The sequence below is a fragment of the Cedecea sp. NFIX57 genome, assembly GCF_900177785.1.
GTDB classification, from domain to species: Bacteria; Pseudomonadota; Gammaproteobacteria; order Enterobacterales; family Enterobacteriaceae; genus Cedecea; species Cedecea neteri_C.
This window is the reverse complement of record NZ_FXAS01000002.1, coordinates 170422-269402: the sequence shown is the minus strand read 5'-3', so window position 1 is coordinate 269402 and position 98981 is coordinate 170422. Positions and strand designations below refer to the sequence as shown.

The window sequence follows — 98981 nt, the reverse complement described above, 5'->3', positions numbered from 1 at the left end:
ATGGCGCTGCTGGCGCATCTTTGCTGGCTTTTTAGCATGGTGACGGCCTTCATGAGGGGATATGTGGCCCGGAGGCTGTGGCTGAAAACGCTGGCAGGGTGAGAGAAAAAAAATCGCGATCGCGACCTGCGGTCGCTCAAAAACAGAACCCCACCAAAAAACAGTGGGGTTAGTCAGCAGTCTGAAGGCGCCTCAGGGCGCCTTTTTTGTGTCTGCGTGAGATTTAAGCGGGCTGCTTTTTGGCCATGCTCAGAATAAACAGCATAGCGGCGGCCAGCACGACAGACGGGCCTGCAGGAGTATCGTAAAGCGCCGAGAAAGCCAGCCCGCCGGTGACGGCAATCATACCAATGAGAACCGCAAAGCCTGCCATTTGCTCAGGCGTCCGGGCGAAGCGACGTGCGGTTGCGGCCGGGATGATTAGCAGCGAGGTAATGATGAGCGCCCCGACGAATTTCATTGCAACGCCAATGGTGAGGGCGGTCACCAGCATCAACAGCATTTTCACTCGCTGAAGATTGACGCCGTCTACGTGGGCCAGATCCGGGCTGATGGTCATCGCCAGCAGGCTACGCCATTGCCAGGCAAGCACGCCAAGCACGACGACAACGCCAGCGGCAATGGAGATAATGTCCGACGGCGTAACCGACAGTAAATCGCCGAAAAGGTACGCCATCAGGTCAACGCGCACGTTGGACATCAGGCTGACCACCACCAGACCGAGCGACAGGGCGCTGTGCGCCATAATACCGAGCAGAGTATCAATGGCGAGGTGAGGGCGTTTCTCCAGCCAGACAAGACCAACGGCAAGTAACAACGTCACCGCGATAACGGCATAAAAGGGGTTCACGTTGAGTAGCAGACCAAACGCGACCCCCAGCAATGAGGCGTGAGCCAGCGTATCGCCAAAATAGGACATCCGGCGCCAGACCACAAAAGAGCCCAATGGCCCCGCCGCACAGGCAAGCAAAACCCCGGCCAGCCAGCCGGGCAACAACAATTCAAGCATTACTGTCCATTCCCTCTGCGCAGAACGATGCGACCCTGCAGATCGTGACGGTGGTTATGATGGTGGCGATAAATGCCCAGCTGTTCGGCACCGATGGGCCCAAACATCGAGATAAACTCCGGATGAGTAGAAACGACTTCTGGCGTGCCGGAACAGCAAATATGGTGATTCAGGCACAACACTTCATCGGTTTTGGCCATGACGAGGTGCAGGTCATGAGACACCATCAGCACGGCGCAGTTCAGCTCATGGCGAAGCTGATCGATCAAGTTGTAAAGCGCGAGCTGGCCGTTGACGTCCACGCCCTGGGTGGGCTCATCCAGCACCAGCAGATGAGGCTCATTAAGCAATGCGCGCGCCAGCAGAACGCGCTGGTTTTCACCGCCAGAGAGCTTCTGCATCGGCGCATCTATCAAATGGGCGGCCTGCACGCGTTTAAGCGCAGGGAGAATGTCTGCTTTTTTTACTCCCGGACGCAGCCGCAGGAAACGGCTGACCGTGAGCGGCAGCGTGGCGTCCAAATGAAGTTTCTGCGGGACGTAGCCAATGCGCAGATGCCGATCGCGCTTAATGACGCCCTGGTCGGGGGTAACCAGCCCGAGCACGACGCGCACTAAGGTGGATTTACCTGCACCGTTTGGCCCTAGCAGCGTAAGAATACGGCCAGGCTTTAGCGCAAGTGAGATATCGGCCAGCACGCGCCGCTGGCCGAAAGAGACCGAGATATTTTCCAGTTCAACCAAATTTGTCATGACAATTTCAGGGGTTGCATAAGTTAGCGGATGTTATAATATCACAATTATTCTGGTTATCACGATGATAAGTTGCATTATGTTACATAAAAAGACACTTCTTTTCGCTGCATTTTCCGCCGCCCTCTGGGGTTCTGCTGTCACCGGCACCAACGCCGCCGTTGTGGCGTCCATTAAGCCTCTGGGCTTTATCGCTTCAGCCATTGCCGACGGGGTGACTAGCACAGAAGTATTACTGCCTGATGGTGCCTCTGAGCACGATTATGCACTTCGCCCGTCTGATGTAAAACGCTTACAGGGCGCGGACTTAGTCGTTTGGGTTGGTCCTGAAATGGAAGCCTTTATGCAGAAGTCCGTGCGCCAGCTTCCCGAGCAAAAACAGCTTGAGCTGGCGGCTCTTACCGGCGTGAAACCGCTGCTGATGAAAGGCGGTGATGACGATGACCATGAGCACGGCGATGAACACGACCATGGCGCAAAGAGTGACGCAGATCACCATCACGGTGAATACAACTTGCACATTTGGCTCTCCCCAGAGGTGGCGCGGCTGTCGGCGGTTGCAATCCACGATAAATTAGTGGAACTTATGCCCGAAAATCGAGCCAAACTTGACGCCAACCTGAAAGATTTCGAGTCAGGCTTAGCCGACGCCGATAAACAGGTGGGTTCCGTGCTGGCACCGCTGAAAGGAAAGGGGTATTTCGTTTTTCATGACGCCTATGGCTACTTTGAAAAGCACTACGGTTTAACGCCGCTTGGCCACTTTACCGTTAACCCTGAAATACAGCCTGGTGCCCAGCGTTTACATGAAATAAGAACACAGTTGGTTGAGCATAAAGCGGTTTGCGTTTTTGCTGAGCCACAATTCAGGCCAGCGGTAATTAACGCCGTTGCCAGAGGCACTAATGTCCGCTCCGGCACCTTAGATCCTCTGGGAATTGAAGTCGCATTGGGTAAAAACAGCTATATGCAGTTTATGACCGGACTTGCGAACCAGTATGCGAGCTGCCTGAAAGGAGATTAACGAGGAAGTGAATACGTGCAACAGATAGCCCGCTCTGTCGCCATGGCATTTGACAATCTATCACGGCCCCATCGCGTTATGCTGGGGTCGCTTACGGTTCTCACTCTGGCGGTCGCAGTATGGCGACCGTCAATTTACCATCCGCAGTCCAGTCCGATAATCAAGACTATCGAACTTCAAAAAAGCGAAATACATTCGCTGCTGCCGGAAGCCAGCGAACCCCTTGATCAGTCCCCGGACGCCGAAGATGACACGCTGCCTCAGGATGAACTGGATGATAAAACCTCCGGTGAAGCAGGCGTTCATGAATATGTCGTATCTACAGGCGATACGCTAAGCAGCATTCTGAATCAGTATGGCATCGACATGGGTGACATCAGTCAGCTCGCTGCTGCTGATAAAGACCTGCGAAACATGAAAATTGGTCAGCAGCTTTCCTGGACACTTAGCGCAGACGGCGATTTGCAGCGTCTGACCTGGGAAATGTCGCGCCGCGAAACGCGCACTTACGATCGCACTGATAACGGTTTCAAAATGAGCAGCGAAACCCAGCAGGGCGATTGGGTTAACAGCGTGCTGAAGGGCACGGTGGGGGCAAGTTTTGTTTCCAGCGCGCGTGATGCCGGTTTAACCAGCGCGGAGATTAGCTCAGTTATCAAAGCGATGCAGTGGCAGATGGACTTCCGCAAGCTGAAAAAGGGCGATGAATTCTCCGTGCTGATGTCCCGCGAAATGCTGGACGGCAAGCGCGAGCAAAGCCAACTGGTCGGCGTGCGCCTGCGCAGCGACGGCAAAGATTACTACGCCATTCGCGCTGAAGACGGCAAGTTCTACGATCGTAACGGTTCGGGCCTGGCCAAAGGCTTTATGCGCTTCCCAACCGTGAAGCAGTTCCGTGTTTCGTCGAACTTCAATCCACGCCGCCTTAACCCAGTAACTGGCCGCGTTGCGCCGCATAAAGGCGTTGATTTTGCGATGCCGCAGGGTACGCCTGTGCTGGCCGTCGGGGATGGCGAAGTGGTAATGGCGAAGCGCAGCGGCGCGGCCGGATTCTTTGTGGCTATCCGCCATGGTCGCACTTACACCACCCGTTACATGCACCTTAAGAAGCTGTTGGTGAAACCTGGCCAGAAAGTGAAGCGCGGTGACCGTATTGCACTGTCGGGTAATACCGGACGTTCTACCGGCCCGCACCTGCACTACGAAGTGTGGATCAACCAGCAGGCGGTTAACCCGCTGACGGCCAAGCTGCCGCGTTCTGAGGGCCTGACCGGATCCGATCGCAGCGATTACCTGGCGCAGGTAAAAGACGTATTACCGCAACTGCGCATCGACTGATTTTTCCCTTTAACGAAAAGCCGGCTCCAGTGGCCGGCTTTTTCTTTTGTCTGCCGGCCGTTGCCCCGCTAAAATAACGATAAATTTGTCTCGCCAGACTGCTGGCGAACTGCAGAGAGCCGCATGGAAAAAGCAAAAAAAAACCACAGTGAGTTTATCCCTGAATTTCAAAGAGCCTTTTTGCACCCGCGTTACTGGGGGGCATGGCTTGGCGTTGGCGCTTTTGTGGGGCTGGCGCTTCTTCCTCCGGGGCTCCGGGATCCTTTGCTGGGGAAAGTGGGGCGCTTAGCAGGGCGGCTGGGCAAAAGCGCCAGACGCCGGGCGCAAATTAACCTGCTTTACTGCTTCCCGGATTTACCGGAAGCCGAGCGTGAGGCAATCATCGATCGCATGTTCGCCACGGCGCCGCAGGCGATGGTGCTGATGGCGGAATTGGCACTGCGTGACCCGAAGAAGGTCATGTCCCGCGTGGACTGGCACGGTAAAGAGATTGTGGACGAGATCCGCGCCAAAGGGGAAAACGTGATTTTCCTCGTGCCACACGGCTGGGCTGTCGATATCCCCGCCATGCTGATGGCCTCTGAAGGCCAGAAAATGGCGGCGATGTTCCATAACCAGGGCAATCAGCTGTTTGACTATGTCTGGAATACGGTGCGTCGTCGTTTTGGCGGCCGCATGCATGCCCGCAACGACGGCATCAAACCGTTTATCAGTTCCGTTCGTCAGGGTTACTGGGGATACTATCTTCCCGACCAGGATCACGGCCCTGAGCACAGCGAATTTGTCGATTTCTTCGCGACCTACAAGGCAACGCTGCCGGCCATTGGCCGCCTGATGAAAGTTTGTCGCGCCCGCGTGATCCCGCTGTTCCCGGTTTATAACAGCGACACCCACAGGCTGGATATTTTTATCCGCCCGCCGATGGATGACCTGATGGATGCCGATGACCATACCATCGCTCGCCGGATGAACGAAGAGGTGGAATTGCTGGTGGGCCCACATCCGGAGCAATATACCTGGATCCTCAAGCTCCTGAAGACCCGCAAAGAAGGCGAGATAGAGCCGTACTGCCGGGATGAGTTGTACCCGAAAAAGAATAAATAGCGCATATTGCGAAATGGAAAACCGCGCCACTGTATTTCACTGGCGCGGTTTTTTTCACCCTTTCACTAGCACCGGATCTTTGTTCCACAGCTCCGGGAAGAGCTGTTTAAGCTGCTCGACTTTCGGAATGTCGTTGATCGCAATGTAAGGGTAATTTGGGTTGTCGTTCAGGAAATTCTGGTGATACTTCTCCGCCGGGTAGAACTGCGCATGTTCTTCCACCGTGGTGACCAGCGGCGCACTAAACTTATGGCTGGCGTTAAGCTGCGTGATATACGCTTTGGCAACTTTCGCCTGTGATTCGCTGAGCGGGAAAACGGTGGAGCGATATTGTGTCCCGTAATCCGGTCCCTGACGGTTTAGCTCTGTTGGGTTGTGCGCAACAGAAAAGAAGACCTGTAATAGCTGGCCATAGGTTACTTTGGTCGGATCAAAGATAACCTGCACGGATTCGGCGTGCCCGGTCATCCCCATGCTTACCGTCTCATAATTCGCCGTCCGTGCTTTGCCGCCCGTATAGCCAGATATTGCGCTCGTTACGCCTTTCACATGCTGAAATACGCCCTGGACGCCCCAGAAACAGCCCCCGGCAAAGACGGCGGTTTCAAGATGCTGGCTCGTGGGCGACTCGTCCTGCAGTGGCGCAGGAATAGCCACCGCACGTTCGGCTTCGGACCAGGCAGTATTCTGAAAGACAAGTGCCGCGACGATCAGTACCGGTGCGCTAAACAAGGCTACCCGGTGTTTGCAGGCAGAAAATAGTGTTTGTTTCATCTTAATGCTCCCCGGTTAACCGAACGTGAAGGCATAGGCGTTCACGCCCGGATCTTCAAACTCAATGCTGAACGTGTGTTCGCCGCTGCCGCTCGACTGGCGAATTAGCTGGTAAAGGCGCTGTTCCGTCACCGTGCCGCTGCCGTCCGGGTTAACGTCTGAACCGTGGACGCTACCGGGTGCCTGGCCGTCGATAGTGACTTTAAAATGCACCGGTTTGCCTTCTGCACCCGGGCCGAGAACGAGGTGCAGATCGCGAGCATGGAACTGGTAAACAATGCGGCCATTCGGGCGATTAAGCGTGATGTTCTCCCCGCCGATGGTCCAGTTACCTTCTAGACCCCAACTGTCCAGAGGCAGTGCGGAAGGCTTTTTGTAGTCTGCCGGTTTGTCCCCGGTGACTTCGCCAGAGGCAAAGTTCTGCGCCCGCATATAGCCGAGATAGGTCTCTGGAGAGATATCATTCTGGCCGCTGGCTGCCTGTTCTACGCCGCTGGCAGAAACAGTGCTGATGCCGCTGTTAACGTTTTTAGCACCCGCCTGGCGCAGCAGTTCCTGAATAACGCGTTCGGATTGTGCATAATCGCCTTCGCCAAAGTGCTCGTAGCGAATGTGGCCGCTGGCATCGATAAAGTAATGCGCAGGCCAGTACTGATTATTGAACGCCCGCCAGATGCTGTAATCGTTATCAATGGCGATGGGATAAGTCACGCCCAGTTTTTTCGCCTCTTTTGTGACGTTATTGACGTCACGTTCAAAGGCGAACTCCGGCGCGTGCACGCCAATCACCACCAGGCGCTGATCGCGGTATTTTTCGGCCCAGGCTTTCACATACGGCAAAGAACGCAGGCAGTTAATGCAGGAGTAAGTCCAGAAATCGACGAGGACGACTTTGCCTTTCAGCGATTCAGCAGTCAGCGGTGGCGAGTTGAGCCACTGCGTCGCGCCGCTCAACGAAGGCATCGCGCCAGCATCGGTTAGCGTTGGAATGGTGTCGTCATCTGAGGTTTTCACCACGGAGGTGGACGTTGGGGCATTGGCCGTGGTGCTGTCCGGGGAAAGACGTTTGACCAGCGCTTGTTCGATGCCGCCGGTTGACGCGGTAGAAAGTCGGGCCAGTACGCCGGTATCCAGGCCAAAAGAAATAGCGACGACGCCAAGTAACATCCCAGCGCCCAGAATTCGACGGATCCATTCCCCTACGCCCAGAGAGCGTTTCATGGCGCTGAAGACTTTGCCACCGATCAAAAGCGCCAGCGCCAGCGAGGTGGCCGCACCTGCGGCATAAGACAGCAGCAGCAGCGTGGAGCCTACGTTTGCCCCCTGCAGGGCTGCGCCTGTCAGGACCAGCCCCAGAATGGGGCCTGCGCAAGGCGCCCAAAGCAACCCGGTTGCAATCCCCAGTAAAAATGAAGCGCCAGGCCCTGCCGGCTGGCCTGGTGCCACGCGGTTAGACAGCGAGTTACCCGCGTTAACCAGAGGGTGCATAACGCGCTCAGCCAGGCGAGGGAACAGCAACGTGATGCCAAAAACGGCCATCAACACTAATGCGACGCCGCGGCCATATTGGTTAGCCGCGACGACCCAGCCACCGCCGACGGCAGCCAAGGTAGCGAATAACGTGAACGTTAACGCCATGCCCGCCAGAAGCGGCAGCCCTGTGCGGACAAACGGCTGGTCGGATCGCGCAAAGACAAACGGCAGCACCGGCAGGATACAAGGGCTGGCAATGGTTAGCAGGCCGCCCAGATAAGCAAGAATAATGACCAGCATCATGATGTTCCTGTGTCAGAGAGTGAACGGAGAGCCGGGCGGAATTGACGGGGCTCCTCATGGACATATGCCTGCACTTTATAAAAAGAATACTTACTAAATCCTCCTCAAGAGTTAACAATTTCGTGATAACTCCAGGGAGGATAAAAGGGCATGCGAATGCAGCGGAGAATGCCGGGGCACTCGCCGCTGATTTAATGAGGATGTTTCTGGGGGAAAGCAGGCGGGGGACGCCTGCTAACGTTTACTCAACGCACAAGATACGCGTGGTGTTGGTGGTGCCGATGGTGCTCATCACGTCACCCTGAGTCACGATGACCAGATCACCGGAAATCAGGTAGCCTTTGTCACGCAGGAGGTTTACCGCGTCGTTAGCGGCGGCCACGCCTTCGCTTGCGCTGTCAAAGTAAACCGGGGTCACGCCGCGATAGAGTGACGTCAGGTTCAGCGTGCGTTCGTGGCGCGAGAGCGCAAAAATAGGCAAGCCAGAGCTGATGCGGGACGTCATCAGCGCGGTACGCCCGGACTCGGTCATCGAAATGATGGCGGTAACCCCTTTGAGGTGGTTAGCGGCATACATCGCGGACATCGCAATGGCTTCCTCAACGTTATCGAACTGCACGTCGAGGCGGTGCTTGGAGACGTTGATGCTTGGGATTTTTTCTGCACCCAGGCAAACGCGCGCCATTGCCGCGACGGTTTCAGCAGGATACTGGCCTGCCGCAGTTTCTGCAGACAGCATCACCGCGTCGGTGCCGTCGAGTACGGCGTTTGCCACGTCCATGACTTCCGCACGGGTTGGCATTGGGTTAGTGATCATCGACTCCATCATCTGGGTGGCGGTGATCACGGCACGATTCAGCTTACGTGCACGGCGAATCAGGGTTTTCTGGATGCCAACCAGCTCCGGGTCGCCGATTTCTACGCCGAGGTCACCACGGGCAACCATCACCACGTCGGAGGCGAGAATAATGTCGTCCATTGCGGCTTCATCGCAGACGGCTTCCGCGCGCTCTACTTTGGCCACAATTTTCGCATCGCAGCCTGCATCACGCGCCAGGCGACGAGCGTAGTTTAAATCTTCGCCGCAGCGCGGGAAAGACACGGCCAGGTAATCAACGCCGATTTTGGCCGCGGTCACGATGTCGGCTTTGTCTTTATCGGTCAGCGCTTCGGCTGACAGACCGCCGCCCAGTTTGTTGATCCCTTTGTTGTTGGACAGCGGGCCGCCTACGGTCACTTCGGTAAACACTTTCAGGCCCTGGACTTCCAGGACTTTGAGCTGAACACGGCCATCGTCGAGAAGCAAGATGTCGCCTGGGACGACGTCGGCCGGGAGGCCTTTATAGTCAATACCCACTCTCTCTTTGTCGCCTTCGCCTTTGCCGAGGTTGGCATCCAGCAGGAATTTGTCGCCCAGGTTAAGGAATACTTTGCCTTCTTTGAAGGTCGATACGCGAATTTTAGGGCCTTGCAAATCGCCGAGGATCGCCACATGACGCCCCAGTTTTGCGGCAATTTCACGCACTTTATCTGCACGCAGCTGATGATCTTCAGCTGAGCCGTGGGAGAAGTTCATTCGCACCACGTTAGCGCCGGCGGCAATAATTTTTTCTAAATTATTATCGCGGTCGGTTGCCGGGCCTAAGGTGGTAACGATTTTGGTTCTACGTAGCCGTCTGGACATGTATTACTCCGTTGACTGAAACAACTTGGTGTTGCGTGAACAAAAACTCGGTAGGTCAGGGTGTGCTGTGAATACCCATGACAACGTAACCGAACAGCCTAATAAGTTACAACTTTGTTATCAAAAATTAACGTTCATCGCCTGAGAGAAGACGTTCTTTATCAAAGCGCGATTCTTTGAGCGCTTCCTTGACTCGCTTCAAGTTATCCCTGAATTTAGCCCCTCGACGCAAAGTAAAGCCCGTCGCCAGAACATCGATGACGGTCAACTGCGCCAAACGAGACACCATCGGCATATAAATGTCAGTATCTTCTGGCACATCCAGCAGCAGAGAAAGCGTCGCCTCGCGGGCAAGCGGGCTGCCTTCCGATGTGATGGCGAGCACAATGGCATCGTTTTCACGGGCTAACTGCGCCAGCTCAACCAGATTTTTAGTCCGGCCGGTGTGGGAGATAAGCACCACCACATCTTGCTCGGTACAATTCATACAGCTCATACGTTGCATAACAACGTCATCTGAGTAAATCACCGGGACATTGAAGCGGAAAAACTTGTTGGTAGCGTCGTGCGCGACGGCGGCGGAAGATCCTAGCCCAAAGAAGGCAATTTTTTTTGCCTGAGTAAGTAAATCCACGGCCCGGTTGACCGCAGACATATCCAGCGACTGACGAACCCGGTCAAGGCTCGCCATGGCAGACTCAAAGATCTTGCCGGTGTAGGACTCGACGCTATCATCTTCATCAACATTCCGGTTTACATACGGTGTGCCATTCGCCAGACTCTGAGCTAAGTGCAGTTTAAAATCCGGGAAGCCCTTGGTTTCAAGGCGACGGCAAAAGCGGTTCACGGTGGGCTCGCTGACATCCGCGCTGCGGGCAAGCGTCGCGATGCTGGAGTGAATGGCGTCCTGAGGCGCAGCAAGAATCACTTCTGCGACTTTGCGTTCCGATTTGCTAAGGTGTTCCAGCTGTGACTGGATTTTTTCCAGCATATTCATAAAGGCGGGCACTCATGGGTTTTAGCGATTTCAGCAACAGAAGAAATCGTGGGCCGATTTAGCAAGAATATACTCTTGCTAAAATGTGATAGGGCGAGTCGCCCGGCTAATGTTGTTGTTTTTTTTCATTACATGATCGGTGTCTAACTTTGGCAACGGTTACATCGCACAAAAAAACGCCAGTAAATGACGCTTTAGTGCGGCATTGTGGGAAAAGTTAGCAATTGAGGCGGTCAAACCGGGGTTAACGGTTGTCCTCAATTCAGCAAAAGCAGTACATTGCAGCGTAATAAAATTACAAGACGTGCCTGGCTTAATGCTATCCGCGCCCAGAGGGCCGGTAAAAGCCGGGATATCCGAAACGAGGAGACAAACATGGCGGTAACGCAAACAGCCCAGGCGTGCGACCTGGTCATTTTCGGTGCAAAAGGCGACCTGGCGCGCCGGAAACTGTTGCCATCCCTGTATCAGCTGGAAAAAGCAGGTCAAATCCATCCGGAGACCCGTATTCTGGGTGTTGGCCGCGCAGAGTGGGATAAAGAGGCATACACCAAAGTTGTCCGCGAAGCCCTCGAAACCTTCATGAAAGAGAAGATTGACGAGAGCCTGTGGGACAAACTGAGCGGTCGTCTGGATTTCTGTAACCTGGACGTCAACGATACCTCTGCTTTTACCAAGTTGGGCAAAATGCTCGACCAGCAGAATCGCGTCACTATCAACTACTTTGCTATGCCACCAAGCACCTTTGGCGCTATCTGCAAAGGGCTAGGTAAAGCGAAGCTTAACGCCAAGCCTGCTCGCGTCGTCATGGAAAAACCGCTGGGGACTTCCCTCGAAACCTCCCAGCAGATCAACGATCAGGTGGGCGAGTTCTTTGAAGAGTGCCAGGTTTACCGTATCGACCACTACCTGGGTAAAGAAACCGTTCTTAACCTGCTGGCGCTGCGTTTTGCCAACTCCCTGTTCGCTAACAACTGGGACAACCGCACTATCGATCACGTAGAAATCACCGTGGCCGAAGAAGTGGGTATTGAAGGCCGCTGGGGTTACTTCGATCAGGCCGGGCAGATGCGCGATATGATCCAAAACCACCTGCTGCAGATCCTGTGCATGATTGCCATGTCTCCACCGTCTGACTTGACCGCGGACCATATTCGCGATGAGAAAGTGAAGGTTCTGCAGTCGCTGCGCCGCATTGACCGCACCAACGTGCGTGATAAAACCGTGCGTGGTCAATACACCGCAGGCTTTGCGCAGGGCAAGAAAGTGCCTGGCTACCTGGAAGAAGAGGGCGCGAACAAATCCAGCGCCACCGAGACCTTCGTGGCTATTCGCGTAGATATCGACAACTGGCGTTGGGCCGGCGTGCCGTTCTACCTGCGTACCGGTAAACGTCTGCCAACCAAATGTTCTGAAGTCGTGGTTTACTTCAAAAACCCTGCGCTGAATCTGTTTAAAGATTCGTGGCAGGAATTGCCGCAGAACAAACTGACTATCCGTCTGCAGCCGGATGAAGGCGTGGATATTCAGATCCTGAACAAAGTTCCGGGCCTGGAGCACAAGCATAACCTGCAAACCACCAAGCTGGATCTGAGCTACTCCGAGACCTTCAATGAATCTCATCTGGCGGATGCCTATGAACGCCTACTGCTGGAAACCATGCGGGGCATTCAGGCGCTGTTTGTACGTCGTGATGAAGTAGAAGAGGCGTGGAAATGGGTCGACTCCATTACCGAAGCCTGGGCTGCGGACAACGATGCGCCGAAACCTTACCAGGCCGGTACCTGGGGGCCAGTGGCTTCTGTGGCGATGATTACCCGTGATGGCCACTCCTGGAACGAATTTGAGTAACAGGCTGTGAACATGGCCGGTAAAAAGTCGCTAACAAATGGCTCTCATTTTACCGGTAACATGATCTAACACAGAAGTGTCATAGTTTTTTATGAATAATAGCCCCGCGTGGATTCACCCGCGGGGCTTTTTTATTTACACTAGCTGAAGCGTTTTTGCTCCCGGCACCAAGTCTGATGGGCTACAAAGTTACTTTTATCAGCCCCGAAGATGGCGATATCAATGCGGGAGAACAGCCACTTTCTGAGGAACTTCTATGCATCCAAATTTGTTACGGGTAACATCGCGTATTATCGAACGCTCCCGCCCAACGCGCGAAGCCTACCTGGCACGTATTGAGAAAGCCCGGAGCAACACGGTTCACCGCTCGGAACTTGCCTGCGGTAACCTCGCGCATGGTTTCGCTGCCTGCCAGCCGGACGATAAGGCGGCGCTGAAAAGCATGTTGCGTAACAATATTGCGATCATTACGTCCTACAACGACATGCTCTCCGCCCATCAGCCGTATGAACATTATCCTGAGCAAATCCGCAAGGCGCTGCACTCCGTGGGCGCGGTGGGGCAGGTTGCAGGCGGTGTTCCGGCGATGTGTGACGGCGTGACTCAGGGTCAGGATGGCATGGAGCTTTCGCTGCTGAGCCGCGAAGTGATTGCCATGTCTACCGCCGTTGGCCTCTCCCATAACATGTTTGACGGCGCGCTCTACCTTGGCGTGTGCGACAAAATCGTGCCGGGGCTGACAATGGCTGCGCTGTCGTTCGGCCATTTACCTGCGCTCTTTGTGCCATCAGGCCCGATGGCGAGCGGCTTACCTAACAAAGAAAAGGTTCGCATTCGCCAACTTTATGCGGAAGGCAAAGTTGACCGCCTTGCGCTGCTGGAGGCGGAAGCCGCCTCTTATCACGCGCCGGGGACCTGCACCTTCTACGGCACGGCGAATACCAACCAGATGGTTGTTGAGTTTATGGGCATGCAGTTGCCGGGGTCGTCGTTTGTTCAGCCTGATGCAGAGTTGCGTCACGCGCTGACGGACGCAGCGGCGCGCCAGGTCACTCGCCTGACCGGCAACGGCAACGAATGGATGCCTCTCGGGAAAATGATCGACGAGAAAGTGGTGGTGAACGGCATTGTTGCACTGCTGGCTACCGGCGGCTCGACTAACCACACCATGCACCTTGTCGCGATGGCTCGCGCTGCCGGGATCATTATTAACTGGGACGACTTCTCCGAGATCTCCGAAATCGTGCCGCTGCTGGCACGTTTGTATCCAAACGGCCCTGCCGACATTAACCACTTCCAGGCGGCGGGCGGCGTGCCGGTGCTGATGCGTGAGCTACTGAAAGGTGGCCTGCTGCATGAAGACGTTAACACCGTGGCCGGTTTTGGCCTGCATCACTACACCATGGAGCCGTGGCTCGACAACGGCCAGCTTGCCTGGCGTGAAGGCGCCAGCGAGCCACTGGACAGTGACGTTATTGCCACCATGGAAAAACCGTTCTCCCGCCATGGCGGAACTAAAGTGCTGAGCGGGAATCTGGGCCGGGCGGTGATGAAAACGTCAGCGGTACCGGTAGAAAATCAGGTTATTGAAGCCCCGGCGGTGATTTTTGAAAGTCAGCATGACGTATTGCCCGCTTTTGAAGCAGGCAAACTGGACCGTGATTGCGTTGTTGTCGTCCGCCATCAGGGGCCAAAAGCGAACGGCATGCCAGAATTGCATAAACTTATGCCACCGCTTGGAGTATTATTGGACCGCTGTTTCAAAATTGCTCTGGTGACAGATGGAAGACTGTCCGGTGCCTCTGGGAAGGTGCCTTCCGCAATCCATGTTACCCCGGAAGCATATGACGGCGGGTTGCTGGCGAAGGTGCAGGATGGCGACATGATTCGCGTCAACGGCCAAACGGGCGAGCTGACATTGCTGGTCGATGAAGCCGTACTTGCGGCACGCACTGCTTATCACCCGGATCTCAGCGCCGAGCGCGTAGGGACCGGTCGGGAGTTATTTGGCGCATTGCGCGAACAGCTTTCGGGCGCTGAACAAGGCGCAACCTGCATTAAATTTTAAGCCCGTGGCAGCACTGCCCCGGAACAGATTAAAAGTGGCTAAGAGGCGCTCAGATGAAAAATTGGAAAACTACGGCAGAACAAATCCTGAAAACTGGCCCGGTTGTGCCGGTCATTGTTGTTAACAAGCTGGAACATGCTGTGCCGATGGCGAAAGCCCTGGTAGCCGGTGGCGTCCGCGTGCTGGAAGTCACGCTGCGTACAGCTTGTGCTATCGATGCCATTCGTGCGATTGCAAAAGAAGTGCCTGAAGCGATTATCGGCGCGGGTACCGTGTTGAACCCACAGCAGCTTGCGGAAGTGACCGAAGCGGGCGCGCAGTTCGCCATCAGCCCGGGCCTGACCGAGCCGCTGCTGAAAGCCGCGACGGAAGGCACTATTCCTTTGATCCCAGGCATCAGCACCGTTTCAGAACTGATGCTGGGGATGGACTACGGCCTGAAAGAGTTCAAATTCTTCCCGGCAGAAGCTAACGGTGGCACTAAAGCGCTGCAGGCCATTGCCGGGCCGTTCTCTCAGGTACGTTTCTGCCCAACCGGCGGCATCTCTCCGGCTAACTACCGCGATTACCTGGCGCTGAAAAGCGTGCTGTGCATCGGCGGTTCATGGCTGGTGCCGGCGGATGCGCTGGAAGCGGGCGATTATGACCGCATCACTAAGCTTGCCCGCGAAGCGGTGGAAGGCGCTAAGCTGTAAGCCATAAAAAAGCCCGCAGTACGCGGGCCTAATGATTCAGTCGCTCTCATTTGAGGGCGATTTTTTTATCCTTCAATTTTTACCTGTGCAGCTGACGCCACGGCTCTGGAAACTGCCTCATCGACGCTATTCCCGGTAGCCAACGCCACGCCCATACGGCGTTTACCTGCGATCTCCGGCTTACCAAACAGGCGAACCTGTAAACCGCCGCCCAGCGCAGCGCCTACATTGCTGAACTTGACGTTGTCGCTATGCAGCTCTGGCAGGATCACCGCCGATGCAGCAGGGCCATACTGACGAATGTCACCGATGGGCAGGCCGAGGAAGGCGCGAACGTGCAGGGCAAACTCAGACAGATCCTGCGAAATCAACGTCACCATGCCGGTGTCATGCGGGCGAGGGGAGACTTCACTGAAAATCACCTCATCGCCGCAGACAAACAGCTCAACGCCGAACAGGCCGTGGCCGCCCAGGGCGGTAACCACTTTTTCAGCAATCTCTTTCGATTTTGCCAGCGCGATGTCGCTCATCTGCTGCGGCTGCCAGGACTCACGGTAGTCGCCATCCTCCTGACGGTGGCCGATAGGTGCGCAGAAATGCACGCCATCAACGGCACTGATGGTTAGCAGGGTGATTTCAAAATCAAAATTGACCACGCCTTCGACGATGACGCGGCCTTTGCCAGCCCGTCCGCCAAGCTGTGCGTATTCCCAGGCTTTAGCCAATTGATCTGCGGTGCGGATGAAACTTTGACCTTTGCCGGAGGAGCTCATCACCGGTTTAACGATGCACGGCAAACCAATTTCCTGCACGGCCTGGCGGAAAGCGTCTTCACTGTCGGCGAAGCGGTAGCTGGAAGTGGGCAATTGAAGTTCTTCTGCGGCCAGGCGGCGGATCCCTTCGCGGTTCATGGTGAGTTTGGTGGCGCGGGCGCACGGCACCACGCGCTGGCCCTGGGCTTCAAGCTCCAGCAGGGCATCGGTAGCAATGGCTTCAATTTCAGGAACGATATAATCGGGCATTTCGGCGGCGACAAGCGCTTTTAGCGCTGCGGCATCCAGCATGTTAATCACGTGGCTGCGGTGCGCGACGTGCATCGCTGGTGCATTTGCATAGCGATCGACGGCGATAACTTCGACCCCGAGGCGCTGACACTCAATGGCCACTTCTTTACCCAATTCACCGGAGCCCAGCAGCATAACTCGCGTAGCTGCCGGGCGCAGAGCAGTTCCCAACGTTGACATGTGATTTAGCCTTAACAAAGAAAAAGACCGTGGAAGTATAAACGAAAACGTTTGCGTTGGCAGCGGCTTTCCGGCTTGTGTGATAAAATGAATATCGATATACTGGATAAATAAACAGGTAAAGCGGAGCTGCAAAATGGCGGTCGAGATTAAATATGTTGTGGTGAGAGAGGGACAAGAAAAAATGGCCTTTGCCAGTAAAAAGGATGCTGACGCTTACGACAAAATGCTGGATCTGGCTGAAGTCCTCGGCGACTGGCTGCAGCAAAGCCCGATTGCGCTGGATGAAGGCCAGAGCGATACCCTGGCGATGTGGATGGCGGAAAACAAGGATCTGCTGGCGGGGGTGCTGAAAAACGGCAAGCTGCCAGAGCCTGAAGTAAGCCAGTCTGAGCCAGATGTGGAATCTTCTGTGGCTGAGCAGTCGCCAGCGGCGGAAGACAACGTCAGCGAGCACCCCGGACGTAAGCGCACCAAAGCCGCGTGATACGTTGCAGCAGTAAGCGCCGGGCAGCCGGCGCGATTCTTTTCCCATCTTTAGCGCTGTCCGACGTTTCTTGACGTCCTGTGACCTACTCTCGACGAGTTAAGTCAACAGAGGGTTTCGTCATGAATAACTGGTTACAGCAGCTTCAGTCGCTCCTGGGGCAATCTACTTCCCCTCAATCTTCACAGCCTGCAGCCGGTAATGGCCCTGAAGGGATCGGTAAACTTCTGGTGCCGGGGGCGCTGGGCGGATTAGCCGGATTACTGCTGGCGAGTAAGTCGTCCCGCAAACTGTTAACAAAATACGGCACCAGTGCGCTCCTGGTCGGCGGCGGTGCGGTGGCCGGAAGCGTGTTATGGAACAAATACAAGGCACGCGTCCGTGAGAATCAGCCTGCATCAGCGGGTTATGATCATTCGCACTCGTCGGTTGATGTTCGTACCGAAAGATTAATTACCGCGCTGGTTTTTGCTGCCAAAAGCGACGGGCATATTGATGCAAAAGAGCGTCAGTTTATTGAGCAACAGCTGCGTGAAGTCGGCATCGACGGCGAAGGCAAAGCGCTTGTCGAACGAGCTATCGACAGGCCGTTAGATCCTCACCAGCTCGCGCAAGGGGTGAGAAACGAGGAAGAAGCGCTCGAGCTTTATTACCTAAGCTGTACGGCTATCGATATCGATCACTTTATGGAACGTAGCTATCTGAGCGCTCTGGGCGATGCGCTAAATATACCGCCGGATGTCCGCTCCGGTATTGAGCAAGATATTCAGCAGCAAAAACAACCGCTCGCGGTTTAATCCTCCTGCAATCATCCTGTGCCGGGTTTCTCCCGGCATTTTCTTTTAATCCTTCATGTTCCGCTTGCAAGCCCGGCTGAATTTGCCACCCTTACGGGGTGTTAAACGGAAAATGATGAAAGTGATGCCGCCAAAAGCCAAAAAAATACCTCACGCTATGATGCTGCATGGCGATACCCGCACGGATAACTATTACTGGTTGCGGGATGATGACCGCGCCGATCCCGATGTGCTGAAATACCTCGAGCAGGAAAATGATTACGGTAAAAGGATCATGGAGAGCCAGCGCGCGCTGCAGGATCAATTGCTCAACGAGATGATCGCTCGCGTTCCGCCTCATGATGTTTCCGCCCCCTATGTGAAGAACGGCTATCGCTACCGCCAGGTTTATGAAAAGGGTAATGAGTACGCGATATATCAGCGGCAATCTGCGGTCAGAGAAGAGTGGGCCGAGTGGGACGTGCTGCTGGATGCCAATCAGCGCGCTGCCCACAGCGAGTTTTACACGATGGGCGGGTTTGCTATTACGCCGGACAATACCGTGATGGCCCTGGCGGAGGACTATCTCTCTCGCCGTCAGTTCGGCATTCGTTTGCGTAATTTGAAAACCGGAAACTGGTACCCGGAGCTTTTGGATAACGTCTCGACCAGTTTTGTCTGGGCAAATGACTCCGCCACGCTTTATTACGTGCGCAAGCATCCCAAAACCTTACTGCCTTATCAGGTCTGGCGGCACACGCTGGGTCACCCGGTGGCCGATGACCAACTGGTGTATGAAGAAAAAGATGACGCTTTTTACGTCAGCGTGCACAAAACAACCTCCCAGCATTTTATTGTCATCCATCTTGCCAGCGCGACGACGAGTGAGGCTTTGTTATTGGATGCCGAACTGGCAGACGCCGAGCCGCAAGTTTTTGCCCCGCGCCGGAAAGATCATGAATACACTGTCGATCACTACCAGCATGGGTTCTACATTCGTTCCAACAAAGACGGTAAAAACTTCGGGCTCTACCGCTGCGTCGTGCGGGACGAAAAACAATGGGAAACGCTGATTGCCGCAAGGGAACAGGTCATGCTTGAAGACTTTACGCTGTTCCGCGACTGGCTGGTGGTTGCCGAGCGCCAGCAGGGGTTGACCAGCCTGCGTCAGATTAATCGCCATACGCGTGAGTCCACGGGCATCGCTTTTGACGATCCAGCCTATGTTACCTGGCTTGGCTACAACCCTGAGCCGGAGACCTCGCATTTACGCTACGGCTATTCTTCGATGACCACGCCGGATACGCTTTTCGAACTGGATATGGACAGCGGTGAGCGCCGGGTTATCAAGCAAACCCAGGTTGCCGGTTTTGACGCTAACAATTACCGCAGCGAGCATCTGTGGGTGACGGCGCGGGATGGCGTTCAGGTTCCGGTGTCGCTGGTTTATCACCGGAAACACTTTCGCCGGGGCAAAAGTCCTCTGTTGGTCTATGGCTATGGATCCTATGGCAGCAGTATGGATGCGGACTTTAGCAGCAGCCGTTTGAGCCTGCTGGACAGAGGTTTTGTCTTCGCTATTGCTCACGTACGCGGAGGCGGTGAACTGGGGCAACAATGGTATGAAGACGGTAAATACCTGAAAAAGATGAATACCTTTCACGACTATCTGGACGTGTGCGACGAGCTGCTCAGGCAGGAATATGGCGATCCTAAACTGCTTTATGGGATGGGCGGCAGCGCGGGTGGGATGCTGATGGGAGCAGCTATCAACCTGCGCCCTGAGTTATTTCACGGCGTGGTGGCTCAGGTGCCGTTTGTTGATGTGGTGACAACGATGCTGGATGAGTCGATTCCGCTCACCACCGGAGAGTTTGAAGAGTGGGGCAACCCCCAGGACGAAGAGTATTACCGCTACATGAAGCAATACAGCCCTTACGACCAGGTTCGCGAGCAGGCTTATCCCCATCTGCTGGTGACTACCGGGCTGCATGATTCACAGGTGCAGTATTGGGAGCCGGCTAAATGGGTTGCCAAATTACGCGACTATAAGCGGGATGAGACCTTGTTGCTGCTTTGTACCGACATGGATTCCGGGCACGGCGGTAAGTCGGGGCGCTTCAAATCTTACGAAGGCGTTGCGCTGGAGTTTGCTTTCCTGATTGCCCTGGCGCAGGGGACGCTGCCAGGGCGCGTGCATTAATCGGCCGCGCTGGCGGCCAGGTAATGTTTTAGCGTCATGCGGAGATCCGGCGCTAGCTCCTTGATGTTATTAAGCATCCAGCGAAGATAGCCCGGGTCATCTTCGGCTATTTCCGCAATGCGTTTGCCCCTGTATTTGCCAAACATCATGGTGGTCACCAGCGCCGGACGCCCGGTAATGGTGACCATATCTTCCGCGCTCCAGCCAGACACATCCATAATTCTCAACAGCAGGGCGGCGGTAATATAACAGTCGAACAAGGCGCGGTGATGATGCAGCCCGGCGGGGGTATCCACATGCAGCTTTAGCGATTTATACAAGCCCATGTTGCTGTACTTGATGCCCGGCCACAGGCGACGCGCCAGCTTCACCGTGCAAATCCAGTCGCCCTGCATCTCCGGCAGCATGCGGCTGTCGAAACTGGCGTTGTGTGCCACGTAATAAGGGCTCCCCATATAGCGGGGGATGACCTCTTCAATCCAGGGTTTATCGGCCACCATCTCTTCGGTAATTTTGTGGATGGCCATCGCCTGGTGACTTATCGGCCGGTCAGGACGGACAAGATCGCTCATCGGGTTTACAATCTTGCCGTCGATGATATCGACCGACGCAACTTCCACTACGCCTCCCTGTAACCCACAGGTTTCCGTATCAATAATGCGCAGCATCGCAGTCTCCGTTAACAGGCTTCAGGCGACTAGCGTAAAGGAATGACCTCGCCGTGCCAACCTCTCTCGTCCCGGCGGCCAATCGCCAGCAATTCACCCTGGTCAGCCCTGACGACGAGCTGGCCTAAATTATCCCAACATGCGCTGCGGCCTGCGGAGCGAAGTTCAGCCCCGGACCAGGCGTAGTTGGCCTGCAAAATGGTGAGACCATATTTGTGCGCCCACCGCTGCATATACATTTCGTCTTGCTGGTAGCTTAGTTCCGTCATCGCGGCGCCGGTGGCGTAAAGGTCTGCTCCGATGTCAGCCGCACTTCGGGGCCAGGCTTCATCATCGCTTTGGGCGCAAACCGCAAGGGCAATATTGCGGGAACGTTGCCCCAAAAGTGGTGCGACGGGTGTTTGAGCGTTCATACCGACAGACTCTGCGGGACGTTTGCAACAGGCGATTCGTGACCCATCTGACAGAAATCCGACCATACCGGCGGCGCTATGCGCCTCGTCACTGAGCGACATGCCGACGATCACGGTCATATGATAGCGGCGGGCAGCTTCGCTGAGCGGGTCGAACAGCGGATCGGTAAACGCCGGAGGGTGGTTATCGGGGCGTAATCCGGATAAAGAGAGATGAGGGAAAACCAGAAGATCAATGCCTTGTTCGGCGGCACAGCGAATAAAATCGAGGTGGTGGTCGATGTTGGCCTGATAACTTCCGGCAACAGCACCGTATTGCGCAGCGGCAACATTCCAGCGTGGCATAGGTTCTTCCTTAATCTTTCATCCAACGATTGCATCCTGCAACCGTGAGGGATGAGCCAAAGCTTGTGGTCAACTGAACAAGGAAGAGAGTAGCACTAGTTTTGAATCAAAGAGAAAATTCTTAAGTTTTTATTTTTGCTTTGGTTCATACGGCAAACGAGAAAGATTAACCGAGGCCAGACGATAGGCAATCAGCTTTTCACGGAACCAGGTCCGCAGGTGTTCCGGTTGCTCACGCTCCACCATTTCGGCTACAACGGGCATGTTATAGCGCTCTTTAAACGCCACGCCAGCAGCGGCAAGGTCGACGTTAACTTTATCCATTTCTTCCTGGGGTAAATCGGCGAGATTGTAGCTCATCATATCCTCCTGCAATGTCAGCGCAGAAGTTACTGTTTTGCGCCCCGGATGACAAGCAACAATAGCTTTTCCCGTCTCGACTTGGTATTGACGCGGGGGTATCCTTGCCGCCTCAACACATAACAAAAAGGAATAGTTAATATGGCGTTCATCTCCTCCCGCATCGCAACCGTGGCGGCATTTGTCGCTGCTATGGCCGTTTCTCCAACCGTGTTTGCGCATGCGCACCTCAAGCAGCAGTCTCCGGCGGCAGATTCTGCCGTGACCGCATCGCCGCAGTCGCTGATCCTGAATTTCTCTGAAGGCGTGGAGCCTGGCTTCAGTGGCGTGACCGTGACCGGCCCACAGAAATCAGCCGTAAAAACCGGGAAAGTGAAGGTTGCTGAAACCGACAACAAACAGCTGATTGTGCCGGTTGAAGAAGCCCTGAAACCGGGTGATTACTCCGTGGACTGGCATGTTGTGTCGGTCGATGGGCACAAAACCAAAGGTAACTATCACTTCTTCGTGAAGTAATCGCCATGCTGTCGGCGTTTTACATCGCGCTGCGTTTTATCCATTTCACTGCTTTGATGGTGCTGCTCGGCAGCGCCATCTGTTGTTCGCTGCTTGCCCCGCAAAAGTTTAAGCCCGTGCTTGTGCGCCGCCTCAGGGCACAGTGGCGGCCTGCCGTCTGGCTGTCGCTGATTAGCGCCTGCCTGTTATTTATGGCTCAGGCAGGCCAGATGGGCGACGGCTGGCGCGATACTCTCTCGCCGGATGTCTGGCAGGCGGTCCTGACGACGCGTTTTGGTTCGGTATGGATATGGCAGCTAGTGCTCGGCGTGGCTACTCTGGCCGCCGTGCTGATCGCGCCTCGGGCAATGCCAGGTTTATTGTTGTTATTAGCCGCGGCGCAGCTGATTATGCTGGCTGGCGTCGGGCACGCCGCCATGCACGACGGCGCGCTGGGGGCCTTCCAACGAATCAACCACGCGATTCATCTTCTGAGCGCGGGCTGGTGGGTAGGCGGGCTTCTGCCTTTGCTGGTTTGTATGCATATGGCGCACAAGCCGCGCTGGCGTACTCCGGCGATTACGGCAATGATGCGTTTTTCGCGCTACGGGCATCTCGCGGTGGCTGCGGTGCTGGTGACCGGCGTGGTGAATAGCTTGCTGATCCTGGGCTGGGCGCTGCCGCTGGAAAGTGGCTATTTTCAATTACTGGCGCTGAAGGTTGGGCTGGTGCTCGTGATGGTCATGCTGGCATTGATCAACCGCTATATACTGGTGCCGCGTTTTGACGCTGTTCAGGCCGATGCTCAGCGAAGATTTATTCAGCTTACGTGGCTGGAAGTTATTTTATCGGTAGGAGTACTGCTGCTTGTCAGCATCTATGCTACCTGGGAGCCGTTCTGACGGCGCAAACTGGTTATATGAGATATTCATGAAAAAGAGCATTTTGACTTTACTGCTGCTGGCCTGCGCGGGTTCTGCGCTGGCTGCCCCGCAAATTATCACCGTGAGTCGGTTTGAGGTGGGTAAAGACAAATGGGCGTTCAACCGCGAAGAGGTGATGCTGAGCTGCAGAGCGGGGAATGCCTTGTTTGCCATCAACCCAAGCACGCTGATGCAATACCCGCTGAACGCCATTGCCGAGCAGCAGATCAAGAGCGGTAAAACGAGCGGGCAGCCAATCAGCGTTATTCAGGTGGACGACCCGCAGCATCCAGGCCAGAAGATGAGTCTCGAACCCTTCATTGAGCGCGCGCAAAAGCTTTGCAGTGAATAAAAAACACGCATTTTTTGCCATAAAAAAACAGCAATAACCTCAACGGGATATTGCTGTTTTTGCATAAATAGTCACCTTTATTGCGCCTTTTTTCTGACCACTTTTGCTGCGGACTGGAAAACCTGCGCCGGTAATCTATTCTTAAGAGGCAAGGCGACTTAGCCTGCATTAATGCCAACTTTTAGCGCACGGCTCTCTCCCAAGAGCCATTTCCCTGGACCGAATACAGGAATCGTATTCGGTCTTTTTTTTATTCGGAAACCAGCCAGCCTGCTTGCGCGTAAAGCGTTTCCCATAACGCTTCGGCTTGGCCTGTGCGCTAAAACCATACCACACCTTGATAGCTTGCCGTCCAGCGTTTTTTGCTCAATTTGTTAATTATTTGTTGCGCAAACGAGAGGGTTGGGCAGATGAGCCATTCAGACTAGTGATGTGAGTCACAAAAATTCGCATCACTGGAGCGACAACGCTACACTTTCTGCCTCGCTGACCGCATTCCTTGAGAAATGCGGCGTTCATGACAATAAGCCTGCATCCCACTATGACAAATCAAACTGAGCTTGCCGCTCAACATGCGCATGAGAATAGCCTGCGCGCCGTGCTTCGCTCCCCCCGGTTAATCCAGCGCGAAGTTCTTGCCGGGGTCGTCACCGCGCTGGCCTTGATCCCCGAAGTTATCTCTTTTTCCCTGATCGCGGGCGTGGATCCGAAGGTCAGCCTGATTGCCTCGATCGTGCTTTGTTTTGCTATGTCGATTCTGGGTGGCCGTCCGGCAATGGTCACCGCGGCGGCCGGGTCGGTGGCGCTGGTGATTGCCCCGATGGTTCATCAGTACGGCGTAGGTTATATCCTGCCTGCGGTGGTGCTGGCGGGCGGGATCCAGATCCTGTTTGGCGTGAGCGGGCTGGCGCGAATGATGCGTTATATCCCGCTTTCGGTCATGACCGGGTTTGTGAATGCACTGGGTATTCTTATTTTCTTTGCTCAGGTGCCTCATGTCTGGGGGCAATCGCCTCTCGTTTGGGGCCTGTTCGCCGTGACGCTCGCCGTCGTTTTACTGTTACCGAAAGTGCTTAAATCAGTGCCTTCGCCGCTGGTGGCGATTGTTCTTGTGACCGGGCTGAGCATCGCCATGGGATGGATAATGCCCACGGTAGGTGACAGCGGGCCGATGAAAGCCGGCTTACCTGGATTAACGGAACTGATAGTGCCGCTTAACGTTGAGACGCTGCGTATTATCTGGCCCTGTGCGTTGAGTATTGCTTTTGTTGGCCTGATGGAGTCCTTACTGACGGCCAGGCTGGTGGACGATCTCACCGATACTCCTTCAAGCAAGCGGCGCGAATGCTGGGGGCTGGGTGTGTCGAATATCTTCGCCGGTTTTTATGGCGGCATCGCGGGCTGCGCCATGATTGGGCAAACCATCGTCAACGTTGAGCTGGGAAGAGGGCGTACGCGGCTGTCTACCGTGGCGGCTGCGCTGGTATTATTACTGCTGGTCACCGTGCTGAGTGAAGTGATGGCGAAAATTCCGATGGTGGTGCTGGCCGGGATCATGATGATTGTGGCGGTGAAAACGTTGAACTGGCATAGCATCTCTCCAGTTACACTTCGCCGTATGCCGTTGCCGGAAACGCTGGTGATGCTCACCACTGTCGCGATCACGGTTTATACCGATAACCTGGCGCTTGGCGTTTTGGGGGGCGTTATCTTCGCTATGATGTTATTCGCCCGTCGTATTGCGCATGTGGTGCGTGCTGAGCGGCAGTTGGCAGCGGACGGGAGTGAAGTGACGTACTGGGTTCGTGGGCCGCTGTTCTTTGCGAGCAGCAACGACCTTGTCGAGCATTTTCATTATGCTGACGACCCGGCACGGGTGGTGATTGATCTGAGCCAGGCGCAAATTTGGGATGCTTCCACGGTTGCCGTACTAGATGCTATTGAAACGCGGTATCAGCGCTACCAGACGAAGGTCGAAATTGTTGGTCTGGACACCCACAGCGCCGATTTTCATCAGCGTCTGAGCGGAAAACTGTAGCGATTCTACCGGCGGCGTTCAGCCGCCGGCTCTCCCCAAACATTCTCAGCACGAAATGCCATTTTTTGAGCGGCAGGTCACAATTTCCCACTATTTTTTGCTGCCCGGCTGACGGTTTAAACGACAAGCTGGGGAAATAAACATTTCAGTAACATTTCCGTTGCCAGCCAATAAGGAATAACTTATTACTATTTAACCGCTTACTCAGCGTAAGCGGCCCCGCCTCCACTATAACGATAAATAACAGGACACTTTATGACGACAAACGATGCCGTCCGTGAGGACGCTGCGCGCGGTTTTTGGCCGACGGTCAAAACCTTCCCAGCCACGGTAATTGCGCTGCTGTTTTTTACCCTGGTGATTCGCTTTAGCTATTTTATGGCCTGGCCGTTTATGACGGTGATCATGACCCGTAATTATCATCTCTCCCCGATCTCAGTGGGCGTAGCAATGACCAGCAGCGCGCTTCTGGCGGTTGTGCTGGGGATGTATGGCGGGCAGCTGTCGGACAAGCTAGGTCGCCGGGGCGTGCTTTCTCTCGGCTGTGCGCTGTCGTTTGTTGGCTATGCTCTGCTTGGGCTGGCCACGGGAATGGCATTATTTATCATTGGATTAATGATTGTTGGCGTCTGTTTTGCTTGGGTAGAGCCTCCTACACGTGCCCTGATGAGTGACTTGTTGGGCGATCGCCGTCGTCGCGCTCTGGCACTGCAGATTCGCTATTATTTGGTGAACGTGGCGGCTGTGACCGGACCGCTGGTGGGCATCGCGTTTGGGCTGACATCGCAAAAAGGCACTTTTGTGATCACCGCAGTGAGCTATCTGCCTCTGCTTATTTACACCCTGCTGTATATTCCTGCAGGCAAGCTGGTGGCCAACGAAAGCGAACATAAAGCCGGGGTCAGATTACGCGACATTATGCTGATCATCGCCCGGGACAAACTGTTTGTCGCGGCGCTACTTTGCAGCACGTTGTGCGCCGTGGTTTTCGTACATTATGAGTCCGTGGTGCCGCTTTATTTGCTGACGCTGGACGCTGAGGCGGCCGTAAAGTTAATTACGCTGATTCTGGTGTCGAATGCCTGTACGGTACTTGTTGCCCAGCTATTCCTGGTTCGCTTCCTGGCTCAGGTGAGTCTGTCTAATCGTATTTTGCTCGGGGGCGCTATCTTCGCGCTTTCGCAGCTTTTGTTCTGGTCCGTCCGTACGCCGGATGCGCTGTTGTGGGTGAGCGTGACGGTTATTTTCAGCATCGGCGAGGCAATTTTGATGCCGAACCTGAATATTTTGCTGGATCAGCTGGCACCGGATGAGCATCGTGGCGCGTACCTGGGGGCATCGACCCTGACGACGTTAGGCATTGCGCTGGGACCGTTGATTGGCGGCGTTATGCTGACCCTGACCGGCGCGGGCGTGTTTTTGGGGACTATGCTGTTTAGCCTGCTGCTCTGCGCTATCATTTACGCCTGCAAATCCGGCCTTAAACAACGACTACAAGAGTAATACTGAGCGGAGTCATGATGATTACTGAAGCCCCACGTCTTGAAACGGAACGCCTTATCCTGCGCCACTTTACGCTGGACGACTATGAGGCACTGGTTGTCTGTTGGTCCGATCCAGAGATGGTGAAGTTTATCGGCGGCGGCAAACCGCAGGATGGTGAAATGAGCTGGGCGCGCCTGATGCGCTATATCGGCCACTGGCAGGCGCTGGGCTATGGCTACTGGGCGCTGTTTGAAAAACAGAGCGGGCGATTCGTGGGGTCGTTTGGTTTTCAGGAGGCTAAACGGAATCTCACGCCAGCTTTGGCATACCCGGAGGCGGGCTGGTCGCTTATTCCTGCGGTACACGGTAAAGGCTATGCAGCGGAGGCGCTCAGGGCAGTTTTATGCTGGGCTGATGACAATTTCAGCGGGCCGGTATGCTGCATTATTGATGACGATAATCAGCGCTCTATTGGCCTGGCAGAGCGCTTCGGTTTTGCTTTCCAGCACTACGTTGAGTACCACGGGAAGCAAATAAGAATGTTCCTTCGCCCGAATAATCGCTAATCTCACCTGGCCCTGCTCAAAAGTCGCTGTACTCCTGGGCAGGTCGCCAGAACCCATCGATAAATGCTTCCACCGGGTAACAGCCGCCGTGGCGCATCCGCTGTTCGCTCATTGCACTCAGACACTGACGTTCGCTGGTGAAGACTTCCAGCACCAGTTCGTCGCAGCCGCCGTCCAGGTAACAAACAAATAAAATCAAAGCAAACATTAGCGCCTCAGAACCGCTTCGTTTGGTTTAAGTGTAGGGGAGCACAAGGGAGTGGGGGAAATAATTAACCCGTCTCAGGGACGGGTTCATCTTGAATTATGCAAGGCGCATAACCCAGGCATCGCGCTGACGATCGTAGTGTTGCAGGTAAAGTACGGAATGTTCGCCGTCCAGCACGGCGGGAATAGAGGTTGCCCCATCCCAGGCATCAAGCTGCATGCACAGGTCAGGATCGGACTTGCAGGGAATGCTTAACGTTCGATCCCCCTGTTGTTCACCGTGTAATTCGGCATCATCGATCTCGAAGATGCCGATCCGGACATTGGTCTTTGTCATCTTTGGCTCCTAGTTATCTGCGGCAGGTGGTATGACCAGTAGGTCACCCCAATTTCAGCGTAGTCAAGGCAGCACAAATTGCCAACTTAAAACGTGCTTATTTTTTCAGCCAGCCTGCGGGGCGGCGAAAAGCTTGCCGTCGCGCACTAATTCCCTTGGGTAGCTGTTCTTCAGGCGTGAGCCAACTTTTCGCGCCAGACCGAGCGGTTGCCCCTGAAAAGTGACAATCACTTCATCTCGTGACGGTGTCACTTCTGGATAGATATCCCGCCCACGGTACCACTCTTCGGCTTCGGGCTCGCTCAGTGGGAAGCAAAGAGGGTTGTCACTTTTGACCAGAGAAACCACGGCTTCATGCTGCCAGCGAAAGCCTTTGTTGTGCTGTTCGGCGAGCTTCAGGCCAATGCGGGAAAAACGCACTTTACCGATAAGCGGCTCAATCTCTGTTGGGAACAGCCAGATCTCTTTATCGCGCTGCCACAAGCTCAGCTCATTGCCCCAGGTCAGACCCGATTTTGCCGCCGCAGCGGTCAGTTCGGTAGCGGCCTTGCCCTTCATTGGCGCGAAGGGGAATTTCCCTACTTTATAGCCTGGGGCAGGCAGCGGCTCGATAGAGGCCGTTTTGCGTAAACGTGCAACGAAAAAGCCTTCGCAGTCGTAAATCTGTGGGAAGACGTGCAGGAAACCTTCCGGAGTTAGCGCGCGACTTGCTTCCGGGAAAAGTTCATTCAGGGAGGCTATTTCCACTGCATCTGGCCAGGTATCCAGTAGCCACTGGCATACGTCCTGGTTTTCCTGGCGATTCAGCGTGCAGGTCGAGTAGACCAGGGTGCCGCCGGGGCGGAGCGCATGAAAAGCGCTCTCAATCAATTCGCGCTGGGTGTTGGCAATTTCGGTCGTGCTTTCTGGCGACCAATTACGCAGCGCATCGGGATCTTTTCGCACCACGCCTTCACCGGAGCAGGGGGCGTCAAGCAGAATGGCGTCGAATGATTCTGGCAGAGCCGCACCGAATACGCGGCCATCAAAATGCGTCAGCGCCACGTTGCTGATACCGCAGCGGCTGATGTTTGCATGCAGAACTTTTACCCGGCTGGCGGAATATTCATTGGCAAGAATTGCGCCGGTGTTATTCATGCGGGCGGCAATCTGGGTTGTTTTTGAGCCCGGTGCGGCGGCGACGTCCATCACGCGCTGCGGCTGGTTGCCATCGGCGAACAGCGCGGCAACGGGCAGCATTGAACTGGCTTCCTGAATATAGAACAGGCCACTCAAATGCTCTGCGGTGCTGCCCAGCGGCAGGGTTTCTTCATCTTCACGTTCAATCCAGAAACCTTCTTCGCACCACGGCACCGGTGTTAAACGCCAGTTATAAGGCGCGACGAGCGTCAGAAAGTCAGCCACGGATATCTTCAGCGTATTGACGCGCAGGCTGCGGCGCAGCGGCTGCTGGCAGTATTCGATAAAGCTTTCCAGCGTCTGGTCGGCGGGAAGTGCGTCACGAATCGCGTCGAGAAAAGGTTGAGGAAGATAAACGGCAGTAGATTGAGCCATGAAAAACGCCCCTGAAAAAATTAAGGGGCGCAGTTTAACACGGAATTGCCCGGGCGACTCACCGCCCAGGCTTGCGGTTTAGCGCGGAAGGGCGGTGCCCCACTGGCGCCACTCTTTCGGCTCACTTTCCAGCAGCAGGAAGTGCTTCCCGGCTTCCGCTTTAGGGGAAAGCGGGATCCCCGGCGGGGTCGCAAACGCAATACCGCCGCGAATGAACTGATTAAAGGTCCCGGTTTTCACCACGCCACCGGTTAAGCCAAAGTCGAGGCTGTAGCCGGAAGCCAGCCAGAAGACGGAGTTGTCCCGGACCAGATGCTGGTAACGCTTGCTTATGCGCAGGCCAACCATCACGCGGTCAGAGAGATTGCCCAACGTCATGCCGGTGACCGTGCCGACTTCAATGCCACGGAAGAGGACCGGCGTGCCAATACTCAGCGAGCCGGCTTCAGGCACTTCCAGTACGATGTTCAGCCCGTCCGAGTAACGAGAATCGGTGATAGACGCTTCCTGCAGCTCAAAGTCGCGACGCGGGTCGCCTTTACCCGGCTCAACGTTGATGTACGGCTGTAGAAGGGTATCAAGATGATCGACGCCCGCCGCAGAGATCTGCGGTGTGACTACGGAGAAGCGTGTGCCGACACGTGCAAAGGTAGACACATATTCAGGGTAAAGTACCGCTTTAGCTTCCACTTCGTTGCGGGACTGCGTCAGGTTCAGGGATTCAAGCTGACCGATATCAATACCCAGATAGCGAATTGGCATTCCGGCGGAAAGTTTTCCGGCATCGAACGTATGCAGCGTTATCTGGCTGCCTACCGCTCTTGCCGCGGTTTCAGAGGCGTAAAGCACGCGTTTCTCACCTTTCACTTGCCCGACGCTGGCACCGCTCATGTTGTCAAAGCTTATGGCCCCTTTGAGCGCACGAGAGAGCGGCGAGGCCTGCACCGTCAGACCACTGCCGTTGAGCTGAACTTTCGCGCCACCTTCAGCCCAAAACACGGTATTTGGCGTCAGGAGCTTGCGATATTCCGGCTTGATATGAACATCGATATCGAAGTTCTCAGCGCGAGGGCGGATGGTGATGATTTCGCCCACCTGGAATTTGCGGTACAGCACCACGGAGCCGGTCTGGATATCAGGCAGGCTGGATGCCGTCAGCGTCAGCGTGGTGGTCGGGATGTCGCTCAGGCTGTTTTCAATCGCTTTTTCCATGTTGGCGTAAAGCGGGTAGCTGCTTTTCATCTCGCCTTTGTTGCCTGGCAGTACGCGAATACCGCCGTTGACCCATTCGTTAGCGCTGGCACCCAGAAACTCAACGCCGTCCATGCCAAGCTTCACATCAATGCGGCTGTTGACCACGAATTTGCTGTCGCCCTGCAGCAGATGACGGTATTGCGGTTCAATGGCGACGGAGAACGTGACGCCTTTGGCCGACAGTGCTCGCTCGACCACCTGGCCGATTTGTATCCCGTGCAGGATGACGGGTTGCCCGGCATCAATACCATAGCTTTCAGGTGCGGTCAGTGAAAGCGTGAGTACATTTGGCTGCTGGAGCGGCGTTTGATCGCTGGAGACCACGGTGAAGCGATCCTGCGGCTCGCCGCCACCAGGCACAAGCTCAAAGGTGCTGCCCGTCAGCAAAGTGCTGATGCTCGGATTATCCAGCGAGATTTTTGGACTACGGAGTTCGATGCGCGTGCCGCTACGCATCAGGCTAACCACGCCGGGGTCAACGGTCATTTCCCCTGTCACGGCACCGCCTGGATTGAGGTTCAACTTAGTCAGAGAACCCACTTCCAGCCCCTGATACATCAACTTAGTTGATCCTGCTTTGAGGCCATCTCCGCTCGGGAGTTCCAGGTTAATGATGACGCCGCGCTGGCTGTGCGCCAGGTCTTCGTAAAGGCCGAATTCATCATCCGCTTTGGCCGGTTCTGAATCGTCAGGTGAATCGAAAGCAATCGCGCCATTGACCAGGGCTGCGAGGCTTTCTAGCTGAACTTTGGCGCCACTCAGGCCAACATCGGCCTTCACCCCAGACACATTCCAGAAACGGCTGCCTTTTTTCACCAGACTGGTAAAGCGGCGATCGATCAGTACGTCGACAGTGACGCCCTGCTTGTTCTTATTGATGGCATAGTCATACACCCGGCCAACCGGAATTTTGCGGAAATAGACCAGCGACCCGCTGTTAAGGGAGCCTAAATCCGGCGCATGCAGGTGAATCATGAGTTCGCCGTTATCAAGACGATACTTAGGCTGGGTATCGAGCGCGGTAAAATGATCCCGCGGCTCGCCTTTACCCGGCATCATGCCGATGTAGTTCCCGCCAACAAGGGCATCAAGCCCGGATACCCCGGCGAGGGAGGCTTTTGGCGTCACCAGCCAGAATTGTGTGTCTTCCCGCAGCGCATCCTTCATATCGCTTTTGATGCTGACTTTGACTTCGATTTTACGCAGATCATCGCTCAGGCTGATGTTTTGCACGGTGCCCACTTCGACGCCCTGGTAGCGTACGGGCGTGCGGCCAGCGACTATCCCGTCGGCGGAGATAAAGTCGATGGTCACGGTATTGCCGCGTTCCTGGTAAGTCGTCCAGATCAGCCAGCCGGCAATCAGTAACGCAATTACAGGTAATAACCAGAAAGGGGAGATCCGGCGTTTCGTTTTAATTCTCGCTTCAGTCGGTGAAGCGGGCGTTTCCTGACTCATGTGCGTCCCAAAGTAGTCGGCTATCCAGCCATTCGACGGCAAGAATAGTTAATATAACCGCCGCGCCAAAGAAGACCGCGGCGGGACCCATCGTAAAGGCTAACAGCTGGTCACGATTAACCAGTGACATCATCAAAGCGATGACAAACAGATCGAGCATAGACCAGCGGCCAATCCAGGTGACAAACCGCAGCAATAATATGCGGGTTCGTAATCCCTGTTGGCATTTGAAATGAATACTGATCAGTAGCGTAATCAATACAATAACTTTAGTAAACGGCACCAGAATACTGGCAATAAACACCACGGCAGCGACCGCGATATTGCTGTGTGCCAGGGAAATGATGCCCGAAAGAATGGTGTCTTCCTGGCGTGCTCCGTTCACGTAAATAATTGAAATAGGCAGCAGGTTTGCCGGAAGCAGAAAGACCAGGGAGGCAACCAGTGCTGCCCAGGATTTTTGTAAGCTTTGCTTACGGCGATGATAAAGCGGGATATGGCAGCGAGGGCAGCGACCCCGTTCGTCAGGAACGCCGGTAAAATGGCAACCGAGGCAAACGCGCAGCTGCGCGTTGAAAGCGCGAGCCGGGCGCTGAGGGTAAAAACGCTCCCATAGCTGCTCGATATTCAGGTGGATCATGGTCAACAGACTCAAGACGACCAGGGCAATAAAGGCTATCAGTCCAGGACCGGGTTGTATGAACGCGTACTCGCGTACTTTAATGCAGGCCACGCCAATACCCACCAGATAAATATCCAGCATCACCCACTCTTTAAGCTTATCGAGCATCAGCAGTACCGGGCGAAGGTTCATGCCGAGAATGTTTCCAAAGCAGAGGTAGGCAATAGCCGCGACCAGCGTGGCCGGTGCGCCGATCACACAGAAGAGCACGACGGCGGCGGTAAGCACATCTCCCTGGCTTGCCATCTGCCAAATCCCCTGCATAACGTTGGCGTCAATACTCGATCCCAGCAGATAAATGCGCAGTAGCGGATCGGTAAAGGCGACGGGCATAAGCACCAGCATCGCCACGGCCATTGCCCCCAGGCGCGTCAATGACCAGTCACGGCCATGATGTACCCTTGCATCACAGCAGGGGCAATAGGCACTTTGTGTCGATTTAACCTGGGGCAGAGAGAAAAGGGTATCGCATTGAGGACAACGCTGATAACGTGCCTGAGGCAATTCCTGACTGATGGCGTGTATTTTCATTGTGCGTCGTAAGCCGGGAGCGTTGTTATCTGAATAATGCATTTAGCCTATCGTAATTCATAAAATGATACACCTTGTGGCACCGTGCATTTAATGCTTATTTTAGTATGCTACAAAGTAAAGCAAGACAACATAACGGTTATTTAATGAACAAAGAACAATTTTACGCGGATCTGAATCGCGATTTTAGTGCGTTAATGGCAGGTGAAACCAGCTTCCTCGCAACACTGGCGAACACCAGTGCTTTGCTCTTTGAGCGCCTTGATGGCGTGAACTGGGCAGGATTCTACCTTCTCGAAGCCCAAACGCTAGTTCTGGGGCCCTTCCAGGGCAAAATTGCCTGCGTAAGAATCCCTGTCGGCAAGGGCGTATGCGGCACAGCCGTTGCTACAGGCACGATTCAGCGTGTGGAAGATGTGCATGCTTTCGACGGGCATATTGCCTGCGATGCGGCCAGCAATTCGGAAATTGTGCTGCCACTGACGGTTGACGGCCAGACAATTGGCGTCCTGGATATCGACAGCACCGAGTATGGCCGTTTTTCGGAAGAAGACGAAATGGGTTTAAAAACCTTGATTTCGCAGCTTTCAGACGTGCTGAGCGGCACTGATTTTAAAAAATTCTTCCCTCGATAGCATGATAAGCAACGGATAACGTGGCATTTAGCGATGGCGTCATTATAATGTCGCCTGTTCATGCCTGCGACTTATTGGCAATTCCGTTGTAATCAGGAAATTTCATGGAAAATCAACCTAAGTTGAATAGCAGTAAAGAAGTTATCGCATTTTTGGCCGAGCGTTTCCCTCAATGTTTTAGCGCAGAAGGTGAAGCTCGTCCGTTGAAGATTGGTATCTTCCAGGATTTAGTCTCTCGTGTTGAAGGCGAAATGAGCCTCAGCAAAACGCAGCTTCGTTCAGCATTGCGTCTTTATACGTCAAGCTGGCGTTACCTGTACGGCATCAAAGCTGGCGCAACTCGCGTTGATCTCGATGGCAACCCTTGCGGTGAGCTGGACGAACAGCATGTAGAACATGCTCGCCAGCAGTTGGATGAAGCCAAAGCCCGCGTTCAGGCACAGCGTGCTGAGCAGCAGGCGAAGAAACGTGAAGCCGCTGCAGCCGCAGGCGTCACTGAAGAGGCTCCACGTCGCGAACGCAAACCTCGCCCGGCCGCAGCACCGCGTCGCAAAGAAGGGGCAGAGCGTAAACCTCGCGCTGAGAAACCGGCACCAAAGGCACCTCGTGAAGAGCGTCGTACACCGGTGACCGATATTGCTGCTCTGCAGGTTGGACAGGCCATAAAAGTCAAAGCCGGTAACAACGCAATGGATGCTACCGTACTGGAAATTACCAAAGATGGCGTCCGTGTACAGCTGACTTCTGGTATGGCAATGATCGTACGCGCAGAACACTTGCAGTTCTGAAACGGAGGCCTGACTCAGGCATGAACAAACTCTTTAAGCTTACGGCCATCGCCAGCCTGCTGTTCGTGGCAGGCAGCGCCCTGGCCCTGGACAACATTACCCGTGCTGACCAAATTCCTCAGTTAAAGGAAGAAGCTCAGCACGCAACGGTGAGTGAACGCGTGACCTCGCGTTTTACGCGTTCTCATTACCGCCAGTTCGATCTGGATGCCAACTTCTCGGCAAAAATCTTTGACCGCTACCTGAACTTGTTGGATTACAGCCACAACGTGCTGTTGGCCAGCGACGTCGCCCAGTTTGCCGCGAAGAAAGGGCAGATTGGCGATGAGTTGCGCAGCGGTAAGCTCGATGTGTTTTACGACCTTTATAATCTGGGTCAGAAGCGCCGTTTTGAACGCTATCAGTATGCCTTGAAGGTGTTAGCGAAGCCGATGGATTTCACCGGTAACGACACCATCAATCTGGATCGCAGCAAGGCGCCGTGGCCAACAAGCGTCGATGAGCTGGATAAGCTCTGGGATGCGAAAGTTAAATACGACGAGCTGAGCCTGAAGCTGACCGGCAAAACCGAGCAGGAAATTCGTGAAACTCTGACCAAGCGCTATCAGTTTGCGATCCGCCGTCTGGCGCAAAGCAACAGTGAAGATGTGTTCTCGCTGGCGATGACTGCGTTTGCCCATGAGATTGACCCACATACGAACTATCTTTCCCCGCGCAGCACCGAACAGTTCAACACCGAAATGAGCCTGTCTTTAGAAGGCATCGGGGCGGTGCTGCAAATGGATGATGATTATACGCTGATCAACTCCATGGTTGCCGGTGGTCCGGCGGCGAAGAGCAAGGCTATTACCGTCGGCGATCGTATTGTTGGCGTAGGCCAAACGGGTAAACCGATGGTTGACGTTATCGGCTGGCGTCTGGACGACGTTGTCGCGCTGATTAAAGGGCCAAAAGGCAGCAAAGTTCGCCTTGAAATCCTGCCTGCGGGCAAAGGCACCAAAACGCGTACCGTGACGTTGACTCGCGAACGTATTCGCCTCGAAGACCGCGCGGTCAAGATGTCTGTGAAGACTGTCGGCAAAGACAAAGTCGGCGTGCTGGATATTCCTGGCTTCTACGTTGGCCTCACGGATGACGTGAAGGTTCAACTGCAGAAGCTGGAAAAACAGAACGTGAAGAGCGTGATTATCGATCTGCGTTCTAACGGCGGCGGTGCGCTGACGGAAGCGGTGTCCCTGTCCGGTCTGTTTATTCCTAGTGGCCCGGTGGTTCAGGTTCGCGACAACAACGGTAAAGTCCGCGAAGATAGCGATACCGACGGCGTGGTCTACTACAAAGGTCCGCTGGTGGTGCTGGTTGACCGCTTTAGCGCCTCGGCGTCTGAAATCTTTGCGGCGGCGATGCAGGACTATGGTCGCGCGCTGATTGTCGGTGAACCGACCTTCGGGAAAGGCACCGTGCAGCAGTACCGTTCGCTGAATCGCATTTACGATCAGATGCTGCGTCCGGAATGGCCTGCGCTGGGTTCGGTTCAGTACACCATTCAGAAGTTCTACCGCATTAACGGCGGCAGTACCCAGCGGAAAGGTGTGACGCCGGACATCATGATGCCAACCGGGACCGAACAAACTGAGACCGGCGAGAAGTTCGAAGACAATGCGTTGCCGTGGGACAGCATCAACGCGGCGACTTATGTGAAAACCGGCGATCTTACGCCGTTCGAACCTGAGTTACTGAAGCTGCATCAGGATCGCATCGCCAAAGACCCTGAGTTCCAGTACATCATGAAGGACATTGCTCGCTTCAATGCCCTGAAGGAAAAACGGAACGTTGTTTCTCTGAATTACGCTCAGCGTGAAAAAGAGAATCAGGAAGACGACGCGACTCGCCTGGCCAGAATCAACGATCGCTTCAAGCGGGAAGGTAAAGCGCCGATTAAGAAACTCGACGATTTGCCGAAGGATTACCAGGAGCCCGATCCGTATCTTGACGAGACGGTGCATATTGCCATCGATCTTGCCGGCATGGAGCAAGACAGGCCTGCCGAGCAGCCGACGGCGACCAAGTAACCTCCCGGATGGGCACCCAAGCGGTGCCCATTTTTTTGCCTGTCTTCAGTGATGTAAGATAAATGCATACAAAATGTAAAGTTATGTATTATTAATCACTTGGGCGGGATTGATGCTTGAAAATAGGCGGCGCGCCCCTACGATGTGTGGGAGCGCAAAGAGCGTGTTTTTAACCGAGGTAAAAAGAAAATTATGATGCGTATCGGGCTTTTCCTGTTGACCAACCTTGCGGTAATGGTCGTTTTCGGGCTGGTGCTAAGCCTGACGGGGATCCAGTCGAGCAGCGTTCAGGGTCTGATGATCATGGCGGTGCTGTTTGGCTTTGGCGGCTCTTTTATTTCCCTGCTGATGTCAAAATGGATGGCATTACGTTCAGTAGGCGGTGAGGTGATTGAGCAACCTCGTAACGAAACGGAGCACTGGTTAATGGAAACCGTGCGTCGGCAGTCACAGCAGGCGGGCATCGCCATGCCGCAGGTTGCGATTTATCATGCACCAGACATCAATGCTTTCGCCACCGGAGCGCGCCGTGACGCCTCTCTGGTTGCGGTCAGTACAGGTCTGCTGCAGAACATGAGTCGTGACGAAGCGGAAGCGGTTATCGCGCACGAAATCAGCCATATCGCCAATGGTGACATGGTGACCATGACGCTGATTCAGGGCGTAGTGAACACCTTCGTTATCTTTATCTCCCGCATCATCGCTCAGGTGGCTTCTGGCTTCCTGTCCGGGAACCGTGATGATAACGAAAGCAGCAACGGCAACCCGCTGATTTACTTTGCGGTGGCAACGGTGCTGGAACTGGTGTTTGGCATTCTGGCGAGCATTATCACCATGTGGTTCTCACGCCATCGTGAATTCCACGCCGACGCGGGTTCTGCGAAACTTGTGGGCCGCGAGAAGATGATTGCAGCGCTGCAGCGCCTGAAAACCAGCTATGAGCCGCAGGAAGCCAGCAGCATGATGGCGTTTTGCATCAACGGTAAGGCCAAGTCAATGAGCGAATTGTTCATGACGCACCCGCCGCTGGACAAACGTATCGAAGCGCTGCGCAACGGCGAATACCTGAAGTAGTTGTAACTCAGAAATGAAAAGCGTGCCCAGGCGGCACGCTTTTTTTATGCCTGTACCCTGGGCTGCGAGATTCGCAGCCCACTGACGACGGCGGCAATGGTGGCAAATATGCCCGCAAGAATCAGCGAGGCATGCGTCCCACTGTTACCAAACACGTTAAACATTAGAGCGACCAATGCGGCCCCGCAGCTTTGACCGAGCAAGCGAGCAGTCCCTAACATACCGCTTGCTCCACCGCTGCGGTGGCGGGGCGCAGAGGAGATAATGGTGTGGTTATTCGGGGACTGGAAGAGGCCGAATCCTGCCCCACACAGCACCATACGCCAGATAATATTCAGGTCGGACGGATCGTGCGGGAGCATGGCCAAAGCAAACAAGCCGCAGGCCATCACTAAAAGCCCTACGGCGCCCATCAGACCTGCATGCACACGTTCGATAAGATAGCCTGCCAGCGGTGCCATCACCATCGTTGCCAGTGGCCATGGCGTTAACAGCAGACCGGTTTCAACCTCACTGCGGCCCAGGACGGTTTGCAAGAAAAAGGGCAGTGAAACCAGCGCCAGCATTTGAGCGCCGAACGAACATATTGATGTGCCGATAGACAGCGAAAAAATTGGGATTCGCAGCAGGTCGACCGGGAGCAGAGGGAACGGTAAACGAAGCTGGCGACGGATGAAGAAATAGCCAATCACGACAAGCGCAACCAGTTCACCGATAATGATGAACCCCGACTGGCCCTGTGAAAAACCACCGATCGCTGAAATAAGCAGACCGAAGGTGAGGGCGTTCATTACCGCACTCGGGATATCAAAACGCTGACCCTGGGATTTTTGCTGGTTGGGCGGTAAATAGCGCAGCGCCAGAATCAGCGAAACAATGCCAATTGGCACGTTGATTAAAAACAGCCATTGCCACGAGGCTACCGAAAGAATTGCAGCGGCAACGGTGGGGCCGGCGGCAGAGGACACGGCAACAATAAATGAATTCACGCCCATCCCACGACCCAGAAAACGCTGAGGATAAATCAAACGAATCAGGGCGGTATTCACGCTCATTAATGCTGCGCCGCCAAAGCCTTGCAGCACACGGGCAAAGGTAAGCATCGGCAGTGAGGTAGAAACGGCGCAAAATAGCGAGGTCAGGCAAAACAGGACCAGACCGCACTGATAGATACGGCGGTAGCCAAAAATATCGCCGAGAAACGAAAGCGATAAAAGCGACACAATAATGGCTATTTGATAAGCGTTAACCACCCAAATAGATTCCGCAGGGCTGGCATTCAAATCGTGTGCAATCGTAGGCAGGGCGACATTAGCAATAGCGCCGTCGAGCACGGCCATCATGATCCCGAGCGCAATCGTCAAAATGGCACCGTAACGCTGAGGCGTAGGTAAGCCATCGGACACTGATTTATCCATATTTAAAATTTTGCTGTCTGAAGTCGTTAGGAGGGTAATGATTTTATCATCAATTAATCTTGTCAATGCCGCAGATTTGTAACGAATCAGCAGGCTTTGATTGCGGCGATCATAGGGCATCAATATACTAAAAAACGGTTCTAATTTTTATAAAACAAGAATACCCGAGGTGATGTATGGCTCTCTCAGACCCCGACAAGCAGCCCGATGCCGTCTCTTCCGTGCTAAAGGTTTTTGGCATCCTACAGGCACTTGGTGAAGAAAAAGAAATTGGTATCACCGAACTGTCGCAGCGCGTCATGATGTCCAAGAGCACCGTATATCGGTTTCTGCAAACAATGAAATCCCTCGGTTATGTGTCACAGGAAGAAGAGTCGGAAAAATATGCCCTGACGCTGAAGCTTTTCGAGCTGGGCAGCGGGGCATTACAGAATATCGACCTTATTCGCAGCGCGGATGTTCAGATGCGCGAGCTTTCCCGACGAACCAAAGAAGCGATTCATCTGGGGGCGTTTGAGGAAAGCAGCATTGTCTATATCCACAAAATAGATTCACTTTATAACTTGCGTATGTATTCGCGTGTCGGACGACGGAATCCGTTGTATAGTACTGCCATTGGTAAGGTTTTGCTTGCGTGGCGGCCGCACGACGAAATTTTGGACATTCTTTCGGATGTTGAATATGTTCGCAGCACAGAACGGACTATCGTCAGTACAGAAGCACTTATCCCTGTGCTTGAGCAGGTGAGAGCGCAGGGGTATGGTGAAGACAATGAGGAACAGGAAGAGGGCATTCGCTGTGTCGCGGTACCCGTTTTCGACCGTTTTGGCGTTGTCGTCGCGGGCATGAGCATTTCATTTCCAACGATCCGCTACTCGGATGAAGGGCTGGCTGAATACGTCCGTATTCTTCATCAGGCCGCACGAACGTTATCCCAGCAGATGGGCTACCACCATTATCCTTTCTGATTTTGTAAAATCAGGCCGCGCAAGACACGCGGCCTTGTCGCTTTAACCGTTATCAATCGGCGTGTCGACTTTACGTAGAAGCGGGCAATCGGTCAGGCCAATAATCCCGCTATCGGTGTGAATAAACTGCGCGGTCACGGTACTACGTGCCGTCAGGTATTTACATTGCAGCCCAAGCCCCGCCGCATTTTCTTTGCTGCCCACTAAAACGCCATAGCCTGAAAGCAACAGGCCAATCCAGATGATGGCAATAACAATAATTGTACGAATAATCGCTCGCATACTGACCTCAAACATCAATCTAATCCTGCATCAACCCTACTCTGAAAAATTGACGTCACAATCTGATGATTCTGAAATGAAAAAGCAGGAAACGTTACTCATGGTTTAGTTGGTTAGTGTTAAATTACCGAAATTCTATGGTCAAGAGGTGGCGATGTAGTGAGAAAGTACAGATGGGTGATCGTTTTGGTGATTGCTGTTACCTGCCTGCTGCTATGGACTCAAATGATAAATGTGATGTGCGACCAGGATGTGCAATTTTTCAGCGGCATTTGTACCATTAATAAATTTATCCCCTGGTAGTGATTTTTCTCTCTCTGCCTCAGGTGTAGAATGCGTTTTTTTTGAGGTGGTAAGATGAACGAATTGGGTTTTAGTGCTTTAACTATCATGCCGCTGGCGATATCGCTGGTGACGTTGATTGTCGGTCTTGTTCTGTGGTTTTTTGTCAATCGTTCCAGTAGTCGTGCAAACGAACAGATTGCACTGCTCGAAGAACTGGTGGATTTACAGAAGCGTCAAAATGCCTTGCTGCGCCGCTTGTGTGAAGCGAACGAACCAGAGCCGGAACACAAACCGGCTGCGAAGGTTGAAGAAGAAAATGACGACGACTTTGTGCGTCTGGTAGCGGAACGCTAATCTGGCTGGAGGTGGGATGAGCTGGAAAAACCCTTGGTACAATCCACAATTATCCCACCATCTGCCTGATGGGTTTCGCAATACAGAGCCTGCAATACGGCAACCTGGTGACGTCCAAAAGTGGCGGCAGGAGCGCAAAGCGCAAAAGCTTCCACATCCTCCCGGTCAAGGTTACTCCGCATTTATTGAACGCTGGTGGCAACAGGCCGATCTGAGCGGTAGTGATGACCGCGTATGGTGGCTGGGGCATGCCAGCCTGTTGTTGCGGCTTAATGGCCATTTTTTGCTGACCGATCCAGTATTTTCCCGTCGCGCGTCCCCGGTTTCTTTTGCCGGTCCTGCCCGGCGAACTGAAGTCCCACTCGATATTAACCAGTTACCTCGACTGGATGCCGTGCTCATTTCCCATAACCATTACGACCATCTCGATAAAAAAACAGTCCGTCGGTTGATTAAGCGTTTTCCCGACGTTCATTTTTTTGTACCCCTCGGCCTGAAAGCATGGTTCAGCCAGCGTGGGATTGAGCAGGTCACAGAGCTGGACTGGTGGCAAAGCTTTAACTGGTGCGGCATGGTTTTCACCGCCGTACCTGCCCGGCACTGGAGTATGCGAACGTTTTGGGATCGTAACCGTTCGCTTTGGTGCGGCTGGGTTGTGGAGCAGGGGGCTTTGCGTTTTTGGTTTAGCGGTGATTCAGGTTACACCGAGTCGCTGGCCGAGATAGCGACTCGCCTGGGGCCGTTCGATATGGCCGCGTTGCCCATTGGTGCCTACGAGCCTCGCTGGTTTATGGGCGATCACCACATGGATCCCCAGCAGGCAGTGACGTTATGGCAAGCGATCGGCAAACCCGTGACAATTCCTATCCACTGGGGCGTTTTCGAGCTGGCCGATGAGTCTCTCGACAAGCCACCGCAGGAGTTGCTTGCGGCCTTGCATGAGCAGGGGGAAAACGACCAAATATTTTCACCTCTGCGCATTGGTCAAAGTTTGCCCTTCACGAAGAATAAGAATTAATTATTAATGTCGGTAATGACGGCTTTATTTCTATTTGGCTAAATTAACGCCCGATAATCACGCTTTAAATTCCATCGAAACGTTTTTATTGCCTTGTCCTGGGGCAATGTCATTAAACTTTCATTATTTTGGTGCAGAATATCAGGCCTGTTGTACAGGCTTTATTCTGTTGGGCGTAAAAAATACAGTGATGAAATCCGTGTACCAGTCACGATGATTGTCTTTAGGTTGATTTGTGCATAGATATGCATAAAAAATCATAAAGATATATCCTTCAAAAAGGATTTTATTGTACGGATGTCTGGACGAAAAGTACGCTTTACGCTAAGGTTCAGACGTTGTCGGAATGTTGTTAAAACACAATCTGTTGCGACAACTTTTTCTGATGAAAATATACGTCAAAAAACGCGGGTTACTTTCTTAAGGTAATCGTGTAATTTTCTGAATCTGTGCGGCAGATCGACACATGCTTAAAAATGGCTTGCCATTGTTTACGTTGTGTGTGATAACACGTTGGGTTAAACGAGGTACAGTTCTGTTTATGTGTGGCATTTTCAGTAAAGAAGACCTGAGTAAACACGTTGTCGTTGAATACTGCTTCTCTGCCGAGCCTTATATTAGTGCCTCATGCAGTAATGTCTCTGTTTTATCTAAGTTATGCCTGCGGGCGAAGAATACAATCTAAGGAATTTGCAAAATGGCAAAGATTAAAGGTCAAGTTAAGTGGTTCAACGAGTCTAAAGGTTTTGGTTTCATTACTCCAGCTGACGGCAGCAAAGATGTATTCGTACACTTCTCTGCAATCCAGGGTAACGGCTTCAAAACTCTGGCTGAAGGCCAGAACGTTGAATTCGAAATCCAGGACGGCCAGAAAGGCCCTGCTGCAGTTAACGTGACTGCCATCTAATTCTTCTGGATTAGAGCTCAGGCGCGAATAACGCCGAATTGAGATAAAAGCCCCGTTTCGACGGGGCTTTTTCATTTCTGTCACTAATCTACTGTTTTTCAAGCTATTAACAAATTGAATCATTTGTTGCCTCTTGTTGCAAAGCTGCGAAGGTTTTAGCACTGTTCTCCCGGCAAAATGCCGGGGATCTGGTTAAATCTTTCAATCGCTTAGGCTGAGCAAGGAATAGTTGTGAAGAAGGGTGTCCCCGTATTAACCGGTAATTTTATCCAGTGGCGTTTTGGGCTTCTGTGTGTGGCCATCACCGGGAGTTTGGTGTTTCTGCTCGGACGTATTGCCTGGCTGCAAATTATCTCCCCGGATAACCTGGTTAAGCAGGAGGATATGCGTTCCCTGCGCGAAGAACCGATTGAGGTGCCGCGTGGGATGATCGAAGATCGCAACGGAAAACCGCTGGCGGTCAGCGTGCCGGTCGAAGCGGTGTGGGCCGATCCGAAAACGGTTATGGAGAAGGGGGGCGTACTGGTTAACAGCCGCTGGCAGGCGCTGGCCTCTGCGCTGCATGTCCCTTTGAGCGAGATTGCCACGCGTATTCACAGCAACGAGCGAGGCCGTTTTATCTACCTTGCTCGCCAGTTGGATCCCCAACAGGCGCAATACATCGACAAACTGAATATTCCCGGTATCGCGCTGCGGGATGAATCACGCCGCTTTTATCCTGCAGGTCGGGTGGGGGCGAACCTTATTGGGTTCACCAATATTGACGATCAGGGTATTGAGGGGATCGAAAAAAGTTTTAACCAGCAGCTTACCGGCAAAGAGGGTGAGCGTCTGGTACGCAAAGATCGCTACGGTCATGTGGTGGAAAATATCACCGAGAATGCTGCCAGCCCCGCACACAATATTCAGCTCAGCATCGATGAACGACTGCAAACCGTGACGGAAGATGCGCTCAGCAACGCTGTGTCCTGGAACAAAGCAGAATCCGGTGCCGCGGTGGTCATTGATGTGCAGACCGGTGAAGTCCTGGCAATGGCTAACTACCCAACCTTTAACCCGAACAACCGTGATGACGCCAGGCTCGACGATTTCCGCAACCGCGCGATAAGCGACACCTTCGAACCCGGTTCGACGGTGAAGCCTATGGTAGTCATGACGGCGCTGCAACAGGGGATTGTCCGGCCTGACAGCGTTATTGATACCCATCCGTTTACTCTCGACGGGCACCACATCCGTGACGTGGGGTACTATCCGCAGCTTACCCTGACCGGGGTGCTGCAAAAATCGAGCGATACCGGCGTGTCCCGTCTTTCACTGGCAATGCCGATTCAGAATATTTGGGACACTTATCATAGATTTGGCTTTGGCGTCCCCACTGCAATCGGCCTGACGGGCGAAAGCCGCGGCCTGTTGCCGGTGCGCCAGCGCTGGGGAGAGCTGGATCGAGCCACTTTCGCATTTGGCTATGGCCTGATGGTGACCCCGCTGCAGCTGGCTCATGTTTACGCCACTATTGGTAGTTTTGGTATTTCACGTCCCCTGTCTATCACGCGCGTTGACCCGCCGGTGGAAGGGACGAGAGTTATGCCGGAAGAAATTGTGCATGAAGTGGAGCATATGATGGAAAGCGTGGCGCTGCCTGGCGGCGGGGGCGTTAAGGCCGCAGTTCATGGTTACCGCGTGGCGGTGAAAACTGGCACTGCCAAAAAGATCGGCCCTGATGGTAAATATATAGATCAGTACATTGCCTACACGGCTGGCGTGGCGCCGGCCAGTAATCCTCGCTATGCGCTGGTGGTGGTGATTAACGATCCTTCCAACGGGAAGTACTACGGCGGTGCGGTTTCTGCCCCGGTATTCAGCCAAATCATGGGTGACGTTTTACGTCTGGAAAATATTGAGCCGGACGGGCTGCCTGCCGGAGACAACAGCATGATGGTGCTGAACAAAATGGAGAATGACCGCGCCGCTATGTAGCGGTTTGGCAAAAGGGGCGCTAAACTTGCGCCCTTTGTTGCCTCCGGAGTTTTCTATGTCCTGGCTTTGTCCACTCTGCCATTCCGTGCTTAGCGCCAGCGCGAACAGCTACCGCTGCCCTCAGGGGCATCAATTTGATATAGCCAAAGAAGGCTATGTTAATTTGCTGCCCGTTCAGCATAAACGTTCGAAAGACCCGGGTGACAGCGCGGAAATGATGCAGGCTCGCCGGGCATTCCTTGATGCCGGACATTATCAGCCACTACGCGATGCTCTTTGCCAGTTGTTAAAAGAGATAGCGCCCTCTGCGCTACTGGATATTGGCTGTGGGGAAGGGTATTACACGGCGGGATTTGCAGCGGTTGTGGCTGAGCAGGGCGGTGAGACCTGGGGGCTGGACGTTTCAAAAGTTGCTATTCGCTACGCGGCTAAACGCTACCGGGAAGTGAAATTTTGCGTCGCATCCAGCCACCGCCTGCCGTTTGCCGATGAGAGCATGGACTCGATTGTGCGCATTTTTGCCCCCTGTAAGGCTGAAGAGCTTGCACGGATCGTGAAGCGCGGCGGTGTGGTGGTGACAGCCACGCCTGGCCCACGCCATTTGATGCAGCTAAAAGGGCTCATTTATCAGGATATTGTTTTGCACAGTGAAGAGGTTGAAGCTATGCCGGGCTTTACGCTGCAACGGACGCTACAACCAGGCTGGATGATGAACCTGCGCGGGGATGAAGCTGTTGCCCTGCTGCAAATGACGCCGTTCGCCTGGCGTGCTCGCCCTGAAGTTTGGGAGGAGCTGAGAGGAGAAACGGCGTTTAGCTGTGAAACTGACTTTGTGGTGCGAGTCTGGCAGCGCGATTGATCAGTTAAAAGGGGCGAAATGGCTGTACATAATCTGGCAGCCGATGCCTATCAGCACGATACCGCCGAGGATCTCGGCGCGTTTACCTAACATGGGTCCGATAAATCGGCCGACCATCATCCCCAGCGTAGACATGATCGCAGTTGCGCAGCCGATGGCTAACGCAGTCTGAATAATATTGACCTGCAGGAAGGCAAGCCCAACGCCCACGGCCATTGCATCAAGACTGGTGGCAATCGCGGTGGTCACCAGCAGCCAAAAACCGTGGCGATGAATTTTAGGCGCATCTTCCTGAGTCGCCCCGCGGAAGCCTTCCAGCACCATTCGCCCGCCGAGGAACACCAGCAGAATAAAAGCCACCCAGTGGTTCCATTCCAGCACAACCTTGCTAGCCAACAGGCCAAGGCCCCAGCCGATAAGTGGGGTAATGGCTTCAATGACGCCAAAGATCAAACCGGTACGGAGTGCTTCTGAGAATTTAGGTTTGTGCAGGGTGGCACCTTTGCCGATGGAAGCGGCGAAGGCGTCCATGGACATGCCGAAAGCAAGCAGGATTGTTGCGGAGAGATTCATTCTTACGCCTCAGTTGGGAATATCCATATACACGCAAACCATCCCCAACTTTACGATGGCGCGTGCCTATGGTCTCGCCTACTCAGAACTCTGAGGCGTACATGCCACGTTAATCTCAGGAACGGATATAACGAGTATGTTGACATGTACATTTCTGTCTGTGGCAGAAATCGGCTACTCCCCAACGACGGGCGCAACCTTAACATATTTTTTTAAATTAAAACAATCTTTGAATTCTATTTTTATCATTATTTATTGATAACGATTTTCATTTTAATGAGATATGCAATGAAAAGGTTAAAATAAAGCCGTACAAATCTTATGAAATAGCAAAGGCTATGTTTCAGGTGGTGAAAAACAACCCACAAATATAGACTTTGCTATAATTGTAACTTACTGAGTTGAAACCATTAATTTGTAGATTTTTTCGAGGTCATCAATATTCTTTACGCGAATCAATAAGCGCCGCTGTTCTAATTGCATCACCAGCACACCATCTTCCGATAAATTCATTTCTTTAATGCGGTTATATTCCACCCAAACATTGGCGAAGAAAAAACCATGACTTTTGAAGATGATCTTCGGCTGCCTGAACCAGGAAATATAAATAGCCATTAGCGCCAGAGCAGATAATAACCATGTGGTTAGCGGGGTACCGTGCGAGGTTACGTTGTTGTAGATAAGAATGCCGACAAGAAAGACAAAGATGGCGCTGTCCACGCGATTGCGGCGAAGTAGGGGGATTTTGAGCAGGGTTTTGCCCTTTAGTTTGTCCATCACAAACTCATCGTAAACGGCAAAAGCCAGCAGCAACGCGATAAACACAACCAGCACGACATCCGTTAACGTCATGAAACCTCCCGTCAAAGATAAAAAAACCGGGGGCTGGATGCCCCCGGTTATCAGTACAAATTACAGACCCAACAGGCCAATAGCGTAACCTACGATGCCGATCACGAAGAAGCCCATGATGATCCACAGTGCGTTGACTTTTTTGCGCAGCAGCCACATACAGGCAAAGGTCAGCAGCAGCGGTACCAGGCCTGGCATCAACTGGTCAAGGATCGTTTGCACGGTGGTCACTTTAACTGCCCCGGTCTGGTCGGTAATTTTAGACACCACCAGCGGGATGTTAACGTGCGTCCACTTGTTAACTAACGCCCCCATGACAAAGAGGCCGAGAATAGACGCCCCTTCCGTCAGTTTCTGCAGGAAGCCGCCGCCCATATCCTTAACGATATCGACGCCTTTGCGGTAGCCATAGGCCACGCCATAGTAGCGGGTCAGCAGGCGCACTGCGTTGAACAGAATGAAGAACAGCAACGGTCCAAGCAGGCTACCGCTCATGGCGATACCGGCACCCAGGGCAGCAAAGACCGGACGCACAGTACCCCAGAAGATAGGGTCGCCTACACCAGCCAGCGGCCCCATCAGGCCAACTTTGATGCCGTTAATCGCACCGTCATCAATTTCGGCGCCGTTAGCACGCTGCTCTTCCATCGCCAGCGTTACGCCAAGCACCGGGGCGGCAACGTAAGGGTGGGTGTTAAAGAACTCCAGATGGCGCTTAATAGCCTGGCGGCGGGCGTCGTTGTTCTCCGGGTACAGGCGTTTGATTACCGGCACCATACAGAAGCAGAAACCTAACGCCTGCATACGCTCGAAGTTCCATGAACCCTGGAACAGGTTCGAACGCAGGAATACGCCACGGATATCACTCTGGGTGATTTTCTTCTCAGTCGTTAATTTAGTGGAATCAACCATTTCGCTCACCTGTTAGTCCAGTTCGTTATCAAGATCTTTCGCGGCAGCAGCCTGGGCCGGAGCACCCGCGCTACGGTTATATTTCGGGCTGAGCTGAATGTAGAGAATGGCCATCACTGCGCCAATCACACCCAGTGCCACCAGGTTGAAGTTGGTGAACGCTGCGGTAACGAAACCGAGGTAGAAGAACGGCATCAGGTAGCCCGCGCGCATCATGTTGATGACCATCGCGTAACCGACCACCACAATCATGCCGCCGGCGATGTTCAGGCCGCTGGTCACCACTTCAGGAATGGCGTTCAGCATGTTCTGAACTTCACTGGTGCCTACGGAGATGGCGACGATAACCGCTGGAATAGCGATACGCATTGCCTGCAGGAACAGGGACGAGACGTGGATCCAGGAAAGCGCCGTCAGGTTGCCGTTATTGGCCGCCTTATCCGCCGCGTGCTGGAAGCCAACGGTAATAGTACGCACGATAATGGTCAGCACCTGGCCCGCAGCAGCCAGTGGAATAGCCAGCGCGATACCGGCCCCGATGCTTTGGTGCCCGGCGATGACCAGGATGGTTGAGATAATTGAGGCGAGGGCGGCATCCGGGGCCACGGCGGCACCGATATTCATCCAGCCTAGGGCGATCATTTCCAGCGTACCGCCGATGATGATGCCGGTTTTCATGTCGCCGAGAACGGCGCCGATTAACGTACAGGCGATAAGCGGACGGTGGAACTGAAATTCATCGAGCACCGACTCCATACCGGCGATACAGGCTACGACAAACACCAGCACAATCTGAAGAGTGGTAATCTCCATTGTACTTCTCCTATTGACGATGACTTATGTGTGAAATCTGAGCAATATTATTAGTGATGACAATCATTTAACTTTCGCGATCAGATCCATCATTTTCAGTTTTTGATCGGTAGACACTTTCCGCGCTTCAAGCTCAATACCGCGGTCATTCAGTTTTTTGAAGGCCTCAATATCTTTCTCATCTACGGAAATAGCGTTGTTAACCTGGGTTTTGCCCTGGCGGAACGCCATGCCGCCGATGTTGACGGAGGTGATTTTTACGCCACCCTCAACAATGCGCTCAACGTCGGTTGGGTTGGTGAACAGGAGCATGACGCGTTCACCGGCGTACTTGGGGTTGTTGTAAACGCGGATCATTTTTGCCACATCCACCACGTGGGCGGTAACGCCCGGCGGTGCGACCTGGGTCAGCAGCGTTTTGCGAACGGTGTCTGCCGCCACTTCATCACTGACGACGATAATGCGGGTCACGTTGGTTTCTTTCGTCCAGCGGGTAGCAACCTGGCCATGAATTAAACGGTCGTCAATACGCGCCAGACCGATGTTCATGTAATCGTTTGGACCCATTGGCTTGGCTGGCGCAGCGGCTTTCGGCGCGGCGGCAATGGGGGCTGGTGCAGCTTTTTCAATCGGCTTAGCTTTCAGCGCTTTCACGCCTTCGCGGCCGGTTTCAACGGCGTGGGCAACCAGATCGTCGAAGGTAGGATTGTCGTCCCGCGACATCAGGGTTTCGACCAGCATCGGGATATTCACCCCGGCGACCACTTCGTAATGTTCCTTATCCACAACGATACGGCTTGCCGCATTGAATGGACTGCCACCCCAGGTATCCACGAGGAATAGCACGCCTTTGCTGGTATCCAGTTTCTCCAGCTGAGCGTTATATTTCTCGATCAGGGTTTCAGCATTTTCACCCGGAACGAAATCTATCCAGCCAACGTTCTCTTGTTCGCCTAATAGCATTTCGGCGGTTTTCAGCAATTGTTCCGCTGCCCAGCCATGTGTGCCTATGACAATAGCAATAGTCACTTGCTACCTCCTGTTTTTGTCATTACAACACCCCTCGAAGGGTGCGGTGGTGTATCGGGATCGTTTCAGCGAATCGATTCAGATAACACGTTCAAGAAAGAACAAACCATTTGCCGGAATTATTTTAGACAGTGAAAAAATAATTTATGTGATGAAGATCCGTAATTTAACGTTGCCGTGATTTCATGGCATTACGCTGTAAAATATGGTCAGCGTAAGTTGCAAAAAAATTGCAAAGTCAGGTAAATCTTTGCCAAGCCCTGGTTTACTTTGATAATGTTAGCGTCCGATTCACTTTCAGGAGTAGCGGGCAGTAGCCCACCCTATGGACCGTCACCGACGTCTTTTCACTGCCGGGATGCCTAAATCCCACCCTCTCAGCGGCGTTTTATGCCCGCAAATACGACTAATCAGCCGCCTTGCGTCCGTAACCTACGGAATGCCGATTTGCTGCGCCCTTAACGGGGGTCTGACATGGAACTGTTAATGGACCCGCAGATCTGGGCTGGTTTGCTTACGCTGGTTGTGCTGGAAATCGTGCTGGGTATTGATAACCTGGTATTTATCGCCATTCTTGCGGACAAACTTCCGCCTAAGCAGCGGGATAAGGCTCGATTGATCGGCCTGTCGCTGGCGCTGATTATGCGTCTGGCGCTGCTGTCGCTGATTTCATGGCTGGTCACGCTAACCGCGCCGCTGTTCAGCATCGCGGATTTCACCTTCTCAGGCCGCGACCTGATCATGCTGGTGGGCGGTATCTTCCTGCTGTTTAAAGCGACCACGGAACTGCACGAACGCCTTGAAAACCGTCAGCATGATGACGGTCACGGCAAGGGCTATGCCAGCTTCTGGGTGGTGGTGTTGCAGATTGTGGTGCTTGATGCCGTCTTCTCGCTGGATGCGGTGATTACCGCCGTGGGGATGGTTAACCACCTGCCGGTGATGATGGCTGCGGTCGTCATTGCTATGGGCGTCATGCTGCTTGCCTCCAAGCCGCTGACCAACTTTGTTAACCAACATCCGACGGTGGTAGTGCTCTGTCTGAGCTTCCTGCTGATGATTGGTTTGAGCCTGGTGGCAGAAGGTTTCGGTTTCCACATTCCAAAAGGCTACCTGTACGCGGCCATTGGCTTCTCGATCATCATCGAGCTGTTTAACCAGATCGCGCGCCGTAACTTTATTCGCCATCAGTCACGACAACCGCTGCGAGCGCGTACTGCCGATGCGATTCTGCGCATGATGAGCGGTAAGCGTCAGGAACGTGTCCAAAGCAGCGAAGACAGCAAAGCTATGACGCCAATCGAGGCGGAATCCTTCGCAGAAGAAGAGCGCTATATGATTAACGGCGTGCTGACGCTGGCTTCGCGCTCATTGCGTAGCATCATGACGCCGCGCGGAGAGATTTCGTGGGTTGATGCGATGAAGAGCGTGCCGGAGATCCGCGAACAGCTGCTGGCATCTCCTCATAGCTTATTCCCGGTGTGTCGTGGCGAACTGGATGAAATTATTGGCGTAGTACGCGCGAAAGAGCTGCTGGTTGCCCTGGACGAAGGTGTTGACGTGGCGGCGATTGCCGCACAGTCGCCGGCAATTGTTGTGCCGGAAACGCTGGACCCAATCAACCTGCTTGGCGTGCTGCGCCGTGCTCGAGGTAGCTTCGTTATCGTTAACAACGAATTTGGCGTAGTGCAGGGACTGGTCACGCCGCTGGACGTACTGGAAGCGATTGCCGGTGAATTCCCCGATGCGGATGAAACACCTGAAATCGTTCGCGATGGCGACGGCTGGCTGGTGAAAGGCTCAACGGACCTGCACGCGCTTCAGCAGCGTCTGGATATCCATCGCCTGATGCACAGCGAAGAAGACATTGCGTCTATCGCCGGCCTGGTGATTGCGATGAATGGTCATATTCCTAAAGTCGGGGATGTGATCGAAGTCGCGCCGCTGCGTATTCAGATAGTCGAAGCCAATGACTATCGCGTCGATTTAGTTCGCGTGGAGAAAGAACGATCTCCACACGAGGACGAAGAAGAGTAAGTCAGCGCATAGGGAAGGCCGGGATAGCCCGGTCTTCATGGCGAGGGGGCGGCGGCGTGTTGCCCTCGAGCCAGTGAGGAAAATCCCTAAGCGGCATGGGTTTGGCGTACAAAAATCCTTGCAGCACATCCACACCGTTACGTCGTAAATATTCTGCCTGTTCCTGTGTTTCCACTCCTTCAGCCACCAAATCGATACCCAGCTTTTGCCCGAGCGCAATAATAATATCCGTCACCGTCGAGTTCACAGCATCGGTGCCGATGGCGGCGGTAAAGGATTTATCGATTTTCAGCACATTCGGATTCAGCGTTTCAAGATAAGCGAGCGAGCTATGTCCGGTGCCAAAGTCATCGATTGCAAGGTCTATCCCCATCTTATGCAACTGTTGCACCACACCATGGTCCACGGTAGGCAGGGCGTTACGTTCGGTGAGTTCCAGCGTTAATTTTTGCTTAGGCGTGGCCGGGAACCAATAACGTTTCAGGTCGCGAATTATCGCCCCTTCGTGGAAATGGCTGGGGGCAACATTAAGGCCGATATGAAACCCTGGTGTTTTAGGGAAAATATCCAGATGGCGAACGGTTTCATCCAGTACAAAGCGGGTGAGTGGGGCGATTTGCTGCTGCTGTTCTGCCAGAGGAATAAATACCTCCGGCGAAATCCAGCCCTGTCTTGGGTTGTTCCAGCGCAGCAGCAGCTCGACGCCAACGCACTGTAAGTTTCGGGCGCTAACCAGCGGCTGGCAGAAGACTTCAAATTCCCGGGCGGCAAGGCCGAGGTTTATTTCCCAGGAGAAGCTCATTCGGTTGGCAGTGGCAAGCCAGGCAATATAGCCCACCAGCAGGCTGAGTAATAAAGCCAGCGGAAGTTGAGCCGGTAAATTTTGCAGCGTTAACTGGTCGGCAGAAGGGCCAATGGCGGTAATAGAATATGGGTAAAGCTTAGATACGGTTTGTGTGGAAACATCATCTTCGTTTGTTTCTATCTTGCCTAGCAGACCGGTACCGTATTCAAGATGATCGTCGCCGACGTTCAGTACCGCTCGCGTCACCCAGGGATGCTCCGGCTTAAGCAGCAGGCTGGTTAACATCTGAATATTAACGATCTGCATCACGCCATCGTGAGGCTGCCCCAGCTGCGGCCGCCAGAAAATCAGCACCGGGGTGCCTTTTAATAGCGAGCTGTCGTGGGATAAAAAAAGCAGAGGTTCATCGGACGGCAGGCGCGAGTGGAGCTGATGAATCCCCACGTTGCGGCTGCCGTAAATACTGGAGCAGTAAAGCACGCCATCTTTGATTAAACCAATCGCGCGTACCGTTTGCATTTTGGCGGCGTGTTCGCGAATTTTTAATTGGGCGTTGTCGCAGGAGGTACCGATGAGCTGCATAATATCGTCGCTGACGGTATTCAGCGGGGCAAGAAGTGTGTCAAGTGTGGTAATAATTCGCTGATTAAACTGGACGACGCGCTGTTCGTTAAGATTACGCTCTGTCGCATATCTGACGCTAAGCGTGACGATTAAAACTAAAATGGCGAGTACGACGCAGACAATAACTCGCCTGCGGCGATAGTCAGAAATAATCCGCTGTGCCGTTTGCATCCCTGTTTCCCTGTTTCTCGCCGCAAGAAATGAGGCGTAACGTTATCATCAAAGTGTAGCGGGATATCAGAGCGCGAAAAAAATAAAAAAAGATAAGATAAAAAAAACACCGCACAAGCGGTGTTTGGTATGCATCTGTCGCTGATATCAGTGTTCATGAGGCAAAATATTGGTCTCCTGATGACAACCTATTCAGCCTTATTTTCGGCCTCGCTTCGAGAGTCACCGCCAAAAGAAGGCACATCTTCAGAAAATCGCGCTGTCCTTGCATCTCGCTCGTAACCCTGTGATTCGCACAAGACGCCATACAGCTCAGGCCGACGGCCGTGAATCCACCTGCGGCCGGTAGACATCGGCAGCAATTGCAAATCGAGGTTGGCGTACACTATCGTATCCTCAAAGGAACCTGTTTCGCTCACGATCCTGCCGTAGGGGTCAATAATCATGGCATTTCCTGTCCGAACCTCGCCGTTATCCAGGCCGACGCCATTACTGAACAGAATGAAAAAGCCATTATCATGCGCGCGAGAAGGTAACCAGCGCATTAGCCAACCCCGGCCGCTGTCACCGCGTAAGGCTGCTTCCAGCGTTTGAGGATCGTTATGTCTGTTTTCCCAGAGGCTGGGGGGAATAGGTTTCATGCCGAAGGGACTTCGCGAATGGGTTCCTCCAGTCTGGTGCGGAGCGATAAGAACGTCGGCGCCCAGTAATGCCGTAATACGCGCATTTTCCACGAGATTATTGTCCCAGCAGATAAGCACGCCAACACGCACTCCCCACGGGGTGTCAAAAACAGTAAAACTGTTGCCGGAGGCGATATCAGGGTGTTCAAAAGCGTGGAGCTTCCTGTGTACATGCCGCGTGCCATCCGGCATGCAGATGGCGTAGGCATTATACAAGCGCTCGTCGCAGCTCTTTTCAATGAACCCAACCCCAATAGCCATCTGGTATTGTTCGGCAAGTGCTGCAATCCTGGCCAATGATGCGCTCTCATCAGCTCGCTCAGACAACGCATCCAGTGCCTGACGGCTGAGATCCGGCACATGCCAGTATCCGGTAATGCACATTTCAGGGAAGGCCAGAATCTTTACCTCCTCCTGGGCGGCCTGAATAATAAATTTCTCCATCACCGATAAATTGTACTGTTTGTCTCCCGCCCGGTGGCAGAACTGAACTGTGGCAGTACGAATAGTGGTATCCATTTTTCGCTCCTTATTTAACGATTCGGAGGCTATTCCATCAGAGAGCACGTTCGCGTGTATAATCACGATTTCGCCCCATACGATAACCAGACGGAATGGATATAAAACTGCTGCGCGCTTTCGTTACCCTCTCAAAGTCAGGGTCATATCATTCAGCCGCTGAAAAACTGTGTGTCACGCAGCCTGCACTGACCAAACAGATCCAGACGCTGGAGTCCCTTACCGGCATCACGCTATTTCAGCGAGGTCGCCACGGGGCAAGGCTGACCGTGGCAGGCGAACTGTTGCTCCCTGGGGCCACAGCGGTTCTTGAACGTCATGATTTATTCTGTTCCGAAGTGGCCGATATTCAGAAAGGACGGGCAGGAAAACTGACCATGGGCTTTGGGATCTCCTCTTTCCAACGGGCACCTCGTCACGTGGCCGTCTTTCGTAGCCAGTTTCCAGATGTGCAGGTCTCCCTGAATGATATGTCGTCTGCCGACCAGTTTCGGCAGCTAATGGAGGGCAGCCTTCAGGTTGGGTTTGTGCGATTGCCTGCGCCTGCACAGCTGGACAGTCGAATCCTGGCGGAAGAACAGCTGGTTCTTGCCGTGGCTCAGACTGCTTATACGGAAACAGCGGTTGCAACAGAGTTGCTTCAAATAAGCCAACTGCTGCAGCTGTCTCGCAATCGGGGAGAAGGGCTGTCGGCACAGACATCGCAATTTCTCTCAGGAAATAATCTCGCTCCCCGCACCGTTTCAGCGGCAGATGATATTCAGACCTTGCTGGCGCTCGTTGCCGCCGGAGAGGGTGTGGCATTGCTGCCGGCGGGGGTAAGTCATATTCTGCCAGCCGGCGTCAGGCTTGTGGCACTTGAAGGCAAACATACCACCTGGCAGATCGGCATTGCCTGGAATGCTCAGTTAAACGATCCTGTGCGAGATCGTTTCCTGCAGATGGTGCTCGGGTGATTGAATTTTAGATATTGAATGTCGGGGAAAGAACAAGCGGATGTTCGGTAAAACGAGGTGAGCGGGAAATACCTCACGACACTTCCCGCTTATTTCATCACGAACGCTGTTCAGCGCATAAGCAGCGTTTCGTGGTTACGGCTTAATCGCACTGAACCTTAATGGCCAGCCCGCCTCGTGATGTTTCGCGATATTTGGCGTTCATGTCTTTACCGGTTTCGTACATGGTCTCAATGACCTTATCGAGCGAAACGCGTGGGGCGCTGGTACGACGCATCGCCATACGGGTGGCGTTGATAGCCTTCACTGAGGCAATCGCGTTACGCTCGATACATGGCACCTGTACCTGGCCGGCGACCGGGTCACAGGTCAGGCCGAGGTTATGCTCCATGCCGATTTCCGCCGCAACGCAAACCTGTTCCGGGCTTGCGCCCAAAATTTCAGCCAGACCCGCCGCCGCCATAGAACAGGCAACACCGACTTCACCCTGGCAGCCCACTTCAGCACCAGAAATAGAGGCGTTCATTTTGTACAGCACGCCAATAGCGCCGGAGGCCAGGAAGTAGCGAACCCAGGTATCCGGCGTGACCGGCTCAATAAAGTGGTCGTAGTAGGCCAACACCGCAGGCACGATCCCGCAGGCGCCGTTGGTTGGCGCGGTTACTACGCGGCCACCTGCGGCGTTCTCTTCGTTCACCGCCAGGGCAAACATGTTCACCCAGTCAACCACGTTCATTGGATCGTTGGACAGCTTGTCGCTGGACACCAGCATCCTGCGCAGGGCAGAGGCACGACGCGGCACGCGCAGCGGGCCAGGCAGCACGCCTTCGGTATTCATGCCGCGATCGATACAGGCGCGCATGGTTTGCCAGATGTTGGCGAAGTAGTCTTCGATTTCCTGGCGGCTATGCAGTGCCAGTTCGTTCTGCATTACCATGCCGGACACGGACAGCCCGGTGTCCTTGCAGTGCTGAAGCATTTCCTGTGCGGAATGGAACGGATAAGGCACGGTGACTTCGCTGGCCGCATCTTTACCAAAGTGTTCTTCGTCGACGATGAAGCCGCCGCCGATGGAATAATAGGTTTTGCTGTAGATCTCTTTGTCGCCGTTATAGGCGTGGATCTGCATGCCGTTTTCGTGAAGCGGCAGGTTGTCGCTGCGAAAACGCATGCCGTTATCCTGCGGAAAATCGACTTCATGCCGACCCTGAGCAATTAGCAGACGACCGCGGGTTTCCACGTCGCGAATAAAAGCCGGAATAGCGTCGATATCGACGTTATCAGGCTGGTTGCCGGCCAGACCCATAATAATCGCGATATCGGTGTGGTGGCCTTTCCCCGTCAGGGAAAGAGAACCGTAAACGTCCACTGCGATGCGGGTGGTACTGTCCAGCAGTCCCTGTTCGATCAGTGCGTCGACAAACTGTTTCCCGGCCTTCATTGGCCCGACGGTATGGGAGCTGGAAGGCCCGATGCCGACTTTGAACATGTCGAATATGCTAATCACTCTAAAACTCCTCTGATAGCACCCTGTTTCATGGAACATGATGCTTTGAAATGGCTAAGCGCTAGTTTAAAAATTTATTGGTTCCACCAGGAAACTATTCACATGAATTAAACTAATGCTTAACCATAAATCACCTAATAGCAGATGATTTATGGTCTTTCTGTTGCTTAAATATAGCCATATTCAGCGTTTTAAAGTGTCGCCTGGATCGCTATCTACCTGTAAAGAGAGTTCGCGAATAATCCCCGCCGTCATACCCCAAACAAAATAGCGTTGATACCAGGAAAGCCAGACGCGATGCGCGTTGCCGCGGCGATGAATATCTAACGGATGGTAGCGCCCAAGACTCAGGGCCTCGGCGAGCGGCATTTCAAACACCGCAGAAACTTCATCTTCACTGGCGCGCCACGGTAAATCAGGGGGAATGATGCCAACAATCGGCGTTACCTGGAAACCCGTCACGCTGTCCACCGGCGGAAGCGTGCCGATAACCTCGACGGATTCTGGTGGAATAGCGACTTCTTCCTGGGCCTCGCGCAGCGCGGCGGCTATCAGCGAGCTGTCGGTGTCGTCTACCGCTCCACCGGGGAAGGCCACCTGACCGGCATGTTTGCGCAGCATCAGCGAGCGCTGGGTGAGCAAAAGCCCTGGCTGAGGCCGGCGTACAATCGGCACCAGCACAGCCGCCTGACGTTTGTTGCTGACCGGCGCGCTATCCGCCGGGCGTAACAGTTGAAACCGGGTAAGGAAATCATTCAGCGTCAGGGACGAACCAGACATGCATTAATTCTCCAGTAAGGGCAGGATACGATTAACTTTATCAAAAGTTTCCTGATACTCCGCCGCCTCGTGACTGTCGGCGACGATCCCGCCGCCGGCAGAACAATATAATTTCCCGCCTTCAGCAGTAAGCGTGCGGATGGTGATGCTGGTATCCATCTTTCCGCAGAAGCTAATGTAGCCGATACTGCCGCACCATGCGTTACGCCGCTGAGGCTCCAGCTCTTCAATAATTTCCATTGCCCGCACTTTGGGGGCGCCGGTAATTGAACCGCCGGGGAAGGTGGCGCGCAGGAGATCGCAGGCGCTAAGCGTCTCAGGCAACCTGGCGGTAATTGTGCTCACCAGATGATGCACCGCAGGGAAAGGCTCCACCACAAACAACTCGGGCACTTTGACGCTGCCCGGCACCGCAACGCGGCCAATATCGTTGCGTAGCAAATCAACAATCATCAGATTCTCAGCGCGATCTTTTGGTGAGTTCGCCAGGCGCTCAGCTTGGGCTGCGTCGGCCTGCGGGTCGGCAAGGCGAGGCAGCGTGCCTTTAATCGGACGGGTTTGAATCTGCTTGTCTTCGAGCAAAACAAAACGCTCCGGAGAAAGACTGAGAATACAGCTGTCCGGCAGCCGCAAAAAAGCGCTGAACGGCGCGCGGTTCGCCTGATTTAGCGTTTCGAAAGCCTGCCATTCATCCCCTTCATAGTGGGTGCTGAACCGCTGAGCCAGGTTAACCTGGTAACAGTCGCCACTGCTGAGATAAGCCTGGATCTGGCGGAATTTCTCACCGTACGTTTCTCGGGACATATTGGACTGCCATTGGCTGGTCAGCCGGAAAGGCTGAACCTCTTGCCGGGGCGAGAGTGCATTCAGCCAGGCCAGACGCGCCTCAATATCTCCCTGGCTAACCAGCGTCAGACGCTGCAGATGGTGGTCTGCAATCAGCGCCCAGTCATAAATGCCGACGGCCATGTCCGGCGTGATCAAATCCTGTTCAGCTGTCTCAGGGATTTTCTCAAAGCGGCGGCCCAAGTCGTAGCTGAATAGCCCCAGAGCGCCGCCGCAGAAAGGAATATCGCTGGTGGGCGTGGTGGCAAGGCCAAAGCTGTCCAGCGTTTGCTGTAACAGTTCGAGCGGGCATTCGCTGTGTAGCGATGAGAGTCCGTGGCGTTCAATAACGGTTTCCTGGCCGCGTGTGACCAGCGTCGCAAGCGGGCTGGCGACCATAATATCAAAACGATTATGCGGATGGTCGGCAAAACCAGAGTGAAGCAGCATGGCCCAGGGCTGAGCGGAAACCGCGCGGAAATAGTGCTGAACGGCATCAGCCTGCCAGCGAAGTTCGCGAAAAGCGGGAGAGGTTGTAACATTCATCTTGGTAGCATCGTCAGGAGCAGAGTAAAATAGCGACTTCAGCACTGTAACAGGAGTTAAACATGATTTCAGGATTACCGGCGCTTAGCCACGAGCAGCAGCAGCAGGCCGTCGAGCGTATTCACGAACTGATGGCCGACGGCATGAGCAGCGGTGAAGCCATCGCCCTGGTAGCCAGTGAGATTCGCGCCTCGCATACTGGGGGTAACGTCGCCGTACGTTTTGAGGATGAAGACGGCGAAGAAGAAGACCCGCAGGACTAGCCGGGCCTCAGCGACTTAGCGTTACACCGCCGCGATGATTTTGATTTCCACTTTGTAGCGCGGGTTCATCAATTTAGCCTGTACGGTGCAGCGTACCGGCGCTTTACCCGCCACGACCCACTCATCCCACGCTTTATTCATCGCCGCAAAATCTTCGCCATCTGGCAGGAAAATCGTTGCATCCAGAATGCGGGTCTTGTCGCTGCCGAGTTCGGCCAGCAGGGTGTCGATTTGCTGCAGGGTATTTGCCGTCTGCTGGTAGGCGTCAGCATCCAGATTTTCCGGTACGCCGGTGTAGTACACGGTCTGGTTATGGATAACCGCATCAGACCAGCGGGCTTCAGGTTTAATACGAGCAATACTCATGGCAACTCCTTAACAACAAACGATATGTGCGGCACAGACTGCCACAATCTGCTGCCCGGTGCCACCGCCTGGCTGGATAAACCTCGCCGGGGCTGACATAATCACTGGCAATTTAACCAGGGGGTAACGTGACGGACGATTTTGCAGCAGACGGCCAGCTGGCTAAGGTCATTCCCGGTTTCAAGCCGCGTGAAGCTCAGCGTGAAATGGCGGAAGCCGTAACCAGGGCGATCAAAGCCGGCGGTGAGCTGGTGGTAGAAGCGGGCACCGGGACAGGGAAAACGTATGCTTATCTTGCCCCCGCGCTGCGTTCTGCCAAAAAAGTCATTATCTCTACTGGCTCGAAAGCGCTTCAGGATCAGCTGTTTTCTCGCGATCTGCCGACGATATCCCGCGCGCTGAAATTTACCGGCCGCGTGGCGTTGCTCAAAGGGCGCTCTAACTACCTTTGCCTGGAAAGGCTGGAACAGCAGTCGCTGGCGGGCGGTGATTTGCCCGTGCAGGCGTTAAGCGACGTAATGCATTTGCGCGGCTGGGCCAGTGAAACCGTGGATGGCGATATCAGCACATGTGGGTCCGTCGCCGAAGATTCCACCGTCTGGCCGATGGTCACCAGCACCAATGACAACTGTCTGGGGCAGGACTGCCCGCAGTATCAGGACTGCTTTGTGGTCAAGGCGCGTAAAAAGGCGATGGACGCCGACGTGGTGGTGGTAAACCATCATCTATATCTGGCCGACATGGTGGTGAAAGAGAGCGGCTTTGCGGAGCTGATCCCTGAGGCGGACGTGACGATTTTCGATGAAGCCCACCAGATCCCGGATATCGCCAGCCAGTATTTTGGCCAGTCTATCTCCAGTCGGCAGTTACTCGACCTCGCCAAAGACATTTCCATTGCCTACCGCACGGAAGTCCGTGACGCGCAACAGCTGCAAAAAAGCGCCGACAGCCTTGCCCAGCGCACGCAGGACTTCCGCCTGCAAATAGGCGACCCGGGCTACCGGGGAAACCTGCGGGAGCTGCTTGCGGACACCAATATCCAGCGCTCGCTGCTGCTGCTCGATGATGCCCTGGAGCTGTGTTATGACGTGGCAAAGCTTTCTCTTGGCCGATCGGCGCTGCTGGACGCCGCTTTTGAACGGGCGGTAATTTATCGCGGGCGGATCAAAAGACTGAAAGAGATTAATCAGCCGGGCTACAGCTACTGGTATGAATGCAACGCCCGCCACTTCACGCTGGCCCTGACGCCTCTCTCTGTAGCGGACAAGTTTAAGGAAGTCATTCGTGAAAAAGCGGGCTGCTGGGTCTTTACCTCGGCCACGCTTGCGGTGAATGACAATATGAGCCATTTCACCGAGCGGCTGGGTATCGACGAGGCGGAAACGCTGCTGCTTGCCAGCCCGTTTGATTATGCTAAGCAGGCGCTTCTGTGCGTGCCGAGAGGGCTGCCAACGCCCAATCAGCCTCACGCTGGCCGTCACCTGGCTAACCTGTTGCGCCCGCTTATTGAGGCGAACAACGGGCGCTGCTTTATGCTTTGTACCTCCCACGCCATGATGCGTGACCTGGCGGAACAGTTCCGGGCCACCATGACGTTGCCCGTGCTGTTGCAGGGTGAAACCAGCAAAGGCCAACTGCTACAGCAGTTTGTCGAAGCCGGTAACGCCCTGCTGGTGGCGACCAGCAGCTTCTGGGAAGGCGTAGACGTGCGCGGCGACACACTCTCCCTGGTTATCATCGACAAACTTCCCTTTACCTCACCGGACGATCCGCTGCTCAAGGCGAGAATGGAAGATTGCCGCATTCGCGGGGGCGATCCGTTTGACGATGTCCAGTTGCCCGACGCAGTCATTACTCTTAAGCAGGGCGTCGGTCGCCTCATCCGTGATGTAGAAGACCGTGGAGTATTGGTTATCTGTGATAACCGCCTGGTCATGCGGCCTTATGGTGCTGTTTTTCTTAACAGCCTGCCGCCTACACCGCGTACCAGGGATATAAATCGGGCAGTTGAGTTCCTCAATGCCTCAGGCGCGCAGTAATTTGTGCCAGGCTATGGTATGATGCGCGCCGTTTTTTGACCTTATCTCCGCCAGAGGTTGGCAAGCCCATGCGAATTTTAGCCATCGATACCGCAACAGAAGCCTGTTCTGTTGCCCTGCAAAACGACGCGGCGTCCTACGCCCATTTCGAGCTCTGCCCGCGCGAGCACACGCAAAGAATTTTACCGCTGGTCAAAGAGATCCTGAACCAGGGCGGGATTACTTTGTCTGAGGTGAACGCACTTGCCTACGGGCGTGGGCCGGGCAGTTTTACCGGCGTGCGCATTGGGATTGGTATTGCGCAGGGGCTGGCGCTGGGCGCTGAGCTGCCGATGATTGGCGTTTCAACGCTGGCGACGATGGCTCAGGGCGCATGGCGCAGAACGGGCGCGACCCGCGTACTTGCTGCAATAGATGCCCGCATGGGCGAAGTCTATTGGGCTGAGTATGAGCGTGACGAGCAGGGCGTGTGGCACGGTGAAGCAAGCGAAGCCGTCCTCAAGCCTGAAGACGTTGCCGGGCGGTTGAAGCATCTGAGCGGCACCTGGGCTACAGTCGGAACAGGCTGGCAGGCCTGGCCTGATATGGCGAAGGATAGCGGACTTTTGTTGCAGGACGGTGAAACTACGCTGCCTGAAGCTGAGGATATGCTTCCTCTGGCGCAGCAGGCGTTCAGCGCCGGTAAAACCGTCGCCGTCGAGCATGCTGAGCCTGTCTACCTGCGTAATGAAGTCACCTGGAAAAAGCTACCTGGCAGAGAGTAAGACCGACCCTGCTAAACGGCGGGAAGGTTAAGGAGATGAGGTATGGCTGTTTGTAATGTCAAAAAATGCAGCTGGCTGCTGGCCGCCGCTGCGGCGCTGGTTCTGAGCGGCTGTGTGAGCGTGCCGGATGCGATTAAAGGGACTTCCGCGACCCCGCAGCAGGATCTGACGGCGGTCATGAGCGCGCCCCAGCTTTATGTCGGGCAGGAAGCGCGCTTTGGCGGGCGAGTGGTGAACGTGGACAACCTGAAGGGCAAAACTCGCCTGGAGATTGCCACCGTCAGCCTCGATGAAGGTGCCCGTCCCGCATTGAATGAGCCTTCGCAAGGGCGCATTTATGCCGACGTGAATGGCTTCCTTGATCCGGTCGATTTCCGCAATCAACTGGTGACCGTCGTTGGCCCAATCTCCGGCACGGCAGAAGGTAAGATTGGCCAGACGCCCTATAAATTCATGACCATGCAGGCGACGGGCTACAAGCGCTGGAACGTGGTTCAGCAGGTGGTCATGCCACCTCAGCCTATCGACCCGTGGTTCTGGGGCGGGCCTTACCCATATCGCCACCATTACGACATGTGGGGCGGCTGGTACAATCCGGGGCCTGCACAGGTGCAAACCGTTGTAACCGAATAATCTGTTGTTTTTAAAGTATTTTCAAACAGCGGCCTGGCCGCTGTTTGTTTTTATCCAGGACGGATGAAAAAATTTAGTGATGTGCTTCGCAACCTTTAATCAGGCTAATTAATAAACTGGTACGCTGAGTTAATATTATGTTAACGAAATGTATTCCCTGGGGTTGTGATGACGACAAATAATAATTTCAGAGGTGGATCCTTGAATAAGGTTTGGCTTAACCGCTACCCGGCCGACGTTGCGGCTGAAATAAATCCCGACCGCTATCAATCCCTGGTTGATATGTTTGAGCAGGCTGTCACTCGCTACGCCGACAAACCTGCGTTTATCAACATGGGGGAGGTGATGACCTTCCGCAAACTGGAAGAGCGCAGCCGGGCATTTGCCGCATACCTTCAGCAGGGGCTGGGCCTGAAAAAAGGCGACCGCGTGGCGCTGATGATGCCAAACCTGCTGCAGTATCCTGTCGCGCTGTTCGGTATTCTGCGCGCCGGTATGGTGGTGGTTAACGTGAATCCGCTCTATACCCCGCGAGAACTGGAGCACCAGTTGAACGACAGCGGGGCCAGCGCGATTGTTATTGTGTCAAACTTTGCCCACACGCTGGAGAAAGTGGTCGAAAAAACCCAGGTGAAACATGTGATCCTGACTCGCCTGGGGGATCAGATCTCCGGGCCGAAAGGGACGCTGGTTAACTTCGTGGTGAAGTACATCAAGCGGCTGGTGCCGAAATACCACTTACCAAACGCTATCTCTTTCCGTCGGGCGCTGCAAAGCGGCTACCGCATGCAGTACATCAAGCCTGACATTCTCAATGAAGACTTGGCTTTCCTGCAGTATACCGGCGGTACAACCGGCGTAGCCAAAGGCGCGATGCTGACGCATCGCAACATGCTGGCCAACCTGGAGCAGGTCAGAGCGGCATACAGCCCGCTGCTGCATGAAGGCAAAGAGCTGGTGGTGACCCCGCTGCCGCTGTACCACATTTTTGCTCTAACCATTAACTGCCTGCTGTTTATCGATATGGGTGGCCAGAACTTGCTGATCACCAACCCACGCGATATTCCAGGGCTGGTAAAAGAGCTGGCGAAATATCCGTTCACCGCCATGACTGCCGTGAATACGCTGTTTAACGCGTTACTGAATAACAAAGAGTTTCAGCAGCTTGATTTCTCCAGCCTTCACCTCTCTGCGGGCGGCGGTATGCCCGTCCAGCACGCGGTTGCCGAACGCTGGGAAAAACTCACGGGCCGTTTCCTGCTTGAAGGCTATGGCCTGACTGAATGCGCACCGCTGGTCAGCGCCAACCCGCATGATATGGATTACCACAGCGGCTCTATCGGCCTGCCGGTGCCGTCTACCGATGTGAAGCTGGTAGACGATCAGGGTAATGAGGTGCCACCAGGCGAGCCTGGCGAACTGTGTGTTAAAGGCCCGCAGGTGATGCTGGGCTACTGGCAGCGTCCAAAAGAAACTGATGAAATCCTTAAAGACGGCTGGCTGCGCACCGGGGATATTGCGGTGATGAACGAAGAAGGCTTCATGAACATCGTTGACCGCAAAAAAGACATGATCCTCGTTTCCGGCTTCAACGTTTATCCAAACGAAATTGAAGATGTGGTGATGCAGAACGAAGGCGTGCTTGAAGTCGCTGCGGTGGGGGTTCCTGCCGGGGTGACCGGTGAGCAGGTGAAAATCTTTGTGGTGAAAAAAGATCCCGCGCTAACGGAAGAGGCGCTTATCGCCTTCTGCCGTCGTCAGTTAACTGGCTATAAAGTGCCGAAACTGATTGAATTCCGCACGGAACTGCCAAAATCGAACGTCGGGAAAATTTTACGACGAGAACTACGTGACGAAGCGGGCAAGACAGGCAACAATAACGCCTGAGCTCCAAGTCACTCGTCCTGATGCCGGTTCGCCGGCATTTTTTATGGGCGCAACCTAAGAGAACTGAATTTGACTTACCAGATGATCACTACCGATGAAGGGCTGGCCGCCGTTTGCCAGGCCGCACGTCAATTCCCCGCGCTGGCGCTGGACACCGAGTTTGTTCGTACCCGTACCTACTACCCTCAACTGGGACTTATCCAGCTTTATGACGGTCAGCAGGTTTCGTTGATCGATCCTTTAACCATCAGCGACTGGTCGCCGTTCAAAGCCTTGCTGCAGGATCCGGATACCATCAAATATCTGCACGCGGGCAGTGAAGATCTCGAAGTCTTCCTGAATGCTTTTGGCATGCTGCCAGATCCGTTTATCGATACGCAGATTCTGGCTTCCTTCACTGGCCGCCCGTTGTCTTGCGGCTTTGCCACCATCGTCGAGTCCTACACCGGCATTGCGCTGGATAAAAGTGAATCCCGGACCGACTGGCTGGCGCGTCCGCTCACGGAGCGGCAGTGTGAATATGCTGCGGCAGACGTACTTTATTTGCTGCCTATCGCTGAGAAACTGATGGCCGAAACGGAAGCGGCGGGCTGGATCGGTGCGGCTCTCGATGAGTGCCATCTGATGTGCTCTCGCCGCCGCGATCAGCTTGATCCGGAAGAGGCCTGGCGCGACATAGGCAATGCCTGGCAGCTGCGAACCCGGCAGTTGGCCTGCCTTAAGAAGCTGGCAGCCTGGCGCCTTCGCAAAGCCCGCGAGCGCGATATGGCGGTAAACTTTGTCGTCCGTGAAGAAAACCTGTGGCAGGTGGCGAGATACATGCCTGGCTCGCTGGGGGAGCTGGACTCGCTTGGCCTGAGCGGCAGTGAAATTCGCTTCCACGGTAAGACGCTTATCGCCCTGGTGGCCGAGGCGCAGGCGCTGCCGGAGAGCGAACTGCCGCAGCCGCTGCAAAACCTGGTGGATATGCCGGGCTACCGCAAAGTGTTTAAGGCGATTAAAGCTCTGGTGCAGGAAGTGAGCGAGGCAAAAGGGCTGAGTGCCGAATTACTGGCCTCCCGCCGCCAAATCAATCAGCTGTTAAACTGGCACTGGAAATTGAAGCCGCAAAACGTCATGCCGGAATTAATTAGCGGCTGGCGGGCAGAATTAATGGCAGAAGCGCTAACGAAATTGTTGGCGGAATACTGATTGTTCATATGACCTGGGAATAATTACAGTATTATTCTCAGGCTGATATATATTTGCGGACCGCAACGAGAAGGTTCTTAATAAACGTTAAGTGGCTGGATCAAAATAAAACCCCCTGACACATGCAGGGGGTTTTTTATTCAGGCCGATTTGCTGGCTTCTTCCGCTTCCGGGAGCGTCACGTTCAGCTCCAGAATCGAAATATCCCCATCGCGCTGCTCAAGCTGGACGCTAACCATTTCCGGGTCGATTTGCACGTACTTGCAAATCACGTCGAGAATGTCCTTGCGCAGCTGCGGCAGGTAATGGGGTTCTGCATCGCTACGGCGACGCTCAGCCACAATAATCTGTAAACGCTCTTTCGCGATGTTGGCGGTGTTCTTTTTTCGTGACAGAAAAAAGTCGAGTAATGCCATAACTTATCCTCCGAACAGGCGTTTCAGGAAACCCTTCTTCTCTTCTTCAATGAAGCGGAAAGGGCGTTCTTCGCCGAGCAGGCGTTCAACGGTATCGGCGTAGGCTTTGCCTGCATCCGATTCGCCGTCAAGAATCACCGGCTCGCCCTGGTTGGACGCACGCAGCACTGACTGGTCTTCCGGGATAACGCCAACCAGCGGAATGCGCAGAATTTCGAGCACATCTTCCATGCTCAGCATATCGCCTTTATTGACGCGACCTGGGTTGTAGCGGGTCAGCAATAAATGCTCTTTAATAGGATCTTCACCGTTTTCAGCGCGGCGGGATTTGGACGACAGAATGCCGAGAATTCGGTCTGAGTCACGCACCGAGGAAACTTCCGGGTTGGTGGTGATCACGGCTTCATCCGCAAAGTACAGCGCCATCAGCGCGCCGGTTTCGATACCTGCCGGGGAGTCACAAACGATAAACTCGAAGTCCATGTTTTTCAGGTCTTCCAGCACCTTAGCCACGCCTTCGCGGGTCAGGGCGTCTTTATCGCGGGTTTGTGAAGCTGGCAGGATATAGAGCTGTTCAGTACGTTTATCACGGATAAGCGCCTGATTAAGCGTGGCATCGCCCTGAATCACGTTAACGAAATCGTACACAACGCGGCGTTCGCAGCCCATGATCAGGTCAAGGTTACGCAGGCCAATGTCGAAATCAATAACGACGGTTTTTCTTCCCTTTTGGGCCAGCCCCGTAGCGATGGCCGCGCTGGACGTGGTCTTACCGACGCCCCCTTTACCCGATGTAACAACAATAATGCGTGCCATAAAGGATTTCCTTGTTAAAAGGGCTTAATTCAAAGATTGAACGGAGAGCGCACCACTCGCCAGATTCAGGCGAGCCGCTTTTCCATAATAATCGGCTGGGATCTGCTCGCTCAGCCAGTACTCGCCAGCAATAGAGACAAGCTCTGCCACCAGGTTAGTACAAAATATTTGTGCATCACGATCACCGCTTGCACCAGCCAGCGCACGGCCACGCATCATGCCGTAAATATGAATATTACCATCTGCTATAAGTTCTGCACCGGCGCTGACGTGATTGGTCACAATCAAGTCACAGTTTGGCGCATAAATGCGCTGCCCGGAACGGACCGGTGTATCAATTAAACGTGTTTTTGTGACCGGTGTAACATCCGGCGCAGCAACCACGACGGGCTCTGCAGGTGCGGCTTTTGGCGTTCTTGCGGCCTTTTCTTTCCCTTCGGTCAGCAAGGGCAGGCCAGCGCGCTCAATTTCAGCCTTTAAGGCTTCATCTTTACAGCCGCTGATACCCACAACGCGCAGGCCGGTTGCGGTGACGGCCTGTTGTACTTTCTTCCAGTTGACGGAACCATCGAGACTGGCGACGTTAACGACCACCGGGGCATTCTTTAAGAATGCAGGAGCCTGGGCGATTTTATCTTCCAGAGCCTGGCGAATAACCTCAGGTTGTGCATCATGCAAATGAACCACAGATAAGGTAAAACTGCTGCCCTTTAACTCGATTGGCGTGTTTGACATCCTGGCCTTACTCAATTCAGTTTCAATCCCCACTATTGTGGGACGATATTCCGAAGTACACCAGGCATGTTATAGTCCAGCTTATATTCAGGCAAGCCACTCGCTGGCGAAAATAGAGTAAAAAAAATGTTTTGTGTGATCTACAGAAGTACTAAACGTGACCAGACATATCTTTATGTCGAAAAAAAAGACGATTTTTCCCGAGTGCCGGAAGAACTGATGAAAGGCTTTGGCAAACCGGTGCTGTCGATGCTGTTGCCGCTGGACGGCAGTAAAAAACTGGCCAATGCCGATTTGGATAAAGTGAAGCAGGCACTGGAAACGGAGGGTTATTATTTACAGATCCCACCTCCGGTAGAAAGTTTGCTGACCATGCACCTGGAAAAGAGTCCTAAAAAATAACTTTCGGACTGAAGGTAAATCTTTTCCATGCATTCACACGGAAAATGTGTGAAACACATTATTGAAGATAAGCCGATGAAAAATGCTGCTTTGCGTTATACCTTCAGCGTCTTAATACTCTCCTGTGGGGCTGGTTATCTCCCCCATGCTGAGGCGGCTCCCACAGCCGCTTCAGATCCTCAAAGCAGCACGCCTAAAACCATCACGCTCGCTGAACAAGGGCGAAATCCCGCTGAATTCCCGGCTTATGTCGAAAAATTAAAATCACAAGCCAGGAAGCAGGGCATCAGCAACGAGACGCTGGCAAAAGCCTTTGCCAATATTCATTTTGTTGATCGGGTTATTCAATCCGATCGCAATCAGTTGGAAAAGAAAATAACACTTGATGACTATTTAACCCGAGTGATCACCCCCGCAAAAATAAAACAGGCACGTAGTCTGGCCAAACAGCATCGAGCAGAGCTGGAAAAGGTCAGCGCCAACAGTGGCGTTCAGAGTCGCTACATCGTCGCCCTGTGGGCAATGGAGAGTAACTTCGGCAAACTGCAGGGCAAAGAAGATGTCATTTCTGCTTTAGCAACGCTCGCTTTTGAGGGGCGCCGTGAAGCATTTTTTACCAACGAACTGATGTCGGCGCTGAAAATCATTCAGCGGGGTGATGTTCGCGCGGCGCAGCTGAAAGGCTCGTGGGCCGGGGCGATGGGGCAAAACCAGTTTATGCCGAGTTCGCTATTGCGCTACGGCAAAGACGGCGACGGTGACGGTAAAATTGATATCTGGAATAACACCCGCGACGTTTTCGCCTCCACGGCAAACTACCTGGCGGTAGAAGGCTGGGAGCGTGGCGGAGCGTGGGGCTATGAGGTGAAACTGCCAGCTGGCTTTAATAGTTCGCTGCTGGGAACAAGTCCGGAGCAGGACAAGTCCGTGGCCCAGTGGAAAAAACTAGGGGTAACACTGCCGAGTGGAACTCATCTCCCTGTCTCCTCAAAAAAGGCCTGGCTGGTGAAGCCAGATGATGGCCTGGCCCGCTCGTTCCTGGTCTATAACAACTTCCGCACCCTGATGCACTGGAACCGCTCTTACTACTTTGCCATTAGCATTGGCAAAATGGCGGATGCTATTGCCCGATAAAGCACGCTTAGAAACACTTCCCCGGTATTCAGCGGGGCGTTTTTTATCTAGTATCAAAGGCAGTTAACACAAACGACACAGAGGAAAGGCATGTATCAACATCATAACTGGCAGGGTGCGCTGCTGGATTTTCCGGTAAACAAGGTAGTCTGTGTTGGCAGCAACTATGCCAAACATATTAAAGAAATGGGCAGTGCGACGCCGGATGAGCCGGTGGTGTTTATCAAGCCTGAAAGCGCGCTGTGTGATATTCGCCAGCCGCTGGCATTGCCGCAGGAATTTGGTTCCGTGCATCATGAAGTTGAGCTGGCTATTCTGATTGGCTCAACCCTCAAGCAGGCAAGCGAAGAGCACGTGCAGAAAGCCATTGCCGGCTATGGCGTTGCGCTGGATCTCACGCTACGCGATCTGCAGGCCAAACTGAAAAAAGCAGGCCAGCCGTGGGAAAAAGCTAAGGGCTTTGATAATTCTTGCCCAATCTCCGGGTTTATTCCGGCAGCGCAGTTTACTCACGATCCGCAAAACACCCCGTTGGAGCTGAAGATTAACGGTGAAATTCGCCAGCAGGGCAATACCGAAGACATGATCCATAAGATCGTGCCGCTCATTGCCTATATGAGCAAATTCTTCACTCTGCGTGCGGGGGATGTGATCCTGACCGGAACACCGGAAGGCGTCGGCCCTCTGCTCAGCGGCGACGAGCTGGAAGTGAGCTTTGCTGGCCACAGCCTGACGACGCGCGTTTTATAAACAATTTGCCGCTTCAGGGCGGCAAAACTTGCATCCGGGTGTCAGACTGTTTATAAGGTGCAGCTTAATTTTCAAATGCAGGAACCGCTATGACACCCACTCCTTTTTGGCAAAGTAAAACTCTCGACGAAATGAGCGACGCCGAGTGGGAATCCCTGTGCGACGGCTGCGGTCAGTGTTGCCTGCATAAGCTGATGGACGAAGACACCGACGAGATTTATTTCACTAACGTCGCGTGTAAGCAGCTCAATATCAAAACCTGTCAGTGCAAGAACTACGCCCGCCGCTTTGAGTACGAGCCGGACTGCATCAAACTCACTCGCGACAATCTGCCGACCTTTGAATGGCTGCCGCACACCTGCGCTTATCGTCTGCTGGCCGAAGGTAAACCGCTGCCGGAATGGCACCCGCTAATCACTGGCTCAAAAGCCGCCATGCACGGCGAACGCATTTCCGTGCGCCATATCGCGGTGAAAGAGTCTGAGGTCCGCGACTGGCAGGATCACATTCTCAACAAGCCCGAATGGGCGGATTGATGCTTTAATTTGAAAGGATACTTGTCCTACTGGTTTTGTGCCTTGGGCGTGAGTGGGGCTTCTTCACTAAAATTGGCGTTCAAAATGCTCATCCTTTCGCCGTTGTTGCCGTTCATCCATTTTCCATAAACGTTGCGCAAAGTATGCCCCATTTGCGTTGCTATAAGTTCGGGTTCACGCCCGCACTCGACAAGCCACTGGTTAACTCCGGTGGCTTTTTTGTTTGTGTTTTGTGGTTATTACGGGCCCACTATCTTAGTAAGTTAAACCCATAGTTTGCCCATGAGTTTTTATTTTCAGGTCGCTGTAACCTACAATCAATATAATTCACTCAGCCCTGCATAAAACCAATGATTGGCAGAACTATTTATTTGAATCTCTTTCTTATGAAAAATATGGAAATTTAATCATGGTGAAATGTCTTCCGTTATTAATGCTTTTTTTCTCTGATGTTTGCATAGCTAGCGCCCCTGCTGATTTCTGGCGGTTGCGATATGATGAGCGAGGACTACCATTGGCAGATGTCCGAATAAATAATAGATTTCATACGTTAATGTTGGATACCGGGAGTGGAGAAGGTTTGCATCTTTATAAACATAACCTGTACACACTGATTGCAAATATCGGACTGAAAATTACTCAGAAAGCCCCCCGTCGGATGATCGATGTATCCGGTGGTGAAAGTACTTCCCCGTCCTGGAATATTCATGAATTAACTATTTCTGATGTGCAGTTCGATGACGTTGAAGCGGTAGAGCTCAAGCCATGGGGCTTCAACCTGGGGGGAGATGTGCCTACAAATGAAGTTATGGGGCTTGGAGTTTTTCACGACCGTCGGGTTTTAATCGACTTTAAAAATCACCGGTTGCAAATGCTGGACTCACTTCCATCGGAAGTTAATAAGTGGTCATCCTACCCGATAAAGCAAACGGAATCAGGCTTACGTGTTACTGCATTCGCCGGAATAACGCCTTTGCATTTGATTGTAGATACTGGTGCCAGCCACTCACTTCTGTTCTCAGACCGACTACCGGCCAACACGCTTTTTTCAGGGTGCAAAACCCTTGAGCCTGAGGCATCGAACTTAGACTGCAGAGTAGCGGAACTCAGTATTACAGATAACGAAGGCAAGACTAGCAACAATCTGGCTATTGTCTCCAGCAGCCCGACTCCCCAAGAAATTGATTTCGACGGTTTGCTGGGAATGAATTTCATGCGGGAACGCCAGGTGATTCTCGATATGATTGAGGGGCGACTTTATATCAATCCTTAGACGCTTAATCCCGGGCGAAAATTTTATCTAGCGGATAATAAGCTCAGCTTTTTGCACGAAACTTCGACTACGAGTATGTAATAAAAAACTGAAGGCACCTTTTGTCTTTCTGCGGCTTTTTTATCTCTCCGGCGTATACTTCACTTTCAGAGGAGGAAAAATGAAAAAACTAACAACTATCATGGGCATATTGCTGCTCAGCGGCTGTGCAACGGCGGAGCGTGAGGCACCGAAGCCGCCGCATAGCGTGGGCATGGCGAACCCGGCTTCGGTTTACTGCCAGGCTAAAGGCGGCAAATCTGTGATGGTGAAAACGCCTGAGGGCGAAAGAAGTGACTGCCTGTTGCCAGGCGGGGAAAGAATTGATGAATGGGCGCTGTACCGGCGCGATCATTCCTGAAAAAAATAACCCACCGACAGGTGGGTTATTACTATCGGGCGTTTGCGAAATTAACGGCCAAACAGATCGCGACGTTTAGGCTTGAAGAACTGAGCAATCAGCACCAGCACCGCAATAATCACGAACACGGCGAAGATCCCGAGCAGCCACTGAACCATATCCAGCGACAGGAATTCCCACTGACGAACGGAGCAGTCACCGCTGGCAACGAAGACCTGCGGCAGCCATTTGTCCAGCGGCAGCCAGCTTGGGAAACGAGCGAAGAAATCGCAGGTCACAAACGGAGAAGGGTGAAGCTGCAGCATGGTGTGCTCCCACGCCAGCTGAACGCCTTTCCCTGCGCTGTACAGCCAGATGGCCAGTGCGCCATAGCGCAGGGGGCTTTTAGGGGCTATCGCGCCCACGATACCGGCACCCATAACGCCAAATAGCGCGCAACGCTCATAAATACACATCACACAAGGTTTCAGCCCCATAACGTGCTGGAACCACAATGCCACCATCTCAAGCGCAAATGCCGTAAAGGCCAAAAGCAGCCAGGCGGTGCGCCCAAGAGAGCATTGGTTTAAATATCGCAACATAATCAGTTTCCCTGCAGCATGCGTAGAATCGGCAGTGTAAACCAATTCCCTTTTTGCGCCAGTAGCGCAGATGAAAATAACGCAGTAATCGGATGTTTATAAGGAAAAAATTTGTAACGGGAAGCGGACTTCCCGTCAAATTGCCTTAGTGCGGTGCAAGCAGCGTATCAGGCGTCATTAGCCAGCCGCTGTCCAGCATCCATTGTGTAGCAGGCGCCAGGGTATATTCCACGCACAGCAGGCCCACAAGGGTCAGCACCAGCGTGTAAGGCAGCGCCATCACAACCATGCGACCATAAGAGAGGCGAATCAACGGCGCCAGGGCCGACGTCAGCAGGAACAGGAACGCCGCCTGGCCATTCGGCGTTGCCACCGAGGGCAGGTTTGTACCGGTATTGATAGCCACCGCCAGCAGTTCGAACTGCTGCATATTGATGGCACCATTCTGCAGCGCGGTTTTCGCCTCGTTGATATAAACGGTGCCGACAAAGACGTTGTCGGAAATCGAGGAGAGCAGGCCGTTAAAGATATAAAACAGCGACAGCTGGGCGTGTGGCGAGGCATCGAGCACGTACTGAATAATCGGGCTGAACAGATGCTGGTCGATGATAACCGCCACGATGGTGAAGAACACGGTCAACAGAGCAGTAAACGGCAGCGCTTCGGTAAAGGCTTTGCCGATAGCATGTTCGTCAGTAACCCCGCACAGGGATGTCGCCAGAATAATCACCGACAGGCCAATCAGGCCGACTTCTGCCAGGTGCAAGGCCAGCGCGATAATCAGCCAGACGCCAATCAGCGCCTGAATCAGCAGTTTCAGCTTGTCCTGCTTCGTCCGCTTCTTCGTGCTTTGGGCATCAAAGTCATACAGGATCCCACGCACTTTTTCTGGCAGCGTTTGCCCGTAGCCGAACACTTTGAAACGTTCCAGCAGAATGCAGGTGAGCAGGCCGCAAATCAGCACCGGTACGGTCACCGGCATCATGCGCAGGAAGAAATCGCCGAAGTGCCACCCCGCGTTTTTAGCAATGATCAGGTTCTGCGGCTCGCCAACCATAGTCATTACGCCCCCCAGCGCGGTACCAACGCCGGCGTGCATCATCAGGCTGCGCAGGAAAGCGCGGAACTGCTCAAGCACCTCGCGGCTGTCGCTCCGAATATGGCTGTCGTCCTGAACGTTGCTGTCATCCTGTGCTTCGGAGGCGACTCGGTGGTAGATGCTGTAGAAGCCCACGGCCACGCTAATAACAACGGCCACCACCGTTAAGGCATCAAGGAAGGCGGAAAGAAACGCGGCGGCAACGCAGAAGGCTAACGACAGCGCAACTTTGGAGCGGATCCCCAGCAGCAGGCGGGTGAAGAGCAGCAGCAGAAGCTGCTTCATGAAATAAATCCCGGCCACCATAAACATCAGCAGCAGCAGCACTTCGAGGTTTGAAGCGATCTCAGCCCGAACATGATCGGGGCTCGTCATGCCAACAAGTACGGCTTCAATAGCCAGCAGGCCGCCCGGCAGAAGCGGATAGCACTTCAGCGCCATTGCTAGCGCAAAGATAAACTCCACCACCAGCATCCAGCCCGCGATAAACGGGCTGACAAACCAAAAGACCAGCGGATTAACCACTAAAAAGAGAAGCAGCGTCAGTTTGTACCAGTCAGGTGATTGACCCAGAAAATTGCGGTACAACGCCCGCCCAAAGGACATTTCCATCGTATAGTTACCATTATCCGTTGTATTATGTTGATGTTTAAAAAGATAACGCTTCAGGGTACTCGTTTGAGGCGCATGCGATCAAGCCGTAGGAAATCCTGAGTTAAGGCATTTATCGTCAAAATTCAACGCCGATCCCGCATTTGCGCGTCGCCCCCGCTATCTGGCGCGCATGGCATCTGGTATGATGAGTCCAATTTGCAAAACCTGAGTAATGGAAATCTTACTATGGTCATTAAGGCGCAGAGCCCAGCGGGTTTCGCGGAAGAGTATATTATAGAAAGTATCTGGAACAGTCGTTTTCCACCGGGTTCCATCCTGCCGGCAGAACGTGAACTTTCAGAACTGATTGGCGTTACGCGTACCACATTACGTGAAGTGCTTCAGCGTCTTGCACGCGACGGCTGGCTGACAATTCAGCACGGGAAGCCAACGCGGGTGAACAATTTCTGGGAAACCTCAGGCTTAAACATTCTGGAAACGCTGGCCCGTCTCGATCATGACAGCGTGCCGCAGCTGATTGATAATCTGCTTTCGGTGCGAACCAATATCTCTACGATATTTATTCGTACGGCGATTCGTCAGTACCCAGATAAAGCACAGGAAGTGCTGGCCACCGCTAACAAAGTTGAAGACCACGCGGACGCCTTTGCCGAACTGGACTACAACATTTTCCGCGGCCTGGCGTTTGCGTCTGGTAACCCGATTTATGGGCTGATCCTGAACGGGATGAAAGGGCTGTACACCCGCATCGGGCGTCACTACTTCTCTAATCCTGAAGCCCGCAGCCTGGCGCTGGGCTTTTACCACCGCCTGGCGGAAATTTGCCAGCAGGGGCTTCACGAGCAGGTCTTTGATACCGTGCGTAACTACGGTCGCGAGAGCGGCGAGATTTGGCACCGTATGCAGAAAAACCTGCCTGGCGATTTGGCGATGCACAGTCGCTAGGCCAGCATAAAAAACGCTTCCCTGGGGAAGCGTTTTTTTTCACTCCTACAGCGGGTTTCGCTGCGGGCAGCGTTCCAACAGTTCCACGCTGCCATCCGCATTTTGCTGCTCCAGCACGACGTCAAAGCCCCACAGGCGATGCACATGCTTGAGCACTTCCCGGCGCCCTTTATCCAGTGGGGCGCGGTTGTGCGGGATGTAGCGCAGCGTCAGCGAACGGTCTCCACGCAAATCCACATCCCAGACCTGAATGTTCGGTTCGAGGTTGCTCAGGTTGTACTGCGCCGACAGCTGGGAACGTATTTCCCGGTAACCCTCTTCGTTATGAATGGCCGAAATTTCCAGGTAATTATTACGGTCATCGTCCAGCACGGTGAACAGGCGGAAGTCGCGCATCAGCTTAGGCGACAGGAACTGGCTGATAAAGCTCTCATCCTTGAAATCACGCATGGCGAAATGCAGCGTTTCCAGCCAGTCTTTGCCGGCAATATCCGGGAACCAGTAGCGGTCTTCTTCGGTCGGCGACTGGCAAATACGTTTGATATCCTGGAACATGGCGAACCCCAGCGCGTAGGGGTTAATACCGTTGTACCACGGGCTGTTATAGGGTGGCTGGAACACCACGTTGGTATGGCTGTGCAAAAACTCCAGCATAAAGCGGTCGCTGACTTTGCCTTCGTCATACAGGTGATTGAGAATGGTGTAATGCCAGAAAGTAGCCCAGCCCTCGTTCATTACCTGGGTCTGTTTTTGCGGATAAAAATACTGGCTCACCTTGCGCACTATACGCAGGATCTCACGCTGCCAGGGCTCCAGCAGCGGGGCATTCTTCTCCATAAAATACAGCAGATTCTCCTGCGGCTCCGAAGGGAAGCGGTGGGCGGATTCTGCGGTTTTTTCCTCTTCCTTACGCGGCAGCGTGCGCCAGAGCGTATTCACCTGGCTTTGCAGATACTCTTCCCGGCTTTTCTGGCGCGCTTTTTCCTCCTGCAGTGATATTTTCTGCGGGCGTTTATAGCGGTCCACGCCGTAGTTCATCAGCGCGTGGCAGGAATCCAGCAGGCGTTCCACCTCATCAACCCCGTAACGCTCCTCACACTGCGTGATGTAGTTTTTAGCGAAAATCAGGTAGTCGATTATCGAGCTGGCATCCGTCCAGCTGCGGAACAGGTAATTGTTTTTAAAGAAAGAGTTGTGCCCATAACAGGCATGCGCAATCACCAGCGCCTGCATGGTGATGGTGTTCTCTTCCATCAAATAGGCAATGCAGGGGTTAGAGTTGATGACGATCTCATACGCCAGCCCTTGCTGCCCGTGTTTGTACAGGCGCTCGGTTTCGATGAATTTTTTGCCGAAAGACCAGTGCGGATAGTTAATTGGCATCCCCACGCTGGAATACGCATCCATCATCTGCTCTGAAGTAATAACCTCAATCTGGTGGGGATAGGTGTCCAGCCGGTAGAGCTTTGCTACCCGGTCAATCTCAGCCAGGTAGATGTCCAGTAGCTCAAACGTCCAGTCGGGTCCGTCACTCAGACGGATGGGATCCTTTGTGGCGAAATCAGTTACGGTAGCCATCAGCGCGCCCTCATTGTTTTCAACTTTCTCTGGATGGAAAGCCTCACTTTCAAGAATAGACAACTCCTGAAAGATAGCGCCGACAAGTAAAATTTTTTCTTCGCGATTTATTGATCTTAATAGCGGGGTTTTCACCCGCCTAACAGCATTTTATTTTGACGAAAATGTTTTCCCGTACAGGAGATGCTAATTATCTCGCTCCAGCGCTGGCGGGCAACTCTGTGAGTTTAGTCACCATAATAAAGCCATATGTTGAATAACATATTCAACTGAGTTATCAATATGTAATCAGAAGATTATTCTTTTAGCTAATTGCGGAGCAGATATGCGTGTTGTGGTGCTGGGAAGTGGTGTCGTCGGCGTGGCGAGCGCCTGGTATTTACGTCAGGCCGGGCATGAAGTCACCGTCATCGATCGCGAATCAGGGCCTGCGCAGGAGACCAGCGCGGCCAACGCCGGGCAAATATCTCCGGGCTATGCCGCGCCCTGGGCTGCACCGGGCGTCCCGTTAAAAGCCATTAAGTGGATGTTCCAGCGCCATGCACCGCTGGCCATTAGTCTCGACGGAACCCAATTCCAGCTGAAGTGGATGTGGCAGATGCTGCGTAACTGCGATACCCGGCATTACATGGAAAACAAAGGCCGCATGGTGCGTCTGGCAGAATACAGCCGCGATTGTCTGAAAGAGCTGCGCCACACTACTGGCATTCAGTATGAAGGCCGACAGGGCGGCACGCTGCAGCTGTTCCGCACCGAGCAGCAGTATGAAAGTGCGGCGAAAGACATCGCCGTATTGAAAGACGCGGGCGTACCGTATGAACTTCTGGAAGCCAGCCAGCTCAATCGTGTTGAGCCCGCGCTGGCGGACGTAGCCCACAAACTGACCGGCGGCCTACGCTTACCGAACGATGAAACCGGTGATTGCCAGCTGTTTACCCAAAACCTGGCGCGGATGGCGGCGGAAGCGGGCGTTGAGTTCCGCTTCAATACGCCGGTTGATCGTCTGCTGTACGACAACCAGCAAATCAGCGGCGTGCAGTGTGGCCAGGAAGTGGTGAAGGGGGATGCCTACGTCGTGGCTTTCGGCTCCTATTCCACCGGCCTGCTCAAGGGTATCGCCGATATTCCTGTCTATCCTTTAAAAGGTTACTCGCTGACAATTCCTATTGCCGACGAGCAGGGCGCCCCGGTTTCTACAATTCTGGATGAGACCTACAAGATCGCTATTACCCGCTTTGACAACCGCATCCGCGTGGGAGGCATGGCGGAAATCGTCGGCTTCAACACTGAACTGCTGCAGCCGCGCCGTGAAACGCTGGAAATGGTTGTCAGGGATCTCTATCCGCGTGGTGGGCACGTAGAGCAGGCAACCTTCTGGACCGGGCTACGCCCGATGACGCCGGACGGGACGCCAATTGTAGGGCGTACGCCGTTCAAGAATCTCTGGCTTAATACCGGACACGGCACGCTAGGCTGGACAATGGCATGCGGTTCGGGCCAGATGCTGAGCGACCTGATCTCCGGGCGTACTCCGGCTATCCCAAGTGAGGATTTAGGCATCGCACGCTACGCGCCTGGCTTCACGCCACTGAGCGCCCGCCACCTTCACGGCGCACATAACTAAAAGGAGCCGTCATGTCCCGTCCTGTGATTGCTTCGCTGGATCTCAGCGCGCTGCGCAACAATCTTGAGGTAGTGCGCAGAGCCGCACCGCATTCACGTGTCTGGTCGGTTGTTAAGGCCAACGCGTACGGCCACGGTCTCGACCGTATCTGGTCGGCGTTAGGCGCGACCGATGGTTTTGCCATGCTGAATCTCGAAGAGGCCATTTTGCTACGTGAGCGCGGCTGGAAAGGGCCGATCCTGATGCTGGAAGGGTTCTTCCATGCCGATGAGCTGGCGCTGTTCGACAAATACCGGCTGACCACCAGCCTGCACAGCAACTGGCAGGTGAAGGCGATAGCCAACGCGAAGCTGAGCGCGCCGCTGGATGTTTATCTCAAAATCAACAGCGGGATGAATCGCCTCGGGTTTACGCCCGATCGCGTGCACGGTATCTGGCAAAAACTTCGCGCGATCCCGAATGTGGGTGAACTGACGCTGATGGCGCATTTTGCTGATGCCGAGCAGCCAGAAGGCATTGTTGAGCCGATGAAGCGCATTGAGCAGGCGGCAGAAGGCCTTGATGCTCCTCGTTCGCTGTCAAACTCGGCGGCTACGCTGTGGCACCCGGAAGCGCACTTTGACTGGGTTCGCCCGGGTATCATCCTTTATGGCGCTTCTCCGAGCGGGCAATGGCAGGATGTCGCCACCAGCGGTATTCAGCCAGTAATGACGTTGAGCAGCGAAATTATCGGCATTCAGAACCTGAAGGCTGGCGATACCGTGGGCTACGGTAGCCGCTACTCCGCCAGCGGCGAGCAGCGAATCGGGATTGTGGCTGGTGGTTATGCGGACGGCTACCCGCGCATTGCGCCAGACGGTACGCCTGTCATGGTGGATGGTGTCATGACCCGCGTGGTAGGGAAAGTATCGATGGATATGATTACCGTAGATCTGACGCCTTGCCCGCAGGCCGGCATCGGCAGCCCGGTTGAGCTGTGGGGTAAAAACGTCAAAATTGACGATGTGGCCAGCGCCGCCGGTACGGTGGGTTATGAGCTGATGTGTGCGTTAGCGCCGCGAGTGCCGGTGGTGGTGAGTTAATACCCCTGTTGGTTTCGGGAGGTCGTTTTGTCGTCACAAATACTGTTCATGAAACGTTGGCGAATATTCCGTTCACTTCCAGTTCTGTTTTATCTGTAGCCCCCGCACCGGTGAACGTCTTAGGGGAGTCACCGTCACTCCCCTAAGAACCCGGACTCCCGGCGAAATAAATCGACCGCTGAAGCGGCAGACCTCCGTTTTATCTCCCAGTCCTGGGTCGGCTGAGATGCGTTCCCGACGCTCTCAGCCTCCGGCCGTTCCCGACGGCCGGACCCTGGCCAGTCGGAGAGAAAACGGAGGCGATTTAAGCCGGAACCAGGCCTCGCTTTACGACTAATATTTCCCTCAGCCACAGCGTCGCTGCTTCTTTTTCCCTCACCTTGATATGGGGGAAACAATGTCTCCCGTAGCGAGTTTTCCCCCTCTCCTTCTGGGAGAGGGCCGGGGTGAGGGGAAACTACTCCTCTTCTTCCTCGGCCACCCGGACACCAATCTTACGCACCAGGTTGTCTTCTTTCTCGGCCACCGTCCAAATCATCCCGGCAAACTCCACCTGGTCGCCAACAACCGGTGCACCGCCAAGCATCCCCAGCACAAAATCGCCTAACGACTGTTGAGTATCCACTTCTTCATCCAGCGTCAGGCCGTAAATGGTTGCCACGTCGGAGAACTGCGCGCTGGCTTCCAGAATAAAGTCGCCAAAGAAACGTTGATCCAAATCCACCGGAGGCGACTGGCTAAACAGTTTCCCAAGTGCAGGAAGATCGCGTTCGCGGCCAATCACGCAAAGCACATCGCCTTCACGCAGGCGAGTGCTGCCTGTCGGATGCAGCAGCACGTTATCGCGGAACAGTGCGGCAATGCGCGTCTCTTCTGGCATATGCAGGTCACGCAGGGCGGCGCCCACACACCATTTCTCTTCGCTTAGCTGGTAGACAAACTGTTCCCACGGATTGTCAGGATGAATATCCAGGCCCACGCGGGAAACGGGCCAGCCGACCGGCGGCACCACGACTTTGGCTTTCTTTGCGGCCCAGCCCAGCGACGTACCCTGGAGCAGTAAAGATACAAGCACGACAAAGAAGGCGACATTGAAGAACAGGCGGGCGTTATCCAGCCCGGCCATCATCGGGAACACTGCCAGGATGATCGGCACTGCACCTCGCAGCCCAACCCAGCTGATAAATACGCGTTCACGAAGATTAAAACCGCGGAATGGCAGCAGACCAGCAAAAATTGACAGCGGACGAGCAAAGAAGATCATCCACGCGGAAAGCAGCAAGGCGGGCACTGCAATCGGCAGCAGATCGGACGGATTCACCAGTAAACCCAGCACCAGGAACATGCCGATTTGCGCCATCCAGGCCAGGCCGTCAAAGGTTTGTAGGATCCCGAAACGGTTGCGGATCGGGCGGTTGCCCATGACAAAGCCGCACAGATAAACAGCCAGAATACCGCTACCGTCCAGCGCCGTGGTCACGCCAAACACCATAATTCCGCCGCTCAGGGCCAGCATCGGGTAAAGTCCGTGGGGGAGGGTTATCCGGTTAATCATTTGCAGCAGCAGATAGCCGCCGCCAAGGCCAAGCGCAATCCCCAGGCCAAATTGCTGAATGATGTGCACGAGGAACAGCCAGCTCAGGCCGGTCTGGTGTTGCTGGATCATCTCAATCAGCGTAATGGTGAGAAACACCGCCATCGGGTCATTGCTGCCCGATTCAATTTCAAGCGTCGCGCCTACGCGTTCGTTAAGGCCTTTCCCACCGAGCAGGGAGAAGACCGCAGCGGCATCGGTCGAACCCACAATGGCGCCAATAAGCAGGCCGTCAATCAGGTTCAGGTTGAACAGCCAGGCGGCGGCAATTCCGGTCAGGCCGGAGGTAATTAACACGCCGACGGTTGCCAGCGAGAGCGCGGGGCCAAGCGCAACGCGAAACGAGCTCGCCTGGGTTCGCATCCCGCCGTCAAGCAGAATCACCGCCAGCGCCAGGTTGCTGATCAGGTAGGCAAAAGGGTAATTATCAAACGGGATACCGCCGAGGCCATCGATCCCGGCCAGCATGCCGATAGCCAAAAAGATAACCAGAATGGGAATGCCCAGACGAGAGGAGAAAGAACTTAATAAGATACTGCAAGTTACCAGAACGGAACCCAAAATAAACAGACTGACAATCGCCCCTGCGTCCAAAATCACTCGTCTCCTTTGTCTATGTTGTCGAATTGTAACATGTCATCTGCTGCCCAAACGCTCAAAAAGGGCGCTTAAATCGGGCTTCTTTAGCGAAGTACCGGGTGTCCACTCAACGTCAGTCGGGAAGTCACGCCGTCGTGGGCCAGCTCGCCAAACGCGCCGAGCGGCAGCGTCACGGTTTGTGGTTCATGTCCAAAAGGCAGGCCGGAAAGGACAGGCACGTTCAGGCGCTGTTGCAGCGTTTTACGCATTTCTTCAAAAGTATATCCTGCATCGTAATCTGTTGTGGTTGTACCGTTAAAACTTCCTAAAATAATTGCTTTCTGGCGTGACAGAATCCCCGCATGGTAAAGCTGCAGCAGCATGCGCTCAACGCGGAAGGGATGTTCATTAATGTCTTCCACAACCAGAATGCCACCGTCTATTTGCGGCAGAAACGGCGTGCCGACCAGAGAGATCAGCATCGCGAGATTGCCGCCCCAAACCGTGCCGCTGGCCTGCATCGCGGGCGCATCGTTTTCCCAACTTAGCGTGAACATCGGTTCGCTGAGCGCCTGCCAAAAGTGGCGCCAGGTGTATTCATCCGTCTCCTCGGCACCAAAATTTCCGGCAAGCATTGGCCCGCTGAAGGTGATGGCCCCGCACTGTGCCAACAGGCCTAGCTGAAAAGCAGTAAAGTCGCTATGGCCGCAGATAATTTGTGGCCGGGCGCGTAGCACGGCACCCAGACGTGAAAAATCAATGTGCTCAAGCAGGCGGCTCACGCCGTAACCCCCGCGCACGGCCAGCACAATGTCCGTTTCCGGCGGTAGCGCCGCCAGCTGATTAAGTTCCGCCAGTCGTTCACTGTCCGTACCGGCAAAACGTTGAAAACGCCTTGTCACTGCCTGCTGATTGACGACCTGATGCCCGTTATCTTCAAGCCGACGAATGCCCCTGGCCGCGGCCTGTTGATTAACGCAGTAGCCGGATGGGGCGATTAAATGAATCAGAGACATGGCATTTCCTTGCTGAATATGAATTGGTTATCATGCCGCTATCGAGAGCGCTTGTCATCGCCGTTATGGCCGGCCACATCAATAAGGATAGAGGCGTGAAATTAAGAGGGTTTATCATTCTGGTGCTTTTTTTGGCCGGTTGCTCCAGCCATTCTCCGCAGCAGCAGGCGCCGTGGGATCCGACCATCCCCACCCAGCGGGCGCTGAACTGGATGCCGCTGACCGAAGTCTCCGGGCAGCAATGGGGCGTTAGCCCAAGGTTGATAACGGCGATCATTGCGGTGGAATCCGGCGGCAACCCGAAGCTGGTTAGCGCTTCTAATGCCATCGGCCTGATGCAAATCAAAGGCTCCACGGCGGGCAAAGAGGTATACCGCAATCAGGGCTTCAGTGGGCAGCCATCGGACAGCGAACTGCGAGATCCGGCACGCAATATCGACATCGGCACAGCGTATTTGAGTATTCTGGAACACGGCATTTTACGGGGGATCAACGACCCGCAGGTGATGCAGTACGCGCTAATCGTTTCTTACGTGAACGGGGCGGGGGCGCTATTAAGAACCTTTGACTCTGACAGGCAGGACGCGATCGACAAGATTAACCGCCTGAGTCCGGATGAGTTCTACCAGCACGTAGCGACTAACCATCCTGCGCCGCAGGCACCGCGCTACCTGTATAAGGTCACGCGGGCCATGAATGCTATTTAAGCTATTTCACACGGTTGGCCCTTTCCCGGGCCGACCGCTCCAGCGAGAAAATAATCTTCTGCAGTTCGCGCTCGACCGCCGGGTTGACGTTTAAGAAACGAAAACTCAGGCGCGGAGTAGAAATGGTCTCATTTTTACTGTCCACCACTTTTCGCTCCGAAACCATCACCAGCTGCATATCAAAATAAAACTTGCCCCATTCCACGAGATCCATCTCTACGCGGCCAAAACGCAGGCCGGGCGCAAGGCCTGGCGGCAATGTGCCATCAACCAGTGCCCCCATTCCGCCGAGAGACAGGTCACAGAGCCGGAAGGCAAACTGAGACCCATCGGCCAGCTCGGTGCGACAATAGTACTGGGGCTGCGTAGGCGCGGTTATACGGAAGTATTCCCGACGCTGAACGAACCACAGCGATGGCGGCAGCGGCGTGGTAAACGCCGGGAGATTTTGATATTCCGTCGCTTTAAGGCCCGGCAGCGAGAATTCGACTTTTGCCCCCTGCGTTTCAGCGATGAAATCAATATCATTGGCCTTCTGCACGGAAAGGTTCTCCTGTGCCTGGCTGCCAAAGTCCAGCACTAAACGCTCCGCCGAAACGTCGAGAATTTTACTGATGAACTGCCCGTTAGACCATTCCAGCCTGACGGGAACCTGCTGTCTGTGTAAATCACGTAACACACCTAATACTGCCAGAGGAGACTGCTTCAGGAACTGATCGTTATAGTGACTCAAGGCTCAAGTCCTTGTTGTGTTTTCAGGTTGTGGTAACGAAGCTTATCGGCAAAACCGCACAAAACTTAATACAAATTTTTGACTATTTTTTCCTGAAAATGGGCATAACCGGGTGAGATTCATCACGTTTTTTTGCAACCGAACTATACTCTTTTTGACAGCAGGTCGCTGGCCGGGGCGCAGAGAGCCTCGGGCGAGCCTGCTAAAGCTCACAATGTAGAAGAGGACGTTCTAAAATGGGTATCCTGGCCTGGATTATTTTTGGTCTTATCGCGGGTGTGGTCGCTAAGTTGATTATGCCTGGCAAAGACGGCGGCGGTATTATCCTCACCTGTATTCTGGGGATCGTGGGCGCGGTTGTCGGCGGCTGGGTGGCGACGGCATTGCACCTTGGCGGACCGGTAACCGGTTTTAACTGGCCAAGTTTCTTTGTGGCGGTGATTGGCGCCATTATTGTGCTGGCTATTTTCAGGATGGTACGACGGTAGAAAGTCATTTATTACAAAAAACGGCCCTGCGGGGCCGTTTTTACGTTTAGCTTTCTGTACAAGTTTAGAAATCGTAGCCCACGGTTGCAATCACGGAACGTTCTGCGCCCCAATAGCAATAGCCTGTCCCGTAGCAGCCCGCCACATAGTCACGGCCCGTCAGGTTGGTGGCATTGAGCTGCACAAACGCGCCTTTCAGCGACGGTGTCCATGCGCCCATATCTGCCCGAACCATGGCATCCAGCAGCGTTACGGAAGGAACACGCAGGGTATTTTCGTTGTCGGCCCATTGTTTGCCGATGTAGCGAATCCCTGCGCCCAGGCTCAGGCCATAATCGGCTTTAAACGTGCTCCACAGGCTCGCCATTTGATTTGGCGTGACGTACGGCGTGTTGCCGTCATTACCGTCAATGGCGTCTTTATAGCGAACCCGGTTGAGGGTGTAGCTGGCAATGGTCGACAGGCGTGGTGTCAACTGAGTGCGGGCTTCCAGCTCCAGCCCCTGGGAATGCACTTTGCCTGCCGGTTCAAAATAGCCGCCCTGAACGTTACGGTTGCCCACATCTTTTTGGGTCAAATCGTAAACGGCAGCGCTATACAGATCGCTGGTGCCAATTGGCTGGTATTTAATCCCGGCCTCGTACTGTTCTGCGGTTGTCGGTTTCAGCAGCTTGCCTTCGGCATCGGAAAGTACCTGCGGCGTGACGGCCTGGCTGTAGCTCACATACGGCGAAATACCGTTATCAAAGGCGTACAGCAGAGATGCGCGGCCGCTAAAGTGGTTGTCGCTGCGGTTGTCCGTCACGTCACTGTCTATCGCCGCCGCCACCAGATGACTTTTGGTGACCAGATGATCGTAGCGGCCAGACAGCGTCATATGCCAGCGGTCCCACTTCATCTCATCCTGCAGATAAGCCCCGGTTTGCTCATACTGGCGTCGGCCTGATTTAACCAAAAGCCCCTGATTAATTGTCGCGTAGCTTGGGTCACGTGGATCGTAATAGTAGTAACCGCCAACGCCGCCAGAAACGCCGGTCCATGGGTTCAGGTTGGTGGTGTAGCCCGTTCCGTCCGTCAAATCGTTGGTGAACCGGTGGTATTCCCCGCCGAGCACCACTTTATGCTGCAGGTCGCCGGTCGCGAAGTCGGCTTCCAACTGGTTGTCGATGGCCCAGGCATCCAGCGAGGAGTTTTCACGGCTGTAGTAGCGCGACAGTTCGTTATGCGCGGTATCTGCCCAGCCAATTTGGTAAGCCTGCCGAAGCGCTACGTTTGAGTGGGTATAGCTGGCGTTTGAGCGGAAAGACCAGACATCGTCGAAGGCGTGTGCAAACTCGTAGCTGTAGATCTGCTGGTGGCGCTTAAAAGCGTCATCCCCCGGCTGTACGTCTGAGAACCCGGTATCCAGCTTGCGTCCCGTGGTGGTGTAAAGACTGCCGTCGCCCGGAACGGAACCGTGGTAGCCGCCGGACGGATCTTTTTCCAGGTAAGCTCTTAGCACCAAAGACGTTGCATCATCCGGCTGCCAAAGCAGGGAGGGCGAAATAGCGTAACGTTCGTCACGCGTGTTTTCATACTGTGTATCGCTATTTTTGGTCAGGCCGGTGATACGGAAGGCCCACTGGTCATTAATCGCGTTGGTGTAATCAAACGCCGTACCGTTGGTATTGTGGTTGCCGAAGATTGCCCGCACGTGGCCTTCTTCAACAAACTGCGGGCGTTTCGAGGTTTCCATCACCAGGCCGCCCGGCACGGTCTGGCCGTAAAGTGCGGAGGAAGGGCCTTTGATGACATCCAGCCGTTCGAGGAACCAGGGATCGACCTGGACCACGTTAAAGCTGCCCGCGTCGCTCATCAGGCGAAGGCCATCAAGGAAGATATTATTCACATCCCCGCCGTGGAAGCCCCGTAACGCGACGGTATCGTAGCGGGTTGCGCCACCGGAGAAGCCGGTGAACACGCCCGGGGTATAGTTCAGCGCGCTGTTAATGGTTTGCGCGCCCTGGTCTTCCATTTGCTGGCGGGTCACGACGGAAATGCTTTGCCCGGTGGTAATCAGCGGCTCGTCGGTTTTGGTCGCACCACGGGTTGTGGTGGCGGTATAGCCAAGCGTAGGAGAGGTTGCGGTGTCAGCAGGTTTGGCGGTCACAACCAGGGTTTCTTCAGCCGATGAAGAAAAAGGGGCGATGAGCGCCAGCGCGCAGAGTAAAGCGGAGCGCTTGACGGTAAAAACCTTTATCATTTTTTTGTCCGGAAGTATTGAGGTCATCATCCTGATGGAAATCCTCCGCCGGCATGCGACGGGAAAACGCGGTTTAAATGCGATTTCGAATGCGAATTGTTATCGTTATTTTTTGTGAGTGCAAGGTATGTGATGTTTTTTAATGCATGAAAACCCATGAAATAACGGATGATTTCATGGGCTTGTTGTTTTAAATGAGATGATTAAGCGGCAATAATGCCGTGGTCAGTGCGGGCAGGTTACGGCGCTGGCTTGCTCGAGGCAGGCGACGTCTCCATTTTATCTGCAGCAGTTTTGACCGTTTCCGTCACCGGGCCTGGCGTGGCTGAAGGCAGTTTATCCGGCGCGTTGTCGCAGGGTTTGTCTTTCGGGCAAAGCAAATCCAGCATTTTCAGCGTGACGCCGTTGGTCCAGCCGAAGCCATCCTGTAGCGGATATTCACCGCCGCCACCGCCCGTGCCACCGGTGGTCACATCGTATTTTTCAACCAGCTTTTGCTCTTTGTTGTAGAGATTCTGCACCGTGCTCAGGAAGCGGAAACTGACTTCCAGCGCGAGGTCGTTATGCCCGTAATTTTGCAGACCTTCGGTGGCGACCCATTGCAGCGGCGCCCAACCGTTTGGAGTATCCCATTGCTGAGTCGTTTTTACGCTAGTGGTGGCAAGTCCACCCGCGCTGAGCAGATGCTGGCGGGTGGCTTTCGCCATCTTATCCGCTCTGTCTTGCGAAGCGGCATGAACATAGAGCGGGAACAGGGCGGCGGCGGTTAGCTGGTTTCGAACCGCGTTGCTTTTCAGATCGTAATCCGCGTACCAGCCTTCTTTGGCGTTCCACAGGTTTTGCTCAATCGCTTTTTGGCGATCAATCGCTGCCTGCTTATAGCGTTGTGCTGCGGCGCTATCTTTTGCCAGCTCGCTGGCGTGCGCCAGAGTTTTTTCAAGCTGATAGAGCAGCGCATTTAGGTCCACAGGAACAATGCTTGTGGTACGGATGGTGCCCAGCTGGGCTGGATTATCCATCCAGCGGGAGCTGAAGTCCCAGCCGGAAGCGGCGGCGGCCCGCAGATCGCGATAAATATCCGTGGCCGCACGCGACGGCGTATTTTTCGCAGTAGTGACGTCGTCGAGGTAAGACTCGGTTCGCGGCGTGTCTTTCTCATCCCAGTAACGGTTGAGCAGGGCACCATTCTTGAGTTTCACCACGCGGGCATGGGATTCACCCGGTTTGAGGGCGTCGCTGCCTTCCATCCACCAGTTGTACTCCTGCTTCAACTGCGGGAAATAAGTTGTGTAAACGCTATCGCCTTTATTCTGCGCCAGCAGTTCCACCATCATAGCGAAGAACGGTGGTTGCGAACGGCCCAGATAGTAGCTGCGGTTCCCGTTGGGGATGTAACCCCAGGTATCGATTTCGTGCGCAAAGTTGTCCACCATATTTTGCACGTCATCCCAGCGTCCACTTTCCGCCAGCCCCAGCAGGGTGAAGTAACTGTCCCAATAGTAAAGCTCGTGGAAGCGCCCGCCGGGCACAACATAGGGTTTTGGCAACGGGAGAAGCGGGTCCCATTTGTTGTCGCTGTTCGCGGTACGAGTCAATTCTGGCCAGAGCCCGTTGATATGCTCCCGCAGGCTTTCTCCTTCCGGCGGCACAGGCTTTTTGTCTTCCTTCGGCAGGATAAAATTCACATCAACAAAATGGCGTAAGTCGAACCCGGAGAGTCGACGCTGCATACGGTAGTCCGCAAGGATCATCAGCGGGTCGCCTTTGGGCACGGCATCCGCAAAGGTTTTCTGGTCTGGGAACAGCTTCGCCGTTTGAACATCAATAAACAAAGGCCCAAAAAGCTCATCGGGCGATTGAGGCTCGTGTGGACGTGGGGTTTCTGTTTCCTAGGCTGCAAATGAAGCAAGCGGCGTGAGGCCAAATACGGCACCGGCCATCTGGGCCGCAAAGCAAAGCGCATAAGGCCGGCGCAAAACGGTTTTTATCATCATTTCTTCTCCATCGATGGGACGCAACGCACTACGTTGCGATCAACTCCCTGAAAACCTTAGTTGAATTTTCTGAATTTCGAGCACCGTTGAAGATAAAAAGAGAAAAACCGGATTATTTACCCCATAAAAAAGCCCCACAGAGCGGGGCTGAAGTATCGTGTAACATTCACTGTCTAAAAAAATGCTGGCTCAGGTTTCATCATTACCAGCTCAGAATCCGCCCGCTCATGACCGGGCGCTGATAACGAACGGTAAGTTGATTGGCTGGCTTATTACCGACGATGTAGTTATCGATATGCCCATCTTCCTGCTTGTCTTTTTTGAGCTTTTCAAACTCGGCCTGGGAGATTCGAATTCCGAAGGTGGTTGTCTTGCGTTCCCGCCCGGTTTCACTGTCTTTGACCCACACCGCCTGCGGCACGCCGCGGCTGTTTATCGCTTCTGTTATCAGGTACCAGCTGCGGCCGCCTGATTCATCGTAAGTTCTCTCCACACCCGATTTTTCACCGATGCGATCCACAACGATGAACGTCAGAGGTTCCACCACATAGGCATACATTTCATCGATTCGGTTGATGGACTCTATCCATTCTGGCGGTGGAATAATCTCCGTATAGCCGCGTGCGGCTAAGCTACGCTCTAGCCCAGCGACGAAATCGCTGAGTGTTTTCCTGTCGCCACTGGAAAGGGGAAGCCCGAGAAGCTTATTCTTCTTTTCCGCAAAAATTTTCATTCGCTCAATGCGAGTTTTTTGCTGCTCAACGGCGGTGCTGACCGTTGCCACAGTGGCCTCCACCGTCGGGCTATTCTGCAAGATAGCCTGTTTCGCCGCCTCGAATTTGGCTGAAACGTCAGAGGACTGGCTGAGGAATGTCGCGAACTGTGGATCAGCGGTAATCTCCTGCAGCGCGCCGTCAGCCTGCAGCAGACGAGGTACGTCGACGATGAGATTATTGGTATATTCCAGGCGATCTCTTTGTTTGTCGTTCAGCGCTGTAAGCGCTTGGAGCTGTTCCTCGCGCTCAGTACGGGAACCCGCCATCACCAAGTTTTGTGGCTGCTGATGCGAAAACTGCTCCAACATGCCGTTGACCTTATCCTCAACCTCGGCTAACGGTTTCGTGGCCCAGACAAGTGCCGCCTTATTGGCAACATCCAGCGTCCCCTTTATGTAGTGGGCAATCCCCGTCAGGTCCTGGCTTCTCTTTATCTGCAGCGCAATATTGTCGCTCAACGCTACCTGCTGCTTATGGGCGTCATAAAGACGATAGCCGGTAAACAGGGCGCCGCACAACACCAGCACGGCCAGTCCTTTTAACCACTTCGGGCTGGTCAGGTACAGGTTTGCGCCCAGCCGCTGGCTGAGGGTTAGCGACGGTGACTGATAGCTCAGACGGTGTGTGAACCAGTTTTTCACACCTTCTTCAATCAGCTCGTCACTCACAACAGTGCCCGATTTCTGGTAGTAATCGCGTATGCGTTGGCTGATTTTCTGCCTTAATAACGGCAGGTCTAAATGCTCGTCAACGGCAATTTGCTGGGCATGCAGTGTGTCGATGATAGCCATCGCCCCAAGCTGATCGCTGAGTTTTATCTTATCCATCAGAAACTGTCCGTGGTCCGGTAACTGCCGCCACCGGTTGAAGAAGAAGAGCTAAAACCCCTGCCGGACGAACTTGTGCTGGAGCCTCTACCGGAGGATGAACTGGATGTCCACATCGAGCTGGAAGCGGGGCGTCGGGCGCTGCTATAGCTGCTGGTGACTGCGGGCTTCGGCCGCTTACGAGAGGCCGCAGAGATTTTAGCCATGATATCTTTCAGGCTTTGTTCGCCGTTCATATAGCGCTTGATCTGTTTTTCCTCGCTATCAAGCAGGCCCCATTTAAACTCCAGGTCGGGATCGTTAAAGCCATGCTGATGGAAAGCGCTCTCCAGGGATTCAGCCCGGCCAAGATCGTTCCTTGCACTCTCCTGGTCGGTTTGCGCGGCGGCAATACGGCCAACGAGGCTTGTTTCCTGAGGAATGAGGGTGCGTATTCTTTCCAGCATAATATCGTCATCCGGCGAGGCAGTACGCGCCACCAGTTCGCTGAGCTTCTGCTGGGGAAGACGCGACATCTGCTCCGACAGTCTGCGCATAATACGCTGAAAACTTTCACCTTCTCCGTTGGCATATTCCTGTATTTTCAACTGCAGCTGGCTAACCTTTTGTTGGCTGACTGTCAGATTGGCTTCCAGGGCTTCAAGCCGCTGATACAACTCGGGCAGTCCTACATTTTTTTCTACGCGGCTAACAAAACCTTTGAAGTGCTCGTCCCGCGCAGCCGCCAACTGGCGCAGCGTTTGCAGTTTGGTTTCGGAGGCAGTCTGTAGCGCAAAAAGCATATGGTAATTAGCAACGTTTTCGTTAAAGCGGCAGAGTCCGGCAATCCAGCTGTCGAGGTTACGCCGAAGGCGCCAGGCGCGATATTTCTCGGTGCCGTAGCCTTTGCTCAGCAAATAACTAAACAATTTCTGTTGGTCGTAAACCGCCGTTTTCTGCGCGACCTCAACGTCAAGTTCGGCGTGAAGTGCGGTTTCTTTCTCTAATTCTGCGGTGAAGCTCTCTTTCTCTGTTCGAGCCTGCTCAGCTAGCGGATCTGCGGCCAGCTGCTTTTCTCGCTCGGCTTCTTGCTGGTCGACTTGTTCATCCAAGGTTACCAGAGCCCGTTGATGCTGCTGGAAACGTTGTTCTTCGGCCGTGAGCTGCTGGCGAGTGAGGTCAATTTCCTTGTTTAGCTGCTGCAGCAAGACTTGAATGTTCTGCTCGTCCACATCCACGGATGAGGATTCCTGCAGCAGCAACGTCGCCATTTTTTGGTAAAGAGAGGCGATCTGCTGCTGCAACGAGAGCTGCTGGCCGCGCAGATCGGCCACAGAGGCTTCGACAGATGAGAGCTGTAAACGCTGGCTGGCGGTATTTTGCGCCAGCGTTCGTGCCAGTTTATAGGCTTCCATTTAACTCAGGTTCTCCGTGAATCACGTCGGAATAGGGGCGTTGAAACGCCGGGATCAGCGCGTCAGTTCTGCTTTATTGACAATGCTGGTGAAGCGGCGCTTCCCGTCTTCCACCACCGCCGCCAGCTCTTCAGCATTTTTCGTGGCTTCGCCGCGCAGTTCCTCAATCATTTTGTAGCTGGATTCCTGGAAACTGACGATGGCGTTCACCAGAGAACGCAGTGATTCTGCTTTGATGGTTGATCCGTAACCAGCCCGAAGTCCTGCTTCCAGCTGTTTGGTGCCGTTGGAAGCAATAGTGTTAAGCCCGTCGTTGATGCCAGCCTTCATTGCTTCCAGCGTTTTGGTACTTTCGTCCAGGCCTTGCAGCGAGGTCATTGAAGCGGAAAGCGCGGTAAAGACGATTTCGTTCGTGGCAAAGAAGGTCACGCCCTGGCGGTAAACGCGCTCTTTAATGGCGTTAGTTTGCTGCAGTCGGGCAAATACCGCTTCCGCCGCGTTGTAGGCGATAAGCAGGTTGTCGGTAAGGTCCTTGACGATTTGATAGCGCTCATCTTCTTTTTGCATCGCGCGGAGGGCTTCATCCCGGACCAATTCGCGGCGTGAGCGTTCTGCACCGTCAGCGGTATCGTTACTGTCAGCGGCGGTCTGAGCGCTCAGCAGCGTCTGACGGCATTGTTCTACACGTTGCTCTGCCATGGTCATAAGCGCCATGGCATCCACATGAGCTTCTTTCAGGCCAAAACGGAAATCCTGATAGGCGTCGAGAATAACTTTCTCGCGGGAGATTTGGTCATCGGAGGCTTTCGCCACCTCGAGCCAGGTCTTTTTGATAGCGTTGAATCGATCCGGAATGGAGCCACGACGGAGGGTCATCCAACCGGATTTAATGCGCTCCATCAGGTCAAGTTTTCCGTCGTCAAGCCAGCCCACCATTTGGGTTGCATCCTGGCGGATAGAGTCGAAAGCGGCGACGATTTTTGTCTGGCGGTTGGCAACATCCATGCTTGAAATATTGTCGCGCACGACGGCATTAAATGCGCTTTGCTGCTGCAATGTTCTGCCGATAGCGATAACGCGATCGGTATCAAGGTCCGCAATCGCGTCCAGCAGCACCAGCACCGGTGTTTCGGCTTCTGGTGCGGGCATGATGCCCAGTTTCTGTAATTTTTGTATGGCCCGGTTGGTATAGCTGGCTACGGCAGATGCCATCATCGCTTCCTTTGTTGATGTCAAAATATTTCAGCCAGCACTATACCCTGATGTTTTGCCTCTGTAATCACCCCTGTGGGTTCACCAGCCAGGTACCGGAATTCGCTACCACAATGGTTTGCTTGCGGGGTGTTTCGCCTCCGCTCAGCGCCAACAAGTATTTGCCGGCCGGGAGCTGAAGTGATGCAAAACCGTTGGCAGCGGGCGTCAGCTTTTGCACTTTACCGTTCACCGAAAGCTGCTCACCGTCGTTCATTCGGATATAGACTCTGGCAAGCGTACTTTCAGCCGCGGCGGCTGCAGGGGCCGCACTGACCTGTGCCGGGCTTTGATTCACCGCCAGTGACGCAGGGGCAGGTTCCGGCGAACTTACAGCAGGGCTTCCCCGGCCAAAAAGTAGTGCACCGACAATCAGGCCCGCGACGGCAGCAGCGCCGATTTGCAGGGCTGCTTGATAGCGTTTCCAACGCGGAAGAGCCACGGTGCTGTCAGGATCGTCTACCGGTACCAGAGCGGTACCAGTTTTTTTACTGCTCACCAGTTCACGTACGTCGTCTGGCTGGATATTCAGCAGGGCCGCAAAAGCGTCAATGGACTGAGGGCGATCTTCCGGCTTCAGCGACAGCGCTTTATCAACCGCCTGCAGTAAATTGAGGGAATAGCCTTCGGGTTGGCTTTCCGCGAGCCTGACGCAGCTGTCCTGAATACTGCGAGCGACGCTGGCAGGCGGTGCACTGCCGGTAATAAGCGTATACAGCACGGCACCGACGGCGTAGATATCGGTCCATGGCCCTAGCTGGCTGGCCAGGTCTCCGGTGTATTGCTCCAGCGGGGCAAAACCGGGATGGAGCAGGGTGTTACCTTCATCCAGTGAGCCTTGCCCCCGGCGTGGCGCGCCAGTGTTGAGCAGGATAGGCAGCCCATTATCCTGAATTTGAATGCTTTTCAGCGACAGGTTGCGGTGCAGATGCTCGGCCGCATGCAGCGTTGCCAGCGCGCCGCAAAGCATTGGCAGAATCCGGCGGAGCCACGCTTCATCAATCAGCGACGGCTGCTGTTTTTGCAGTTCATCGAGCGTGATGCCGCTATAAAACAGTGTGACGACGTAAGCCGTATTGTTATCGCTCCAGATGCGCAGCACCTGAGGCAGATTCGGATGGTTAAAGTGCGCCAGCTGACGCGCTTCTTGCATAAAGCTGTTCAGGCCGGTGGTATAGACCAGGTGATCGCGTTCGCTGTGCAGCACCAGTTCCATCATGTCATTGCGCATCACGTAAGCTTTAGGCATGTATTCACGGATAGCCACCAGGCGTTCTAGCTGGTGATCCCACGCCCGATAAAGAATGCTGGTCATGCTGGCGTCGATGGCTTCCTGAATTTCAAATTCATCGAAGCGGTAGCCAGGCGGCAGAGCGTTCGGGACTTTTGGGATAAAATCGTTATCTAGCATAATGTTCTCTGCGCGTAATCATGCAATTTGCGGCCTGTTTATTTTTGGGCGCGCCAGGCGCCGGCGGCCGGGTCGCGCAGCTGCGGATGCAGGGATTCAACCAGCAGCAGCGTGATGGACGTACCTGGCGTCAGCCAGGCGGACCAGAGCTTGCGCACCTCGTTGAGCCGCGTCTGGAGGCGTTGTTCATCCAGCGCCATGTCGCGAGATACCTCTACGGCAACGGTGCCGCTGGCTTTCCAGCCGTTGATCTCAGGATGGTAGGGCAAAATTAGCCAGCTTTGTGGTGCCTGTTCATTGCTAACCACCATGCGCTCATTGTTCACGCTGGTGATAAGCAGACTGTCGGCATCCGCTGAGGGATTCAATCCGCTGACCGGGAAACCGTGGACAAACGTCATCATAATGCGCTTTTCGCCGCCAGTGCCGCGCTGAACCACTTCGCTGGTGCCGTTCAGCCAGCCACCTTTTTCACATTTGCCATTCTCTTTACCCGGAATAAACAGGGAACTGCTGGCGGCGTCGCCCTGCCAGAATGTGCGCAAGTGGCAACCATCCTGCAGGGTAAACTCCAGCCACGGCGTGCGGTCGAGAGGCGTGGAAAGATCTTCCGGACGTTCGTTGCGGTTAGCGACCGAAGAGAGTGGGGATTCAATAGTGACTTCCCAGTCGCTGGCCTTGGTGGCGGAACCGCGGGCAAGGGATGCGCCCTCGGGATCTTCCAATTGCCAGTTAACGCGCTCAATCTCGCTGCACTGGTTTTCCAGAAGTGCGCCGAGGCGAGGCATGAACGTTTTCAGAATAAGGGGGTTTTTATCCCCGTTTGCCACAATACGAACCGGCAGATCGCTTCCGCACCAGCTTTGAGGGGCATTGCTTTTGATGTTGTCTATCCACACGTCCAGCTTTTGGGACGGCGACTGAACAATGCGGTAGTTCCCTGCCCAGACGATAGTGGATGCCAGCAGCAATGCCATACCCGAAAGCCAGAGTTTCATAAAGATCCTTGTTAGCCTGTGTGTAAAGAGAGGGCAACGTTAACGCCCGTACAGGTTGCCGGGTGAGTCGTTGCTACTCTCATACCAAAATCTTTGGTTAGAAAACCCCCGGAGGGGAAGTTTAATTAATGATCCACGTTCCGTTATCGGCGTTCTGGCAGGCTTTACTTTTATTATCTACCGCAACGCAGGTGGATTTTTTGGCCGCACGGCGAGGGCGAGGGCGGTCTTTTTTCAGCGTCTGGTTATACAGCTCGCTTTTTACCAGCGCCCTGAGCGGCACATAGCCCAGCAGCTCTTGTTTATCCTGCTCGGCGATAGCAAACCAGTGATTTTCTACCTCGCCTAACACCGTGTAGCTTTGGCCGCTTTCAAGCTGTGCCAGTACTTTGCCACCAAAATCGGGTTTGCTCATAATAGAGCCCGGATAAAGCGCCCGATACTCGGCGTCAACAGGTGTAAATTCTTTTGGTACTTCAACGATATAGCGGTGAGTCAGGGTGACGCCGTTTACCGTGCTGGTCACAATGGTGTCGTCGGTCATCTTCGGCGGCGGCGCTTTACAGCCGACAACCGTAGTGACAACAAGGAGGACTAACAGGCTTCGCAATTTCATTGAGACGTTCCCTGAGAAAAAGGTTAAAACCCAACCGCCGCGGGAGCAAGGAGCGCCGCACAGGAAAATTATCCACGACGTGAGGTACGCCCACGCAAAACGGCGTGGCGGCTTGGGTATCTCGCCGGCGCAAGGAATTCGCGTGGTTTCAGCATAGTAGAGTGATTTTACATAGCCCGGTTAACAATTCAATGGTGTTATAACAGTGGAATAACCTATTACGTACATGAAGGTTTGATGCCAGGTTGGTAGAGCAGAAAATTGGGTTGGTTTAAAAATGATCAAGGGGGCATCTAAGAGGAATGAAAAGCATGAAGATAGCGTTAATTTTTTGAATTTGTTTGATAAATTCAAGGTTTTCAGCGAAGTCTTATTTTTATTCTGACGTCAATGCGAATGGTCTTTTGTGGTTTCCCTGAGGTTATTCTTAAAACAATAAAAAACATCGGGCCGTCTGCAGGTTGCCCGATGCGTTTGCAGAAATTCAGGCTCCGCTCGCTTGAGAAAAAAGTCGCAAAGCTCGTTCACCCAGTTCATCAACCGGGAGGTAAACCAGCAGCCTTGAACCGTCTCGCGGCGCAGAGTACCAGTTGATCTGCTGCATACCGAAGGTGCCGATCTGCGGGTGCGTGTACTGTTTTATATGGTTTTCGATATTGCGGATCTCATAGCGCTGCTCCCAGAGCGTTTTAAACGCGGGGGAGGCGGCGAAAAACGATTCCAGCAGTGTTTCCCAGCGCGGGTCGCCGCGGTGCTCGGTGATCCCGGCGCGGAACCAGCCCACAAACTTGGGCAGCACATCTTCGTTACAGTCTACCCGGCTCCGCCAGGTCTCATTGGTCAGATACTGATAAATGCAGTTGCGATGCTCCGGCGGTTCATTGTCGAGATCGACCCCCATCAACTGGCAAAAATGCGAGTTATAGCCGAGGATGTCGAAATTCGGCTTCTGGATGCTGGCGGGGTTAGGCATCAGGGCGTCCAACATCCGGCGGGCGGCGGGGCTGAGTCCTTCGCACTGCGCGGCGGCGGGAGCTTCGGACGGGGGCAGGCCAGCCAGAATAAACAAGTGTCGGGTTTCCGCCGGGGAGCACTGCAGCGCGCTGGCGATCGCCGTCATGGCAGTGGCCGAAGGATTCACTTCCCGCCCCTGCTCAAGCCAGGTATACCAGGTCACGCCGATGTCAGCCAGCAGCGCCACTTCTTCACGGCGAAGGCCGGGCGTGCGGCGACGTCCGCTGCGCGGTAAACCCAACCGCTGCGGGTCCAGACTTTCGCGCCGGGTGCGCAAAAACAGCGCCAGCATTTTACGGCTGTCGTCCAGCGGGCCATGACGCAGCTCAGGCTGAGTGATGAGCATCACAAATACTCCAGAATGGTAGTATCAGTACCAGTATAAGTAAGAACTGGTACCCGGTTAAATGTTCAGGGATCCTACGTCGGTATCCTGAACTATGCAATGGAGTCCCTGATGAATAATTCGCCTGTTTCACCCGGTCGTGCTGGCCTG

The 98981-nt window shown here is 54.0% G+C and carries 92 protein-coding genes, 2 pseudogenes and 1 riboswitch (1 of these 95 running past the window's edge); of the genes and pseudogenes, 48 read left to right on the top strand and 46 right to left on the bottom strand.

The genetic code is table 11. From position 1 onward, the window contains the following. Positions 1–223: 223 nt before the first annotated feature. Both znuB and znuC read right to left on the bottom strand, forming a co-directional pair. Positions 224–1009 carry a zinc ABC transporter permease subunit ZnuB gene (gene znuB, locus B9Y90_RS02655; protein ID WP_085540121.1) on the bottom strand — a complete coding sequence of 262 codons (786 nt, stop codon included), beginning with the start codon at positions 1007–1009 and terminating at the stop codon, positions 224–226. Then, the gene (znuC, locus tag B9Y90_RS02650; RefSeq protein ID WP_039294562.1) at positions 1009–1761 is read right to left on the bottom strand and encodes a zinc ABC transporter ATP-binding protein ZnuC; all 753 of its coding nucleotides are present in this window, start codon (positions 1759–1761) and stop codon (positions 1009–1011) included. Before znuC ends, znuB begins: the two co-directional genes overlap by 1 nt. A gap of 79 nt (positions 1762–1840) precedes the next feature. On the opposite strand from znuC, the gene znuA reads away from it, so the two are divergent. From znuA to lpxM, 3 genes are all read left to right on the top strand, one after another. Then, positions 1841–2785: a zinc ABC transporter substrate-binding protein ZnuA gene (gene znuA / locus B9Y90_RS02645; protein WP_085540120.1), complete on the top strand. Its 945-nt coding sequence runs from the start codon at positions 1841–1843 to the stop codon at positions 2783–2785. A gap of 15 nt (positions 2786–2800) precedes the next feature. Next, positions 2801–4123 carry a murein DD-endopeptidase MepM gene (gene mepM, locus B9Y90_RS02640; protein ID WP_071842750.1) on the top strand — a complete coding sequence of 441 codons (1323 nt, stop codon included), beginning with the start codon at positions 2801–2803 and terminating at the stop codon, positions 4121–4123. A 123-nt stretch (positions 4124–4246) separates the two neighbouring features. Beyond that, on the top strand, positions 4247–5227 hold the full coding sequence (gene lpxM / locus B9Y90_RS02635; RefSeq protein WP_085540119.1) for a lauroyl-Kdo(2)-lipid IV(A) myristoyltransferase: 981 nt from the start codon (positions 4247–4249) through the stop codon (positions 5225–5227). Positions 5228–5281: 54 nt separating this feature from the next. On the opposite strand, the gene msrA is transcribed toward lpxM, so the two are convergent. The 4 genes from msrA to B9Y90_RS02615 form a co-directional block, all read right to left on the bottom strand. Beyond that, entirely contained in the window at positions 5282–6001 is a 720-nt protein-coding gene (msrA, locus tag B9Y90_RS02630) for a peptide-methionine (S)-S-oxide reductase MsrA (RefSeq protein ID WP_085540118.1), read from the bottom strand. A 15-nt stretch (positions 6002–6016) separates the two neighbouring features. After that, positions 6017–7777 carry a cytochrome c biogenesis protein DipZ gene (locus B9Y90_RS02625; protein WP_254902597.1) on the bottom strand — a complete coding sequence of 587 codons (1761 nt, stop codon included), beginning with the start codon at positions 7775–7777 and terminating at the stop codon, positions 6017–6019. Positions 7778–8018: 241 nt separating this feature from the next. Further along, on the bottom strand, positions 8019–9461 hold the full coding sequence (pyk, locus tag B9Y90_RS02620; protein ID WP_039294548.1) for a pyruvate kinase: 1443 nt from the start codon (positions 9459–9461) through the stop codon (positions 8019–8021). Between the two features lie 127 nt (positions 9462–9588). Continuing rightward, positions 9589–10458, bottom strand: coding sequence for a MurR/RpiR family transcriptional regulator (locus B9Y90_RS02615; protein ID WP_008453963.1), 870 nt, complete (start codon positions 10456–10458; stop codon positions 9589–9591). Between the two features lie 375 nt (positions 10459–10833). On the opposite strand from B9Y90_RS02615, the gene zwf reads away from it, so the two are divergent. From zwf to kdgA, 3 genes are all read left to right on the top strand, one after another. Further along, positions 10834–12309 (top strand): glucose-6-phosphate dehydrogenase, encoded by a 1476-nt coding sequence (zwf, locus tag B9Y90_RS02610; protein ID WP_008453964.1) that lies wholly within the window; start codon positions 10834–10836, stop codon positions 12307–12309. 256 nt (positions 12310–12565) lie between these two features. Further along, positions 12566–14377 (top strand): phosphogluconate dehydratase, encoded by a 1812-nt coding sequence (gene edd, locus B9Y90_RS02605; RefSeq protein WP_085540117.1) that lies wholly within the window; start codon positions 12566–12568, stop codon positions 14375–14377. A 53-nt stretch (positions 14378–14430) separates the two neighbouring features. Beyond that, complete coding sequence (kdgA, locus tag B9Y90_RS02600) at positions 14431–15072, top strand: bifunctional 4-hydroxy-2-oxoglutarate aldolase/2-dehydro-3-deoxy-phosphogluconate aldolase (protein WP_039294543.1); 642 nt, start codon at positions 14431–14433, stop codon at positions 15070–15072. Positions 15073–15137: 65 nt separating this feature from the next. Here kdgA and purT read toward each other — a convergent pair whose 3' ends face one another. Next, entirely contained in the window at positions 15138–16316 is a 1179-nt protein-coding gene (gene purT, locus B9Y90_RS02595) for a formate-dependent phosphoribosylglycinamide formyltransferase (RefSeq protein WP_085540116.1), read from the bottom strand. A gap of 136 nt (positions 16317–16452) precedes the next feature. Between purT and B9Y90_RS02590 the strand changes: the two genes are divergently transcribed. From B9Y90_RS02590 to ptrB, 3 genes are all read left to right on the top strand, one after another. Beyond that, on the top strand, positions 16453–16803 hold the full coding sequence (locus B9Y90_RS02590; protein WP_039294536.1) for a YebG family protein: 351 nt from the start codon (positions 16453–16455) through the stop codon (positions 16801–16803). 122 nt (positions 16804–16925) lie between these two features. Beyond that, complete coding sequence (locus tag B9Y90_RS02585) at positions 16926–17600, top strand: tellurite resistance TerB family protein (RefSeq protein WP_085540115.1); 675 nt, start codon at positions 16926–16928, stop codon at positions 17598–17600. 124 nt (positions 17601–17724) lie between these two features. Next, positions 17725–19782: an oligopeptidase B gene (ptrB, locus tag B9Y90_RS02580; RefSeq protein ID WP_085540131.1), complete on the top strand. Its 2058-nt coding sequence runs from the start codon at positions 17725–17727 to the stop codon at positions 19780–19782. On the opposite strand, the gene exoX is transcribed toward ptrB, so the two are convergent. From exoX to B9Y90_RS02565, 3 genes are all read right to left on the bottom strand, one after another. Beyond that, positions 19779–20450 carry an exodeoxyribonuclease X gene (gene exoX / locus B9Y90_RS02575; protein WP_039294532.1) on the bottom strand — a complete coding sequence of 224 codons (672 nt, stop codon included), beginning with the start codon at positions 20448–20450 and terminating at the stop codon, positions 19779–19781. The genes ptrB and exoX overlap by 4 nt on opposite strands. Before the next feature lie 29 nt (positions 20451–20479). Next, positions 20480–21208, bottom strand: a complete 729-nt coding sequence (locus tag B9Y90_RS02570; protein WP_085540114.1) for a carbon-nitrogen hydrolase family protein — start codon at positions 21206–21208, stop codon at positions 20480–20482. A gap of 129 nt (positions 21209–21337) precedes the next feature. Beyond that, positions 21338–21568 (bottom strand): DNA polymerase III subunit theta, encoded by a 231-nt coding sequence (locus B9Y90_RS02565; protein WP_008453979.1) that lies wholly within the window; start codon positions 21566–21568, stop codon positions 21338–21340. Positions 21569–21709: 141 nt separating this feature from the next. On the opposite strand from B9Y90_RS02565, the gene yobA reads away from it, so the two are divergent. From yobA to B9Y90_RS02535, 6 genes are all read left to right on the top strand, one after another. After that, on the top strand, positions 21710–22084 hold the full coding sequence (yobA, locus tag B9Y90_RS02560) for a CopC domain-containing protein YobA (RefSeq protein ID WP_085540113.1): 375 nt from the start codon (positions 21710–21712) through the stop codon (positions 22082–22084). Positions 22085–22089: 5 nt separating this feature from the next. Further along, on the top strand, positions 22090–22965 hold the full coding sequence (gene copD, locus B9Y90_RS02555; protein WP_085540112.1) for a copper homeostasis membrane protein CopD: 876 nt from the start codon (positions 22090–22092) through the stop codon (positions 22963–22965). A 28-nt stretch (positions 22966–22993) separates the two neighbouring features. After that, positions 22994–23338 carry a YebY family protein gene (locus B9Y90_RS02550; protein ID WP_039294520.1) on the top strand — a complete coding sequence of 115 codons (345 nt, stop codon included), beginning with the start codon at positions 22994–22996 and terminating at the stop codon, positions 23336–23338. A 541-nt stretch (positions 23339–23879) separates the two neighbouring features. Then, positions 23880–25376 carry a SulP family inorganic anion transporter gene (locus B9Y90_RS02545; RefSeq protein WP_085540111.1) on the top strand — a complete coding sequence of 499 codons (1497 nt, stop codon included), beginning with the start codon at positions 23880–23882 and terminating at the stop codon, positions 25374–25376. Positions 25377–25631: 255 nt separating this feature from the next. Beyond that, the gene (locus B9Y90_RS02540) at positions 25632–26879 is read left to right on the top strand and encodes an MFS transporter (RefSeq protein WP_085540110.1); all 1248 of its coding nucleotides are present in this window, start codon (positions 25632–25634) and stop codon (positions 26877–26879) included. Between the two features lie 14 nt (positions 26880–26893). Further along, positions 26894–27427, top strand: coding sequence for a GNAT family N-acetyltransferase (locus B9Y90_RS02535; RefSeq protein WP_176227834.1), 534 nt, complete (start codon positions 26894–26896; stop codon positions 27425–27427). A gap of 16 nt (positions 27428–27443) precedes the next feature. Here the strand turns inward: B9Y90_RS02535 and B9Y90_RS02530 are convergent, their stop codons facing one another. The 5 genes from B9Y90_RS02530 to yebS all read right to left on the bottom strand — a co-directional run bounded on the left by B9Y90_RS02530 (position 27444) and on the right by yebS (position 33450). Then, entirely contained in the window at positions 27444–27635 is a 192-nt protein-coding gene (locus tag B9Y90_RS02530; protein ID WP_085540108.1) for a YdfD/YebW family protein, read from the bottom strand. A gap of 96 nt (positions 27636–27731) precedes the next feature. Beyond that, positions 27732–27971 (bottom strand): YebV family protein, encoded by a 240-nt coding sequence (locus B9Y90_RS02525; protein WP_008453991.1) that lies wholly within the window; start codon positions 27969–27971, stop codon positions 27732–27734. 105 nt (positions 27972–28076) lie between these two features. Continuing rightward, positions 28077–29525, bottom strand: coding sequence for a 16S rRNA (cytosine(1407)-C(5))-methyltransferase RsmF (gene rsmF, locus B9Y90_RS02520; RefSeq protein ID WP_085540107.1), 1449 nt, complete (start codon positions 29523–29525; stop codon positions 28077–28079). A 78-nt stretch (positions 29526–29603) separates the two neighbouring features. Beyond that, positions 29604–32237: a PqiB family protein gene (locus B9Y90_RS02515; RefSeq protein WP_085540106.1), complete on the bottom strand. Its 2634-nt coding sequence runs from the start codon at positions 32235–32237 to the stop codon at positions 29604–29606. Beyond that, positions 32206–33450 (bottom strand): membrane integrity lipid transport subunit YebS, encoded by a 1245-nt coding sequence (gene yebS, locus B9Y90_RS02510; protein ID WP_409335195.1) that lies wholly within the window; start codon positions 33448–33450, stop codon positions 32206–32208. The genes B9Y90_RS02515 and yebS overlap by 32 nt, the downstream gene beginning before the upstream one ends. Positions 33451–33596: 146 nt before the next feature. Here yebS and B9Y90_RS02505 point away from each other — a divergent pair, with 146 nt between their 5' ends. The 4 genes from B9Y90_RS02505 to htpX all read left to right on the top strand — a co-directional run bounded on the left by B9Y90_RS02505 (position 33597) and on the right by htpX (position 38016). Then, positions 33597–34085: a GAF domain-containing protein gene (locus B9Y90_RS02505; RefSeq protein WP_039294495.1), complete on the top strand. Its 489-nt coding sequence runs from the start codon at positions 33597–33599 to the stop codon at positions 34083–34085. 104 nt (positions 34086–34189) lie between these two features. Beyond that, positions 34190–34873 (top strand): RNA chaperone ProQ, encoded by a 684-nt coding sequence (gene proQ / locus B9Y90_RS02500; RefSeq protein WP_039294493.1) that lies wholly within the window; start codon positions 34190–34192, stop codon positions 34871–34873. Between the two features lie 20 nt (positions 34874–34893). After that, positions 34894–36942, top strand: coding sequence for a carboxy terminal-processing peptidase (prc, locus tag B9Y90_RS02495; RefSeq protein ID WP_085540105.1), 2049 nt, complete (start codon positions 34894–34896; stop codon positions 36940–36942). Between the two features lie 192 nt (positions 36943–37134). Next, complete coding sequence (gene htpX / locus B9Y90_RS02490) at positions 37135–38016, top strand: protease HtpX (protein WP_039296902.1); 882 nt, start codon at positions 37135–37137, stop codon at positions 38014–38016. 44 nt (positions 38017–38060) lie between these two features. Here htpX and B9Y90_RS02485 read toward each other — a convergent pair whose 3' ends face one another. Next, positions 38061–39434, bottom strand: coding sequence for an MFS transporter (locus B9Y90_RS02485; RefSeq protein WP_039296888.1), 1374 nt, complete (start codon positions 39432–39434; stop codon positions 38061–38063). A gap of 176 nt (positions 39435–39610) precedes the next feature. Between B9Y90_RS02485 and kdgR the strand changes: the two genes are divergently transcribed. Continuing rightward, positions 39611–40402 (top strand): DNA-binding transcriptional regulator KdgR, encoded by a 792-nt coding sequence (gene kdgR, locus B9Y90_RS02480; protein ID WP_085540104.1) that lies wholly within the window; start codon positions 39611–39613, stop codon positions 40400–40402. A gap of 42 nt (positions 40403–40444) precedes the next feature. On the opposite strand, the gene B9Y90_RS02475 is transcribed toward kdgR, so the two are convergent. Continuing rightward, on the bottom strand, positions 40445–40684 hold the full coding sequence (locus B9Y90_RS02475) for a YobH family protein (protein WP_085540130.1): 240 nt from the start codon (positions 40682–40684) through the stop codon (positions 40445–40447). 159 nt (positions 40685–40843) lie between these two features. Here B9Y90_RS02475 and mgrB point away from each other — a divergent pair, with 159 nt between their 5' ends. The 7 genes from mgrB to rlmA all read left to right on the top strand — a co-directional run bounded on the left by mgrB (position 40844) and on the right by rlmA (position 46084). Beyond that, positions 40844–40987 carry a PhoP/PhoQ regulatory lipoprotein MgrB gene (gene mgrB / locus B9Y90_RS02470; protein ID WP_071842749.1) on the top strand — a complete coding sequence of 48 codons (144 nt, stop codon included), beginning with the start codon at positions 40844–40846 and terminating at the stop codon, positions 40985–40987. Positions 40988–41041: 54 nt separating this feature from the next. After that, positions 41042–41323, top strand: coding sequence for a YebO family protein (locus B9Y90_RS02465; protein ID WP_039294484.1), 282 nt, complete (start codon positions 41042–41044; stop codon positions 41321–41323). A 16-nt stretch (positions 41324–41339) separates the two neighbouring features. Next, positions 41340–42341 carry an MBL fold metallo-hydrolase gene (locus B9Y90_RS02460; RefSeq protein WP_039294481.1) on the top strand — a complete coding sequence of 334 codons (1002 nt, stop codon included), beginning with the start codon at positions 41340–41342 and terminating at the stop codon, positions 42339–42341. A 541-nt stretch (positions 42342–42882) separates the two neighbouring features. Continuing rightward, positions 42883–43026 carry a DUF2627 domain-containing protein gene (locus B9Y90_RS02455; protein ID WP_085540103.1) on the top strand — a complete coding sequence of 48 codons (144 nt, stop codon included), beginning with the start codon at positions 42883–42885 and terminating at the stop codon, positions 43024–43026. A 12-nt stretch (positions 43027–43038) separates the two neighbouring features. Beyond that, the gene (gene cspE, locus B9Y90_RS02450) at positions 43039–43248 is read left to right on the top strand and encodes a transcription antiterminator/RNA stability regulator CspE (RefSeq protein ID WP_001062678.1); all 210 of its coding nucleotides are present in this window, start codon (positions 43039–43041) and stop codon (positions 43246–43248) included. Positions 43249–43479: 231 nt separating this feature from the next. Continuing rightward, positions 43480–45225: a peptidoglycan glycosyltransferase FtsI gene (gene ftsI, locus B9Y90_RS02445; protein WP_085540102.1), complete on the top strand. Its 1746-nt coding sequence runs from the start codon at positions 43480–43482 to the stop codon at positions 45223–45225. Between the two features lie 55 nt (positions 45226–45280). After that, positions 45281–46084 carry a 23S rRNA (guanine(745)-N(1))-methyltransferase gene (gene rlmA, locus B9Y90_RS02440; RefSeq protein WP_085540101.1) on the top strand — a complete coding sequence of 268 codons (804 nt, stop codon included), beginning with the start codon at positions 45281–45283 and terminating at the stop codon, positions 46082–46084. Here the strand turns inward: rlmA and mntP are convergent, their stop codons facing one another. From mntP to manX, 5 genes are all read right to left on the bottom strand, one after another. Then, positions 46085–46657 (bottom strand): manganese efflux pump MntP, encoded by a 573-nt coding sequence (gene mntP, locus B9Y90_RS02435; RefSeq protein WP_085540100.1) that lies wholly within the window; start codon positions 46655–46657, stop codon positions 46085–46087. It lies immediately after the preceding gene. 6 nt (positions 46658–46663) lie between these two features. Continuing rightward, a riboswitch (yybP-ykoY riboswitch) is annotated at positions 46664–46852 on the bottom strand. A 198-nt stretch (positions 46853–47050) separates the two neighbouring features. Continuing rightward, a complete protein-coding gene (locus tag B9Y90_RS02425; RefSeq protein WP_085540099.1) occupies positions 47051–47509 on the bottom strand; it encodes a DUF986 family protein in 459 nt (152 codons plus the stop codon). 60 nt (positions 47510–47569) lie between these two features. Then, complete coding sequence (locus tag B9Y90_RS02420) at positions 47570–48421, bottom strand: PTS mannose transporter subunit IID (RefSeq protein ID WP_008454033.1); 852 nt, start codon at positions 48419–48421, stop codon at positions 47570–47572. 12 nt (positions 48422–48433) lie between these two features. Then, positions 48434–49234: a PTS mannose/fructose/sorbose transporter subunit IIC gene (locus B9Y90_RS02415; protein ID WP_085540098.1), complete on the bottom strand. Its 801-nt coding sequence runs from the start codon at positions 49232–49234 to the stop codon at positions 48434–48436. 63 nt (positions 49235–49297) lie between these two features. Continuing rightward, entirely contained in the window at positions 49298–50263 is a 966-nt protein-coding gene (gene manX / locus B9Y90_RS02410) for a PTS mannose transporter subunit IIAB (RefSeq protein WP_085540097.1), read from the bottom strand. Positions 50264–50737: 474 nt separating this feature from the next. Between manX and yoaE the strand changes: the two genes are divergently transcribed. After that, positions 50738–52300 (top strand): CNNM family cation transport protein YoaE, encoded by a 1563-nt coding sequence (yoaE, locus tag B9Y90_RS02405; protein WP_085540096.1) that lies wholly within the window; start codon positions 50738–50740, stop codon positions 52298–52300. A 1-nt stretch (position 52301) separates the two neighbouring features. On the opposite strand, the gene B9Y90_RS02400 is transcribed toward yoaE, so the two are convergent. Next, positions 52302–53900: an EAL domain-containing protein gene (locus B9Y90_RS02400; protein ID WP_085540095.1), complete on the bottom strand. Its 1599-nt coding sequence runs from the start codon at positions 53898–53900 to the stop codon at positions 52302–52304. A gap of 188 nt (positions 53901–54088) precedes the next feature. Further along, a complete protein-coding gene (locus B9Y90_RS02395) occupies positions 54089–55102 on the bottom strand; it encodes a nitrilase family protein (protein ID WP_039294454.1) in 1014 nt (337 codons plus the stop codon). A gap of 95 nt (positions 55103–55197) precedes the next feature. On the opposite strand from B9Y90_RS02395, the gene B9Y90_RS02390 reads away from it, so the two are divergent. Beyond that, entirely contained in the window at positions 55198–56058 is an 861-nt protein-coding gene (locus tag B9Y90_RS02390; protein ID WP_085540094.1) for a LysR family transcriptional regulator, read from the top strand. A 142-nt stretch (positions 56059–56200) separates the two neighbouring features. Here B9Y90_RS02390 and sdaA read toward each other — a convergent pair whose 3' ends face one another. From sdaA to pabB, 3 genes are all read right to left on the bottom strand, one after another. Next, the gene (gene sdaA, locus B9Y90_RS02385) at positions 56201–57565 is read right to left on the bottom strand and encodes an L-serine ammonia-lyase (protein WP_039294449.1); all 1365 of its coding nucleotides are present in this window, start codon (positions 57563–57565) and stop codon (positions 56201–56203) included. 183 nt (positions 57566–57748) lie between these two features. Beyond that, positions 57749–58345: a CoA pyrophosphatase gene (locus tag B9Y90_RS02380; protein WP_085540093.1), complete on the bottom strand. Its 597-nt coding sequence runs from the start codon at positions 58343–58345 to the stop codon at positions 57749–57751. 3 nt (positions 58346–58348) lie between these two features. After that, positions 58349–59716, bottom strand: coding sequence for an aminodeoxychorismate synthase component 1 (pabB, locus tag B9Y90_RS02375; protein ID WP_085540092.1), 1368 nt, complete (start codon positions 59714–59716; stop codon positions 58349–58351). 62 nt (positions 59717–59778) lie between these two features. Between pabB and B9Y90_RS02370 the strand changes: the two genes are divergently transcribed. After that, entirely contained in the window at positions 59779–59979 is a 201-nt protein-coding gene (locus tag B9Y90_RS02370; protein WP_008454053.1) for a YoaH family protein, read from the top strand. A gap of 21 nt (positions 59980–60000) precedes the next feature. On the opposite strand, the gene B9Y90_RS02365 is transcribed toward B9Y90_RS02370, so the two are convergent. Continuing rightward, entirely contained in the window at positions 60001–60345 is a 345-nt protein-coding gene (locus B9Y90_RS02365; protein ID WP_039294440.1) for a RidA family protein, read from the bottom strand. A 128-nt stretch (positions 60346–60473) separates the two neighbouring features. Here B9Y90_RS02365 and B9Y90_RS02360 point away from each other — a divergent pair, with 128 nt between their 5' ends. From B9Y90_RS02360 to rnd, 5 genes are all read left to right on the top strand, one after another. Continuing rightward, positions 60474–62384 carry an ATP-dependent DNA helicase gene (locus B9Y90_RS02360; protein WP_085540091.1) on the top strand — a complete coding sequence of 637 codons (1911 nt, stop codon included), beginning with the start codon at positions 60474–60476 and terminating at the stop codon, positions 62382–62384. A 68-nt stretch (positions 62385–62452) separates the two neighbouring features. Next, positions 62453–63148, top strand: coding sequence for a tRNA (adenosine(37)-N6)-threonylcarbamoyltransferase complex dimerization subunit type 1 TsaB (gene tsaB / locus B9Y90_RS02355; protein ID WP_008454058.1), 696 nt, complete (start codon positions 62453–62455; stop codon positions 63146–63148). A gap of 42 nt (positions 63149–63190) precedes the next feature. Then, positions 63191–63781: a Slp family lipoprotein gene (locus tag B9Y90_RS02350; protein WP_085540090.1), complete on the top strand. Its 591-nt coding sequence runs from the start codon at positions 63191–63193 to the stop codon at positions 63779–63781. 201 nt (positions 63782–63982) lie between these two features. Beyond that, the gene (gene fadD / locus B9Y90_RS02345; RefSeq protein WP_139827332.1) at positions 63983–65668 is read left to right on the top strand and encodes a long-chain-fatty-acid--CoA ligase FadD; all 1686 of its coding nucleotides are present in this window, start codon (positions 63983–63985) and stop codon (positions 65666–65668) included. A gap of 69 nt (positions 65669–65737) precedes the next feature. Continuing rightward, positions 65738–66859 (top strand): ribonuclease D, encoded by a 1122-nt coding sequence (gene rnd, locus B9Y90_RS02340; protein WP_139827331.1) that lies wholly within the window; start codon positions 65738–65740, stop codon positions 66857–66859. Between the two features lie 140 nt (positions 66860–66999). Here the strand turns inward: rnd and minE are convergent, their stop codons facing one another. The 3 genes from minE to minC are packed head-to-tail and all read right to left on the bottom strand — an operon-like array spanning position 67000 to position 68826. Further along, positions 67000–67275 (bottom strand): cell division topological specificity factor MinE, encoded by a 276-nt coding sequence (minE, locus tag B9Y90_RS02335; RefSeq protein WP_008454068.1) that lies wholly within the window; start codon positions 67273–67275, stop codon positions 67000–67002. A 3-nt stretch (positions 67276–67278) separates the two neighbouring features. Then, positions 67279–68091 carry a septum site-determining protein MinD gene (gene minD / locus B9Y90_RS02330; protein ID WP_039294422.1) on the bottom strand — a complete coding sequence of 271 codons (813 nt, stop codon included), beginning with the start codon at positions 68089–68091 and terminating at the stop codon, positions 67279–67281. A 24-nt stretch (positions 68092–68115) separates the two neighbouring features. After that, positions 68116–68826 (bottom strand): septum site-determining protein MinC, encoded by a 711-nt coding sequence (gene minC, locus B9Y90_RS02325; protein ID WP_039294418.1) that lies wholly within the window; start codon positions 68824–68826, stop codon positions 68116–68118. Positions 68827–68952: 126 nt separating this feature from the next. Between minC and B9Y90_RS02320 the strand changes: the two genes are divergently transcribed. The 6 genes from B9Y90_RS02320 to B9Y90_RS02295 all read left to right on the top strand — a co-directional run bounded on the left by B9Y90_RS02320 (position 68953) and on the right by B9Y90_RS02295 (position 73321). Next, entirely contained in the window at positions 68953–69228 is a 276-nt protein-coding gene (locus tag B9Y90_RS02320) for a YcgL domain-containing protein (protein ID WP_008454073.1), read from the top strand. Positions 69229–69303: 75 nt separating this feature from the next. Further along, positions 69304–70362, top strand: coding sequence for a lytic murein transglycosylase (locus B9Y90_RS02315; protein ID WP_085540128.1), 1059 nt, complete (start codon positions 69304–69306; stop codon positions 70360–70362). A 90-nt stretch (positions 70363–70452) separates the two neighbouring features. After that, entirely contained in the window at positions 70453–71112 is a 660-nt protein-coding gene (locus B9Y90_RS02310) for a fumarylacetoacetate hydrolase family protein (RefSeq protein ID WP_085540087.1), read from the top strand. An 89-nt stretch (positions 71113–71201) separates the two neighbouring features. Beyond that, positions 71202–71648 carry a YcgN family cysteine cluster protein gene (locus B9Y90_RS02305; RefSeq protein ID WP_008454079.1) on the top strand — a complete coding sequence of 149 codons (447 nt, stop codon included), beginning with the start codon at positions 71202–71204 and terminating at the stop codon, positions 71646–71648. Positions 71649–72057: 409 nt separating this feature from the next. Next, positions 72058–72921 (top strand): pepsin/retropepsin-like aspartic protease family protein, encoded by an 864-nt coding sequence (locus B9Y90_RS02300; RefSeq protein WP_085540086.1) that lies wholly within the window; start codon positions 72058–72060, stop codon positions 72919–72921. Positions 72922–73081: 160 nt separating this feature from the next. Continuing rightward, positions 73082–73321 carry a putative hemolysin gene (locus tag B9Y90_RS02295; protein ID WP_085540085.1) on the top strand — a complete coding sequence of 80 codons (240 nt, stop codon included), beginning with the start codon at positions 73082–73084 and terminating at the stop codon, positions 73319–73321. 50 nt (positions 73322–73371) lie between these two features. On the opposite strand, the gene dsbB is transcribed toward B9Y90_RS02295, so the two are convergent. Together dsbB and nhaB are read right to left on the bottom strand one after the other, a co-directional pair. After that, positions 73372–73902 carry a disulfide bond formation protein DsbB gene (gene dsbB, locus B9Y90_RS02290; RefSeq protein WP_085540084.1) on the bottom strand — a complete coding sequence of 177 codons (531 nt, stop codon included), beginning with the start codon at positions 73900–73902 and terminating at the stop codon, positions 73372–73374. A 145-nt stretch (positions 73903–74047) separates the two neighbouring features. Then, entirely contained in the window at positions 74048–75613 is a 1566-nt protein-coding gene (gene nhaB / locus B9Y90_RS02285; protein WP_085540083.1) for a sodium/proton antiporter NhaB, read from the bottom strand. A 228-nt stretch (positions 75614–75841) separates the two neighbouring features. Between nhaB and fadR the strand changes: the two genes are divergently transcribed. Next, a complete protein-coding gene (fadR, locus tag B9Y90_RS02280) occupies positions 75842–76561 on the top strand; it encodes a fatty acid metabolism transcriptional regulator FadR (RefSeq protein ID WP_039303942.1) in 720 nt (239 codons plus the stop codon). A gap of 45 nt (positions 76562–76606) precedes the next feature. Here fadR and B9Y90_RS02275 read toward each other — a convergent pair whose 3' ends face one another. Next, the gene (locus tag B9Y90_RS02275) at positions 76607–78139 is read right to left on the bottom strand and encodes a SpoVR family protein (protein WP_039296882.1); all 1533 of its coding nucleotides are present in this window, start codon (positions 78137–78139) and stop codon (positions 76607–76609) included. A 325-nt stretch (positions 78140–78464) separates the two neighbouring features. Between B9Y90_RS02275 and B9Y90_RS02270 the strand changes: the two genes are divergently transcribed. The 3 genes and pseudogenes from B9Y90_RS02270 to B9Y90_RS27645 form a co-directional block, all read left to right on the top strand. Further along, a complete protein-coding gene (locus B9Y90_RS02270; protein WP_039294400.1) occupies positions 78465–79763 on the top strand; it encodes a D-amino acid dehydrogenase in 1299 nt (432 codons plus the stop codon). A gap of 11 nt (positions 79764–79774) precedes the next feature. Next, positions 79775–80845 carry a catabolic alanine racemase DadX gene (dadX, locus tag B9Y90_RS02265; protein WP_085540082.1) on the top strand — a complete coding sequence of 357 codons (1071 nt, stop codon included), beginning with the start codon at positions 79775–79777 and terminating at the stop codon, positions 80843–80845. Between the two features lie 385 nt (positions 80846–81230). Then, positions 81231–81371 (top strand): annotated as a pseudogene (locus B9Y90_RS27645) (hypothetical protein); the annotation flags it as partial. Here the strand turns inward: B9Y90_RS27645 and B9Y90_RS02260 are convergent. Together B9Y90_RS02260 and ldcA are read right to left on the bottom strand one after the other, a co-directional pair. After that, positions 81303–83033: a potassium/proton antiporter gene (locus B9Y90_RS02260; RefSeq protein ID WP_039296880.1), complete on the bottom strand. Its 1731-nt coding sequence runs from the start codon at positions 83031–83033 to the stop codon at positions 81303–81305. The pseudogene B9Y90_RS27645 and the gene B9Y90_RS02260 sit on opposite strands and share 69 nt — an antisense overlap. A gap of 89 nt (positions 83034–83122) precedes the next feature. Then, positions 83123–84034: a muramoyltetrapeptide carboxypeptidase gene (ldcA, locus tag B9Y90_RS02255; protein WP_085540081.1), complete on the bottom strand. Its 912-nt coding sequence runs from the start codon at positions 84032–84034 to the stop codon at positions 83123–83125. A 95-nt stretch (positions 84035–84129) separates the two neighbouring features. On the opposite strand from ldcA, the gene emtA reads away from it, so the two are divergent. After that, on the top strand, positions 84130–84741 hold the full coding sequence (gene emtA, locus B9Y90_RS02250) for a membrane-bound lytic murein transglycosylase EmtA (protein ID WP_039294392.1): 612 nt from the start codon (positions 84130–84132) through the stop codon (positions 84739–84741). Position 84742: 1 nt separating this feature from the next. Here the strand turns inward: emtA and ycgR are convergent, their stop codons facing one another. Beyond that, the gene (gene ycgR, locus B9Y90_RS02245; RefSeq protein WP_039294390.1) at positions 84743–85474 is read right to left on the bottom strand and encodes a flagellar brake protein YcgR; all 732 of its coding nucleotides are present in this window, start codon (positions 85472–85474) and stop codon (positions 84743–84745) included. 236 nt (positions 85475–85710) lie between these two features. Here ycgR and B9Y90_RS02240 point away from each other — a divergent pair, with 236 nt between their 5' ends. Then, positions 85711–85962: a GlsB/YeaQ/YmgE family stress response membrane protein gene (locus B9Y90_RS02240; protein WP_016536859.1), complete on the top strand. Its 252-nt coding sequence runs from the start codon at positions 85711–85713 to the stop codon at positions 85960–85962. A gap of 64 nt (positions 85963–86026) precedes the next feature. Here the strand turns inward: B9Y90_RS02240 and B9Y90_RS02235 are convergent, their stop codons facing one another. The 9 genes and pseudogenes from B9Y90_RS02235 to B9Y90_RS02195 all read right to left on the bottom strand — a co-directional run bounded on the left by B9Y90_RS02235 (position 86027) and on the right by B9Y90_RS02195 (position 98834). After that, the gene (locus B9Y90_RS02235) at positions 86027–88204 is read right to left on the bottom strand and encodes a TonB-dependent siderophore receptor (RefSeq protein WP_085540127.1); all 2178 of its coding nucleotides are present in this window, start codon (positions 88202–88204) and stop codon (positions 86027–86029) included. A gap of 239 nt (positions 88205–88443) precedes the next feature. Further along, positions 88444–90195: pseudogene (gene treA, locus B9Y90_RS02230) on the bottom strand (alpha,alpha-trehalase TreA). 205 nt (positions 90196–90400) lie between these two features. Continuing rightward, a complete protein-coding gene (locus B9Y90_RS02225) occupies positions 90401–91801 on the bottom strand; it encodes a DUF6384 family protein (protein WP_085540080.1) in 1401 nt (466 codons plus the stop codon). Next, a complete protein-coding gene (locus B9Y90_RS02220) occupies positions 91801–93195 on the bottom strand; it encodes a coiled-coil domain-containing protein (RefSeq protein ID WP_085540079.1) in 1395 nt (464 codons plus the stop codon). The genes B9Y90_RS02225 and B9Y90_RS02220 overlap by 1 nt, the downstream gene beginning before the upstream one ends. 54 nt (positions 93196–93249) lie before the next feature. Next, positions 93250–94410 (bottom strand): merozoite surface protein 3b, encoded by a 1161-nt coding sequence (locus B9Y90_RS02215; RefSeq protein ID WP_254902589.1) that lies wholly within the window; start codon positions 94408–94410, stop codon positions 93250–93252. Positions 94411–94474: 64 nt separating this feature from the next. Beyond that, positions 94475–95857, bottom strand: coding sequence for a serine/threonine protein kinase (locus B9Y90_RS02210; RefSeq protein WP_085540077.1), 1383 nt, complete (start codon positions 95855–95857; stop codon positions 94475–94477). A 38-nt stretch (positions 95858–95895) separates the two neighbouring features. Beyond that, the gene (locus B9Y90_RS02205; protein WP_085540076.1) at positions 95896–96855 is read right to left on the bottom strand and encodes a hypothetical protein; all 960 of its coding nucleotides are present in this window, start codon (positions 96853–96855) and stop codon (positions 95896–95898) included. A gap of 121 nt (positions 96856–96976) precedes the next feature. Further along, a complete protein-coding gene (locus B9Y90_RS02200) occupies positions 96977–97471 on the bottom strand; it encodes an SH3 domain-containing protein (RefSeq protein WP_039294373.1) in 495 nt (164 codons plus the stop codon). A 484-nt stretch (positions 97472–97955) separates the two neighbouring features. Next, the gene (locus tag B9Y90_RS02195) at positions 97956–98834 is read right to left on the bottom strand and encodes a helix-turn-helix transcriptional regulator (protein WP_441302644.1); all 879 of its coding nucleotides are present in this window, start codon (positions 98832–98834) and stop codon (positions 97956–97958) included. Positions 98835–98942: 108 nt separating this feature from the next. On the opposite strand from B9Y90_RS02195, the gene B9Y90_RS02190 reads away from it, so the two are divergent. After that, positions 98943–98981: the 5' end (the start) of an MFS transporter gene (locus B9Y90_RS02190; RefSeq protein ID WP_085540074.1), read on the top strand. The gene runs 1383 nt beyond the window's last position; 39 of the gene's 1422 nt are visible here — the first part of the coding sequence; it begins with the start codon at positions 98943–98945; the stop codon falls past the right edge of the window.

Excerpts from the sequence above, each read along its gene's own strand:
- pyk (WP_039294548.1), bottom strand. The coding sequence starts at position 9,461 with ATGTCCAGACGGCTACGTAGAACCAAAATCGTTACCACCTTAGGCCCG.
- ldcA (WP_085540081.1), bottom strand. The coding sequence starts at position 84,034 with ATGTCTCTGATTCATTTAATCGCCCCATCCGGCTACTGCGTTAATCAA.
- proQ (WP_039294493.1), top strand. The coding sequence starts at position 34,190 with ATGGAAAATCAACCTAAGTTGAATAGCAGTAAAGAAGTTATCGCATTT.
- B9Y90_RS02585 (WP_085540115.1), top strand. The coding sequence starts at position 16,926 with ATGAATAACTGGTTACAGCAGCTTCAGTCGCTCCTGGGGCAATCTACT.
- B9Y90_RS02590 (WP_039294536.1), top strand. The coding sequence starts at position 16,453 with ATGGCGGTCGAGATTAAATATGTTGTGGTGAGAGAGGGACAAGAAAAA.
- B9Y90_RS02625 (WP_254902597.1), bottom strand. The coding sequence starts at position 7,777 with ATGATGCTGGTCATTATTCTTGCTTATCTGGGCGGCCTGCTAACCATT.
- B9Y90_RS02475 (WP_085540130.1), bottom strand. The coding sequence starts at position 40,684 with ATGCGAGCGATTATTCGTACAATTATTGTTATTGCCATCATCTGGATT.
- B9Y90_RS02370 (WP_008454053.1), top strand. The coding sequence starts at position 59,779 with ATGATTTCAGGATTACCGGCGCTTAGCCACGAGCAGCAGCAGCAGGCC.
- ptrB (WP_085540131.1), top strand. The coding sequence starts at position 17,725 with ATGCCGCCAAAAGCCAAAAAAATACCTCACGCTATGATGCTGCATGGC.
- B9Y90_RS02310 (WP_085540087.1), top strand. The coding sequence starts at position 70,453 with ATGTATCAACATCATAACTGGCAGGGTGCGCTGCTGGATTTTCCGGTA.
- B9Y90_RS02485 (WP_039296888.1), bottom strand. The coding sequence starts at position 39,434 with ATGGATAAATCAGTGTCCGATGGCTTACCTACGCCTCAGCGTTACGGT.
- lpxM (WP_085540119.1), top strand. The coding sequence starts at position 4,247 with ATGGAAAAAGCAAAAAAAAACCACAGTGAGTTTATCCCTGAATTTCAA.
- B9Y90_RS02415 (WP_085540098.1), bottom strand. The coding sequence starts at position 49,234 with ATGGAGATTACCACTCTTCAGATTGTGCTGGTGTTTGTCGTAGCCTGT.
- yobA (WP_085540113.1), top strand. The coding sequence starts at position 21,710 with ATGGCGTTCATCTCCTCCCGCATCGCAACCGTGGCGGCATTTGTCGCT.
- dsbB (WP_085540084.1), bottom strand. The coding sequence starts at position 73,902 with ATGTTGCGATATTTAAACCAATGCTCTCTTGGGCGCACCGCCTGGCTG.
- purT (WP_085540116.1), bottom strand. The coding sequence starts at position 16,316 with ATGTCAACGTTGGGAACTGCTCTGCGCCCGGCAGCTACGCGAGTTATG.
- cspE (WP_001062678.1), top strand. The coding sequence starts at position 43,039 with ATGGCAAAGATTAAAGGTCAAGTTAAGTGGTTCAACGAGTCTAAAGGT.
- B9Y90_RS02295 (WP_085540085.1), top strand. The coding sequence starts at position 73,082 with ATGAAAAAACTAACAACTATCATGGGCATATTGCTGCTCAGCGGCTGT.
- znuC (WP_039294562.1), bottom strand. The coding sequence starts at position 1,761 with ATGACAAATTTGGTTGAACTGGAAAATATCTCGGTCTCTTTCGGCCAG.
- kdgA (WP_039294543.1), top strand. The coding sequence starts at position 14,431 with ATGAAAAATTGGAAAACTACGGCAGAACAAATCCTGAAAACTGGCCCG.
- prc (WP_085540105.1), top strand. The coding sequence starts at position 34,894 with ATGAACAAACTCTTTAAGCTTACGGCCATCGCCAGCCTGCTGTTCGTG.
- htpX (WP_039296902.1), top strand. The coding sequence starts at position 37,135 with ATGATGCGTATCGGGCTTTTCCTGTTGACCAACCTTGCGGTAATGGTC.
- rsmF (WP_085540107.1), bottom strand. The coding sequence starts at position 29,525 with ATGGCTCAATCTACTGCCGTTTATCTTCCTCAACCTTTTCTCGACGCG.
- B9Y90_RS02460 (WP_039294481.1), top strand. The coding sequence starts at position 41,340 with ATGAGCTGGAAAAACCCTTGGTACAATCCACAATTATCCCACCATCTG.
- B9Y90_RS02270 (WP_039294400.1), top strand. The coding sequence starts at position 78,465 with ATGCGTGTTGTGGTGCTGGGAAGTGGTGTCGTCGGCGTGGCGAGCGCC.
- B9Y90_RS02540 (WP_085540110.1), top strand. The coding sequence starts at position 25,632 with ATGACGACAAACGATGCCGTCCGTGAGGACGCTGCGCGCGGTTTTTGG.
- znuB (WP_085540121.1), bottom strand. The coding sequence starts at position 1,009 with ATGCTTGAATTGTTGTTGCCCGGCTGGCTGGCCGGGGTTTTGCTTGCC.
- tsaB (WP_008454058.1), top strand. The coding sequence starts at position 62,453 with ATGCGAATTTTAGCCATCGATACCGCAACAGAAGCCTGTTCTGTTGCC.
- B9Y90_RS02305 (WP_008454079.1), top strand. The coding sequence starts at position 71,202 with ATGACACCCACTCCTTTTTGGCAAAGTAAAACTCTCGACGAAATGAGC.
- B9Y90_RS02300 (WP_085540086.1), top strand. The coding sequence starts at position 72,058 with ATGGTGAAATGTCTTCCGTTATTAATGCTTTTTTTCTCTGATGTTTGC.
- B9Y90_RS02395 (WP_039294454.1), bottom strand. The coding sequence starts at position 55,102 with ATGGATACCACTATTCGTACTGCCACAGTTCAGTTCTGCCACCGGGCG.
- copD (WP_085540112.1), top strand. The coding sequence starts at position 22,090 with ATGCTGTCGGCGTTTTACATCGCGCTGCGTTTTATCCATTTCACTGCT.
- B9Y90_RS02240 (WP_016536859.1), top strand. The coding sequence starts at position 85,711 with ATGGGTATCCTGGCCTGGATTATTTTTGGTCTTATCGCGGGTGTGGTC.
- B9Y90_RS02350 (WP_085540090.1), top strand. The coding sequence starts at position 63,191 with ATGGCTGTTTGTAATGTCAAAAAATGCAGCTGGCTGCTGGCCGCCGCT.
- yebS (WP_409335195.1), bottom strand. The coding sequence starts at position 33,450 with ATGAAAATACACGCCATCAGTCAGGAATTGCCTCAGGCACGTTATCAG.
- B9Y90_RS02390 (WP_085540094.1), top strand. The coding sequence starts at position 55,198 with ATGGATATAAAACTGCTGCGCGCTTTCGTTACCCTCTCAAAGTCAGGG.
- exoX (WP_039294532.1), bottom strand. The coding sequence starts at position 20,450 with ATGCTGCGCATTATTGATACGGAAACCTGTGGGTTACAGGGAGGCGTA.
- B9Y90_RS02275 (WP_039296882.1), bottom strand. The coding sequence starts at position 78,139 with ATGGCTACCGTAACTGATTTCGCCACAAAGGATCCCATCCGTCTGAGT.
- B9Y90_RS02225 (WP_085540080.1), bottom strand. The coding sequence starts at position 91,801 with ATGGATAAGATAAAACTCAGCGATCAGCTTGGGGCGATGGCTATCATC.
- B9Y90_RS02525 (WP_008453991.1), bottom strand. The coding sequence starts at position 27,971 with ATGACAAAGACCAATGTCCGGATCGGCATCTTCGAGATCGATGATGCC.
- fadR (WP_039303942.1), top strand. The coding sequence starts at position 75,842 with ATGGTCATTAAGGCGCAGAGCCCAGCGGGTTTCGCGGAAGAGTATATT.
- znuA (WP_085540120.1), top strand. The coding sequence starts at position 1,841 with ATGTTACATAAAAAGACACTTCTTTTCGCTGCATTTTCCGCCGCCCTC.
- minE (WP_008454068.1), bottom strand. The coding sequence starts at position 67,275 with ATGGCATTACTCGACTTTTTTCTGTCACGAAAAAAGAACACCGCCAAC.
- B9Y90_RS02535 (WP_176227834.1), top strand. The coding sequence starts at position 26,894 with ATGATGATTACTGAAGCCCCACGTCTTGAAACGGAACGCCTTATCCTG.
- B9Y90_RS02425 (WP_085540099.1), bottom strand. The coding sequence starts at position 47,509 with ATGACGTTAACGGATGTCGTGCTGGTTGTGTTTATCGCGTTGCTGCTG.
- pabB (WP_085540092.1), bottom strand. The coding sequence starts at position 59,716 with ATGAATGTTACAACCTCTCCCGCTTTTCGCGAACTTCGCTGGCAGGCT.
- B9Y90_RS02365 (WP_039294440.1), bottom strand. The coding sequence starts at position 60,345 with ATGAGTATTGCTCGTATTAAACCTGAAGCCCGCTGGTCTGATGCGGTT.
- B9Y90_RS02420 (WP_008454033.1), bottom strand. The coding sequence starts at position 48,421 with ATGGTTGATTCCACTAAATTAACGACTGAGAAGAAAATCACCCAGAGT.
- msrA (WP_085540118.1), bottom strand. The coding sequence starts at position 6,001 with ATGAAACAAACACTATTTTCTGCCTGCAAACACCGGGTAGCCTTGTTT.
- B9Y90_RS02200 (WP_039294373.1), bottom strand. The coding sequence starts at position 97,471 with ATGAAATTGCGAAGCCTGTTAGTCCTCCTTGTTGTCACTACGGTTGTC.
- B9Y90_RS02400 (WP_085540095.1), bottom strand. The coding sequence starts at position 53,900 with ATGCAAACGGCACAGCGGATTATTTCTGACTATCGCCGCAGGCGAGTT.
- B9Y90_RS02235 (WP_085540127.1), bottom strand. The coding sequence starts at position 88,204 with ATGATAAAGGTTTTTACCGTCAAGCGCTCCGCTTTACTCTGCGCGCTG.
- minC (WP_039294418.1), bottom strand. The coding sequence starts at position 68,826 with ATGTCAAACACGCCAATCGAGTTAAAGGGCAGCAGTTTTACCTTATCT.
- B9Y90_RS02220 (WP_085540079.1), bottom strand. The coding sequence starts at position 93,195 with ATGGAAGCCTATAAACTGGCACGAACGCTGGCGCAAAATACCGCCAGC.
- kdgR (WP_085540104.1), top strand. The coding sequence starts at position 39,611 with ATGGCTCTCTCAGACCCCGACAAGCAGCCCGATGCCGTCTCTTCCGTG.
- B9Y90_RS02205 (WP_085540076.1), bottom strand. The coding sequence starts at position 96,855 with ATGAAACTCTGGCTTTCGGGTATGGCATTGCTGCTGGCATCCACTATC.
- B9Y90_RS02455 (WP_085540103.1), top strand. The coding sequence starts at position 42,883 with ATGTGTGGCATTTTCAGTAAAGAAGACCTGAGTAAACACGTTGTCGTT.
- B9Y90_RS02615 (WP_008453963.1), bottom strand. The coding sequence starts at position 10,458 with ATGAATATGCTGGAAAAAATCCAGTCACAGCTGGAACACCTTAGCAAA.
- B9Y90_RS02530 (WP_085540108.1), bottom strand. The coding sequence starts at position 27,635 with ATGTTTGCTTTGATTTTATTTGTTTGTTACCTGGACGGCGGCTGCGAC.
- B9Y90_RS02465 (WP_039294484.1), top strand. The coding sequence starts at position 41,042 with ATGAACGAATTGGGTTTTAGTGCTTTAACTATCATGCCGCTGGCGATA.
- zwf (WP_008453964.1), top strand. The coding sequence starts at position 10,834 with ATGGCGGTAACGCAAACAGCCCAGGCGTGCGACCTGGTCATTTTCGGT.
- nhaB (WP_085540083.1), bottom strand. The coding sequence starts at position 75,613 with ATGGAAATGTCCTTTGGGCGGGCGTTGTACCGCAATTTTCTGGGTCAA.
- edd (WP_085540117.1), top strand. The coding sequence starts at position 12,566 with ATGCATCCAAATTTGTTACGGGTAACATCGCGTATTATCGAACGCTCC.
- yoaE (WP_085540096.1), top strand. The coding sequence starts at position 50,738 with ATGGAACTGTTAATGGACCCGCAGATCTGGGCTGGTTTGCTTACGCTG.
- minD (WP_039294422.1), bottom strand. The coding sequence starts at position 68,091 with ATGGCACGCATTATTGTTGTTACATCGGGTAAAGGGGGCGTCGGTAAG.
- B9Y90_RS02545 (WP_085540111.1), top strand. The coding sequence starts at position 23,880 with ATGACAAATCAAACTGAGCTTGCCGCTCAACATGCGCATGAGAATAGC.
- B9Y90_RS02215 (WP_254902589.1), bottom strand. The coding sequence starts at position 94,410 with ATGATGGCATCTGCCGTAGCCAGCTATACCAACCGGGCCATACAAAAA.
- B9Y90_RS02380 (WP_085540093.1), bottom strand. The coding sequence starts at position 58,345 with ATGTCTGGTTCGTCCCTGACGCTGAATGATTTCCTTACCCGGTTTCAA.
- B9Y90_RS02515 (WP_085540106.1), bottom strand. The coding sequence starts at position 32,237 with ATGAGTCAGGAAACGCCCGCTTCACCGACTGAAGCGAGAATTAAAACG.
- B9Y90_RS02320 (WP_008454073.1), top strand. The coding sequence starts at position 68,953 with ATGTTTTGTGTGATCTACAGAAGTACTAAACGTGACCAGACATATCTT.
- B9Y90_RS02210 (WP_085540077.1), bottom strand. The coding sequence starts at position 95,857 with ATGCTAGATAACGATTTTATCCCAAAAGTCCCGAACGCTCTGCCGCCT.
- B9Y90_RS02550 (WP_039294520.1), top strand. The coding sequence starts at position 22,994 with ATGAAAAAGAGCATTTTGACTTTACTGCTGCTGGCCTGCGCGGGTTCT.
- B9Y90_RS02570 (WP_085540114.1), bottom strand. The coding sequence starts at position 21,208 with ATGCCACGCTGGAATGTTGCCGCTGCGCAATACGGTGCTGTTGCCGGA.
- dadX (WP_085540082.1), top strand. The coding sequence starts at position 79,775 with ATGTCCCGTCCTGTGATTGCTTCGCTGGATCTCAGCGCGCTGCGCAAC.
- B9Y90_RS02565 (WP_008453979.1), bottom strand. The coding sequence starts at position 21,568 with ATGAGCTACAATCTCGCCGATTTACCCCAGGAAGAAATGGATAAAGTT.
- B9Y90_RS02315 (WP_085540128.1), top strand. The coding sequence starts at position 69,304 with ATGAAAAATGCTGCTTTGCGTTATACCTTCAGCGTCTTAATACTCTCC.
- rlmA (WP_085540101.1), top strand. The coding sequence starts at position 45,281 with ATGTCCTGGCTTTGTCCACTCTGCCATTCCGTGCTTAGCGCCAGCGCG.
- B9Y90_RS02505 (WP_039294495.1), top strand. The coding sequence starts at position 33,597 with ATGAACAAAGAACAATTTTACGCGGATCTGAATCGCGATTTTAGTGCG.
- mntP (WP_085540100.1), bottom strand. The coding sequence starts at position 46,657 with ATGAATCTCTCCGCAACAATCCTGCTTGCTTTCGGCATGTCCATGGAC.